At 39.7% G+C, this 115,343-nt stretch carries 106 protein-coding genes, 3 tRNA genes, 1 pseudogene and 4 riboswitches (1 of these 114 running past the window's edge); of the genes and pseudogenes, 53 read left to right on the top strand and 57 right to left on the bottom strand.

Features of this window, described 5'->3' with window-relative positions; translation table 11 throughout:
- From MHH58_RS00535 to MHH58_RS00520, 4 genes are all read left to right on the top strand, one after another.
- Positions 1-1,684, top strand: the 3' portion of a protein-coding gene (locus MHH58_RS00535; RefSeq protein WP_341344699.1) for an excinuclease ABC subunit UvrA. Its footprint begins 584 nt before the window's first position; only the last 1,684 of its 2,268 coding nucleotides appear in the window; the start codon falls outside the window, past its left edge; it ends in the stop codon at positions 1,682-1,684.
- A gap of 88 nt (positions 1,685-1,772) precedes the next feature.
- Positions 1,773-2,897: an NADH-dependent flavin oxidoreductase gene (locus MHH58_RS00530; protein ID WP_341344698.1), complete on the top strand. Its 1,125-nt coding sequence runs from the start codon at positions 1,773-1,775 to the stop codon at positions 2,895-2,897.
- An 84-nt stretch (positions 2,898-2,981) separates the two neighbouring features.
- A complete protein-coding gene (locus tag MHH58_RS00525) occupies positions 2,982-3,515 on the top strand; it encodes a transposase (RefSeq protein ID WP_341344697.1) in 534 nt (177 codons plus the stop codon).
- The gene (locus MHH58_RS00520) at positions 3,482-4,393 is read left to right on the top strand and encodes an IS3 family transposase (protein WP_341346074.1); all 912 of its coding nucleotides are present in this window, start codon (positions 3,482-3,484) and stop codon (positions 4,391-4,393) included. The genes MHH58_RS00525 and MHH58_RS00520 overlap by 34 nt, the downstream gene beginning before the upstream one ends.
- A gap of 153 nt (positions 4,394-4,546) precedes the next feature.
- Here MHH58_RS00520 and MHH58_RS00515 read toward each other — a convergent pair whose 3' ends face one another.
- The gene (locus MHH58_RS00515) at positions 4,547-6,169 is read right to left on the bottom strand and encodes a MutS-related protein (RefSeq protein ID WP_341344696.1); all 1,623 of its coding nucleotides are present in this window, start codon (positions 6,167-6,169) and stop codon (positions 4,547-4,549) included.
- Positions 6,170-6,367: 198 nt separating this feature from the next.
- Between MHH58_RS00515 and MHH58_RS00510 the strand changes: the two genes are divergently transcribed.
- The 5 genes from MHH58_RS00510 to MHH58_RS00490 all read left to right on the top strand — a co-directional run bounded on the left by MHH58_RS00510 (position 6,368) and on the right by MHH58_RS00490 (position 10,564).
- A complete protein-coding gene (locus MHH58_RS00510; protein WP_135097443.1) occupies positions 6,368-7,102 on the top strand; it encodes a DUF554 domain-containing protein in 735 nt (244 codons plus the stop codon).
- Between the two features lie 19 nt (positions 7,103-7,121).
- Positions 7,122-7,709 carry an NUDIX hydrolase gene (locus tag MHH58_RS00505; RefSeq protein ID WP_341344695.1) on the top strand — a complete coding sequence of 196 codons (588 nt, stop codon included), beginning with the start codon at positions 7,122-7,124 and terminating at the stop codon, positions 7,707-7,709.
- Between the two features lie 89 nt (positions 7,710-7,798).
- Positions 7,799-7,897, top strand: a riboswitch (SAM riboswitch).
- 160 nt (positions 7,898-8,057) lie between these two features.
- Entirely contained in the window at positions 8,058-9,086 is a 1,029-nt protein-coding gene (locus tag MHH58_RS00500; RefSeq protein WP_341344694.1) for a methionine ABC transporter ATP-binding protein, read from the top strand.
- Positions 9,076-9,726: a methionine ABC transporter permease gene (locus tag MHH58_RS00495; RefSeq protein WP_341344693.1), complete on the top strand. Its 651-nt coding sequence runs from the start codon at positions 9,076-9,078 to the stop codon at positions 9,724-9,726. The genes MHH58_RS00500 and MHH58_RS00495 overlap by 11 nt, the downstream gene beginning before the upstream one ends.
- A gap of 19 nt (positions 9,727-9,745) precedes the next feature.
- Complete coding sequence (locus tag MHH58_RS00490; protein WP_341344692.1) at positions 9,746-10,564, top strand: MetQ/NlpA family ABC transporter substrate-binding protein; 819 nt, start codon at positions 9,746-9,748, stop codon at positions 10,562-10,564.
- Between the two features lie 34 nt (positions 10,565-10,598).
- Here the strand turns inward: MHH58_RS00490 and MHH58_RS00485 are convergent, their stop codons facing one another.
- Positions 10,599-10,889, bottom strand: a complete 291-nt coding sequence (locus MHH58_RS00485; protein ID WP_341344691.1) for a hypothetical protein — start codon at positions 10,887-10,889, stop codon at positions 10,599-10,601.
- Positions 10,890-11,038: 149 nt separating this feature from the next.
- On the opposite strand from MHH58_RS00485, the gene MHH58_RS00480 reads away from it, so the two are divergent.
- Positions 11,039-12,172: a trans-sulfuration enzyme family protein gene (locus MHH58_RS00480; protein ID WP_341344690.1), complete on the top strand. Its 1,134-nt coding sequence runs from the start codon at positions 11,039-11,041 to the stop codon at positions 12,170-12,172.
- 74 nt (positions 12,173-12,246) lie between these two features.
- Complete coding sequence (locus MHH58_RS00475) at positions 12,247-13,431, top strand: NAD(P)/FAD-dependent oxidoreductase (protein WP_341344689.1); 1,185 nt, start codon at positions 12,247-12,249, stop codon at positions 13,429-13,431.
- A gap of 46 nt (positions 13,432-13,477) precedes the next feature.
- On the opposite strand, the gene MHH58_RS00470 is transcribed toward MHH58_RS00475, so the two are convergent.
- The 3 genes from MHH58_RS00470 to MHH58_RS00460 all read right to left on the bottom strand — a co-directional run bounded on the left by MHH58_RS00470 (position 13,478) and on the right by MHH58_RS00460 (position 17,298).
- Positions 13,478-15,145 carry an ABC transporter substrate-binding protein gene (locus MHH58_RS00470; protein ID WP_341344688.1) on the bottom strand — a complete coding sequence of 556 codons (1,668 nt, stop codon included), beginning with the start codon at positions 15,143-15,145 and terminating at the stop codon, positions 13,478-13,480.
- 215 nt (positions 15,146-15,360) lie between these two features.
- Positions 15,361-16,842 carry a malate dehydrogenase (quinone) gene (gene mqo, locus MHH58_RS00465; protein WP_341344687.1) on the bottom strand — a complete coding sequence of 494 codons (1,482 nt, stop codon included), beginning with the start codon at positions 16,840-16,842 and terminating at the stop codon, positions 15,361-15,363.
- A 33-nt stretch (positions 16,843-16,875) separates the two neighbouring features.
- Positions 16,876-17,298 carry a universal stress protein gene (locus MHH58_RS00460; RefSeq protein ID WP_135097423.1) on the bottom strand — a complete coding sequence of 141 codons (423 nt, stop codon included), beginning with the start codon at positions 17,296-17,298 and terminating at the stop codon, positions 16,876-16,878.
- A gap of 288 nt (positions 17,299-17,586) precedes the next feature.
- Between MHH58_RS00460 and MHH58_RS00455 the strand changes: the two genes are divergently transcribed.
- Both MHH58_RS00455 and MHH58_RS00450 read left to right on the top strand, forming a co-directional pair.
- Complete coding sequence (locus MHH58_RS00455; RefSeq protein ID WP_341346073.1) at positions 17,587-18,045, top strand: carbohydrate ABC transporter permease; 459 nt, start codon at positions 17,587-17,589, stop codon at positions 18,043-18,045.
- Positions 18,046-18,066: 21 nt separating this feature from the next.
- Positions 18,067-19,173, top strand: a complete 1,107-nt coding sequence (locus tag MHH58_RS00450) for an ABC transporter ATP-binding protein (RefSeq protein WP_341344686.1) — start codon at positions 18,067-18,069, stop codon at positions 19,171-19,173.
- A 40-nt stretch (positions 19,174-19,213) separates the two neighbouring features.
- Here MHH58_RS00450 and MHH58_RS00445 read toward each other — a convergent pair whose 3' ends face one another.
- Both MHH58_RS00445 and MHH58_RS00440 read right to left on the bottom strand, forming a co-directional pair.
- Positions 19,214-19,636, bottom strand: coding sequence for a universal stress protein (locus MHH58_RS00445; RefSeq protein ID WP_115885053.1), 423 nt, complete (start codon positions 19,634-19,636; stop codon positions 19,214-19,216).
- 126 nt (positions 19,637-19,762) lie between these two features.
- Complete coding sequence (locus MHH58_RS00440; protein WP_341344685.1) at positions 19,763-20,353, bottom strand: TetR/AcrR family transcriptional regulator; 591 nt, start codon at positions 20,351-20,353, stop codon at positions 19,763-19,765.
- 144 nt (positions 20,354-20,497) lie between these two features.
- On the opposite strand from MHH58_RS00440, the gene MHH58_RS00435 reads away from it, so the two are divergent.
- The 10 genes from MHH58_RS00435 (at position 20,498) to MHH58_RS00390 (ending at position 31,961) form a co-directional block, all read left to right on the top strand.
- Positions 20,498-22,150 carry a YhgE/Pip domain-containing protein gene (locus MHH58_RS00435; RefSeq protein ID WP_341344684.1) on the top strand — a complete coding sequence of 551 codons (1,653 nt, stop codon included), beginning with the start codon at positions 20,498-20,500 and terminating at the stop codon, positions 22,148-22,150.
- Positions 22,140-22,526 carry a hypothetical protein gene (locus MHH58_RS00430; RefSeq protein WP_341344683.1) on the top strand — a complete coding sequence of 129 codons (387 nt, stop codon included), beginning with the start codon at positions 22,140-22,142 and terminating at the stop codon, positions 22,524-22,526. Before MHH58_RS00435 ends, MHH58_RS00430 begins: the two co-directional genes overlap by 11 nt.
- A gap of 154 nt (positions 22,527-22,680) precedes the next feature.
- Positions 22,681-24,294, top strand: coding sequence for a BCCT family transporter (locus MHH58_RS00425; RefSeq protein WP_341344682.1), 1,614 nt, complete (start codon positions 22,681-22,683; stop codon positions 24,292-24,294).
- Between the two features lie 135 nt (positions 24,295-24,429).
- Positions 24,430-26,046 carry a LytS/YhcK type 5TM receptor domain-containing protein gene (locus MHH58_RS00420; protein ID WP_341344681.1) on the top strand — a complete coding sequence of 539 codons (1,617 nt, stop codon included), beginning with the start codon at positions 24,430-24,432 and terminating at the stop codon, positions 26,044-26,046.
- A gap of 25 nt (positions 26,047-26,071) precedes the next feature.
- Positions 26,072-26,791: a LytR/AlgR family response regulator transcription factor gene (locus MHH58_RS00415; RefSeq protein WP_341344680.1), complete on the top strand. Its 720-nt coding sequence runs from the start codon at positions 26,072-26,074 to the stop codon at positions 26,789-26,791.
- Positions 26,792-26,923: 132 nt separating this feature from the next.
- Positions 26,924-28,390 carry a carbon starvation CstA family protein gene (locus MHH58_RS00410; RefSeq protein ID WP_341344679.1) on the top strand — a complete coding sequence of 489 codons (1,467 nt, stop codon included), beginning with the start codon at positions 26,924-26,926 and terminating at the stop codon, positions 28,388-28,390.
- A gap of 118 nt (positions 28,391-28,508) precedes the next feature.
- Positions 28,509-29,330: a hypothetical protein gene (locus MHH58_RS00405; protein WP_341344678.1), complete on the top strand. Its 822-nt coding sequence runs from the start codon at positions 28,509-28,511 to the stop codon at positions 29,328-29,330.
- Positions 29,331-29,635: 305 nt separating this feature from the next.
- Positions 29,636-30,343 carry a hypothetical protein gene (locus tag MHH58_RS00400; RefSeq protein WP_341344677.1) on the top strand — a complete coding sequence of 236 codons (708 nt, stop codon included), beginning with the start codon at positions 29,636-29,638 and terminating at the stop codon, positions 30,341-30,343.
- Positions 30,344-30,602: 259 nt separating this feature from the next.
- The gene (locus tag MHH58_RS00395) at positions 30,603-31,559 is read left to right on the top strand and encodes an NAD(P)-dependent oxidoreductase (RefSeq protein ID WP_341344676.1); all 957 of its coding nucleotides are present in this window, start codon (positions 30,603-30,605) and stop codon (positions 31,557-31,559) included.
- Between the two features lie 49 nt (positions 31,560-31,608).
- Positions 31,609-31,714, top strand: a riboswitch (SAM riboswitch).
- Positions 31,715-31,784: 70 nt separating this feature from the next.
- Positions 31,785-31,961, top strand: coding sequence for a hypothetical protein (locus MHH58_RS00390; RefSeq protein WP_341344675.1), 177 nt, complete (start codon positions 31,785-31,787; stop codon positions 31,959-31,961).
- A 218-nt stretch (positions 31,962-32,179) separates the two neighbouring features.
- On the opposite strand, the gene MHH58_RS00385 is transcribed toward MHH58_RS00390, so the two are convergent.
- Complete coding sequence (locus MHH58_RS00385) at positions 32,180-32,827, bottom strand: HD domain-containing protein (RefSeq protein ID WP_341344674.1); 648 nt, start codon at positions 32,825-32,827, stop codon at positions 32,180-32,182.
- A 135-nt stretch (positions 32,828-32,962) separates the two neighbouring features.
- Here MHH58_RS00385 and MHH58_RS00380 point away from each other — a divergent pair.
- Positions 32,963-33,046, top strand: a tRNA-Leu gene (locus tag MHH58_RS00380).
- Positions 33,047-33,101: 55 nt separating this feature from the next.
- Here the strand turns inward: MHH58_RS00380 and MHH58_RS00375 are convergent.
- The 7 genes from MHH58_RS00375 to MHH58_RS00345 all read right to left on the bottom strand — a co-directional run bounded on the left by MHH58_RS00375 (position 33,102) and on the right by MHH58_RS00345 (position 40,292).
- Entirely contained in the window at positions 33,102-33,731 is a 630-nt protein-coding gene (locus MHH58_RS00375) for a helix-turn-helix domain-containing protein (protein ID WP_341344673.1), read from the bottom strand.
- Positions 33,732-33,810: 79 nt separating this feature from the next.
- Positions 33,811-34,986, bottom strand: coding sequence for an FtsW/RodA/SpoVE family cell cycle protein (locus tag MHH58_RS00370; RefSeq protein WP_341344672.1), 1,176 nt, complete (start codon positions 34,984-34,986; stop codon positions 33,811-33,813).
- A 189-nt stretch (positions 34,987-35,175) separates the two neighbouring features.
- Positions 35,176-36,123 carry a metal ABC transporter solute-binding protein, Zn/Mn family gene (locus MHH58_RS00365; RefSeq protein ID WP_341344671.1) on the bottom strand — a complete coding sequence of 316 codons (948 nt, stop codon included), beginning with the start codon at positions 36,121-36,123 and terminating at the stop codon, positions 35,176-35,178.
- A gap of 35 nt (positions 36,124-36,158) precedes the next feature.
- Complete coding sequence (locus tag MHH58_RS00360) at positions 36,159-37,004, bottom strand: metal ABC transporter permease (RefSeq protein WP_341344670.1); 846 nt, start codon at positions 37,002-37,004, stop codon at positions 36,159-36,161.
- A complete protein-coding gene (locus tag MHH58_RS00355; protein ID WP_341344669.1) occupies positions 37,001-37,747 on the bottom strand; it encodes a metal ABC transporter ATP-binding protein in 747 nt (248 codons plus the stop codon). Before MHH58_RS00355 ends, MHH58_RS00360 begins: the two co-directional genes overlap by 4 nt.
- Positions 37,748-38,172: 425 nt before the next feature.
- Positions 38,173-39,582: a sodium/glutamate symporter gene (locus tag MHH58_RS00350; protein ID WP_341344668.1), complete on the bottom strand. Its 1,410-nt coding sequence runs from the start codon at positions 39,580-39,582 to the stop codon at positions 38,173-38,175.
- 146 nt (positions 39,583-39,728) lie between these two features.
- Complete coding sequence (locus MHH58_RS00345) at positions 39,729-40,292, bottom strand: TetR/AcrR family transcriptional regulator (protein WP_341344667.1); 564 nt, start codon at positions 40,290-40,292, stop codon at positions 39,729-39,731.
- 137 nt (positions 40,293-40,429) lie between these two features.
- On the opposite strand from MHH58_RS00345, the gene MHH58_RS00340 reads away from it, so the two are divergent.
- Positions 40,430-41,188 carry an SDR family oxidoreductase gene (locus tag MHH58_RS00340; RefSeq protein ID WP_341344666.1) on the top strand — a complete coding sequence of 253 codons (759 nt, stop codon included), beginning with the start codon at positions 40,430-40,432 and terminating at the stop codon, positions 41,186-41,188.
- A 5-nt stretch (positions 41,189-41,193) separates the two neighbouring features.
- Here MHH58_RS00340 and MHH58_RS00335 read toward each other — a convergent pair whose 3' ends face one another.
- Positions 41,194-42,864, bottom strand: a complete 1,671-nt coding sequence (locus MHH58_RS00335) for an IS1182 family transposase (RefSeq protein ID WP_341344665.1) — start codon at positions 42,862-42,864, stop codon at positions 41,194-41,196.
- A 223-nt stretch (positions 42,865-43,087) separates the two neighbouring features.
- A complete protein-coding gene (locus MHH58_RS00330; RefSeq protein WP_341344664.1) occupies positions 43,088-43,876 on the bottom strand; it encodes a MerR family transcriptional regulator in 789 nt (262 codons plus the stop codon).
- 78 nt (positions 43,877-43,954) lie between these two features.
- Here MHH58_RS00330 and MHH58_RS00325 point away from each other — a divergent pair, with 78 nt between their 5' ends.
- From MHH58_RS00325 to MHH58_RS12415, 3 genes are all read left to right on the top strand, one after another.
- Positions 43,955-44,590 (top strand): GNAT family N-acetyltransferase, encoded by a 636-nt coding sequence (locus tag MHH58_RS00325; protein WP_341344663.1) that lies wholly within the window; start codon positions 43,955-43,957, stop codon positions 44,588-44,590.
- Positions 44,591-44,760: 170 nt separating this feature from the next.
- Positions 44,761-45,108: a c-type cytochrome gene (locus tag MHH58_RS00320; protein WP_341344662.1), complete on the top strand. Its 348-nt coding sequence runs from the start codon at positions 44,761-44,763 to the stop codon at positions 45,106-45,108.
- Complete coding sequence (locus MHH58_RS12415; protein WP_445922967.1) at positions 45,026-45,328, top strand: DUF3021 family protein; 303 nt, start codon at positions 45,026-45,028, stop codon at positions 45,326-45,328. Before MHH58_RS00320 ends, MHH58_RS12415 begins: the two co-directional genes overlap by 83 nt.
- A gap of 126 nt (positions 45,329-45,454) precedes the next feature.
- Here MHH58_RS12415 and MHH58_RS00315 read toward each other — a convergent pair whose 3' ends face one another.
- Positions 45,455-46,903: a bifunctional metallophosphatase/5'-nucleotidase gene (locus tag MHH58_RS00315; protein WP_341344661.1), complete on the bottom strand. Its 1,449-nt coding sequence runs from the start codon at positions 46,901-46,903 to the stop codon at positions 45,455-45,457.
- A 264-nt stretch (positions 46,904-47,167) separates the two neighbouring features.
- On the opposite strand from MHH58_RS00315, the gene MHH58_RS00310 reads away from it, so the two are divergent.
- The 6 genes from MHH58_RS00310 to MHH58_RS00285 all read left to right on the top strand — a co-directional run bounded on the left by MHH58_RS00310 (position 47,168) and on the right by MHH58_RS00285 (position 52,191).
- A complete protein-coding gene (locus MHH58_RS00310; RefSeq protein WP_341344660.1) occupies positions 47,168-47,851 on the top strand; it encodes a response regulator transcription factor in 684 nt (227 codons plus the stop codon).
- The gene (locus MHH58_RS00305; RefSeq protein ID WP_341344659.1) at positions 47,838-48,923 is read left to right on the top strand and encodes a sensor histidine kinase; all 1,086 of its coding nucleotides are present in this window, start codon (positions 47,838-47,840) and stop codon (positions 48,921-48,923) included. The genes MHH58_RS00310 and MHH58_RS00305 overlap by 14 nt, the downstream gene beginning before the upstream one ends.
- 260 nt (positions 48,924-49,183) lie before the next feature.
- Complete coding sequence (locus MHH58_RS00300) at positions 49,184-50,068, top strand: c-type cytochrome (protein WP_341344658.1); 885 nt, start codon at positions 49,184-49,186, stop codon at positions 50,066-50,068.
- A 168-nt stretch (positions 50,069-50,236) separates the two neighbouring features.
- On the top strand, positions 50,237-50,884 hold the full coding sequence (locus MHH58_RS00295) for a hypothetical protein (protein ID WP_341344657.1): 648 nt from the start codon (positions 50,237-50,239) through the stop codon (positions 50,882-50,884).
- Entirely contained in the window at positions 50,884-51,636 is a 753-nt protein-coding gene (locus tag MHH58_RS00290; protein WP_341344656.1) for a cytochrome c biogenesis CcdA family protein, read from the top strand. The genes MHH58_RS00295 and MHH58_RS00290 overlap by 1 nt, the downstream gene beginning before the upstream one ends.
- Positions 51,637-51,651: 15 nt before the next feature.
- On the top strand, positions 51,652-52,191 hold the full coding sequence (locus MHH58_RS00285; RefSeq protein ID WP_341344655.1) for a TlpA family protein disulfide reductase: 540 nt from the start codon (positions 51,652-51,654) through the stop codon (positions 52,189-52,191).
- A gap of 137 nt (positions 52,192-52,328) precedes the next feature.
- Here the strand turns inward: MHH58_RS00285 and MHH58_RS00280 are convergent, their stop codons facing one another.
- The 3 genes from MHH58_RS00280 to MHH58_RS00270 form a co-directional block, all read right to left on the bottom strand.
- Positions 52,329-53,330 (bottom strand): LLM class flavin-dependent oxidoreductase, encoded by a 1,002-nt coding sequence (locus tag MHH58_RS00280; protein WP_341344654.1) that lies wholly within the window; start codon positions 53,328-53,330, stop codon positions 52,329-52,331.
- A 203-nt stretch (positions 53,331-53,533) separates the two neighbouring features.
- Positions 53,534-53,761: a hypothetical protein gene (locus MHH58_RS00275; protein WP_341344653.1), complete on the bottom strand. Its 228-nt coding sequence runs from the start codon at positions 53,759-53,761 to the stop codon at positions 53,534-53,536.
- 200 nt (positions 53,762-53,961) lie between these two features.
- Positions 53,962-55,289, bottom strand: a protein-coding gene (locus tag MHH58_RS00270; protein WP_341344652.1) for an IS3 family transposase whose coding sequence is annotated in 2 segments (ribosomal slippage) — positions 53,962-54,920 and positions 54,920-55,289 — 1,329 coding nt in all. Because the reading frame shifts where the segments join, the coding sequence is not laid out codon by codon here.
- A 489-nt stretch (positions 55,290-55,778) separates the two neighbouring features.
- Between MHH58_RS00270 and MHH58_RS00265 the strand changes: the two genes are divergently transcribed.
- Both MHH58_RS00265 and MHH58_RS00260 read left to right on the top strand, forming a co-directional pair.
- Positions 55,779-56,924, top strand: coding sequence for a cation:proton antiporter (locus tag MHH58_RS00265; protein ID WP_341344651.1), 1,146 nt, complete (start codon positions 55,779-55,781; stop codon positions 56,922-56,924).
- Positions 56,925-57,184: 260 nt separating this feature from the next.
- On the top strand, positions 57,185-57,625 hold the full coding sequence (locus tag MHH58_RS00260) for an antibiotic biosynthesis monooxygenase family protein (protein WP_341344650.1): 441 nt from the start codon (positions 57,185-57,187) through the stop codon (positions 57,623-57,625).
- 275 nt (positions 57,626-57,900) lie between these two features.
- On the opposite strand, the pseudogene MHH58_RS12410 reads toward MHH58_RS00260, so the two are convergent.
- Positions 57,901-58,026: pseudogene (locus tag MHH58_RS12410) on the bottom strand (tryptophan-rich sensory protein); the annotation flags it as partial.
- Positions 58,027-58,553: 527 nt separating this feature from the next.
- Positions 58,554-59,120, bottom strand: a complete 567-nt coding sequence (locus tag MHH58_RS00255) for a glycerol-3-phosphate responsive antiterminator (RefSeq protein ID WP_341344649.1) — start codon at positions 59,118-59,120, stop codon at positions 58,554-58,556.
- A 283-nt stretch (positions 59,121-59,403) separates the two neighbouring features.
- On the opposite strand from MHH58_RS00255, the gene MHH58_RS00250 reads away from it, so the two are divergent.
- The 11 genes from MHH58_RS00250 to MHH58_RS00200 all read left to right on the top strand — a co-directional run bounded on the left by MHH58_RS00250 (position 59,404) and on the right by MHH58_RS00200 (position 71,493).
- Complete coding sequence (locus MHH58_RS00250) at positions 59,404-60,207, top strand: HAD-IIA family hydrolase (protein ID WP_341344648.1); 804 nt, start codon at positions 59,404-59,406, stop codon at positions 60,205-60,207.
- Positions 60,208-60,244: 37 nt separating this feature from the next.
- On the top strand, positions 60,245-61,582 hold the full coding sequence (locus MHH58_RS00245; RefSeq protein WP_341344647.1) for an ABC transporter substrate-binding protein: 1,338 nt from the start codon (positions 60,245-60,247) through the stop codon (positions 61,580-61,582).
- A 99-nt stretch (positions 61,583-61,681) separates the two neighbouring features.
- Positions 61,682-62,614, top strand: coding sequence for a carbohydrate ABC transporter permease (locus tag MHH58_RS00240; RefSeq protein WP_341344646.1), 933 nt, complete (start codon positions 61,682-61,684; stop codon positions 62,612-62,614).
- Complete coding sequence (locus MHH58_RS00235; protein WP_341344645.1) at positions 62,607-63,497, top strand: carbohydrate ABC transporter permease; 891 nt, start codon at positions 62,607-62,609, stop codon at positions 63,495-63,497. Before MHH58_RS00240 ends, MHH58_RS00235 begins: the two co-directional genes overlap by 8 nt.
- A 29-nt stretch (positions 63,498-63,526) precedes the next feature.
- On the top strand, positions 63,527-64,645 hold the full coding sequence (locus MHH58_RS00230) for an ABC transporter ATP-binding protein (RefSeq protein ID WP_341344644.1): 1,119 nt from the start codon (positions 63,527-63,529) through the stop codon (positions 64,643-64,645).
- Positions 64,645-65,391 carry a glycerophosphodiester phosphodiesterase gene (locus MHH58_RS00225; protein ID WP_341344643.1) on the top strand — a complete coding sequence of 249 codons (747 nt, stop codon included), beginning with the start codon at positions 64,645-64,647 and terminating at the stop codon, positions 65,389-65,391. Before MHH58_RS00230 ends, MHH58_RS00225 begins: the two co-directional genes overlap by 1 nt.
- Positions 65,392-65,417: 26 nt before the next feature.
- Entirely contained in the window at positions 65,418-66,251 is an 834-nt protein-coding gene (locus MHH58_RS00220) for a glycerophosphodiester phosphodiesterase (RefSeq protein ID WP_341344642.1), read from the top strand.
- A gap of 112 nt (positions 66,252-66,363) precedes the next feature.
- Positions 66,364-66,711, top strand: a complete 348-nt coding sequence (locus MHH58_RS00215) for a PadR family transcriptional regulator (protein WP_186089578.1) — start codon at positions 66,364-66,366, stop codon at positions 66,709-66,711.
- Positions 66,686-67,477, top strand: coding sequence for a hypothetical protein (locus MHH58_RS00210; RefSeq protein WP_341344641.1), 792 nt, complete (start codon positions 66,686-66,688; stop codon positions 67,475-67,477). The genes MHH58_RS00215 and MHH58_RS00210 overlap by 26 nt, the downstream gene beginning before the upstream one ends.
- Before the next feature lie 292 nt (positions 67,478-67,769).
- Positions 67,770-69,341, top strand: a complete 1,572-nt coding sequence (locus tag MHH58_RS00205; protein WP_341344640.1) for a glycosyltransferase — start codon at positions 67,770-67,772, stop codon at positions 69,339-69,341.
- A gap of 22 nt (positions 69,342-69,363) precedes the next feature.
- On the top strand, positions 69,364-71,493 hold the full coding sequence (locus MHH58_RS00200; RefSeq protein ID WP_341344639.1) for a bifunctional glycosyltransferase/CDP-glycerol:glycerophosphate glycerophosphotransferase: 2,130 nt from the start codon (positions 69,364-69,366) through the stop codon (positions 71,491-71,493).
- A 435-nt stretch (positions 71,494-71,928) separates the two neighbouring features.
- On the opposite strand, the gene MHH58_RS00195 is transcribed toward MHH58_RS00200, so the two are convergent.
- The 7 genes from MHH58_RS00195 to MHH58_RS00165 all read right to left on the bottom strand — a co-directional run bounded on the left by MHH58_RS00195 (position 71,929) and on the right by MHH58_RS00165 (position 77,967).
- On the bottom strand, positions 71,929-72,621 hold the full coding sequence (locus MHH58_RS00195; RefSeq protein ID WP_341344638.1) for an SDR family oxidoreductase: 693 nt from the start codon (positions 72,619-72,621) through the stop codon (positions 71,929-71,931).
- Between the two features lie 464 nt (positions 72,622-73,085).
- Positions 73,086-74,234, bottom strand: a complete 1,149-nt coding sequence (locus MHH58_RS00190) for a CynX/NimT family MFS transporter (protein ID WP_341344637.1) — start codon at positions 74,232-74,234, stop codon at positions 73,086-73,088.
- A 57-nt stretch (positions 74,235-74,291) separates the two neighbouring features.
- On the bottom strand, positions 74,292-74,981 hold the full coding sequence (locus MHH58_RS00185; protein WP_341344636.1) for a FadR/GntR family transcriptional regulator: 690 nt from the start codon (positions 74,979-74,981) through the stop codon (positions 74,292-74,294).
- A 326-nt stretch (positions 74,982-75,307) separates the two neighbouring features.
- Entirely contained in the window at positions 75,308-76,312 is a 1,005-nt protein-coding gene (locus MHH58_RS00180; RefSeq protein ID WP_341344635.1) for a HesA/MoeB/ThiF family protein, read from the bottom strand.
- Positions 76,312-77,079 (bottom strand): thiazole synthase, encoded by a 768-nt coding sequence (locus MHH58_RS00175; RefSeq protein ID WP_341344634.1) that lies wholly within the window; start codon positions 77,077-77,079, stop codon positions 76,312-76,314. The genes MHH58_RS00180 and MHH58_RS00175 overlap by 1 nt, the downstream gene beginning before the upstream one ends.
- A gap of 1 nt (position 77,080) precedes the next feature.
- A complete protein-coding gene (gene thiS / locus MHH58_RS00170) occupies positions 77,081-77,281 on the bottom strand; it encodes a sulfur carrier protein ThiS (protein ID WP_026859297.1) in 201 nt (66 codons plus the stop codon).
- A gap of 95 nt (positions 77,282-77,376) precedes the next feature.
- Positions 77,377-77,967: a thiamine phosphate synthase gene (locus MHH58_RS00165; RefSeq protein ID WP_341344633.1), complete on the bottom strand. Its 591-nt coding sequence runs from the start codon at positions 77,965-77,967 to the stop codon at positions 77,377-77,379.
- Positions 77,968-78,040: 73 nt separating this feature from the next.
- A riboswitch (TPP riboswitch) is annotated at positions 78,041-78,150 on the bottom strand.
- Positions 78,151-78,385: 235 nt separating this feature from the next.
- A riboswitch (TPP riboswitch) is annotated at positions 78,386-78,488 on the top strand.
- A gap of 105 nt (positions 78,489-78,593) precedes the next feature.
- On the opposite strand from MHH58_RS00165, the gene MHH58_RS00160 reads away from it, so the two are divergent.
- The 3 genes from MHH58_RS00160 (at position 78,594) to MHH58_RS00150 (ending at position 81,075) form a co-directional block, all read left to right on the top strand.
- Complete coding sequence (locus MHH58_RS00160) at positions 78,594-79,343, top strand: 3-oxoacyl-ACP reductase (RefSeq protein ID WP_069854476.1); 750 nt, start codon at positions 78,594-78,596, stop codon at positions 79,341-79,343.
- Between the two features lie 12 nt (positions 79,344-79,355).
- Complete coding sequence (locus MHH58_RS00155) at positions 79,356-80,663, top strand: NtaA/DmoA family FMN-dependent monooxygenase (protein WP_341344632.1); 1,308 nt, start codon at positions 79,356-79,358, stop codon at positions 80,661-80,663.
- A gap of 139 nt (positions 80,664-80,802) precedes the next feature.
- Positions 80,803-81,075, top strand: coding sequence for a hypothetical protein (locus MHH58_RS00150; protein ID WP_341344631.1), 273 nt, complete (start codon positions 80,803-80,805; stop codon positions 81,073-81,075).
- 414 nt (positions 81,076-81,489) lie between these two features.
- Here MHH58_RS00150 and MHH58_RS12405 read toward each other — a convergent pair whose 3' ends face one another.
- On the bottom strand, positions 81,490-81,609 hold the full coding sequence (locus MHH58_RS12405; RefSeq protein ID WP_445922974.1) for a hypothetical protein: 120 nt from the start codon (positions 81,607-81,609) through the stop codon (positions 81,490-81,492).
- 174 nt (positions 81,610-81,783) lie between these two features.
- Between MHH58_RS12405 and MHH58_RS00145 the strand changes: the two genes are divergently transcribed.
- A complete protein-coding gene (locus tag MHH58_RS00145) occupies positions 81,784-83,589 on the top strand; it encodes a M3 family oligoendopeptidase (protein WP_341344630.1) in 1,806 nt (601 codons plus the stop codon).
- A gap of 187 nt (positions 83,590-83,776) precedes the next feature.
- Here MHH58_RS00145 and MHH58_RS00140 read toward each other — a convergent pair whose 3' ends face one another.
- The 20 genes from MHH58_RS00140 to hutP all read right to left on the bottom strand — a co-directional run bounded on the left by MHH58_RS00140 (position 83,777) and on the right by hutP (position 105,745).
- Positions 83,777-84,766 (bottom strand): virulence RhuM family protein, encoded by a 990-nt coding sequence (locus tag MHH58_RS00140; protein WP_341344629.1) that lies wholly within the window; start codon positions 84,764-84,766, stop codon positions 83,777-83,779.
- A gap of 61 nt (positions 84,767-84,827) precedes the next feature.
- The gene (gene rlmH, locus MHH58_RS00135) at positions 84,828-85,307 is read right to left on the bottom strand and encodes a 23S rRNA (pseudouridine(1915)-N(3))-methyltransferase RlmH (protein WP_341344628.1); all 480 of its coding nucleotides are present in this window, start codon (positions 85,305-85,307) and stop codon (positions 84,828-84,830) included.
- A gap of 315 nt (positions 85,308-85,622) precedes the next feature.
- On the bottom strand, positions 85,623-86,411 hold the full coding sequence (locus tag MHH58_RS00130; RefSeq protein ID WP_135097356.1) for an MBL fold metallo-hydrolase: 789 nt from the start codon (positions 86,409-86,411) through the stop codon (positions 85,623-85,625).
- Between the two features lie 5 nt (positions 86,412-86,416).
- On the bottom strand, positions 86,417-87,154 hold the full coding sequence (gene yycI, locus MHH58_RS00125; protein WP_341344627.1) for a two-component system regulatory protein YycI: 738 nt from the start codon (positions 87,152-87,154) through the stop codon (positions 86,417-86,419).
- A complete protein-coding gene (locus tag MHH58_RS00120) occupies positions 87,154-88,470 on the bottom strand; it encodes a YycH family regulatory protein (protein ID WP_341344626.1) in 1,317 nt (438 codons plus the stop codon). Before MHH58_RS00120 ends, yycI begins: the two co-directional genes overlap by 1 nt.
- Positions 88,463-90,313, bottom strand: a complete 1,851-nt coding sequence (walK, locus tag MHH58_RS00115; protein WP_341344625.1) for a cell wall metabolism sensor histidine kinase WalK — start codon at positions 90,311-90,313, stop codon at positions 88,463-88,465. The genes MHH58_RS00120 and walK overlap by 8 nt, the downstream gene beginning before the upstream one ends.
- Entirely contained in the window at positions 90,314-91,015 is a 702-nt protein-coding gene (gene yycF / locus MHH58_RS00110) for a response regulator YycF (protein ID WP_341344624.1), read from the bottom strand.
- A gap of 118 nt (positions 91,016-91,133) precedes the next feature.
- A tRNA-Asp gene (locus tag MHH58_RS00105) sits at positions 91,134-91,206 on the bottom strand.
- Positions 91,207-91,239: 33 nt separating this feature from the next.
- Positions 91,240-91,311: transfer RNA gene (locus tag MHH58_RS00100), tRNA-Glu, on the bottom strand.
- A gap of 269 nt (positions 91,312-91,580) precedes the next feature.
- The gene (locus MHH58_RS00095; protein ID WP_341344623.1) at positions 91,581-92,873 is read right to left on the bottom strand and encodes an adenylosuccinate synthase; all 1,293 of its coding nucleotides are present in this window, start codon (positions 92,871-92,873) and stop codon (positions 91,581-91,583) included.
- A 117-nt stretch (positions 92,874-92,990) separates the two neighbouring features.
- Complete coding sequence (gene dnaB, locus MHH58_RS00090) at positions 92,991-94,379, bottom strand: replicative DNA helicase (RefSeq protein ID WP_115885551.1); 1,389 nt, start codon at positions 94,377-94,379, stop codon at positions 92,991-92,993.
- A gap of 24 nt (positions 94,380-94,403) precedes the next feature.
- The gene (gene rplI, locus MHH58_RS00085) at positions 94,404-94,850 is read right to left on the bottom strand and encodes a 50S ribosomal protein L9 (protein ID WP_115885552.1); all 447 of its coding nucleotides are present in this window, start codon (positions 94,848-94,850) and stop codon (positions 94,404-94,406) included.
- Entirely contained in the window at positions 94,847-96,823 is a 1,977-nt protein-coding gene (locus MHH58_RS00080) for a DHH family phosphoesterase (protein WP_135097346.1), read from the bottom strand. Before MHH58_RS00080 ends, rplI begins: the two co-directional genes overlap by 4 nt.
- Before the next feature lie 2 nt (positions 96,824-96,825).
- The gene (locus MHH58_RS00075) at positions 96,826-97,746 is read right to left on the bottom strand and encodes a DUF2232 domain-containing protein (RefSeq protein ID WP_341344622.1); all 921 of its coding nucleotides are present in this window, start codon (positions 97,744-97,746) and stop codon (positions 96,826-96,828) included.
- A gap of 75 nt (positions 97,747-97,821) precedes the next feature.
- A complete protein-coding gene (gene serS / locus MHH58_RS00070) occupies positions 97,822-99,099 on the bottom strand; it encodes a serine--tRNA ligase (protein WP_341344621.1) in 1,278 nt (425 codons plus the stop codon).
- 302 nt (positions 99,100-99,401) lie between these two features.
- Positions 99,402-100,634, bottom strand: a complete 1,233-nt coding sequence (gene hutI, locus MHH58_RS00065; RefSeq protein ID WP_341344620.1) for an imidazolonepropionase — start codon at positions 100,632-100,634, stop codon at positions 99,402-99,404.
- Positions 100,634-102,292 (bottom strand): urocanate hydratase, encoded by a 1,659-nt coding sequence (gene hutU, locus MHH58_RS00060; protein WP_341344619.1) that lies wholly within the window; start codon positions 102,290-102,292, stop codon positions 100,634-100,636. Before hutU ends, hutI begins: the two co-directional genes overlap by 1 nt.
- Before the next feature lie 12 nt (positions 102,293-102,304).
- Complete coding sequence (locus MHH58_RS00055; RefSeq protein WP_341344618.1) at positions 102,305-103,603, bottom strand: YjiH family protein; 1,299 nt, start codon at positions 103,601-103,603, stop codon at positions 102,305-102,307.
- A gap of 112 nt (positions 103,604-103,715) precedes the next feature.
- Positions 103,716-105,206, bottom strand: coding sequence for a histidine ammonia-lyase (gene hutH, locus MHH58_RS00050; RefSeq protein ID WP_341344617.1), 1,491 nt, complete (start codon positions 105,204-105,206; stop codon positions 103,716-103,718).
- A gap of 95 nt (positions 105,207-105,301) precedes the next feature.
- Positions 105,302-105,745 carry a hut operon transcriptional regulator HutP gene (gene hutP, locus MHH58_RS00045; protein ID WP_228063433.1) on the bottom strand — a complete coding sequence of 148 codons (444 nt, stop codon included), beginning with the start codon at positions 105,743-105,745 and terminating at the stop codon, positions 105,302-105,304.
- 166 nt (positions 105,746-105,911) lie between these two features.
- Between hutP and MHH58_RS00040 the strand changes: the two genes are divergently transcribed.
- Both MHH58_RS00040 and MHH58_RS00035 read left to right on the top strand, forming a co-directional pair.
- Positions 105,912-106,379, top strand: coding sequence for a DUF2975 domain-containing protein (locus tag MHH58_RS00040; protein WP_341344616.1), 468 nt, complete (start codon positions 105,912-105,914; stop codon positions 106,377-106,379).
- The gene (locus tag MHH58_RS00035; RefSeq protein ID WP_341344615.1) at positions 106,376-106,582 is read left to right on the top strand and encodes a helix-turn-helix domain-containing protein; all 207 of its coding nucleotides are present in this window, start codon (positions 106,376-106,378) and stop codon (positions 106,580-106,582) included. The genes MHH58_RS00040 and MHH58_RS00035 overlap by 4 nt, the downstream gene beginning before the upstream one ends.
- 89 nt (positions 106,583-106,671) lie before the next feature.
- Here the strand turns inward: MHH58_RS00035 and gyrA are convergent, their stop codons facing one another.
- The 6 genes from gyrA to dnaA form a co-directional block, all read right to left on the bottom strand.
- Positions 106,672-109,239 carry a DNA gyrase subunit A gene (gyrA, locus tag MHH58_RS00030; RefSeq protein ID WP_341344614.1) on the bottom strand — a complete coding sequence of 856 codons (2,568 nt, stop codon included), beginning with the start codon at positions 109,237-109,239 and terminating at the stop codon, positions 106,672-106,674.
- 17 nt (positions 109,240-109,256) lie between these two features.
- On the bottom strand, positions 109,257-111,176 hold the full coding sequence (gene gyrB, locus MHH58_RS00025) for a DNA topoisomerase (ATP-hydrolyzing) subunit B (protein ID WP_341344613.1): 1,920 nt from the start codon (positions 111,174-111,176) through the stop codon (positions 109,257-109,259).
- 14 nt (positions 111,177-111,190) lie between these two features.
- Positions 111,191-112,294, bottom strand: coding sequence for a DNA replication/repair protein RecF (gene recF / locus MHH58_RS00020; protein ID WP_135097326.1), 1,104 nt, complete (start codon positions 112,292-112,294; stop codon positions 111,191-111,193).
- The gene (locus MHH58_RS00015; protein WP_115885565.1) at positions 112,291-112,509 is read right to left on the bottom strand and encodes an RNA-binding S4 domain-containing protein; all 219 of its coding nucleotides are present in this window, start codon (positions 112,507-112,509) and stop codon (positions 112,291-112,293) included. The genes recF and MHH58_RS00015 overlap by 4 nt, the downstream gene beginning before the upstream one ends.
- Before the next feature lie 190 nt (positions 112,510-112,699).
- Positions 112,700-113,833 carry a DNA polymerase III subunit beta gene (dnaN, locus tag MHH58_RS00010; RefSeq protein WP_135097324.1) on the bottom strand — a complete coding sequence of 378 codons (1,134 nt, stop codon included), beginning with the start codon at positions 113,831-113,833 and terminating at the stop codon, positions 112,700-112,702.
- Positions 113,834-114,002: 169 nt separating this feature from the next.
- Positions 114,003-115,343: a chromosomal replication initiator protein DnaA gene (gene dnaA / locus MHH58_RS00005; RefSeq protein ID WP_135097322.1), complete on the bottom strand. Its 1,341-nt coding sequence runs from the start codon at positions 115,341-115,343 to the stop codon at positions 114,003-114,005.

The following is a 115,343-nucleotide window of genomic DNA, read 5'->3' as shown; positions in this document are numbered from 1 at the left end:
AGAAGAAGAAATGAATACATTTCTTTATACAAAACCGAGAAAAATTAAAAACCCGCCGGATAACTGGCCGCGGACTGCCAAATTTGAAGGGCTGATTCACCGCTTCAGACGTTCGTTTCTTTTGAATGATAACTTTGAAAAGAAACGTTTCTTAACGGATGTGGAACGTGTCGTGACCAGTCAGAAATGTCCTGACTGCCACGGCCAGCGTCTTAATGACAAGGTGCTGAGCTGTAAAATTAACGGGGCGAGTATTGCCGACTTTACTGCATTATCAATCGATGACGCAATTCTTTTCCTGAAAAATTTAGATGATGAAAAAGCGAAGTTTATCGTTAAACCGCTGCTCGAACAAATGGAAGCTCTCTCTTATATCGGGTTAAATTATCTGACACTCAATCGGGAGACCCCGACGTTGTCAGGCGGAGAGTCCCAGCGTATCAAGCTGATCCGTCATTTAAACAATCCGTTGACTGATCTCGTTTATATTATTGATGAACCGAGTGTCGGGCTCCATCCGGAAGATATTGAAAAAATTAATGAAATTATGCGCTCTATCCGCGATAAAGGAAATACGGTGCTGATTGTCGAACATGATCCCGATGTGATTCATATCGCTGACCATGTTATCGACATCGGACCCGGCGCCGGTCAGCACGGCGGGGAGATTATCTTTAATGGCACGTATGAAGAGCTGATGCAGACGGATACGCCGACCAGTCTCGCGCTTAATAGAACTCATCGGTTGAAAGAAAATCCGCGGCAGGCAGAATCGTTTATAAAACTGAAAAATATCACTAAAAATAATTTAAAAGATGTTTCTGTCGATATTCCGGCAGATCTCTTGTCTGTTGTAACCGGTGTAGCGGGGTCAGGTAAAAGCACTCTGATTAAAACTGGCCTTGGCAAATCGGAAGACGCGATATTTATAGATCAAAAAGCAGTACAGGCAACCAGCCGTTCCAACTTGCTCACTTATATGGATTTATTTGACGAAGTTCGCACCTTTTTCAGTAAACAGACCGGTTTAAGGAAAAGCATGTTCAGCTATAATTCTGAAGGTGCATGTCCTGAATGCAACGGTAAAGGTGTTATTAAAACAGAATTGGCCTTTATGGCGGACTTTTCACAAATATGTGAGGTATGTAACGGTACGCGTTATAAAAAAGAAGTTCTTGAAGCTACAGTAAACGGCTACTCCATTGCCGATGTACTGGCACTGACGGTGGAAGAAGCTGTTTCCTTGTTTAAAAACAATGAAAAGGTTGTATCGCGTCTGCAAAATTTAGAAGCAACAGGTCTTCAATACATGACGCTCGGACAGTCGCTCGACACATTGTCCGGCGGAGAAATTCAGCGTTTGAAACTCAGCCGTTATTTAGATAGTGATGCGAAAGATAAAATATTCATTTTCGATGAACCGACTACCGGTCTTCATGAAGATGATATTCCAGCCTTGCTGTCGTGTTTTGAACAATTAATAAATCAGCAGAATACCGTCATTCTGATTGAACATAATCTGACGATGATGACCCATGCCGACTGGATTATCGATGTTGGTCCCGGTCCAGGCTTAAGAGGCGGTAAAGTACTATACAGCGGGGAACCTGAAGGTTTATTAAATGTAGAGAATTCAGTTACTAGAGAACATCTTAAAAGATATATTAAAAATTCATCTTTTTGAGCAGAAACTTAGTATAAGAGTTTTAATTTAGTTAAGATTTAAAACTGTAACAGTATCTCACTAATGCTTACTGGAGGATTTTATCTATATGAACAATAAATACAAGACTTTATTTGAGAAAGTGACACTTAAAAATGGAGTCGAATTAAAGAATAAATTTGCGCTCGGACCTATGACACACATTTCTTCACATGATGACGGTACGGTTTCCGATGCTGAGATTGAATATATGCGCCTGCGTTCTAAAGACGTCGGTCTGTCTATTTCCGCTGCATCAAACGTAAGGGACCTTGGGAAAGCATTCCCCGGCCAGCCGTCAGTGGTCCGCGACTCGGATATAGAAGGATTAACACGTCTTGCAGATGCCATGAAAGAAAACGGCGCGAAAGCTATTCTTCAAATCCACCACGGCGGTGCTCAGGCGATTCCGCGGTTAACACCGAACTCTGATTCTGCGGGACCGAGTCCCATTACGATGCAGAGTTTTGATGAAACAGAACCGCATGAGGTACGCGAAATTACAGAAGAGGAAATCATTGAAACTATAAAAGCCTTTGGCGAAGCCACACGAAGAGCCGCTGAAGCAGGATTTGACGGCGTTGAAATACACGGTGCCAACCATTATATTATTCATCAGTTCGTTTCTCCGTATTTTAATAAGCGTACTGACAAGTGGGGCGAAGACCCTTTTCTGTTCGCAATGGAGATTGTCGACGCAGTAACAAAAGCCAAAGAGAAATATGCTGAAGATGATTTCATCATAGGCTACCGTTTCTCACCTGAAGAGAAAGAAACTCCTGGCATCCGCATGGAGACTACAAAAGAGCTGATCGGCAAGCTGGTTGAAAAACCAATTGATTATTTACACGCTTCACTGAGCGAAGTGCATTCTAAGACACGTGAAGGAAAATATAAGGATATCGAACGTATAGAATTACTTCATCAGTGGATTGACGACCAGATACCGCTCATTGGAATCGGTTCAGTCTTTACTGCAGACCAGGCACTCCGTGCAATAGAAGAAGGTAATATGGAAATGATTGCGCTCGGCAGAGTTTTACTGCTGGATTACAATTTTATCAGTAAAATTGAAGAAGGCAGAGAAGATGAAATCTTTGAATACTTTGACCGGGACCGAGAAGATAAATACGACCTTCCTGAATTATTATGGGGGCAGCTCGACAAAGGGTTTTACCCGATGCCGAAGAAATAAAATAAGACACAAAAACATCCAGGACATAAAATGATGTGCACCCCTAAAGTTGAACTCCAAATTCAACTTTAGGGGTGTTTTTCTATGTCTAAAAGATATTCAATAGAATTAAAAATGAAAGTAATTAATGAGTATTTAACTGGTGACGATGGCTTCAGAATATTAGAAGCCAAATATAATATCAATCGCAGTTTAATCAGGACATGGCTCTATCAGTTTAAAAATAATGGTGTTCAAGGGTTGACCGCTGGGATGACGAGATCAGCTTATTCTAAATCGTTTAAGTTAACAGTACTACAACACCGTTTAGAACATCAGTTATCCTATCGAGAAACGGCTGAAATTTTTGATATACCGAATCTTTCCCTCATTGCGCAGTGGCAGAGCAAATATAATCAGTATGGTATTCTGGGTCTAGAAACTAAACCGAAAGGCAGGCCCTCTAAATCGATGAAGAAGAAGCCATCTAAACAGAAACGAAATAAATCAGAGACTTTGAATGAAACCGAACGTGAAGAGCTGGAACGTTTAAGAGTAGAAAATCGTAAACTTGAGGTGGCCATTGCACTAGAAAAAAAGTTACAATCCTTAGCTCGAGACAAACGAACAAAGAAATAGTCAGAGCGATAATAGAGTTAAGGGAAACAGGTCTCTATATGCTTAAAGAGTTACTTGAGGCCGCGCAAATCGCTAAAAGTGTATTTAAGTATTGGAATGACCGTTTACCTGAAGAAAATAATAAAGATACTGAGCTCGTCCAAGCCATCAAGGATATTGTGACTGAAAGTCACCGCAGATACGGTTATCGTCGGGTCTGCTTGGCGTTGAAAAAAAGAGGTATCATTGTAAATCACAAGAAAGTACTACGCTTGATGCGGCAGTATCAATTGCTTTGCGTAAAGTTTAAACATAGAAATCGTCAATATAAATCCTATAAAGGAACAGTCGGTAAAATTGCTAAAAACAAACTGTCTCGCCGATTTAAAACCGATCGCCCGTATCAAAAAGTGTTGACCGACGTGACTCAATTCAATATTTCAGCATCAGGAGAAAAACTTTACTTGTCACCGTTTATGGATGTTTTCAGTGGAGAAATACTGTCTTACAGAATCAGTCCGGCACCGACGCTCGATATCGCTGTAAAACCTTTAGAGGAATTGATTGAACAAAGACCAGAATTAGACTATCGAATGACCGTCCATTCGGATCAGGGTTGGCACTACCAGCATAAAAAATGGGTGAGACATCTTAAAAGAAATAAAACATTTCAAAGTATGTCTCGAAAAGGAAACTGCTTAGATAATTCTCCAATGGAGAACTTCTTTGGGCTGCTTAAACAGGAAATGTTTTATGGACAACAGTTCATAACATATGCAGAGCTTGAATCTGCGATTCATCAATATATTGATTTCTATAATAATGATAGAATTAAAACAAAATTAAAAGGCATGTCTCCTGTAAATTACAGGAAACATACCTTTAATAAAATAGCTTAATCAAAAAGTTCAACTTTTTGGGTTCACTACAATAAAAGTCTGGGATGTTTTATATTTAAAACTCTTTTTATACTTTGCGTTAGGATTTCAGGATAAAACAAGGTTAAAATCCCATCATAGAGCTCTTATAACACATAGCGTTATTTTGTAACGCTATGTGTTATCTACTTTATTCCTCGATTCTTTATACACTTTCTCTGGAAATCCGTATAACCTTAGTAATTCAATAGCATTGGAACTTGTTGCAATCCCGTCTTTAAGTTTGTAATCAAATTCGATATCGTCATCAAAAAGTTCCTCACTGAAATGATAGAAATCAAACTCGCCATTCAGTAAATCTGTTAGTTCCATATCATGTGTTGCCGCAATCAGATAAACATTCTCTTTCTCATGCAGATATCTTAAAAGAGCTTCACCCGCAGCTAGTCTTTCTACCGTATTAGTTCCTTTAAATATTTCATCGATAATACAGTAAACCTTTCCTTCAAAATCCTCAATCTCATCAACAATCCTCTTCAATGCTTTCACTTCACTGATAAAATAGCTGTCTCCTTCGATAACACTGTCTGTGATTTCCATCGAAGATATTACTTTGCCTGGTGTATATTTAAATAATGCACTGGTAGAAGTGTTTAGTCCGTTACTCGTTATAACATTCACGCCGAGCGCTTTCATAAATGTTGATTTGCCCGCTGCGTTTGAGCCCGTCAGCAGAATATCATTCGCAAACTTCAAATCATTATCTACAGCAGCCACTACAAGCGGGTGATATAGCCCTTCAGCCTGCAAATACGAAGCTTCTTCTCTTTCCGGAAGAGAGTAATACGGCAATGTTTCTCTCCACATTGCCAGGCTGTAATGGAGATCGAGCTCAGCTGTGTAATGCCATCCTTCTTTATAAAGCTCATGGTTTTTCTTAATCGTACGATTGACCAGATGATACAAATGATAATCTACTAAGAACATTAATTTAAAGGCAGAGAAAGCTTGAACAGCCATATTCATTTCTCCTGCGCTGTCGTCGTTAACAAAAAGAGGACTCATTAACGACAGCCGCTTCAGACCTTTACTGTTGAATTTCGAATCTAATTTACCCGCAGTAACAATAATATTAATAGCATAAAAAATATCTGTGTAATCAAACCCGGTTCCGCCTTTATGTTTATGAGATAAGTAAGCATTAATTACAAATCCTGAAAGGATAGTCAGTAAAGATATGTAAGGATTGATAAAAAATAAAAACACGCCGATAACCGGCATAAATGAAAACAGTATAAATATCGGATGATATTGTTTCACCGGCACAAATTCATACATAAACTTACTCGTGTTAGAATTTCCCGATTTCCCAAGCTTGGCTAAGCGGTATGATATCTTTTCACGAAAGCCAGCATCGTGTTTTATTTTATACAATAAGTCTTCATTTATAACATTCTTTTCTGTTGAATTGCGCAGCACTGCATAGAGAAGCTCCGTTCCTATCGTTGTAAATGTATAATTTATCTTCGTCATCAATTCGCTGATATCGAGATCATTCCAAGTTTCATTATCCACAACATTTCTGTCAGCAGTATTTTCATTTTCCATAATATTAACGAAATAGTTATGATAATGAATATAATATTCTGCAGTTGTCTTCAGTCTTTCCTGCCTGTACCACAGCGTCTTAACAGCTTTCTTCAGTTTAAAGAACTCATATGTTTTTATTACCAGGGAAATAATTATAATTAAAATCATTACAGTGATAAAAAGATAGAGCAGTTGAATAATAATCACCTTTCTCTCAGATCTCTGATTAGATATTAATAATTTTATCATTGTTATAAATATATACGAAAATATTACTGCAAAGTTATAAATCAAATAAGATATTTATAAACTGTCCAACTATTCCGGATAGTTGATTTTATATATAACCGCCGTGTTCCTTGTGATATATTAGGTTAGATATTTATGGACGAGGAGGAATTGGACATGGCGCTGTTTGGAACTATCGTAGATGCTCTGGCTATTATTTTAGGCAGCTTCATCGGTTTGTTTTGGAGAAACATTAATGAAAATATGAAATCAACCATTCTCCAGGCATTGTCTATTACCGTACTCGTCATCGGAATTGATATGGCCTTAGAAGCCAACAGTATACTTATTATCGTTGTTGCGAGCTTGGCTCTTGGTTCCATGCTGGGTGAAAAATGGGAAATTGAAGATAAAATGAATCACTTCGGCATCTGGCTCGAAACAAAAACCGGAGCAACAGAAGGCGGAGCTGCTGCTGCCTTTGTTACCGCCACATTAGTGTATGTCGTCGGAGCAGTCAGCATTATCGGTGCTCTCGACAGCGGGCTCAGAAATGATCACACCGTACTGCTGACAAAAGCTTTAATCGACGGTGTGCTCGCTATTTTCCTGACATCCACGATGGGTATCGGCATTATGTTCTCAGCCATCTCTGTCTTTCTGTTTCAGGGAGCCATCGCCTTGTCAGCCTCTCAAATCAACCGCTTCATCCAGCCTGATTTGATGGATGATATTATTATCGCGATTACAGGCACCGGCGGTGTAATGATTATTGCGATTGGAATCAGACTGCTCGGTCTGATGAATATAAGAGTTGCGAATATGCTGCCTGCGATATTATTTGCAGTACTGTTCGTAGTCATTCAGTATTACTGGGAAACAATCAGTTTGTTCTTTGTACAGATGTTTTAGTCTATGGGAGTGGCGCACTATGGAAAACGAACTGCTTAAGGTATTTGATTCAGAAGGGACATTAAAAGGGACCGCTTCAAGGGCTGAAGTACACAAAAGAGGTCTTTGGCATGAAACATTTCATTGCTGGTTCCTGAGTAAAGAAGATGGCAGAATCTTCATCCACTTTCAGCTTCGAAGTCCCGACAAGAAAGACTTTGCAAATATGTTAGATATTACAGCAGCGGGTCATTTAAGTTCTGACGAAAGCGTTAAAGATGGTGTCCGGGAAATTAAAGAAGAACTAGGTATTAGTCTTACACTAAACGATTTAATTTATACAGGTCCAGTACAGGATGAAATTATTATTGATGATTTTATCGACAAAGAACTATGCCATGTATTTATATATAAGATTCCGGAAAATACCACACCTGATTATGTATTTATAGATGACGAAGTATCTGATATTTTCAAAATTGAATTGCCTGTGTTTGAAAAACTGTGGACTGAAGAAATATACTCGATTAATATTAACGGTAAAATGATTAACAGAGATAATTTTGTCCCGCATGAAAACAGCTATATAAACTTTGTTATGAATAGTATCAAACAGTATGCTCTGTAATTCATTTAAAATTAATTTCAGATTCCGTGTTGACATTAATTCTGCTGTGCCCTATAGTTAGTTTAAATTAAATAATCAAATAACTTATTTTCTTATCAAGAGAGATGGAGGGACTGGCCCTGTGAAATCTCGGCAACAGACATAATGTACTGTGCCAAATCCTGTAGCATCATGCTAAAAGATGAGAAGAGCGAATATACATCGGCCTCTTCTTATATTTTAAGAAGAGGTTATTTTCTTTTTCAGGAATGTATATCTGGTTTTCCAAAAAACACCGGTTATATACTGGTGTATTTTTATTACATTTTTTAATTCATACTGTTTAACTATGTTTAAGGAGCGTTTTTAATGATTGAGTTTATCGATGTAGATAAAACGTATCCAGGCAGCGAAGCACCGGTTCATGCTCTGGATAATATTAATTTCAAAGTCGATGCCGGAGAAATATACGGTGTCGTCGGATACAGCGGCGCAGGCAAAAGTACTTTGATCCGCTGTGTCAACCAGCTGGAAAGTGTTTCAGAAGGGAAAGTCATAGTCGACGGTAAAGATTTAACTGCACTCACACCGTCAGAACTGAGAGTAACAAAAAAACGAATCGGTATGATTTTTCAGCATTTTAATCTTTTAAATTCAAAAACGATATATACGAATGTTGCTATGCCGCTGATTTTAAATAAGACACCGAAAAATGAAATCAAAGCGCGTGTTACTGAACTGCTTGATTTTGTCGGCCTGTCGGATAAAGCGTCACAGTATCCTGACCAGTTGTCCGGAGGACAAAAACAGCGTGTCGGTATTGCCCGGGCACTTGCAACCAACCCGTCAATTCTGCTGTGTGATGAGGCAACGTCTGCACTGGATCCTCAGACAACAGAGTCCATCCTTGAACTCCTTAGAAAGATTAATAAGGAATACAATATTACAATCTTGCTGATTACTCACGAAATGTCCGTTATCCGGGATGTCTGCCATAAAGTTGCGGTAATGGAGAACGGTAAAATTATTGAACGCGGTTCTGTTTTCGATGTCTTTTCTAATCCTGAAACAGAAACCGGCAGACGGTTCGTTAATACAGTGATGCAGACGGAGCTCCCGAATTATGTGCAGGATCTGGTGCAGGAAAGCGACAATCAGCATATTTACAGAATCAATTTCATTAATCAGCTCGCAGTGAAACCATACTTATCACAAATCAGCAAGCTTTATGATTTAGATGTGAATGTGCTGTTCGGCAATATTACCGAGCTGCAGGGTATACCGTTCGGCAATTTAATCGTTCAGTTCGACGGTTCAGCTGCCGAACTCGAAAAAGCATTACTTTATTTAGAAGAAAACAATGTTCATTACAGTGAGGTGAGTACATATGCTGGTTAGCTGGAGTACAATACTGGAAGCATTTTTAGAAACCGTGCAGATGGTCAGTATTTCGTTTATTTTCTCGATTATACTCGGACTGCCGCTCGGCATTCTGTTATACGTCACTAGACCCGGTCAGATTTTAGAAAATAAAGCTGTCTTTACAGTACTGAATGCAGTGATTAATGTCTTCAGATCACTGCCGTTCATCATCCTGCTTGTGGCAATAATTCCGGTTACGAAATTTATCGTAGGAACTTCCATCGGAACTGAAGCTGCGATTGTACCGATGGTTTTCTTTGCCGGACCTTATATCTCAAGGCTCGTGGAAAGTTCTCTGCTTGAAGTCGACGAGGGAGTACTAGAAGCGGCCGACGCGATGGGAGCAACACCGATGCAGACAATTATAAAATTCGTTCTTCCGGAAGCTCTCGGTTCTCTCATTGTAAATTTCACCATTTCCATTATCGGATTAGTTGGTGCATCTGCCATGGCCGGCACGGTCGGAGGCGGCGGCATCGGCGACCTGGCAATCACATACGGTTATCAGAGGTTCGACACGATCACAATGCTGATTACAGTCGTCATATTAATTATTATGGTGCAGGGTCTGCAGTCAGCAGGCAACAAGCTCGCGAGAGTTGTAAGAAGAAGATAATAACAGGAGGATATAAATTATGAAAAAAGTCATTTTATTTACCAGTTTGCTTTTAATAGGGATTGTGCTTTCAGCCTGCGGTGACGGCGGTAAAGAAAAAGTCACTATCGGCATCAGCGGAACAGACACAGCAGTATGGGATTATGTAGCAGAGAAAGCTGCAGAAGAGGATATTGAAATCGAGATTGTTTCATTTAATGATTACGTACAGCCTAATACTGCACTTGCTGACGGCGAAATAGACTTAAACTCATTTCAGACTGTCGCGTATTTTGATGAATTTATCGAAGAAAGAAATCTGGATTTAGTTCCGATTGCCACAACGAATCTTGCCCCGATGGGAATTTACTCTGACTCACTGACAGACGTTAATGACATTCCGGACGGCGGTACAATCGCACTGCCGAATGATGTATCTAACCAGGGACGTGCTCTGATGCTGCTTCGGGATGCTGGTTTAATTACGCTCGTCGAAGATTATAACGGCCTCGATTCAATTGAAAATGCAATCGTTGACAATCCGAATGATTATCAGTTTGAAGAAGTCGCACCGGCACAAATTCCACGTGCCTTAGGAGATGTAGATCTCGGTGTTATTAATAACGGTATTGCTAAAGATGCAAATCTGCACCCGATTAACGACTCTATTTACCGCGAAGATGACACAGCAACTGATTATGTAAATATCATCGCTGCTAATAGTGAAGATGCGGAAAATGAAACATATAACAGAATTGCTGAACTTTATCAGGAAGAAGATACTGCTGAATTTATTGAAGAAGAATATGACGGTGCTTTAATCCCGACAGTACTTGAATTAAATGACATCGGCTGGTAAAACAAATAAGCTCCCTTAATTGGGAGCTTTTAATTTACAGTGATTCGATAAAGACTTCTTCCTTTTCACTTTGAGGATTAAACGTTATATCTTCACTGATATTCTGTTTCATAAATGAATCGTACATCTGTTTTGCCACAGGTTCATTGAAGTCTTCCGTAAAATTATAATGCACATCGATTTCATTATCATTTGGACTGATTGTACCGGCAAGACAGGCGATGATGCCTTCTTCTGTGCACAGTGTTAAATACTTTACGTTTTCAAGCTGCAGCTGCTGTTCAAAGTCCGGTATTGCTTCCGGTTCGATATTTTTAATTTCCATCAAAAAACTCCTCCCGGCATTTTTATTCTTTTACCCTTTTTTCACGGGAAACAATCCTCTGTTTTCATAGTAAATATGTCTGAATTTATAGATAATTATAAAAGTCATCTGTATACTGATTTATATAAACTTAAAAATGAGGGATATATATGCGTTTTGAAACGAAAGCAATCCATGCCGGCAGACAAGTCGATCCGGTCACGGGGGCAGTGACAACACCAATTCACTTGTCTACTACTTACGAACGGTCTGCTGACGGTTCTTATACCGACGGTTTTATGTACAGCCGCGGCGATAACCCGAACCGCCGTTCATTGGAAGAATGTCTGACCGCGCTTGAACAAGGACATGATTGCGTAACTTTTTCATCCGGGATGGCTGCAATTTCAGCAATCATGGAAGTTCTGCCTGAAGATAAACCCCGGAGAATTATTCTGCCGGATGATATGTATTTCGGTGTGCTCACTTTACTTGAAGAAACTGATTTAGGCAAAAGCTTTGATATTACTGCAGTGGATATGACAAATCTTGACCAGCTGAGGCAGGCAGTGGAAAGCAAAGCAACGGGTATAGTCTGGATTGAAACACCGTCAAATCCGCAAATTAAAGTTACTGACATTGCTGAAGTCGTAAAAATAGCTGAAAAAGCAGGAGCAGTGACTGTTGTGGACAATACAACCGCAACACCTGTGCTTCAAAACCCGCTTCTTCTGGGTGCAGATTTTTCACTTCATTCGGTCACCAAGTATATCGGCGGACACAGCGACTTATTACTCGGCGCTGTTGTCGCAAAAGAAGACAGTCCAATGCTTAACCGTCTTAGAACATGGCAGCACGCGAAAGGTGCAGTACCGTCATCATTTGACTGCTGGCTGGCACTGCGCGGAGTACAGTCTTTATCTGCAAGAATGTCTGTACACTGTTCAAATGCTAAAGTAATCGCTGAATTTTTAAGCCAGCACGAAAACGTTGAAGCTGTACATTATCCCGGCCTCCCAAATCATCCGGGACACAGCATCGCAGCAGAACAAATGAGCGATTTCGGCGGCCTGATGTCATTTCAAGTTAAAGGAAGTGATTCCGATGCACTTCAAATAGCCAATACAGTTAAAATCTTCACACAGGCAACCAGTCTCGGCGGCACACACAGCTATATAGAGCATAGGGCTTCAGTCGAACAGGAACTGACGAAAGCACCGGCTAATTTGCTGCGCTTATCAATCGGCCTCGAAAATGTAAAAGATTTAACGGAAGATTTAGACCGGGCATTGTCGGAAATATAAATCATAAGAATAAATTATATTATGAGTAACCTCTGTGTAAACGGGAATATTTCCAATAACACGGAGGTGTTCTTATGAGGAAGCACTATAAATTAGTTATTCTCGGCGGAGGGACCGGCGGCATTTCAACCGCAAGCCGCATACTCTCTAAAAAGAAAGATTTAAAAGATGATGTTTTAATTATAGAACCGGACGACTATCATTATTTCCAGCCTGCATGGCCGCTCGTCGGCAGCGGTGATGAAAAGCTGGATTCAACCTGGAAACCGATGAAAAAAGTTATACCGAAGGGAGCATGCTGGCTTCAGGCAGCAGTAAAAAATGTAGACCCTGTTAAACGTGAAGTAACGGCTGATGATACCCTCATCAGTTATGATTTTTTAATCGTCGCTCTCGGTATCGAACTTAACTACGATGCCATTAAAGGCGCACGGGAATCACTCGGACACAATGGTGTATGTACTAACTATTTATATAATCTCGTCGAATACACCTACGAATCACTTAAAAATACAAAATCTGGCAACATCATCGTAACCAAGCCAGAAGCAAAAATTAAAGGCGGTGTTTCTGCGGAAAACTCGCTGTTTACAATGGATGATTTTATCAAACAGCAGGATCGTAACGTCGATATAATGTTCAGAATCGGGCGGGAAGAACTGTTTGAAGTAAAGAAATATAATGACAGTTTAATTAGTCAAATGGAAGAAAAACACATCGATTACAAACTGAACGAAGAACTGATTGAAGTTAAAGGCAAACAGAAACAGGCTGTATTCAAAAATACGCATACTGGCGAAACACATACTATACCTTTTGAAATGCTCGTTATTACACCGCCGATGCATGGTCCTTCAGTTTTAAAAAAGTCCGGTCTGCTGGATCAAGAAGGCTGGGTAGACGTTGATAAACACACGATGATGCACAAAAAATATACTACTGTATTTTCTCTTGGCGATTCATCCAGCCTGCCGACAGTAAAAATGGGCGCTGCTGTCAGAAAACAGCTGCCGGTGCTGGTCGATAATCTGATTGAACGTATGAATGATCAGGAACCCACTCATAAATACGACGGCAGAACAGCTTGTCCTATCGCCACTGAATACGGTGAACTGATTCTTGCGGAATTCGGTTATGACCGGAAGCCGAAAGAAACGACTTTCCTGAATCAGGCTGATGATAAAATGATTTTTTATCAGTTCAAAAAGAATATGCTGCCGATTATGTACTGGTATGCCTTATTGAAAGGTAAATCATAACTTAAGAAAAACGGCACTGCCGCCAGTTAGCTGCAGTGCCGTTTTGTCATTTAAAAGTAAGATTTTCAAGTCTGATATAACCCGCTGCATCAAGCTCGACATTGTCAAGCTGAGCTGTATTATACGCCAAAGTCATATTTGGATGAACTAAAGGTGCATACGGCACATCTTCACGAAGCATATTATGGATATTTGTATACTCTGCCAGTCTGTCCGCATCTTCTGTTGCACTGCGTGCATTTTCCAGTGCAGCATCAACATCTTCGTTCGTATAGAATGCTCTGTTGCCGCCAAAACCTCTATTAGTGCTGAGTGTCAGCGCAGATAACAGATAATCCGTATCACCGGTAGATGCTGTGAAACTGAGCAGGAATATATCATGCTGACCCTGTCCTAAACGTTCCATAAATGTTGCCATTTCAAATTGTTCAATTGTAATATTGATATTCAGCTCTTTAAGCTGTTCCTGAATATACACTGCCGAATCAATTAAATCCTGACTGTCGTTGACCCAAATAGTTGCATCGAAGCCGTCAGCGTAATTTGATTCACTAAGTGCAGCCTGTGCTTTCTCAATATCCTGTTGAACTTCGGGTAATTCCTCATCATAACCAAAGACACTTGAGGAAACCATGCTGTTCGGAATTGCAGCCTGACCGTTATATATACCTTCTTTTAATTCTTCTCTGTCAATCGCAAAATCAATAGCCTGACGCACTTTCACATCATCAAACGGTTCTTTTTCTGTATTGAATCCAAGATAGTTTGTTCTCAAGGATTCCGCTTCAACAAATTCAGTGCTGTCACTGCTTTGAACCCTGTCCATCATGGCCATATCTACAGGTGTGGTAATATTTATCCCGCCGGATTCCAATTCTGCCATCATCGAACCTGACTCAGGAATAATAACAAATGTCAGGTTATCAATATTGCTTTCCCCTGCAAAATCTTCGAATCTTTCAAATTCTATATTCTGTCCCGGTGCTCTCGCTTTAAATTTAACATAGTTGGTTCCATCCGGGTTTTCTGAAATATAAGTGCCAGTATGCTCTGAAATCTGGTCGGAAACGTCTGTAAACTCTTGACCGCCTGCATCACGCAGATCGTAATAATCTTCTGCCGTTATTTCTAATCCTGCCTGATCAATAGCATTTTGATAATCAGCATCGATACTTTCTTTACTCATAATACTTGCTGCCGTGTGCGCTAAATTATCAGGCAGCGGGGCAAATGGATATGAGGTAGTGATATTCAGCTCATAATCATTCACAATTTCAATATCTTCAATCATTTCGAAAAGGAACACGGTAGGAGCACTGATGCTCGAATCCTGTACACGTTCGAGTGATGCCTTTACATCGTCCGCAGTAAATTCAGATCCGTTATGAAACGTTACACCTTCAGTTAATTTAAAGTTCCACGTAGTTTCGTCTGTCTGCTCCCATTCTGCAGCAAGGCCGGGCTTACGGGACATATCAAGTTCCCGAGTGACAAGCGTCTGATACAGATGACGCCTGATTTGTATAGCATTAACATCGTTAGTTCCATGAGGATCTATAGTCGATAAATCCTGGTCAAACCCAACAACGATATCGCCGGTTTTAGCTTCTTCAGCAGCTTCGTCTCCGTCTATCTCAGCAATTTCATCATTAGAACAGGCCGCAGCGACTGATAGGACCAGCAGCGTAAACAGTAATAACAGCTTTTTAAACATAGCAGTACCCCCTAATGTTATTTAATTTTGTATCCTCTTAAAATAATTTGAATATTTAAAATTATATAATGAATAAGTTATAAATGCTATTTATATTTTAAAGGAATGCAGTTAAATCTTATAAAGGCTGATCTGAAGAAGTGAAAACTATGCTCTTTGGCCGGCCAAACTCTGAAATCATAAAAAAACCGGGACAAAATTGTCCCGGTTCGCTTTTATTTGAGTTCCAGCTCTTCTGCTGACATTTTTCTGACTTGCTCAAGCAGATCGCTGTCTTCAATTAATGACTGTCCATAAGAGGGTATCATTTCTTTTAATTTTGTTTCCCATTTTTCAGTGTATTCCGGGAAACTCTGTCTAAATACTTCGAGCACAACTGAAACTGACACTGATGCGCCTGGTGATTCACCCAGAAGAGCTATCACAGAGTTATCTTCTGAACTGACCACTTCCGTACCAAACTGAATGAAACCTTTACCATGTTCTTTTGTATCTTTAATGACTTGCACACGTTTACCCGCGATATGAATATCCCAGTCCTCGTCTTTCGCCTCAGGAACAAACCTTCTGAGTTCTTTCATTCTATCGGCTTTACGCATCAGCACCTGCTGGATAGAATATTTCACCAGCGGAATATTTTTAACACCTGCAGAAGTCATCGTCAGAAGATTATCCGCATTGATGGATTTAAAGAGATCCAGATTCGAACCGTATTTTAAAAACTTCGGACCTATGGCCGCAAAGGGTCCGAACAGCAGACTCTCCTGTCCCTGGATATAACGCCTGTCTAAGTGAGGTACTGTCATTGGGGGTGTCCCGTACGGTTCTTTACCATAAACTTTAGCATTGTGGCGGCTGACCACCTCAGGATTGTTGCATACTAAAAAAGCACCGCTGATTGGGAACCCGCCCAGATGTCTGCTTTCAGGTATTTTTGTTTTCTGCAGCAGAGGAATTGCATGTCCGCCCGCCCCGATGAAAATATAGTCTGCAGTGTGGTATTCAATTTTATCTTCCTCAAGATTGCGGATTTTAACTTCCCATCTCTTATTTTCCAGCTGTCTAAAATCTAAAACTTCATGACGGTAATAAACAGCAGCATTATCATGTTCATTAAGATTGCGTGCCATTTTACGCGTTAATTCCCCAAAATTAACATCGGTACCGTCATCGATTTTACTTGCAGCTACAGGCTCTCCTGAATTTCTGCCATTCATCATCAACGGTATCCACTGTTTCAGCTTATTAACATCTTCTGTATATTCCATATTACGGAACATATGATGCGTCATGAGGGCTTCATAGCGCCGTTTTAGAAAATCTACATTACCTTTGCCCATGACAAAACTGATATGAGGCAGCGGGCGAATGAATTCTTTCGGGTTCCTTATATAATTGTTCTTAATTAAATAAGACCAGAACTGTTTGGAAATCTCAAATTGTTCATTAATTGCTTTCGCTTTCCCGATATCAATAGAACCGTCTTTTTGCTCAACAGTATAATTTAATTCACATAATGCAGCATGTCCCGTTCCTGCGTTATTTGTTTCATGAGAACTTTCATTCCCGGGAGCATCCAGCCGTTCAAACAGTTTAATATTCCATCCGGGCTCTAAATCTCTGAGAAAGGAACCGAGTGTTGTACTCATAATTCCCGCCCCGATTAATATGATGCTTTTAGATGAGTTATTATCCATGTTTAGCCAGCTTTCTTCTTTATTAATCAAAAGTTATTTTATAATCATAACCGGTATATTTGCACGTTTTGCCACCTTATGCGTAACATGGCCGAGAACATGCTTGATGTCCTTTTTAGAACGTTTATTGCTCATTACTACAACTTCATAATCATTTGTTTCAATTTCTTTTTTTAGTTCTGCAAGAATACGTCCAGTGGCGAAATGAATTTTATAATTTAAACCGCACTCATCGAGCTTGTCTGTAAATGGTTTAAGGTCTTCGACTCTTTCTTTTGCAATATCATCGAAGTGTTTGCCCTGATACTTCACATTATCCGCCATCTCACTTTCTGTTATTACATTAAATATTGTAATGATGGACTCCTTGCTGTTATTCGTCAGTTTCTCCAGCTGTTTCGGCACATTCGCAAATGAGTTTCCAAAATCATATGGAAGTAAAATCTTTTTATACAAAAAAACACATCCTTTCTAATATTAAAAACAACTCTGTTACATTCCTCATTTAGTTTAATATTAAAGCCAAACGTTATACTTTTGCAATATTATACCCTTAATTCACTTATAATATCATGAAAACTATTTACCTGTTGATGATAAATATTATTGTCGCCAATTATATTTCTGAACAGTTATTTTTTTGAGAATATTAGAAGTTTAAACTTCTATAAAAGTGATACTATAATCAGTAAAGTAATTGAAGGAAATTTTCATTATAAGAAGATGTTTTCCAAAATATAATACATAAAAAATGAAGCAGCATTTCATTTTCATTCAACAATTTATCCGTTAATCATTCCGCACTTGCTTGGAAGTGCTTTTAACATCTTCCTTTTAAGACAGTTTTTTAAAGGCGTGCCGGATATTTATATCGAAGCAGCAAAACTGGAAGGCGCCAACCATTTTCAAATCTTCTTTAAAATTGCGCTGCCGATGGTTAAACCTGCGCTGTTTACAGTGGCAATATTTTCATTCAACGGCGTCTGGAATGACTTCCTCGGTCCGCTGTTATACTTAAACGACGAGTCATTATATACTTTACAGCTCGGTCTGCAGGTGTCCCATGAACAGTCAACGACACAATGGAATTACCTCATGGTCGGATCACTGCTGATCCTGGCACCAGTCATCATATTATTCTTCTTTTTCCAGAAATACTTTATACAAGGCTCTAATATTCTCGGAGACAGAGAAGAAAAATAAATACATTTAAGGAGAAAAATTATGGCTCAATTACATTTGAAAAATATTAAAAAACAATATGACAGTTCTGGACCTGTCGTCGTCAAAGATTTTAATCTGGACATAGAAGAAGGGGAGTTTATCGTCTTTGTCGGTCCTTCAGGCTGCGGAAAATCTACTACTCTCCGAATGATGGCAGGGCTGGAAGAGATTACTGACGGTGAATTTTATATCAATGATAAAAAAATGAACGGGATAGCACCTAAGAACCGCGACATTGCAATGGTTTTTCAAAATTATGCTTTATACCCGCATATGACCGTATACGATAATATAGCCTTTGGTCTGAAGATTAAAAAATGGCCGAAACAGGAAATCAAACAAAAGGTCGAAGAAGCAGCGGATATACTCGGACTGACAGAATATCTGCACAGAAAACCGAAAGCACTGTCCGGAGGACAAAGACAGCGTGTTGCGCTCGGACGTGCTATCGTCAGAGAAGCGGATGTTTTCTTAATGGATGAACCCTTGTCGAACCTGGATGCTAAATTGCGCGTGCAGATGAGGGCTGAGATTATGAAGCTGCACCAGCGCCTTAAAACGACGACTGTTTATGTGACCCACGATCAGACCGAAGCGCTGACCATGGCAACGAGAATTGTTATTCTTAATAATGGTGAAATTATGCAGGTGGGTGCACCTCAGGAAGTTTATAATAGGCCAAACAACTTATTTGTTGCTCAATTTATCGGCTCACCCTCTATGAATATATTCGATGGTATATTCGACGGGGAACGTTTAAAAATCGGCAATACAAATATTAAGGTTGCGGAAGCTGACAAGCATATACTGAAAGAGCATGGGTATACAGATAAGAAAATTAAATTTGGCATCCGTCCTGAGAATGTTCAGGAGTATCAGCAGCTTTCTAAGCCGGAAGAAGCATCACCGTTCGATATAAAAGTCAGGGTGAATGAACTGCTTGGTTCGGAATTCATGATTTACTCCGAACTTAAAGGAGAAGAGATTGTAGCAAGGGTAGATGCGCATAACCAAAATAAACCCGGCGACACAATGACCTTTGCCTTTGATATGGATAAAGGACATTTCTTTGATTTCGATACAGGAGAAAGAATTACAGATAATTAAAAAATGCCTGCTTACTCGACCGGTAAGCAGGCATTTTATGTTATTTGATAATCATCACAGGTGTATTGACGCGTTTTGCGACCTTATGAGTTACATGACCAAGGACATGTTTAATATCTCTTTTAGAACGTTTGTTGCTCATTACTACCACTTCATAATCATGGTTGTTAATTTCAGTTAACAGTTCGTTGATAACACGGCCAACTTCAAAACGAACTTCATATTCCAGATCGCGTTTTTCCAATTCGTCTGTAAAAGGCTTCATTTCTTTAATTTTATCTTCTTTTATTTGATTGAACCGCTTGCCGTTGAATTTTACATCACTGGACATCTCATTTTCAGTTATAACGTTAAAAATCGTTATAATCGCACCTTCACTGTTCTCCGTCATTTTCGCCAGCTGGCCTGGTACATTTTCAAACGAATTCCCAAAATCATAGGGCAGCAATATCTTTTTATACATAATTATATTTACACATCCTTTAATTTGAATTATACTTTATATAAAGTTAATGCTTTATTTATCATTATTCCCTCAGTATAGATATTTACACATTTTACCTTCCGCAAAAGTATTCAAATTAGCATATCAGATTCCGACAGTTTTGAATATACCATTTATCGTAAATGTTTCAATAAACATTGCCATCTCTTCAATCGACTCTTCACAGCCGCCTTTGAGCCATTTTAAAAGTACACCGATATGTGCATTGGTGATGTAAGTAATCAGATAATCTGTAAATATTTCAGAATCCAGTTCAACACCGAATTCTCTGCTTTTCACCTTATAAAAGTCAAACATATGCTGTGAAAAATATTTTGCAAGTTCTGCACTGCCAAGACTGTTGGCAATAACGAGCACGCGTCTGCGGTTATCTTTAAGATACTGGAACATCTTCAAAATAGTATTGTTAAGATCGTTCTCATCCACATCTTTAAAGCTGGTGCCGGTAATATTTTTGTAGAGCAGCTGTTCAATATCCGTCATCATCGAATTTTGATAACTCTCTATCAGTTCGTATTTATCTTTATAATAAGTATAAAATGTTCCCCGGTTAATCATAGCTTCTGAACTGATATCCTGAATGGTAATACTCTCGAACGGTTTTCTCTCAAGCAGAGTAATGATTGCACTGTCAATTGCATGTAATGTTTTTTGTACTCTTAAATCTTTTTTCAAAAATAAACAACCTTTCAATACAATGTGTTGGTTATCCTACAGACATGGATATATCAACCATTGAAGTATACTTTAAACAACTTATAATGAGTTATTGTACATTATGTACGATAACTTTAACACAAAAAAATGAAGGATGATTAAATGTTACAGGATTTTAAATTTGTATTTAAAAAACCGTTGTTATTAGTATCTCTTGCAGTCATTTCATTATTTCCGGTTATATATGCATTGACATTTCTCGGTGCAATGTGGGACCCGTATGACCGCACAGGCGATATGCAGTTCCATATAGTAAATGAAGATGCAGGCAATGAGGATATAGAGCTCGGAAAAGAAATCGAAGCTGAGCTGAAAGATAACGACCAGCTGGACTGGCAATTTTCCACTCTGGAAAAAGCAGAAGAAGCAATTAAAAGCGGAGAATCATACGGATATCTGGAAATCCCCGCAGATGCTTCTGATAATGCCATGACCTTCTTAAGCGAATCACCGGAAAATGTAAACCTTAAACTAAAGACAAATCCGGGATTCAATTTCATCGGTTCAATTATGTCTGAACAAGTCGGTTCAGTCTTAGTCGAAACAGTTCAAAAAGAAATTACAGAAACATATACCAAAACATTGATTAGCGAACTCGACAGTTTGTCCGACCAGAGTGATGAAGCACAAGATGCCATTGCTGAGCTGAAGAACGGTGCAGTCACACTTGACGATGGACTTGGCCAGCTCGAGGACAGCTCAGCGCAGTTAAAAGAAGGCGCAGACAACCTTGAAAGCGGCGCTTCACAAGTCAGCGAGGGAGCAGGAACACTGTATAATGGTGAACAGCAATTTACAGGACAGATCACTCAGCTGGCACCAATGCTTGGAAATTACGCACAGCCGGTTCAAGGTGCACAGTCAGAACTTGAAAATGGAGCAGGCCAGTTAAATGAAGCCAGCACACAGCTTGCTGGCGGGGCTTCTGAATTGAATTCAGGTATTGGGCAAATGAACGGCGGTATCAGCGAGTTGAAAGCAGGCTCCAGCGAATTGGCAGAAGCACTTACAGAGGTTGATACCAGATTTAACGAGCTGCTTGCGGAAATAGAAGAGCAGAATATTGTTTTCAGTGATGAGGGAGCAGAAGCGATTGCAAGTCCTGTTAACCTGGATATTGAGTCCATGGTGGATACACAAAACTATGCGCAGAGTTTTGCACCGTTAATTATTGCAGTCAGCCTGTATATCGGAGCTATTACATTTAATGTTGTATACCCGATGAATAAAATATTCGAAGATAAGAAAAATGTATTCAGCCAGTGGCTCAGCCGCGGCCTGCTGTTTTTATCACACTCGGTAATCATTACAACTCTCCTGTATGCTGCAATTGTATGGGTAATGCAGATTGAGATTGCCAGCCACTGGAGATTTTACTTGGCGATGCTTGTATGGTCACTCGTTTCCATCTCTCTTATAGGATTATTGGTGATGATTTTCGGCAACTTCGGCAAGTTTCTCGGCATCGTGCTGCTTATTGTACAATTATCATCAAGCGGCGGCACCTTCCCGATAGAAACTTCGAACAATTTCTATCAAACGCTTTATGAATTCCTGCCGATGGCATTCGTCGTGTCCGGCTTTAAAGATGCGATTTTCGGCCAGGCGTTCGACATGGAATTCAGCACAATAATGTATATTCTGCTAGCAATAGCTGCAGGTGCTTATCTGCTCGTATTGTTAGTATTATGGCTGAAAGATAAATTCCCTAAGTATGAAGAAAAAGCGAATAAAATGGCCAAATTTGAAAACTAAAAATTCAGCCCGCTCGGTCAGCGGGCTATTTTTCTTTATCGGCCTGTTCGGCATAGCATTTATGCCGAATTCTTTCATCATTCCCGCACTTATATTTGTAGGACTCGGCGCAGGGACAACATTCAGCCTCGCTATAATGTTCTTCGTGCTGCGGACTCGTACGGTGGAAGATTCGTATTCCCTGTCTGGTATGGCCCAGTCAATCGGTTACCTGATTGCTGCAGCAGGACCATTATTTCTCGGAATTTTATCTGATTACACTGGATGGACGCCGCCTTTGATTATTTTAATGATTGCAGCAATAATTATCGCTATACTCGGCCTGATTGCAGGGCGTCCGGTTAAAATCGGTAATCAAAAAGAAACTAATAATTAAATTCTATAACAGCCGCATTAAAGAAAATGCGGCTGTTTTCATATTCAAATTGCACTCGATGTGTAAGTTTGATATTATCAATAGGTTATTTATTTAAAAGAAAAGGAATCGCGGATGAATAATCCGCATCCTAAAAATATTAAGGAGCACATTAATGAAGGATTCTTCAGATCCAGCCAGTAAAAAATTATCGAAAGTATTTATATATTCTGTGCTGATAGTCGGCACACTTGTAGTTATCGGCGCCATAAATCCAAAGGGATTCGGGTCGGTGGCAGGCTTCATAGCAGACGGGGTGAGTAATTACTTCGGATGGTATTACATGATAATCACCTCCGTTACTTTATTCTTTTGTATTTTTCTTATCTTCAGTCCAATTGGCAAATTAAAACTCGGAAAACCGCACCACAAGCCTGAATTCAGTACACGTTCATGGCTGATGATGCTGTTCAGTGCAGGCATGGGTATCGGGATGATATTCTACAGTACATCAGAACCGATCGCCCACTTTTTCGCACCGGCAACTGCCGATCCCGAAACAGAGGAGGCAATGCTGGAAGCAATCAGAGCAACCATATTTCACTGGGGTGCACATGCTTGGGGAATGTACGGTGCTGTTGCACTTGCTCTGGCTTACTTTCAGTTCAGAAAAGGTGAGTCGGGTCTCCTGTCAAAAACTTTACGTCCTATACTTGGCGATAGAGTAGACGGACCAGTCGGAATACTTATAGATGTCTTGACTGTATTTGCAACTGCGGTCGGAGTCGCTGTATCTTTAGGTATCGGCACAACTCAAATCAACGGCGGCCTGAATTACTTGTTTGGTGTCCCGATTAACATCGGTATCCAGGGGCTTATTATCGCCGTCGTCACTGTCTTGTTTCTAGGCAGTGCCTGGAGCGGTCTAAGTAAAGGAATTAAATACCTGAGCAATTTGAATACGCTTCTCGCCGCTATCCTGCTGCTGGCTATTCTTATACTGGGGCCGACGCTTCTTATCTTGAATATGCTGCCGACAGCTGCCGGCGAGTATATTAATACATTTATAGCAAGAACGCTCGATGCAGCTCCTTTAAACAATCAGAAAAACGAGTGGCTCCAGTCATGGACTATTTACTACTGGGCATGGTGGCTGAGCTGGAGTCCTTTTGTCGGCATTTTTATCGCACGGGTATCAAAAGGACGTACAGTGCGTGAATTTATTTTAGGACTGCTTATTGTGCCGACCTCTATCGGTATCATCTGGTTTACTGTATTTGGTGTTACCGGCATTGAAATTGCAAGCAAGGTACCGGCGCTTGTAGAATTCGGCCCGGAAACTCAGCTGTTCGCTATTTTTAATGAGATGCCGCTGAGCGTTCCTCTGTCGATTCTCGCGATTATTTTAGTATCGTCATTCTTTATTACGTCAGCGGACTCCGCAACCTTTGTACTCAGCATGCAGACATCACATGGTTCACTTCGCCCTGCAGCAAGTATTAAGGTCGTGTGGGGCATCAGCTTGTCAGCTATTGCTTTTATACTGCTATTATCAGGCGGAGACACAGGACTCGAAGCTCTGCAGTCTGCAGCGATAATTGCAGCACTGCCTTTCAGTTTTGTAATTATTATGATGATGATTTCATTCTACAAAGATGCAAATGAAGAAAGAAAATATCTCGGTCTGACCATTACTCCAAATTCCAAACGTATGGAAGAGTATATTAAAAAAGAAGAACGGGAGTATCAGGAACAAAAAGAAGCAGGTGTCGATGAGAGAGACCTGTAATTAAAAGTGTCTGCCCCGCAAGCTGAACTTAATTCAGCTTGCGGGGTATTTTTATCAGTTTTATAACAAGTACTCTTCATATTTTGCCATTTGCTATAATTATAATGATACTATTACAGAAATGTGGAGATACAGATGTACGAACTCATGCTGATCATGCTCGAGAGACTTGGATTAATTGTCATGCTCGCCTTTATAGCAACTCGTCTGCGCTTTTTCAGAGATATGATTTCATCGGCTGCCCTGTCCCGAAAGCAGCAGTATAAAGCAATTATATTTTTTGGTGCTTTCGGTATTATTGGCACCTATTCTGGCGTGACTTTTCAGGCGGAACCCTTCCTCCTGCAGCGTTTAAAAACAGATATTTTCAATCATGAAGCAATTGCCAACTTCCGCGTTATCGGCGTTGTGCTCGGCGGCCTGTTCGGAGGATATAAAGTGGGAACTGCAGCCGGACTGATTGCCGGGGGACATCGTATGCTGCTCGGGGGCTTCACTGCATTTCCCTGCGGTATCGCTACCATTGCAGCCGGTATTTCAGCAGCCTGGATTCGTACTAAAAATCCGGAAATTACAGCTAAACCGCTGCTGGTATTTCTGATCGGAGCCGGAGCAGAAATGATGCAGATGGCTTTAATTGTTCTTTTAGCACGTCCTTACACGGAAGCACTGGTACTTGTTCAGCACATCGCACTGCCGATGATTCTAGCAAATGGAATTGGCTGCGCACTTTTTCTCCTGATTATTAAAAGCGTAGCAAAAGAAGAAGAAAAGGCCGCAGCTTTGCAATCACAAAAAGTACTGCGCATTGCCGAACAGACACTTATGCATTTAAAATCGGGTTTAACCCCGCAGTCTGCTGATAAAGTATGTACAATTCTTTACCAGGAGCTTAATCTTAAAGGCGTAACAATTGATGATGGGGAAAATCAGCTTTCACATATCGGCAGCAGCAGCAATGCAGCTGTAATCGAATCTTTAAATAGCCGTGACACCGTCATCGGCACCTTGAGATTCTATTTTCATTCGCAAAAAGATGTAACATCTATAGAAAAAGAAACATTATCCGGACTTGCGAATCTGTTGAGCAGCCAACTTGAACTGGCAGAAGCAGACAAGCTCTATAATCTTGCTAAAGATGCTGAAATCAATATTCTGCAGGCTCAGATTAACCCGCATTTTCTTTTTAACACTTTAAATACTGTTATTTCACTAATTCGCATCAATCCTGAAAAAGCGAGAACTGCTCTGAGATCTTTATCTAAATTTATACGGCAGAACCTGCATTCAACAACTGCGTCTTTGAAAACGCTGGAAGACGAAGTTGAGCATATAAAAGCGTATTTGTCGATAGAACAAATCCGGTTTGAAGACAGAATTGCAGTTTCCTATCATATAGACGACAGCTGTCTGCATAATAAATTACCGGCTTTAACCCTCCAGCCTATTATCGAAAATGCAGTTAAGCACGGTTTTAAAGGTAAAGTTGATCAGTGTAAATTGAGTATTACCGTCCGGGACCATAAAGATAATATATCTTTGTGTATAAAAGACAATGGTTCAGGTGTTCGCGAGAATAGACTTGTGAATTTAGCCGCAGACGTCAGCAGCAGCACAGAAGGTAATGGGATTGCCTTATATAATATTAATAAAAGACTTCAAATGACTTTCGGCAGCGACAGCGGTCTCCATTTTAAGTCCCGGCCGGATGATGGTATGGCGGTATATTTCAACATACCTAAAATTTCCTAATGTCTTTGAAAGGACTCGTTCAATAATGAATCAAATAATAAAAACACTCGTGGCAGATGATGAAAAATACAGCCGTGAAGAATTAAAATATTTGCTCGGAACACACCCGGCTATACAAGTTTCGGGAGAAGCTGCGACCGGGCGGGAAGCTTTGGCAAAAATAATCACTGACGAGCTTGACTTGCTGCTCCTCGATATCGATATGCCAGAAATGAGCGGTATAGAGCTTGCTGCCACATTGAAAAAGATGAAGAACCCGCCGCTGATTATATTTACAACTGCTTATTCAGAGTATGCTGTTGAAGCCTTTAAAGTTCAAGCTGTTGATTATTTACTAAAACCGGTTGATGAAACGGAGTTAGCAGAAGCAATTGCACATGTTTCTGAACTGCTTGACTTTAAACGGGAACCTGCCCGCGGCAAGCTCGCGGTCGGAGGAGAAGAGTCTATCACTTATCTCAACCCTGCTGAAGTTCTGTTTGTTTCGCGGGAGAACAATACGACAGCGGTTGTCTCATCTAAAGGAATCTTCAGCAGCAGAAAGACGTTAAAAGAGCTGGAATCCCGTCTTCTTTCGCATTCATTTTTCCGTGTCCATAAGAGCTATCTCGTTAATACTGAAGTGATTACAGAAATGACACCCTGGTTTAACGGAGCTTTTCAGCTCACCTTAGAAGGCACAGATGTTCAAATACCAGTCAGCCGAAATTATGTAAAGTCTCTCCGTGACCACATAGAATTATAATAAAGACCTGTTACAGCGCTTATTTTGCATTTGAACCCCTTGTTTCGACACGATAGCTGAAACTTACCAAAATTGCTTGTATATTTTGTAAGCTATAATGATGAAAACGCATTCAAAAATAGGGGGAGCAGAATGATTACATTTTTAGGAGCAATCGCTCTGTTATTAATAGGATATTTTACTTATGGAAAGTTTGTCGAAAAAGTTTTTCAGCCAAAAGAACTTCGGGCGACACCAGCTTATACAGAACATGATGGGGTCGACTATCTGCCAATGCATAAAAATAAAAATGCGCTGATACAATTAATCAGTATTGCCGGAGTCGGGCCAATATTTGGTCCTATTATGGGAGCCCTATACGGGCCGGTAGCATTTATCTGGATTGTACTCGGCTGTATATTTGCCGGCGGTGTCCACGATTACCTGACGGGTATGATTTCTATACGCAATAATGGGGCTCACTTGCCGGAACTTGCCGGAAAATTTTTAGGAAAAGCAATGAAACATGTCGTTAATGCTTTTTCGATTCTGCTGCTGCTTCTCGTCGGTACAGTATTTGTCGCTTCACCTGCAGATTTACTTTACGATCTTGTTAATGGAGCAGTACCTGCTGTAGTATTTGTTGTCTTAATTTTCATCTATTATTTGCTGGCTACTATACTGCCAATCAATAAAATTATCGGAACAATCTATCCTTACATAGGCGCATTGCTGTTATTCAGTACTGTGGGAATCGGGATTGCTCTCGTCTTGAACCAGGCGCCGGTTCCAGAACTGTCGTTTACAAACACTCATCCGGAAGGCGCAGCAATCTTTCCGCTTCTGTTCCTAACGATTTCATGCGGGGCGCTGTCAGGTTTCCATGCTACTCAAACACCGATTATTTCCAGAACAACAAAAAACGAAAATCAGGGCCGCAGAATTTTCTACGGCATGATGATTGCAGAAGGTATCATTGCTATGATTTGGGCAGCCGCAGCTATGAGTCTTTTTGACGGTCCGGTTACCTTGAATGAACTGATAGCAACAATCGGTACCGGCGGTATTGTTAATGAAATTTCAACGATGATGCTCGGTCCGATTATTGGAACATTCGCAGTTCTAGGTGTAATAGTTCTTCCCATTACTTCCGGAGACACTGCATTTAGAAGTGCCAGAATGATTATCGCAGACTATATCCGCGTGCCGCAAAAGAAAATAATGAGCAGAATTTGGATTGCAGCACCGATATTTATCATTTCAATCATACTGACAAATATGGACTTTACGCTGTTATGGCGGTATTTTAACTGGGCAAACCAGTCAACTGCAATGATTGCTTTGTGGATTGGTGCAATGTATCTGTTCATCGGCAGACGCAACTACTGGATTGCAGCCGTGCCGGCTATCTTTATGACGATGACAGTGTCTACGTATATTGTGAACGCACCAATCGGATTAAATCTTCCGATGGACATTTCTTTAGCGATCAGTGCTGTAATTACTGTACTGATTACTATTCTATTCTTTGTTTCAGCTAAAAAACGCCGCAGTGAAAACATTCCTCTGGAAACCGATGTTTCAGAATGGAATGAAAAACACTACGCTTATTCAGATTAATAGGATAAAACAACTTATGTCTGCACCGGTTCGTTTACCAGCACTCCGGTTCGGGCATATTTTATAATAAGAAGCTGTTTAAATCCGACAAGATAATCCTGAAGGGAGGACGCATCTGATGAAACAGTGGATGATACCGTTACTCATAATAATCTCAGTCATTTTAACTGCGTGCAGCAGCGGTGATACGACAGGCGAAGATCCGGAAAACAATACATCAGAAGATGCAGTATCCAAACCTTCAGAAGAAACGGCAGAATCAGAAGAACAAGATTTGGAAACAGAAGGGCCGGCAGAGAAAGAAACTCAGCAAAGGGACAGTGAAGATACTGCTGATAATGAAGAGTCTAAAGAGAATTATACTGCTGCTGAGCATTGTATTATGACCCAGCTGGCAGAATGCGAAAACGTTCCTCCTGAAGATCAGTTTCAGGCATACAGAGACCTTGTTGCTGACAGCACACTGCCGGAAGCTCCCGGGAGCGACTGTCTGCCTTGTGCCGTCAAATATTCCTTTGAAGCAAAATACGGAGAATCTGACCCGGTGAATTATTCAATCCTCCCGCGTTCAGAAAAAATGCCGGAAGATATCTCTGACCCGTCGGAATTTGTTCAGCAGTATCTGTTTTCATTGCCGGCATTTTTTAATAACCATGACGAGACAGCACTCAGCTTTTACCAGCCTGACTCAGCAGGTTATCACGCCTTGTTTGCAAATAAAGCGTCCGGAAACTTCAGCAATCATATGACTTATTCCGTTTTTATCAATTCTGAAGTGGAGAATCTTGATGGCAGTATCAATATCTATGCTTACCGGACATACTCACATATAAATACCAATGGTATTTTCGAAGTCTACGCCCGCTATAATTTGATTGAGCAGGATGGCCGGTACTATCTGACAGACTATGAAGAACTGGAAAATACGCGTATAGAATAAACTTAAAAATAAAAGCCTGGTCAGTAAAATTCAGCTGCCCGGGCTTTTTAGTGTGACAATTATGTGTTTATATTACAGAAATGTGTCGATTCAATGGTAATAGTCAGAAATAATACAGCCAGATGTCATTATTACATTCCAAATATTAAATGTAACTTTATTATTATTGAGCTGTAACACATGTAAAATATATGTGTGTTACATTGGTAACTGTCTTGGAAAACAAAGACTTTATAAAAGTTTGGTTTGCTTTAGAGAGAAAAAAATTACTTTTTATAATATATATTTTGGAGGAAGAAAATTTTATGAAGAAAACAATTTTAGCTACGACATTAGCATTAGGTTTAGGCGTAACAGGAGTTGCTGCAGGTCAGGACGCAGAAGCTTCTTCTATAGATAAAGCAGAACTTGCTCATACAGCTCAAAACAATCCGGAAGCATTAAATGCATCTGCAGTACACGAAGGTGCTTATGACTATAACTTCAACCACGGAAACTTTAACTATGACTTCGAGTCAGATGGTACTAACTACTCATGGTCATACAGCAAAACTGGTGAAGCACAGGCACAGACTCCAGCAGTAGAAAAATCAGCACCTGCAGTACAGGAAGAAACACAAAATGTTCAATACAGCAACTACACTGAAGAAGTACAAGAGCCCGCGCAAAATACACAAGCAGCAGCTCCAGCAGTAGAAGAAGTTGAACAGCCTGCAGCAGCATCACCTGCACCAGCTGAAAAAACACAGCAGTCAACTGGCGGATCAACTAAGTCACAATTCTTAGCTGCCGGCGGCACTGAAGCTATGTGGAACTCAATCGTATTACCAGAATCAAGCGGTAATCCAAATGCAGTAAGCCCGAACGGTTACCAAGGATTAGGCCAAACGAAAGAATCATGGGGTACTGGTTCTGTTTCAGAACAGACTTCAGGTATGCTTAACTACGCTAAAGAGCGTTATGGTTCAGTCGATGCAGCAATCCAATTCCGTAATGCTAACAACTGGTGGTAAGATTTAAACATTAAATTGTTATAAGTAAGACCCGCATTCATTCATGAATGCGGGTCTTTATTTTTATATAAAGCCATATTATTATTCGTTTTAAATTCGTTAAGGGAGATTAAGATATCTGAAATAGAAAAGCAAAAGATAAAATATTCTGAGCTTAATATTTATTGAAATCTTCAGGTATCATTAGTAATTAGAAAGGTTTAAATTATTCAATTTAGGCTATAGTATTCTATTAAGAGTAATAGAAAGCAGGTTGATTATGGCCAAAATATACAGTGCAGTTAAACTTCCTGATACCGCTGTAAAAATTATTAAAGATCAAAATATTGAATTAGATATGCACGATGAACTGACAACACCGGAACAGGATCAGATTATCGAAAAAATTAAAGATGCAGACGGCTTAATTAGCGGCGTCAATGTCCAGGTGCCGGCCGAAGTCATTAAGGCCGGCGACTCGCTGAAAGTTATTGCTAATGTCGGTTCAGGCTTTAATAATATCGATGCTGAAGAAGCAAATAAACAGGGTATTGCTATAACAAACACGCCTGTTCATGATTCTGTCGCCTCGACCGCAGAGCTTGCAGTCACGTTAATGCTGGCTTTATCTCGGCATGTACTGCCTGGACACGATATCGCAGTTAAAAATGAATTTAACGGCTGGCAGGTAATGGGTTACTTAGGCGGTCACCAGGTTGTGGACAAAACACTCGCAATTGTCGGCTTTGGACAAATCGGACAGTATATTGGAAAACTGGCTCAGGCATTTAATATGAAGCTTTTGTATGTTGATTTAGAAGAAAAAGAAACAGATATTACTGCTGAAAAAGTAAGTCTTGAAGAAGCTTTAAAAGAAGCAGATTACGTAATTACACAAGTAAACTACAACGAAACCTCCCATCATCTATTCGGTAAAAAAGAATTTGAACAGATGAAAGAGACTACGTATTTCATCAATACCGCACGCGGCGGTGTTGTAGATGAAAGTGCGCTTGTGGATGCTCTGAAAAACAAGCAAATCCAAGCCGCAGCTTTGGATGTTCACGAAGAAGAACCGCATATTAACGAAGAACTTGCGAAACTTGATAATGTAATTCTGACACCGCACATCGGCAATGATACCTATGAAGCGAGAAATGCAATGGCAGAAACTGCAGCCGATCAGGCAGTAAAAGCCCTTCAGGATGAACAGCTGGATTATCAGGTAAACAAATAAGATGAAATAAGCAAAGCCTCGCAGTATAATACAATTAAATAAAATAGTTCTCTTATTAAGAGTGAGTGAAGGGACTTGGCCCTATGAAACTCCGGCAACAGCTTGTAAAAGCGATGTGCCAAATCCAACAGTTGCAATCAACTGGATGATAAGAAGCCGCGTTAAAGCTCTTCTTAATTTCAGAAGAGCTATTTTATTTGAAAAAAATAAAAAGGTGGTAATCAAATGAAAACCGTACGCGAACTATTTTCAGAATTGGACGATTGGAAAGCATACAAACCGGCCAGCACAATGAGCAGCATAGCAAAGTCGAATCATATTATCAGACTGAAGCAAGAAATTAAAAATCGAATTGATGTTGAAGAATATAAAGATTATATACTGTTGAAAGAAGAAAGATGAAGAGTATTCTATGACTCCCTATGTCAGCACAATCATCACAGCAGGTACTAAGCGGAAATATGATATGACTTATCAGGAAAAAGAGGATTACTTCATTTTTACAATTAAAAATCAGCAATTTTAATACAAGTTATTTAAAAATAAATGCTGCTTTAAATAGACTATTAAGAAGAATACAAAAAGCACGATACGAGCTGGTATCGTGCTTTTTTCTATCTTTAAAGTTCTCCCTTCCATTCTTTAAAGAAAGTTTCGAGAAATTGCTTCATAAATGCTTCCCGCTCTTCAGCTATTTTAACTGCTGCCGGGGTATTCATCTTATCTTTTAACAGCAGTAATTTTTCATAGAAATGGTTAATAGATGTCGATTCACCATGACGATATTCTTCAAAGCTCATACTGTCTCTGACAGGAATTTCCGGATCGTACATCGCCTGCCCCTTGGTACCGCCGTACTGGAAAGTTCTCGCAATTCCTATGGCACCTAAAGCATCCAGACGGTCAGCATCCTGAACGATTTGAGCCTCGATATAAGAAAGTTTTTTTCCAGTACCGCCTTTAAATGACATGGTCGTGATGATGTTTATAATCGTATTGATGGCCTTATTATCAACTTCATTGCTCTCAAGCAGCTTTCTGATACGTTCCAGTGCTGTATTAACATTAGAAGTCACCTTATCATCCGGGATATCATGCAGCAGCGCAGCTGCGATGACGATAAAAGAATCCGCTTCTTCATATTTTAATATTTCCCCGGCAATATCTCTGACTCTCTTGATATGGTACCAGTCATGCCCGCTCTTTTCGTTCAGCAGTTCAGCCTCGACCCACTCTTCAATATTTACTAATACTGTCTTTTCATCCATGAAAGAATGCCCTCCGTCAGTTATCATAGTTTTACCTTTATTATACGTTGTTTCATTAATATTTAACAAAATGATATAAAAATATTGACACAAAGAGGGTTTTTATATTATTGTTAAAGAATATTATTATATTAAGCGGATATGGCGGAACTGGCAGACGCGCTAGAATCAGGCTCTAGTGTCTTAATCGACGTGGGGGTTCGACTCCCTTTATCCGCATTCTCTAAAAGACCATTCAATGAATGGTCTTTTTTTATTGCAGCTGCCGAATCATTTAACTGGAAAGCATTTTTACCGCTATTTTAACTGCCAAGGCATAATCAATATATCCCATCGGGAATACATAATCCGGAATTACATCAACAGGAATAATAAAATATAACAAAGCACTTCCCATAATACCCAGTTTATAATTCGCAGCTTTCCCTTCCGTAAATTGAGTATAAAATTCTTTTAAGTGTTCAATAAATGGACCTGCACCGCTCACTTTCTCTACCTTTTTCTCAAATTTCCCAAGTATTGTTTCTCTTCCTTCTTCTGTCTTTGCACAGTGTTCATATTGTTTTAACTGTTTCCGTACCTCATCAACACTAAAGTCCTTATTATAGAAATTAGTCTCTGTAAGAGTCTGATAAATTTCAGCTGCGGATAAGGAAACATCTGATGTGTCAGCCTGATCCTCAGCATTCACAGAATAACCAGCAGCAACCAGCAGCTCATTTATCGAAATACCTAAATGTCCAGCGAAGGTATTGATATGTCCGATATTTACTTTGCGCTTCCCGTTGATAATGCGAGAGACAGTCGCTTTATCAATACCGGTTTCACTGCTGAACTGTCTCAGTGATATCCCGCGTTCATCCAGCAGCTCTTTTAATCGGCGGCCAAAGCTCTCTGCTCTCATATTTTCCTGGTCCTTTCTTATTTTAAAATTTATGTATTCATTTTAATAACTGGTATTTTCTATCAACGTTTGCTAACTGTTAAGCCTCTGTTTCTCTTTTAATTTCTTTGGCTGCAAGCACCAGTAAGCCGACTGCTATTGAAATACTCAGAAATGACGATCCGCCCTGACTTAAAAAGGGAAGCGGTATGCCCGTCAGCGGAATCAGACCCGATATACCGCCGAGATTAAGAAATACCTGAACACTGATATAAATCGCAATCCCGATACAAAGCAGACTGTAAAATCTCTGTGATGCTTTAAAAGAATAGTAAATCGCTTTACCAACGATTACTATAAACAGCAGCAGTATTACTATAACACCAATCAAACCGAGCTCTTCTGCAATCACTGCAAAGATAAAATCTGTATGAGGCTCCGGCAGGTATCCGAGCTTCATAATGCCGTTGCCGAGACCGGCACCGGTCAAACCTCCATGCGAGATGGATATCAATGAGTTAGTTAATTGATAACTGGTACCGTCAGCATCCGAGAAAGGATGCATGTATGTTTCTATTCTCGCACGCTGATAGCCGGATAGAATATTACCGGTAATCACATAACGTACTCCGATCAGCAGCGACAGGATTACGGCTAAAATACCCGATACTTTAAAGATAATTTTCACAGGAAATCCTGAATATAAAAACATACCGGCAATAATAGAAATTATAAGCAGCCAGGTGCCAAAATCATTAAGCAGCACAAGACATGAAATACCACCCACCAGCAGAAGGGGCAATAAGTTTTCGGCTCTCTGTGCCGACAGCTTTTGATATTTTTGATTATAGATATAAGCAAGATACAGAATTACCACTATTTTAAAAAATTCAGAGGGTTGAAAACGCCCGAGAAACGGCACTTCTAGCCAGCGGCTTTTACCATTTACTTCTACACCAAAAATATGAGTCAAAAGAAGTGCCAGAAATATCCCGATAATCATGAAAAGCTGCAGCCGTTTATCTTTAAGTATTTTCAGAGGCATAAAATATGCCATAACAAATACAAGTAAAAAACCAATAACAGTATATTTAAGCTGAGAAAAATAATAAAATTTCGGGTCGCTGTAATCACCCTGCATTGCCATTACCATGCTTGCGGAATAAATCATAACAAGTCCTGTTAAACTTAAAATAATATATGTAATTATTATAGTGAAATCTATGTTTTTAGAACTCTCTCTGAGGATGTTGAACAATCTTTTAATAGATTTCATATATAAATGCCTCCACAGTTAACACTTTTAAAAATAAAGATGATCTAAATTAATCTACTAGGTAATATAGGATACCGTTGACAAAATGTCAACGGTATCCTATTTTTATCTGAGATAACCATGAAGATGGTACCAATAAAAATAAACGATAAGACTCGGAGTATTTTCCAGAGCTTATCGCTTAGTTAGTTAATTACCGCTCAATTCATCATGAATCAGATTAATATTGTAATTTAAATATTTAATATAAGTATCCACTTCTTCTCCTGATTTTCCAATTTCATCGGAATATATCGGTTTACTGGAAAGCGGTACTCCTGTCTGGCTGGATACTGTTTCCATCGGCCGCGTATCGACGTTTGACTCGATGAATAGCACAGGTACATTATTCTCCTCTATAAAGGAAACAAGTGAATTAATTTGTTTCGAAGAGCCCGTTTCTTCAGTGTCGATTGCCCAAATATATCCTTCTTCAAGGCCGTAATCATCTGCTAAATATTGAAATGCGCGTTCGCTTGTCACCAAAATACGGTCATCTTCAGTAATATCATCTATTTTTTGCTGATACTCTTCTTCAATCTCTGTCAGGCGTGTAAGATATTCTTCTGCTCTTTCTTCGTAGTTTTCCTTATTCTCAGGGTCTTTTTCTATAAAACAGTCCCGCATATCTTCCGCCATTTTTATACCAGCTTTAGGACTGATAAAAGCGTGAGGGTTAATTTCTTCATCTTGTCCCTCGTCATCTGTAATATACATCGGGTCAATACGATCTGTCAGATTGCAGACATTCTCCGTATCCTGATTTACAGATTCAATCATTTTATGGAACCAGCCGCTGTCTCCGCCTTCAAGGTTTAAACCATTATAAAAAAGGAGGTCTGCATCAGTAGCTTTGTTCATATCCTGTGGCAGCGGTTCGTATTCATGCGGGTCTGTTCCTGTAGGAACCAGGTTATGGATATTTACATCATCTCCGCCTATTTCGCTCGCAAGGTCTTCCAGGATAGTAAATGAAGTCACAACCTCTAATTTATCATTTTCTGTTTCATCATTAGCTGTACTGTCTCCGCCTGTACAAGCAGCCAGAGTGAGTACAGCCAGCAGCATACTCATTACATGCGTTATTCTTTTATTCATTTCAATTCTCTCCTTAGTTTTTATGTCTTATTTAATTACACTCTTTTTACTTTTCTGAGCAGCGGCCAGATAAGACCCTGCTTAGGTGAAAAAATCAACACTAATAAAAAGAGAATCGCTGAGGCAATCGCAATAACGGGTCCTGACGGCAAATCGTGATTATAACTGTAATAAATACCAACCACTGCAGCAGCTGCCCCAAAAGATGCAGACATAACAATCATTACAGGCAGCCTGTTTGTTAATAAATAAGCAGTGGATGCAGGTGTTATTAAGAGAGACACTACCAGTATCACTCCGACAGTCTGCAGAGAAGCGACCGACACAAGTGTTAACATCACCATCAAACCGTAGTGAATAAATCGTGTATTTAACCCGTAAACTTTGGCCATTGTCTCATCAAAAGTAGCTATTAAAAGTTCCTTATAAAACACAACAACGACAGCAAGAACGAACACGCTGACACCTGCTGTAATCCACATATCAGAAGTTCTGACGTGCAGCACATTTCCGAATAAAATCTGCGTCAGATCTGTCGCACTTTGAGCTTTTGTTATTAAGATAATACCGAGCGCCAGTGCAGTCGAGAAGACGATACCGATGGAAGCATCTGTTTTAATTCTGCTGTTCTGATTAATCGCTCCAATACCTAGGGCTGCAATAACTCCAGCTACAACAGCACCGTAGAAATAAGAAATTCCAAGCATATAAGAAATCGCAATACCCGGCAGAACAGCATGGGAGATAGCGTCACCCATTAAAGACATGCCCCGTAGTACGATAAAGCTTCCTATAACACCGGAAATAACACCGACCATAATCGAAGTGATTAGAGCTTTTTGCAAGTATTCATAAACCATTAAATCATTTAAAAAAGTCATGATAATTTACCACCCATATTTTCTAAAACAGTTAGAGGCGCATTGAAGGTCCGTTCCATTAATTCAGGCGTAAATACATCGGACACAGCACCCGCTGCCACCAGTTCCTTATTCACTAAAATCAGCTCATCAAAATAATCTTCGACTTTAGTTAAATCATGGTGAATAACAAAGAGAGTTTTTCCCTGATCTCTTAACTCTTTTAAAATATTTATAATAATTTCCTCACTGTGGATATCTATGCCGACAAAAGGCTCATCCATGAAGAAAATATCTGCATTTTGTGCCAGACTTCGAGCCAGAAAAACCCTTTGCTGCTGACCGCCTGAAAGTTCACCAATTTGTTTATCAGCAAAATCTTCCATTCCAACTTTTTTTAACGCTTCTTCTGCAATTTTTTTCTCTTTTGCTTTAGGCCGTTTAAATAAACCAAGCTTCGGATAAGTGCCGAGTAAAACAGTATCTCTCACTAAAATCGGAAAATCCCAGTCTATATTTGATCTTTGCGGAATATAAGCAATATTTCCCCGTACTTCTTCAATAGGTTTTTCACCTATTCTGACTTCGCCTGAATCCTTAGCTGTTAAATTAAGTACAGCTTTCATAAGAGTAGATTTACCAGAGCCGTTTGGTCCGATAATTCCTATTAGCTTTCCGCTTTCCATAGAAAAATTAACATCTGTTAAAGCTATTTTATTTGAATATGAAACAGTTAAATTTTTAACTTCAAGTGACGTTTTCAAACCTTTACCTCCTTAGTGCAACTAAAAATAAGAATAACCAAATTTAATGTTTAGGTTACCCTAAATTAAATATAGCATAACAAATGTATGACTAATTTACAAATCAATAAAAATAAATGGTTGAGAAGGAGAGTAAAAAATTTGAAGATGGTGATGGGATACACATGAGATTCTGTCATGCCAACCCCAGGAAGCGGGGATACATATGAAAACCTCTCATGCCAATCCCAAGAAGCGGGGGTACATATGAAAACCTTTCATACCAACCCCAAGAAGCGGGGATACATATGAAAACCTTTCATACCAATCCCAGGAAGCGGGGTATTACTTTAATGAACATAATAAAATACACCCTGATTGTTAGTATAAATCCAACAACCAAGATGCATTTAAAATTCGCAAAATATTTTATTATTCATTCAAAGTTACTGTTCAAGTTTTCTTTTACCGAAATAAAACAGCCCGGCAGCCATACCTATAATCAACATCAGTATTGAGAAAATAAGAAATGGCCACGGTCCCCATATAAAGATGAGCGGAGCAGATAGCGCTGTGACCAGACCGCCGCCGAGGAATGGTTCAAAGACCAGCTGCTTATAACCGAAACCTTCAGCTGCCGGAGATTTCATTTCCGGATCAGCGACACGCATCAGCATCAGTCCTGTAGCAGTCACCCCTGTAGACTGTCCGAAGTCACCAATAGCTCTTTCAAACCAGTAATCCGACATCATTCTTGGGCCAAAAACGAAGAATCCGAACAGGTTCCACGCAATTCCAAATAAAGCTAAGATTAAGAATGGAACTAGGTATTCTCCGATGACTGAAATGGAAACAGTCGCTATAGCACTTGCAATAAGTATATCCAGTGAAAATCCTTGTATACTGGTTATCGTATTTCTGTCTACCAGCTTCGATGTATCGAATTTGCTGATAAAAATCTGTACAATTAAACCGCCGATCATTGCCAGTGGGAATAATGGTATATAGGTCATAAAGTCGGAGCCGAATAGCGCAGCTTCCAGCCAAGTGATTCCCTGCAAGATGATATACCCGACAAAAATCGCCAGTCCAACTATAGTAAAATGAAAAGTAAATGTATCGATTGATTCAGGTCTGACAGTCTGTTTACTGCCTTCTCCGCGTTCTTCCACTTCAACGATGCCTGCTTTTTGAGTTGGTGACAGACCTTTAACATCAGTAATCATCTGAGTCTTGTTTTTACGTACTCCCCAGTTAATCAGCACAATACCAACAACAACTCCGGATAATATACCGACCGTGGCCAATCCGACAGCAATATCGTAGGCTTCCGGAAATCCGAGTTCTTCAAAAGTAGACTGTAGACCGGCAGCTGTACCGTGTCCGCCTTCAAATCCAACTTCAATAAGCGCACCAATAAATGGAGGCATGTCATAGAAGGGCACCAATATTAGCATAGCCAGCAGTAAACCGATTACATATTGTCCCCAGCCCAATGTCCAGCCGAATGCAAGCTGCGGTCCTCCAATGTTCCATACCCTTTTCAGATTTGGAAGGACAGTTCCTATAAATAAAGCAGCAAACACTATGTTTATCATTAGGCCGGGCAGTGCTGACCACACTTCAGTAATTTCTGAAGTCAAAATACCAGTTGCCCAAAATGACTCTTCTCCTGTAAAATTCTGAAGTATCTTACCCAGCACTTCAGGACCTAAAAGCAGGGCAAGAAAACCTCCGATCACCGATGCCGGCAAAAAAAGATTCTGCATCCATGTCGAGTGCATCCTGACCCACTTACCAATCAGCAGAAATAATCCCAGATAAAGCAGGGCAAATCCTATTTGTTCCGGACTCATAATTTCCCATCTCCTCTCTTTTTATCTTTTTCAGACTATAGAAATTAATCAATAATATTCATAGAGCCATTCTATCAGAGGGGAGAAAATTTTTCTTAACACGAACCCGAAAATTTAATATAAATCCCTGGAGAAAATAACATTAATTACTTTCTCGTTATGTTCAATATTTTTACCAGCTGGTCGTTCAAATGGTCTGCACTATAAGAAAAATCATTTTTATACCAGTTAATAATCATGCCGATAATAGCATTCGACTGGTATGCTGCAAACATTTCATTATTCAGTCCATCCTGCTGCTGACTTTCCATATCTTCCAGAAATAAATTATCGATTTCATCAAACAGCATATAGTAATATCTTAACGGCACTTTTCTTGAAAAAATAATTTCATAAAAGGACTTATATTTTTCAATATGGTGAAAGATACGAATCGTCGATGAATCTAATTCGCTCACTTTTAAAATCGTTACTTTGCGATAGGGTTCTTTATAGGTATTCGCTAAATCTAATGTTATCTCTTTAAAATATTCCTCAAATACATCTTCAATTTGACCGTAATGTAAATAAAAAGTCCCCCGGTTAATTTTAGCTTGTTTACAAATTTCAGTTATAGAAATTTCCCCGAGATCTTTATCATTTAATAATTGCAGCAGGGCCCGATGCAGGGCTTCTTTAGTTTTAACAATGCGCAAATCATGCTTGGACATCTTTTCACCTCTTATTGAACAACATTCTATACTTCCGTCCATTAGTGAACAGTTATCAGATTTTTGATTATTGAAAGCGTTTACCTTCCTTATTATAATAAATAATAGACAGTTGTACAATAGAAGGAGGATACAAAATGAGATTACAAGACAAAGTTGCCATCGTTACAGGTGCAGCATCAGGTATGGGTAAAGCAATCGCAGAAGCTTATGCAAGAGAAGGTGCTAAAGTTGTCGTATCTGATTTAAACATAGAAGGTGCAGAGGAAGTTGCAGCAAATCTTAAAGCTAATGGTGCGGAAGCTTTCGCAATTAAAACGAATGTTTCTGCAGAAGAAGAAGTTGAACAGTTATTCGAAGAAACGAAAAAGAACTTCGGGAAGCTGGATATCTTAGTTAATAATGCAGGTATTATGGACGGTATGGAGCCCGTAGGTGAAGTTTCAAACGACAGATGGGAAAAATTATTTGCCGTAAATACGACCGCAGTTATGAAATCGATGCGTTTAGCAGTCAACCTGTTCTTAGAACAAGGGCACGGAACAATCGTCAATAATATTTCAGCAGGCGGACTGTACGGCGGACGTGCAGGGGCGGCTTATACCGCATCAAAACACGCAGTGGTCGGTTTAACGAAAAATACTGCATTTATGTATGCAGATAAAAACATCCGCTGTAACGGAATTGCTCCCGGCGCGGTAAAAACAAATATTGGATCATCAATGAGCAATATGAGTGAGTTTGGAGCTCACCGTCAAAGTCAGGGTATGTCACTTAATCCAAGAGCAGGGGAGCCGGCAGAAGTTGCAGAAGCAGCGGTCTTCTTAGGTTCAGACGAAGCAAGCTTCGTTAATGGACAGGTCCTTGCAGTAGACGGCGGCTGGACTGCATACTAAGCTGTTTAAATAAATACATTATGTGAAGGGGCTGGGACAAAAGCTCTGAAGCAATAAGAGAAACGGCTGGGACATCTTGATTTTAAGATGTCCCAGCCGTTTTTTGTTGGTTTAAGTATAGTAAACACAGATTGCCGGACGAGTTTTCTCAGGTTCACCGCCATTAAAGCGATGCCCAATTCGTTACGGACCGGAGTATTCCCCCGAACAGACATCCGAGTGAATCCCAAATTCGCCTTCAAGTTTCCAAAAGTCGTTTCGACATCGATTTTGCGTTGCGCGTATCGACGTCGACCTTCCGGGCTTGAAAGCGTCTGGTTCACCTGAGCTTTAAAATACTCCAGGTTCCTATTTTTTTGAATCCGTTTCGGCTGGTCTGGTGCAGATGTTTTACACAACGCCATCAACGGACAATCCTGACAATCTTCACATTCATATATCTTAAATATCCGCTGGTAACCATACTTGTCTGTTCGAGTGGTGTGACTTTTTAAAGGTAAGCGGCGGTCGTTCGGACAAATATAGTAATCATCGATTGCGTTATATTCCCAATGATTCGGATGCATCTCATCTGTTTTGTACCGTTTCTTTTGTTCTTTATAGTACGTATTGTAGGGAATCAGTGCCTGACGTTCATATGTGTCGGCCACGCACTCATAGTTGGATTCACTGCCATACCCCGCATCGGCGACAATATATTCTGGTAAGTGCTGGAACGTGTGCTGCATCGTATGGAGAAAGGGATCGAGCGTGCGAGTATCGGTCGGATTCCAATAAATATCGTATCCCAGTACAAACTGATTATTGGTCGCAATCTGTAAATTATATCCGGATTTCAACTGACCATTCTGCATGTGATCATCTTTCATGCGCATGAATGTCGCATCATGATCCGTCTTAGAATAACTGTTACGGTCTCTCATCAGCGTCCGTTGGGTTTGATAGTTTAAGCGCCGGTCCAAATAATCTTTCATGGCTTTTTTGGATTTGCGGATCGCCGAACGTTCGGTACGTATCGCTTTGCGGGTGGGTATATCTTCAGTGCGTTCGATCTGTTCAGTGAGTTCGGTTTCAGTGTCTGTCAGTTGCGTATGAATATGCGTCAGTTCCGATGCCGTCAACGGTCCATCTGATTCCCGAATCATTTCCGGAATCACTGCTGATTCGACCAGCGCTTCATATTTTGCTTTGGATTTTTCTAGCAGTGCCGACTCGTGCCGGTCAATATTCTTTCTAAAGACAAAGGTATACTTATTGGCATTCGCTTCAATTTTTGTACCGTCTATAAAAATCGCATCTGACTCAATCAACCCATTCGATTCCAACTGAGTTCTAAACTGAATGAAGGCAGACTGAAGCAGCGCCGCCATCTTCGGATGCGCTCTGAATCGATTAATGGTCCGATACGACGGCACTTGATTTTGCGCCAGCCACATCATTCGGATACTGTCCTGCAGTAACGCTTCAATCTTACGGCCAGAGAATGCAGACTGACTGTAGGCACAGAGTAAGATTTTCAGCATCATTTTGGGATGATAGGACGACGCCCCTTGAGATTGTCCGAACCCATCAAACACATCTTCCGGCATACTTTCGACCAGTGTATGCACTGCTTTTGATATATCGTTGTCTGGAATCAGGATTTCTGTTTCGAGTGGCAGTGTGATTTGGTTCATGTTATAATTTTTATACATAAGATTCCTCTTTTCATTGTTTGTGTCGTTACTTACATTGTATCTGAGGGTCTTATTTTTTTGTAGATATATCGTATATTTCCATATAAAAAAGCGCACTTGACTCCTAGGGGAGTAGCGTCTGCGTGAGACTACAGGCTCACGCGACGCCCCTGGAAAGCAAGTGCGCTTTTTGATTTAGAGACTGGACTTATGTCCCAGCCCCTTATTTCACTTTAACTTGTATTTCCGTAATATATTCACTTAAATTAGATTGAATCGTCTCATTAAAAGCTCTTTCATAAAAATAGCCTTCAAACTTTAAATTGTTCTTCTCTGCATACTCTTTTAACTTTATATAAGTATTTCTCAAACTCGCATCGTCACCTTTATGAACAAATCTTAAATATCTGCCTGAAGGTTTAATATATACATATTCATCTTTTATGCTTGTTTTCAAATAAAAATAATCATAGGCTTCCGTATTTGTCTTATCATGATAAAACATTGCACCGTAGTCATTATTGGCAAATAAATATTCCCCTTTTGCCATGAATAAATTATAGCCTGTTTTAATCTGGGCAGCTGAATCGGATTGCTCCATTTTTTCGCTGAGTAAAAGATACTCCTCATCAAGCTCAATAAAAGATATCTGCATAATCTGTTTTTCAGCCAGCTCAATAAAATGCAGTTTTTGTTCTATTACTTTTTTTATATCATTTAATCTTTCGATCTTTTCATCGACTTCAACTTTTTTCTCTTCCAGAATATCTTTAGAATCTTGTACATTGCTCGAAAGAAGAGCTTTAATTTCCTTCAGAGGCAAGTCTAATTCCTTAAGTGAGAGAATTAGACCTAAATCAACTCCTTGCTGCAAAGTATAATAGCGATAGCCATTTTCTCCTGTTATTTCCGGAGAGAATAAACCAATTTCATCATAATAGTGCAAGGTACGGGTATTGATACCTGCCATACGGGAAATTTCTGATATCTTTAACAAATGCTTTGACTCCATGACGTTACCTCCTTGACTTTACAGTTACTGTAAAGATTAAAATGAAGATAGTCAATGAATGAGGAGGAATGTTACTCGATGAAAAAAATAATTTATTATCGTCCATTTCAAAAGCAAGATGCTCGTGATTTAGCATCTGTCATCAGCGAAAGCTGGAGTTATGAAAAAATGTTTTCTAAGAAAGCTGCGTATCATTTTTCTCATATTTTCCTTTATTACGAGCTGGCACGACAAGCCTTTACGCAAGTAGCCGACGTAGACGGAAAAGCTGCTGGGATTATAGTAGGAAATATTAAAAATGAGAGTAAAACTAAATACAAGTGGCTGTATTGGCCAAAAATCATATGGCATGGTGCTTGTCTTTTAACTCTGAAAGAGGGACGAGATATATTGCTGAACTATGTAGGCGAAGTCGATACTTTGAATAAGAAAATGCTGGACAATCTTGATGAATCATTTGATACAGAATTATCACTTTTTGCAGTTACTCCGAAAGTTCAAGGACTCGGAGTCGGCTCAGAATTGTTCCGATTTTTCACGGATAAACTGAAACAAAAGAGAATGAAAAAATTCTTTTTATATACCGATACCACTTGTAACTATGGATTTTATGACTATAAAGGTCTTAGTCGTATTTCGGCTGCCAGCAAAAAAATTGGTGCACCGGTAAATGAAGAAATTGAATTTTATATTTATAAAGGGAATGTAACATAGATTTTATTAATCAATTTTATGATAACTTTCAGCACCTCGGCTTGATGATGAAGTTTTCCCAGTTAAACGTATGTAATACCAAGCAGCTGACCGCTGGTGATTCTACAAACTCATTAAAGTTATGATATATTGGGTATGTAATAGTATTACAAATTTTAGGGGGTCAGTTTATGAATTTGAAGAAATTTCTAATGGCCAGCGGTCTTTCTATGGTACTCGTTCTCGGTGCTTGCGGAGGCGGCGAAGACGAAGGTACTGATGAGCCTGCAACAGAAGAAGACAGCGGTGCTTCAAGTGGAGATGTCGATGCTGAGGGTATCGCACAGAGCACATGTGCATCATGTCATGGTGAAGACTTCTCAGGTGCTGTTGGGCCAGCACTTGCAGGCACTAGCCTCAGCGAAGACGAATTCGAAGAAACCGTGAGAAACGGTAGTGGACAGATGCCAGCTTACAGCGAAGACGAAATCAATAACGAAGAACTTTCCGCACTTTACACTTTCTTCAGCGAACAATAAGAAAGAAGATCGTCCTTTTGGACGGTCTTTTTTTATATCCTATTATTGTGGGTATCATTGCATTCACAACTGCTTCTTTATTAAATGGATGGATATGAGTATTACATCCGTACTCTCCTATGCAGGTGTAACATTCATTGTTATGCTGATTATTTTTATCACATTCTATTTTCTCTCTGTACGCGATAGCAAAAAAATTAATGAGAAATTGAATGGATAAGAGACATCAAAAAAGGAGATTAGAGGCTCTCTAATCTCCTTTTTATTTATGATAATTTGCGGTGTATCAAAATAGAAACTGGAGTTTATAAAGAGGATAATATAATTACTTGTAAAGTAAAATTTTTTAGACGATTTGTATGGTCCCAAGTAAATCTGAAGAGACTGTACCAGTTTTTTTAATATATTCAGTTAAAGCTTCTACTGCACTAATATCCAGATTTTGGCGTCTTTCACCGTATTTTTTCGGCACTCCCTGAATAGTGACGAATGCTGCACGGTAATACTTCGATTCATCCAAAGGTTCTTCTCTGATATAAACATCTTGAATACGCAATCCTTTTGGATTCTCAATTTTTATATACATTTTCATTCCAAGGCAGCGTTTTAAATAACCTCCCATTTGTTTGTAAGGATCGCTTGAAAAAGTATTCTCAATATTCTCTTCCAGCATATCAAGAATTTCACGCCCGCTCAGATAGACTGTGGAGACCGGCGGGTTAGTGGGAATAATGTTCCATACATCATTCAATGTTATCGGCCCCGCGGGAATCGGTGCACCATAACGCCAGCCATTTGAAAATGCAATTTCTGCATTTGTAACGTCTAAAAGTGATTGAAGCAGCAGGTTGTCAGTCGTAGTTTCCAGCTGGTTATAACGATGTAAATCTGTTGCTGTATACCCGATAATCTCTCTCATCGACTCCATATACGGTTCAACAGCCTTATCAATCATACCTTGAACTTCCCCATCCATTTCAACATGTTCAGCGACTTCGATCAATTGGTGTGAAAAATCAACAATTTTTTTGTCTTCTATTTCTAGATCAAGTTTACCTATATGGGCGCCATGACAGCCTGACTGTATGATTAGTGTTCCATTTATATCTGCAGGCCGGCTTAAAGAATTGTGAGTATGCCCGCTCAGTATAATGTCGATACCTTCTGTTTCTTCAGCAAGTTTTACATCCTGAGGAAAGCCGAAATGCGAAAGTACCACGACTAAGTCCATCTGATTATTTTCCTTTAGATTTTTAATTGTCCTTTGTACTTCGTTAACTCCCAGAGTAAAATATATTCCCTCAGAAAAATGGTCAGGCATCATCTTATCGACAATATGTTCAGCAATTCCTACTATGCCAATCTTTAAACCTGCACGTTCTTTAATTATGTGAGAATCAAAAACTGGGCTGTCTGTCTTTTTATTAAAAATATTACATGCAATCATCGGGTAATTTAACTGGTCTGTTAAATACTTAAGTTGCTCAGGCCCATAGGCAAAGTCCCAATGAGCCGTCATCGCATCAATCTGCAATGCATTTAAAACTGGAAGCAAAACTTCCCCTTTACTGGATACCACAGGATATGTTCCATGGAAAGTATCTCCATTATCCAAAGTTAATATACCATCCGGATTCTCTTTTCTTGTTTCTTTCAAGAGCGTAGCAATGCGGCTGTAACCTCCTGCATTACGAAAAATACTTCTTCCTTTTTCAGTGAAGAGTTCAGGATGGAGATTATAATAACCATGAATATCATTCATTTGCATAATGGTTAAATACTGCTTTGGACTCATGAATAGTCCCCCCCATTTATAAATTTAGATGATGGAAAATTAATATTTATACTCAGTATAAAATTTTAATGTGAAAGTTTGATGAAAATAAAAAGTTAGGATCTTCTTTCTTATACAGAATTCAACATCTCTGGAGCCACTGGATTAAAATGATAAGGTGCACTTTGTAGTACTGGCTCGGAGTAACTATGATATTATGCGGTCATAGCTATCTGTCATAAATAAGGGATTTTCCTGCTTAAGAATTTTTATGAGGTGTTTATTATGAAACAAAGAATTTTAGTCATAGAAGATGATAATATGATTCGGAAATTAATCAAGATTAACTTGGAAAACAATAATTACGACGTAGTAGAAGCTGCCGATGGTATAGAGGCAAAAAGTGTCTTTTTAAGCACTCATCCATGTTTGATTATTCTCGATTTAATGCTTCCGAAAGTGAGTGGAGAAGAGTTTTTGGAATGGGTTCGTACAGAACAGCGTAATGAAGTTTCTTTTATCATTCTTTCTGCGAAATCCAGAGTCAGTGATAAAATTAAAGGCCTTAAAATGGGGGCTGATGATTATATTACAAAACCTTTTGAACCAGATGAACTTGTTGCACATGTCGAAGCAGTTTTAAGACGTACCGGTCAATATTGTCAAAAAATTGTGCACAGCGGCTTGTGTATCAAACCGCGCAAGGGAGAAGTACAGCTTTACGATAGTGACATTACATTAACGAAGCATGAGTTTAATTTGCTTTATTATTTTATGCAGCATCCCAATGTTATTCATGACAGAGAAACTCTGATTGACCACTTATATCCGAACGCTGAAAATACTGTACTTGACCGGACCATTGATGCACATATTAAAAAACTCCGGGAAAAAATTGAAAAAGACAGCTCTCACCCTCAGCGTATTCAGACAGTACGGGGAATGGGGTATAAATTTGTCACTGCATAAAATTATTAAAAAAGTTATACCGCAAGATTTTCTGTGGAAACTGTCAACTTTAAACATTATTATAATCACTTCAGCAATTTTATTGAGCGGTCTGGCAATTTATAACACTGCGTGTATGCTGATGCTTTCGATGGGGAATTTAAATAATATGCAGCAGGAACAATTTAATTCTCTGCTGTTCAATTACCTGCTTATTTTTTCTTCAATTACCATTATTACAGGGAGTTTTCTGCATTATTATCTGACAAGAAAGATAGTCCGTCCTGTACAAGAACTAATTAAGTCCACTAAGCAGATACAAAGTGGAGAATATCCTGAACCAATAGACACCGTTGCTGCCGGAGAGATAGGAGTCCTTACTGAACAGTTCAACGGCTTGGTTAAACAGCTTAAAACAAATAATACGAACCGCAGCCAGCTTGTTTCCAATTTATCCCACGAACTCCGAACCCCTCTTACAAACTTAAACGGTTATTTAAAAGCTCTCCACGACGGGATTATTCAAGGCGATCCGGAATTATATCAAGCTTTGCTCAACGAGTCGAAACGTATAAAAGATATGGTTGAACAAATAGAATTTTTGAAAGAATGGGGAGATTTTTCTTCTTACCAATATACAGAATATGAGATCAAAAATATCACTGAACTGATTGAACAATGTGCAGCTATGTTTCAGTTCCAACTGGAAAGAAATAATATTTCATTAATATTAGATATCAAAGACTGCTCTTTACGGGTGAATGCTGATGGTATCCAGCAGGTAGTAACGAACCTAATTGACAATGCCTTGAATCATTATGAAGGAATTTCTCCTATATATATTAAAGGCGGCCTTCAAAATAACTTTTATCATGTATCTGTCAGCAATCCGGGACCTATGATTCCAGATAAAGAAAAAAATCTTATATTTGAGCGTTTCTATCGTATAGACTCTTCAAGAAACGATCAGACAGGCGGCAGCGGACTCGGTCTTGCTATTGTTAAAGAAATTATCCATAGCCACAGCGGCGAAATTAAAGTTTGCTCAGAAAACGGCATCAATACTTTTTGTTTTACTCTGCCTGTTAAATAATTCTGCAGTATTGAATTTCATATACCCTGAAATTAATTTTCTCCTTTAAAGGCAAAACAAGTTTTTAGGAATTTTCACATTATTGTGATATTTTGATTATAAAGCTTTCTTTATTGCCAGTTTATCTTAAATCACTTCCAGAGTTTTTACATCTACATAAGTTTATCTGTTTATATAGTGCCGTCTTAAACTGTCAATATTTTTAAATTTTAGGGGATAATTACAGTATTAAAATATTTTAAGATTGGGGAGGAGAAATTATGAAAACCAGGCACGTTTTATTACTGGTATTTTTAATGATGATTTTTGCAGCTTGTTCCAATGACACAGAACAAGCAGATAATGAAGTCGATAAATCATCTTTAATTCCGGCATTAAGCGAATATAGTGACGAAGAGATTGAGGATATTGACCGCGGTCAGGAATTAGTTACACATACTAACGATATGCTGCCGGAAAATGTCGGCAACAATTTAAGCTGCGCAAGTTGTCACGCTGGTGCTGGACGGGGCGATTCTTTGAATTTAATAGGGGTTACTGAGAAATTTCCTCAGTATAGTGAACGTGAAGGAAAAGACGTCACTCTCGAAGATAGAATTAACGGCTGTTTCTTAAGAAGCATGGATGGTAAAGAAATAGATCCAGAAGGCGAGACGATGGAGGCATTTATATCTTATTTTGAATACTTAAGTAAAAATATTGAATCGGGAGACCAGTATGATTTTATGACTGTTGATGAAAGAGCGGACAATATTCCCGCTCCGAATGTCGAACAGGGAGCAAATGAGTTTTCACGGTATAATTGTATGAGCTGTCACGGTCGTGCCGGCACAGAGTCTGCCTACACCGGTCCCGATTTATGGGGTCCAGGTTCTTTTAACGATGGTGCAGGTATGGCAAGGTTTTCCAACATGCAATATTTTATAAAACATTATATGCCTAAAGGTCAAGAAGGTACACTAAGCGAACAGGAAGCGTCTAATATTGCAGCTTATATTCTTATGCAGGATAGACCTGAATTTGAAGGTGTCAACCGGTTCCCTAATGGCAATAAGCCCGATGATTATTTAAATGAAGAAACAAAAGAAGCACTAAGAAATAACTATTTAGATTGGACTGACTTTGAACGTGTTCAAGACGAGTAAGATTAACTTTTTGAAAAACATCTGTTTTTCAATTATCTAAATATCTTAAAACAACTGTTCATTCCACTTTAAGGAATGAACAGTTGTTTTGTTTTTATCACTTTCATCATATTTTCACATTCAATTTATAATATTTAAGTTAAAGAGGATTATTTACAGGAGGGTTATATGGTTATAACGAATGTCATGCTGGCTGCAGGCCAACTTGTTATAAGCTTCGCTATAAGTTTTATGATTTTTTTCATCTACAGTGATAAACCAAAAGAAAAGAAGAAAAATTTAATACAAGAGACCATGTCACAACTGATTAACTTTATTATATTCATTTGGCTGATAAAAATCATTTTAAATTTCTCTATTTTTATAAAAGCTCCATTGACAATATTGGCTTATCCAAGTGATTCTTATACATTTTATTTTGCATTTTTACTGAATTCTATTATTTTCATCTACTTTAATAGAAAAAATAAATCAGATGCAACTGATTTTACAGAAGCATTTACAATAATATTCTTAATTGCTTCTATCATCTACGAACTTATTCAGTTTATTTCGGTTAATAATAACAGCTCTTTTGGATATTTATTGTTACTATCAGTAATTTTATTAATCTTTTTAATACTTCAAGGACGATTTAAAGCAAAGTTGCTGCTTATAGTCATCAGTTTTTTATGGTCCGGAGGAATGCTTGCTCTATTAAATATATACCCGGTGATTACTGTATTTGATTATATAATACGTCCGTGGTTTTTACCTTTATTTTTTATAATGAGTACTTTACTGCTATTTTTAACGATTAGAGAAGGAGAGATTTGATGGCTGGAGTAGAAACAATACAATTGGGAAGTATGCTTTTAGCAATAGGTGCTGGAGCTTTATCTTTTCTATCTCCATGTGTACTGCCGATTTTCCCGGCGTACATTTCATATATTACAGGTATCAGTGTTAAAGAGATTCAGGATGGAACCAAGAAAGGAGTACGTAAGAAGATACTCAGTCATTCTGTAATTTTTCTATTCGGTGTTTCTTTTGTTTTTATAAGCTTAGGCGCCGGTGCATCATTTTTAGGAGAATGGATACAAAATTTAATACTCGGTGATTCAGGTTTATTATTACAGAGAATCGCAGGTATTTTTATTATTGTGATGGGGCTTTTCGTTGCAGGCTGGATTAACATACCTATCATGATGAGAGAGAAACGATATAATTACTCAAAAAAATCAGCCGGATATTTAGGAACTTTATTTGTAGGTTTGGGATTTGCAGCAGGGTGGACTCCATGTATCGGTCCAATTTTCGGCTCCATTCTTTTATTGTCGGCCAGCAACCCTGGACAAGGAATATTATACACAGTAATGTATGTCATCGGCTTTTCCTTACCATTTATCATATTAAGTTTCTTTATTGGATCTACCCGATGGATTGTAAGACACTCCGGAGTCATTATGACAACAGGCGGCATCATAATGATTGTGATGGGACTCGTGTTATTCCTCGGTTTAATGCCCCGGATTACAGAATTTTTACTGGATCTTGTTGAAGGAACATGGCTTTCAAATTTAGGATAAAAGGAGTAATTTTTCATGAAAAAAATATTACTTATTTCACTTATTATAATTATGGCAGGCTGGGCAATTTATCAATACATTGAAGGTTCTGGAGAAGAACCTTCGGTGGAAAAAAACAATGAAGTTGAAGATGTCGGCTTATCTATTGGACAATCAGCACCAGATTTTAAACTGACCAGCCTGGAAGGTGAAGAGACACAGCTGACTAAATTCAGAGGAAAACCGGTAATTCTAAACTTCTGGGCAACCTGGTGTCCGCCTTGCCGCGCAGAAATGCCGGATTTTCAACAGCTGTATGAATCTGAAGACGTTGAAATACTAGCTATAAACTTAAGTGAATCAGAACAAAGTGAAAAAACCGTTCAGGATTTTATTGAAGAATACGATTTGAGCTTTCCTATTTTAATGGATCAGGATTCTGCGGTTACAGAAATGTATAAAGTACAAGTGTTTCCCACTTCTTTTATAATCGACTCTGAGGGAATAATCCAATTCTCAGCAAGAGGAGCAATTAATTATGAAATTATGCAGAAAGAACTCTCTAAAGTGGAGTGATGAGTATTTACATCTGGAGCATCTGCGTGAGTCTGTAGTCTCACGCAGATGCTATTCCCTTATAAGTCTAGCGTACGGCTTTTAAAGTAAATTCATCTAATATTATATTATAAAATTTTATGGCTCTTGCTATGAGGTTAGAACCACAGGTCTGCCAGCAGTTCCATCGATTGTTTTCTTTTTTCCGGATCATAAGCATATGTCACAATAATCAGTTCGTCTGCTCCGGTTTCTTCTGTAAATTCTTCCAGTTTTTTAAGTACCGTTTCAGGTGAACCAACGGCTTTCAGGCTGAACATCGCATCCATCATTTTTCTTTGTTCTTCTGTTCCTAATTGTTCAGGATCCACAGGAGGCTGGAGTTTACGCTGCTGGCCGGTCTGCATATCCACCATCATCTGTGTCGTTGTTGTCCAGATTTTTTCTGCTTCCTCATCTGTCGGTGCCACAACGACATTAATCCCTGCCATGACATAAGGTTCATCAATCTGAGAAGTCGGCGAATCTGTCGTAAATGCCGAGCGGTAGATATCAATTTTCTGTTTATAATCATCGGGTGTAAAGTGAGTTGCAATAGAATAAGGCAGTCCGAGCTGTCCGGCAATTGATGCACCGTTCATACTTGATCCTAAGACCCATATCGGAATATTGGTTCCTGTACCTACTGTAGAAGTCACTGGAACACTATGACCGAGGCCTTCTTCACTGAACCAGCCGATAAGGTCATAAATAGAGTTTGCAAAGTTTTGCGCATCACTGCTGGTACGTGTAATTAGTTGAGATGTTCTTTGATCGGTACCCGGTGCACGGCCGAGTCCGAGATCAATTCTACCCGGATAGAGCTGTGCAATCGTACCGAAATTTTCAGCAACCTGGAGTGGTGAATGGTTCGGCAGCATAATACCGCCTGATCCGACACGAATGTTTTTAGTTCGCGCTGCAGCCATCGCAATCAGCTGGGACGTTGCAGCGGATGCGAGATTTTTTGTATTATGGTGCTCTGCGAACCAGAGCCTTTTGAATCCAAGTTTATCTATAAGCTCCGCATTTTCCATAGAAGCTTCAATCGCTTCCCTAATCGTCTGGTTTTCCGAAATGCCCACAAGTTCAAGGACATTTAATGGTATACGTTTTGTCATTTAAATTAGTTCTCCTTTATAAATCTTATTAGCTGTTAATTTAATGTACTTCATTATAATGAGACATCCTCATCATAAAGCACCGTTTGATAGAAAGATAATTTATTGTTTCAGATTTTTACTGTTCATACTTGTTAAAAATACTAATAATTATCAGTTTGTAAATTGAGTATTAAAATAAAAAGTCCTCTGCCCGGCTTTGGTCAGATGACTTTTTGCTCTCCAATATTTACACGTTTCGTTGAAGCAGAGAGAATATTATCAGAGCTTATTTGTTCTTCAATTAAGGGTTGTACTTCAGAAGTTTTCCTCTGATTCTCTTCAAGATTATTTGCCGCCATAATAATAAATATAATGAGTAAGGCTATACTGATCAGCATCAGAATGAAAAGTATAATGACAGTCAGTTTAGATTTGTCTCTCTCTTTCATAAAAATATCTCCTAGTTTACTTTGACTTGATTATATCATTCAGTAAATTACCGGGACGGTTTCCATTGTCATTTGTCGAAATTTATTCACAAGAATTCCAGATGCAAGTATCCGTCCTGAATATTATTAATACTAGTAAAAAGGATCTCAAAACTATTCGGTGAACTGTAACCTATAAAATAGACAATTTAATAAAAGCGTTACGCTGTGAGTAGATGACCCCGGTATTGTGCCGGGGTCATCTTATTTAGTCCCCATTGATAGCGCTCATTATTATACTTATTAATATATTCATTTGTTTGATGTTTGAGTTCGTCTAAGGATTCACAAGATTTATGATCGACCCAATCTTTGAAAGTCCCAAAAAATGATTCCATTGAAGCATTGTCCCAGCAGTTCCCCCGACGCGACATTGATTGTACCAATCCCATTTTTTTCACTTTATCTTGGAACTCAGGATGGGTATAGTGAAAGCCTTGATCGGAATGAATAAGTGCTTCCGGATGGAATTCATCCACGGCATCTGAGAGTTGTTTTAAAGTCCGATACACGATGTTCATTTTTAATGATGTAGTGACCACATGCGCAACAATCTCTCGAGTCGCACCATCTTTCACGCAGGATAAATAGGCTTTCTGACCGTTACCGTAATACAAGTAAGTAATATCAGTTAGCAGGACCTTTCCTGGCTCTCCCTGGTCAAACTCACGCTTCAATAAGTTTTTACACGTTTTATGTTCCTGCGTTGCTTTCATCATTAATTTATAAGGGTTCGCTCGACGAATGCGTGCCACTAGATTATATTTTTTCATCAGTCGTCTAATCTTTTTGTGATTCATAATAATATGATAATCATTGTTTAAGATTATTTTAATTTGTAAGGCACCGACTTTACCTTTTTCAGCGTCATAGATTTTCTTAATGAGGACAATGTCTGCTTCATCATTGATTTGTCTTACGGATCGATTTGTTTCATTCTTTTTCCATGCATAATAACCACTTCTCGACACGTCTCCCAGCATACACAGGTAAGTAATCATATTTTTAAGTTGATGATTCCGACAAATGTTTTCAATTAATTCATAAGTCTCATATAGTTTTAACTGCGACGGTTCTGTTTCGCCTGCCTTTCTTTCATCTCGAGCTTTTTTAGAAACTCATTTTCAGCTTCCAAATACTTTATTCTTGCTTCAGCTTTCTTTAATTTCTCATCACTGCTCAATGCTTTATTCGTCGGACGACCTGAGGAGCCTTTTCCACGCTGGTCACGTTCCAAACCAATTTGTCCGTATTGTGCATATGTTCCTCGCCATCGTAATAAGCATCGTTGCGGTTGTTCTTTACCGATGACAGATAAATCAAATCCATGATCGAGGAAGATTTGTGTGGGACCAACACCTTGTTTATGCGCGTCTACTGCGCGTATTTTAAATTCTGGGTGATACGTAATCGATCGATCAGATACCCTCAATACATTTGGATTTTGTTCCAGTTCTTTAATTTCAAAAGACGTAAAATGTCTAGCCATGATAGAGCCCTCCGTACAGATAGTTTATTTAAGTATAAACAAGATGATCTTTAGGGCATAGAAAAACCCGAATAAGAGACGCTTTTTATAAGCTGTCTATTATTCGGGTTACAGTTCACGGTTTGATCTCCTTTTTTGTATACATCACTAATTAATCTACTGACTGAATCCAGGCAGCCACATGGATAACTGCGGGATAAATGTGATAATCAGCATACATATGACCATCGCAATGATAAACGGAACGACTGCAGCTGCTGAAAAAGTGAGAATCTGAAGTTAATAATGAAATTAGTATATACAGTAATCATTTGCATAAGTACAATACAGATGTACTTGCAATGAAATGATTATATTATTGGGTAGACTGATTAATTATATAACAGTTCAGACATGCTAAGTACATAATACTGAATGAAATGAGTTTTGAATATGCTTGTTCACAATCTATTAGTCGACAATCTTACATCAGTATGGTGGATAGTACTGGTGGCAGCACTTGCACCCATATTTGCCCTTATATCGCACAGATACGTGCCAGATGTAGTGTGGCTACTTGCATTCGGAGTCATCATTGGCCCTAACATGTTTGGGTTGGCTGAACAGACTGAGGCTGTACAATTTCTTCGTGAATTGGGGATGGGTTTTTTGTTTTTGCTGGCAGGTTTTGAAGTCAGCACCTCTGATATGCGAGCGCGCCAAGGTAAACATGCTGCTCTCACATGGGTGATTTGTATCATATTAGGCGTTGGTGCCGGTCTTCTACTTACAAATTTTGAGTTCCGTGTGGCTATAGTACTTGCTATCGCGTCTACTTCAACAGCACTCGGAACATTGTTACCCATCTTGAAAGACTCAGGGGAGATAAATACCCCGCTCGGCAAGGCTACAATGACACATGGTGCATACGGAGAGCTGCTGCCGATTGTGGCAATGTCACTGCTGCTTTCCACGTTTGCAACTTGGCAAGCTTCATTGATTCTGATTTTCTTCGCCATTATAGCTGTTCTGATAGTCGGTATTCCAATACGATTCATTCGAAGAGTCCCGCTGCTAGGCAAAGCCGTAGTGTCAGTATCTAATACTACAATGCAGACAACGCTTAGAATGACTGTCTTTGCATTGGTTACCCTGATGCTGCTCACAGCAATATTTGAACTTGATATCGCGCTAGGAGCTTTTTCTGCTGGACTCCTCCTCAACGTGGTCTTTAAAACTTTTTCTCCAGAACAGGGAGAGGAAGTTGCACATAAAGTCGAAGTTTTAGGATTCAGCTTTCTGATTCCAGTTTTCTTTGTCACCAGCGGAATGGAAATCAGTCTCTCTCAGGTGTTGAGAAACTGGCAACTTTTGCTGGGTTTCATCACATTAATTGCAACTGTTCGCGGTTTGGTGGTATTCCTTAGAGAACGTTGGAGCAATACATATTCCGGTATTAAATCATCGAGAGAACAAGTTGCGTTAGGACTATATTCTGCTACTGGGCTACCTATCATCGTCGCGGTGACCCAGATCGCCGTGTCTTCGGAGATTATTGACCAGGGAACAGCTGCTACTATGGTAACCGGAGGAGCCCTGACTGTGCTCATATTTCCTTTTACCGCTAAACTCATAATGCGTAATAATGGTCAATGAGTATTACTGCCAGACTAACAGGCAGTTCATAATAATTCTCAGAAATATTTATTAAAGAACAAGGTTCTATTAAATATTTATCCATCCGTATGAGATGAATATGAGTCACTTGTAATCATCTCTATAGATTTCACCAGTCGTTAAATTAGGTTAAAGTGCATCAAAAATAATTCTTATATATTTTAATTGGTTTACAATCGGTCGCTTGAAGAGAAGCAAGTATTTAAAATTAGAAATAAATTGAAAATGGAGGGTTTAATATGTTAAGAAATAAAGTACATCATATTTCCATAAGTCAAATTAACAATGAAGTAACTATAAATAAATTTGGTGAAACACAACAATATACAATTCTGGAAAAAATCAGGACAACACCTGAAAAAGGTCATGCAGTCCTAAACTACTTATATATTAACCCTGGTTACGAAGAGGATTTTGAGCGTGTTTTTTTAAATAGAGATCATCATTTAAGGAATACAGAGGGATTTCAAAGCTTATTATTTTTAAGACCTAAGGACCTGTATATACATTACGTGATTATTACAATTTGGACAGATACAGCCGCTTATAAGAATTGGAAAAGTTCTCGGGAGTATAAAGCTTCTCACCAAAAAAGAGGAACTAAAGAAGGTGCTGATCATAATATCATAAACAGAAGTTTATCTTTTAATATTAGTGTAGATTTGTCTAGTGAGTTTTAACTCTATTAATCCTTAATGAATTATAGATAAAAGATAAGTTAAAGAGTTTAAAAATCTTTATTAGTTACCATTTAAATTTGTCTTAATGAGAAAATTGCGAAAAAATTTCAATCGCTTAATACTACATTAAATTCTTATATATTAAAATATTTCTACTTGAGTTTATTCAATCGTTAAAAAATCAACGTTATGGGATAAGCTCTTTTTTGAGGTTTATAAACTAGTTTAATTTTTAACTTGCACATCTTTTTTGTTTAAGTACCAGCTTCCTAATGTCAAGTAAGCTCAAATGTTGTCCATAGAGTGTACGGGAGCAGAATAATGCCATACCCTTTATTTACTTTAAAAAATTTCAATAACAAAGCGTACATCGTGCTCCAGATCATAATACTGTTTATTAGAGCTAATTGACGCTTTTCTTAAACGAAAAAATAAGAACGACCAGGTGTAGTTAATTAAAAGATGAACCTTAAACACTCTACCTGCCGCACTATTATCTCTTTTTTAAAAAGTTCATGTGCAAGTCCTATTGTCAAATAAAGAATGGTATATGTTTTGTCATTTAAATTAGTTCTCCTTTATAAATCTTATTAAATCTTCATTTTTTTTTGCAGCATTACGTACTGCGATGGTTTCATCATAACTTTCGATTACGTTAATTGGATATTTTTAAACTGCATGCAAATTCACTAAATTAACTTCTATATTTTAAATCTGAAATAAATAGCGTGAAAATTAAATAGCGATTCATCGTAGCCCACCGGCTTATGATGAATCACTTTTTTGAATAACTCACGATATACTCTCATTTAATTACTTTCTCTACGTCAGTTTTGAGCATGATGGCTTTTGCACTCATATCTTGTGGGCGAAAGGTTTTATGGATTAGTTCCGATACACTTTAGCACATCAAATCACATTCGTTTTTTTAGTAACGCAAATCCCAAAATTGCTCTTTACTGAGTGAGACAGCATCTGCACCGGCTTGAAATGCATCGTCAATATGTTCTTTGTTCCAGATCAAACCGCCGAGAATAATCGGCTGTTCGACGTGCTCTCTTAATGTTTTAACAATCTCCGGAGCAATGCCAGGCATAATTTCAATAGCATCCGGTTTACTGTCTTTAATATGTTTAATTGAGTTTTTCAAGGAGCTTGTATCGATTAGGAAAATACGCATAATAGTAAGCAGTCCTTCACTCTTCGCCGTACGGATCATTCCGCTCTTTGTAGAAACAATACCCGCCGGCTGCAAGTGTTTTGCAATAAAATGAATAGCTTCTTTATCATTAGAAAGTCCTTTTATAAGGTCTGTATGAATGAATAACGGTTTGGTGCAAGATTTCAATTCCTGGATGTTATTTAAGTAATAATTTAATGTACCGTTCATTAAGATGGCGCCGCTTACTTCAGTTTCGTATACAGTAGCAATATTTTCTGGTTTGCATGCTGCGAATACTTTGTTGGTTTTTAATAACGAATTAATAGATGGCATAAAATATTATGTTCCCTTCTAGGATAATAATTAAATTATAACAAGTGAATATTTAAGCAGTGCAAATTTACTGAATATATACATACCTTTAACTTATTATTAATAAGGAATCTCTATAATAATACTTGTGTGAAAATTACATATAGCACTCTGGGTTAGAGAATATGTGGAGAAAAACCCTTCGTTGCAATCTGAAGTATATCGGTTTTTTTAAGTCCGATAATTTCGTTTTGCCTTCGAAGGGTTTTTTGCTGTTTAAAAGGAGGTGATAACGATAGTTGATTTGACAGAAATAGAATTATTTATATTTGATATCGATGGCACTATTTTATTGGAAGATAAATTACTGCCCTATGCTGAGGAAACTATTCAATTTTTAAACAGACTTAATAAGAAAATTTATTTTCTTACGAACTCATCAACCCGCACAAATGAAGAGGTGGCTGAGCATTTAAACTTCCTTTCTATACCCGCTGAATCTTCGGACATCATTACACCTGTAAGTTTAATCAGCAGCTATTTTCGTACATATTCGGAAGTGCCGCGAGTAATGGTAATTGCAGGAGATTCAGTTAAAAGCGAGTTAGCAAAAGCAAAAATAATTCTTACAAATAATCCAGACGAAATCACACATGTACTTGTCGGTTTAGACAAAGAATTTTCTTATAAAAAACTGAATTCGGCTGCTGAAGCAGTCCGGAAGGGCGCACAATTAATCGGCCTTAATCCTGATCCTTTCTGTCCTATGAAAAATAGGGTTATTCCGGATGCTGGTACTTTAATTAAGGCAATTGAGTCAGCAAGTAACACAAGGGCAAAAAATATTATAGGGAAACCGTCAAAGCTCCCTGCTGATTATATCTTTTCAGAAACTGGTTTGGCAGGAGAAAAATGTTTAATGATTGGCGACCGTCTGGATACTGATATTTTATTTGGAAGTAATGCCGGTATGAACACCGCACTCGTCCTAACTGGAGTCACTTCAGCAGAGGAAGCAGAAAACACGTATATCACACCTCATAGGATATACGAGGATTTATCTCAATTAATGAAAGAACTATCTTTAAATACTAAAAGCATAACGTAGTGATTGAAAAATTATTTATATAACCAGGAGGATAAAAATGAAGAAATTTACGTTATTCACTTTATTACTGACTTTTGCGGTAATACTTACAGCTTGCGGAAGTAATGAAAGTTCAGCAGATGAAGAAGCTTCAGGTACTGTGGATGGAAAGGTTGAATTGACCTTTTGGCATTCCATGGGCGGCGAACCTGGTGAAGGTATCGATGAATTAGTCAAACGTTACAATGAGCAAAGTGAAAATGTAAATGTTACTGCAGAATATCAGGGCAGCTATGATGATACTCTTACAAAACTGAGAAACTCTACCCAAGGTTCTGAAGTAGGCGCTGATATTGTACAAGTTTTTGAATTAGGCGCACGTAATATGATTGACTCCGGTTTGATTGTTCCCGTACAGGATTATATTGATAAGTCGGGCTATGACATTAATCAAATAGAGCCTAACCTTGCAGCTTATTACACAATTGAGGGCAAATTAAACTCTATGCCTTTTAACTCGTCGACACCTCTTCTTTATTACAACAAAGATATGTTCGAACAGGCAGGAATTGAAGAAGCACCTTCAAGTATGGAAGAAATTAATGAAATTGGTGCTGCACTTATGGAAGAAGGCGGTGCTGAAATGCCGATTTCAATGAATATCTACGGCTGGTGGTTTGATCAATGGATGAACAAACAGGGATTAGATATGTTCGATAATGGAAATGGACGCGAAGAAAACCCTTCTAAAGTTGTTTTTGATGAAAATCAAGGAATAGAAAATGCTTTAGACACTTGGAATCAGCTTTATGAGGATGGATATGCTCCAAACGTTGGACGTAATGGCGGACAGCCTGAATTTGTTGCCGGAGAATCGGCTATGACTTTTGCTTCAACTGCAACTTTAAGAACAATCCTGAACGAAGTCGGCGACAGCTTTGAAGTAGGTACTGCATACTTCCCTTCACTTACTGAAGAAGATGAAGGTGAGGTTTCCATCGGCGGTGCTTCGCTTTATATGATTGACTCTGAAGATGAAGCAAGAAAAGATGCAGCATGGGATTTTATCGAGTTTATGATTGAACCTGAATCGCAAGCCTATTGGAATGCAAAAACTGGTTATTTCCCAATTACTGTTGATGCTCACGAGGAACCGGAATTTAAAGAAAACCTGGAAGAATACCCGCAGTTCCAAACAGCAATAGATCAGCTGCATGATTCCAACCCGGAATCTCAAGGCGGATTAAGCACCGTTTATCAGGAAATTCGTCAAATTCAGGAAGCGGAAACTGAAAATATGCTGAATGGAAGCACAACACCGGAAGAAGCAGCTCAAAATATTATAGACCAGTCAAATAATGCAATTGAAAATTATAATCGCGTAAATAATCAATAAAATTAAGTTTATCGGGTAGCTGTTTTCTTTTAGTACAGCTGGTATTTTCTTAGATCAGCAAGGAGCCGGTTACCCGGTACTTAATAATAAATTATATTTTTGAAAGGTGACTGTGGTTCAATGGAAGCTTCAAAAAAGCCAAAAAAATTTCAAGGCATCAAAATATCACAAAGACCGCTGACTGAAAAAATTGAGCCACTTCTGTATTTATCTCCGGCACTGCTTTTACTCGGGATATTTCTATTCTGGCCTTTCTTTCAAACAATTATACGCAGTCTGCATATAACAGATAACCTCGGAAGAAATGCTTTGTTTGTAGGTTTGGAAAATTATATTGAACTGTTTAAAAGCAGTTCATTTCATAACAGTTTAATCGTTACAATCTTATTTGTTTTTATAGTTGTAATAGTCGGAGTGCTTTTAGGTTTCTTTACTGCACTTTTATGTCAGCGCACGTTTCCCGGAATTCGTCTTTTTTCTGCAGCTTATGCTCTGCCTATAGCTATCGCTACCAGCGGTATAGCACTGGTGTTCCAAGTGATGCTCAATCAAAGCATAGGAATCGTCAACCAGATTCTCGGGACAGATATTAACTGGCTGGCTGACCCCACCTACGCTTTATTAAGTATAGGAATTCTGACAGGATGGCTGAACAGCGGTTTGAACTTTTTATATTTTAGCGCCGGTCTCTCCAGTATTGATGAATCTTTATATGAGAGTGCATCAATTGATGGGGCAAATTGGTGGAACAAAATACGTCATATTACGATACCAAGTTTAAAGCCCATCACTTTCTTTGTCGTTGTAACCAATATTATCAATGCCTTTCAAGGGTTCGCTCAAATCAGAATTTTGACAGGCGGCGGTCCCGGAGAATCTACTAACGTGATTGTTTACGTCATTTACCGCAATGCATTTATGAATTACCGCTACGGTTATGCCTCAGCTGAATCTATTGTACTGTTTGTTATTGTCGTAATTTTAACAATCATCATTTTTAAAGTGAACAAGGGAGGAAGAATCAATGTATAGTACCGAAGTGGATACTTTGCCTCAAAAGAAAAGGAAGATATCTTTAGCCATTGATTTTAAAAAGTTTTGGAATTGGCGGTCAATTATTTTACTTATTGTGAACCTTGCAGTTGCAGGGATTGTGCTTTTCCCCTTAATCTATGCAATCAGCATGTCACTGAAGGCTCCATCAGAAGTATATCAGCAGGACGCCTCTTTCTTTCCTGAGTCTCCTGTTTTCTCGAATTATATAGATGTATTTAAAACAGCGCCTATTGCTACATATATTAAAAACTCGCTTATTGTCGCAGTTGCAATAACTTTCTCGCAAATCATTACTTCAATATTTGCTGCCTTCAGCTTCCACTTTTTAAAGTTCAAAGGAAGCAGTGTTATCTTTGCAGTCATATTAGCTACGATGATGATTCCCGGAGAATCTGTAATTGTATCTCAATATATTATGGTGAGCGGCTGGGGATGGGTCGACAGTTTGAGAGTACTAATCATTCCATTTATGACTTCAGCTCTCGGTATCTTTTTATTTCGTCAGGCTCTCCATTCATTCCCGGCAGAAATTTACGAATCCGCGCGCATGGACGGCTGTTCCAATATTCGTTTTATCATTACAATTTTAATTCCCCTTTTAAGACCAACCATAGGTGCCTTGGCAGTTCAATCATTCCTCGGTGCATGGAACATGTTTATGTGGCCCCTGTTGGTTACGAATGCGGATGAATACAGGACCGTGCAAATCGGTGTCAGCATGCTGAACAGTGTGGACTCTCAGTCTATGGTTCTTATGCTGGCAGGAGTCGTAATATGTATGGTGCCTTCGCTGCTTATCTTTATATTTGGTCAGAAAAACATGATTAAAGGGTTAACAGCCGGTTCGGTTAAAGGCTGATTAAAGTAAAAATAAAAGGAGAACATAAGATGGCAAATCTGATATTAAAAGACGTTTCAAAAATTTATGATGGAGATGTTAAAGCAGTAAATAATATGAATCTGGATATTAAAGATAAAGAGTTTATTGTTTTTGTTGGCCCTTCAGGATGCGGAAAATCAACAACATTAAGAATGATCGCTGGACTGGAAAGCATTTCAGGCGGGGAACTTTTTATAGACGATAAACTGGTGAATACACTGCCGTCTAAAAACAGAGATATTTCGATGGTATTTCAAAATTATGCCTTATATCCCCACATGACAGTAAGAGATAATATGGGGTTTGCCTTAAAAATGAAAAAAGAATCTAAAGCTCAAATAAAGCAAAAGGTGGAAGCTGCTGCTGAAATTCTGGAATTAGGAAAATACCTGGATAGAAAGCCGGGTGCCTTGTCCGGAGGGCAAAGACAGCGGGTGGCTCTCGGACGAGCTATGGTACGAAATCCCAAAGTGTTCTTATTAGATGAACCTTTATCCAATCTGGATGCAAAGCTACGTGTAACTATGCGGACAGAATTAGTAAAACTTCACCGTAAACTGGAAACAACATTTATATATGTCACACACGATCAGACAGAAGCGATGACCATGGGAGACCGTATAGCAGTGATGCGTGATGGGGTGCTGGAACAATTCGATACCCCGCGAAATCTTTATAAAAACCCCAATAATTTATTTGTCGGCCAATTTATCGGCAGTCCTCAAATGAATATTTTCAGAGCAAAGCTTATCAGAGAAGGCGGTGTACATCTTTATATGGGAGATCGAAAAATGCTGCTTCCATCTTCAGTTTCCGACAGACTGGACTTTAAAGGTTCTGAAAAAGATATTTACCTTGGTGTGCGGCCGGAACACTTTAATTTTTATGATGTAAATAATCAGCAGGATTTTCCGCTGGAAATTAAAACCAGTAATGTGGAGCAGGTGGGGAGCGATACTTACGTATACTTCAATTCTGTAAATGCTGAAAAAGATATAGTTGCCCGTCTGAGCCCGACAGAAGAAGTTTTTGTTGATGATGTTATCGAAGTGTCTTTTAATCTGGAAAATATTTATTTGTTTGATTTTGCTACTGAGGAAACAATGCTCAGAGAGGAAGGATTATAATGACTAAAATTATTGCTCACCGCGGATACGCTTCTAAATATCCGGAAAACACAAAATCAGCCTTTGAAAGTGCATATCAGGAACAGGCAGACGGAATAGAAATCGACGTTCATCTGTCAAAAGACGGAGAAGTGGTCATTTGTCATGATGATAGAATCGACCGAACTTCAAATGGCAGTGGTTTTATATACGAATATAATTTAGAACAGCTGAAAGGTTTTGATTTTGCAGCAAACTTTGAGTCCAATGATGAATATCAGAAAAAAGCTGAAGAAAAAATAATGACACTTCAGGAGTATTTTGAATGGGCAAAGGATAAAGATTTAATCACAAATATTGAATTAAAAACAAGTACTGTAAAGAATGATGGAATAGAGGAAATGGTGAATAAAATCATTGTAAATTATCAGCAGGAAAGAAGTGTGATTATCTCTTCCTTTAATCATAAAAGCATTTTAAAAATGAAGAAAGAGAACCCCGGGATTAGCTGTGGATTTTTAACGATGCATAACTTACTTGATCCTGAACAGTATTGCAGAAAATACAGTGTGGAGTATTACCATCCGAATCATTTAATGATTGACGAAGAGCTGGTTAAAAACTGCAAAAACTCTAATACAGGATTAAACATTTGGACTTTAAATGATGCTGAATCAATTAAGGAAATGCTGCCTTTAGGTCTTACCAGCATTATCACGGATGATCCTAAAATGGCAGTAAAAATAGTTGAAAGTCATAAGTTATAAAACACAGGGGAAAGGAAAGATGTCAGATGAAACGATTCGCCATAATTGTTACTTTCTTAATTATCTTATCTTTTGGAGTGACAGCCACTTTCTCTATTATTTCCGGAGGAGATACAGACGAAAGCAGAAACAAGATAATGAATATTGCTCATCGGGGCGCTTCCGGTTATGCACCGGAAAACACTTTAGCCGCCTTTGATAAAGCTGTTGAGATGCAGGCAGATTACATAGAAATTGATGTGCAGCTGTCAAAAGATGATTTACCGGTCGTCATTCACGATGACACTCTGGATCGAACTACAAATGGTACAGGAAATGTTTCAGCCTACACCTTAGAGGAATTAAGATCATTGGATGCCGGCAGCTGGTTTGATAAAAAATATGCAGGGGAAAAGATTCCCTCTTTAAATGAAGTCCTAGAAATGTACGGTGAGAAGATAAATATCTTAATAGAGTTAAAATCTCCCGAACTTTATCCGGGAGTTGAGGAAAAAGTGGCAGAAGCTTTAGCCAAATATAAGCTGGATACTTCAAACAATATTGTTATTCAGTCATTCAATCATCCCTCTGTTATCAAATCAGCAGAACTGCTGCCGGAAATCACCCACGGTGTACTCGCCGGAGAGAATTATAAAAATGTAACAGATCAGCAGTTGCAAGAATTTGCAGCATACGCAGAATACTTTAACCCTAATTTAAAAATCGTATCATCTGAATTGGTAGACAACGTACATCAAGCGGGAATGAAGATCAGCCCGTACACGATAAAAACCAAAGCAGAAGCAGAACGGATTTATAAATTCGGTGTCGACGGACTTATTACAGATTATCCGGACTATGCTGAAGCACTAAAAGAATAGCAAGAGTGACAAACAAATCAAAACCTTCTGCCGCTAACTTACTTTACAAGTTAGCGGCTTTGTTTTATACTTTCACTAAATTGCCTTGCAAGGTAGGGAGGGGCTGATATAAGTGAATTCGCAAATGTTAAAAGGTATTCTGGAGGGCTGTATTTTAAAACTTATCGAGAAAGAACCCATGTACGGCTACGATATAATCACACGACTGCATGAATTTAATCTGGATATGGTAAGCGAAGGCAGTATCTATCCATTACTTTTAAAATTACAAAAATCAGGCTATATCAAAGGCACCCGTATCAAGTCAAAGCAGGGACCAATGAGAAAATATTACTCTCTGACAGAAGAGGGTTTATCATATTTAAAAATTTATAAAGACAATTGGGACAGAATTGACTCTGCAGTAAATACGATATTTTTGGAGGATACTCATTATGAAACAGATCGTAAAAGAGTATGAACAAATGCTTGAAGAGATGAGTAAAAGTGACAGAGAGTATTTTATAGAATTAGAAGGTATTCTTGACTCTCATTATGCAAAAAAAGATGAAAAATATGATGTGCTGCATGAAATGGCAGTAAACCTTATAGAAAATAACCAATCTTTCAAAGAACTGTTTGGAAATAATCCTGAAGAATATGCATTGGAAATTGGTGAGACTGTGTCGGCAAGCAGGAAAGAATTTTGGAAAACTTTTGCTTTATTAAACTTATATTTTCTAAGCTTTTATATACTGGTCAGTTTGATTTTTACAAAGATCACTGTTTCTTATGTACTTTTACTGGTTCCGATTCTCAGTCTGATATTAATCCCCTTAATGAACCGCGGTATCAAGTTTCAAGCTTTTAAAAGTGCAAATCATCAAAATGTAACGACAATTTCATTTCTAATATTATTTATATTTATTAAACTGATGATAGTTTTTTCACTTCATCCTATGCTTGATTCAATAGTTATCTTTGAATACCATGTACCCTTCTTAACTATATTACTGCCGGTGATTTACGGTATTATTACTGTACTGACAGCTGTATTTTTCTTATTGACTAAAGAAACACTATCAAAAATTGAATTTTTTATATTAACTATCGCATTTATAATGCTGACCATTGAGAGACTTAGTATCCTGGACATTACCACCAGCTGGATATTCACAGGGATTTTATTAATGTTAATCAGTATAGAATATCTTAAACATAGAAATAACAAGCAATTTGCAGATTAACTGTAAAATCCGCCGTTAAATTAAAAAAGCATCTAACCATTTTTTTCAGGTTAGATGCTTTTTTACATCTGTTAACGCGTCTATTTTTGGTAATTCTCATCGTATCGTTTTTCTATTAGGATAGGAGAGTTAAGGGTATGCAGTCTATACATGTTAAAATAATAATTTAAAGCTGCACAATTCGTTAAGCTTGTATTTAAGTAAATGTATGTACGTAAGGTTTTTCTTTTATTATAGATTCAAAATAATATAATAGTACTCTAATGAATGAGAATCAGATAAGGATGATTTTATGAAACCCAGGATTATTATTCTGCTTAATTCCATAGATGTAAATAAGGGCGGGCTTACGCACGCATCTCTGAGGCAAGCCAGCACTTTTGCTGATGCCGGCTATGATACCCAGATACTGACATTCCACTATGAACCACGTTTCCCGATAATCTGTAAAAAGCTCAAAGAAATGGGTAAGGTCAGCGAAAAAGTTGTTATACGTAATATGTTTGAGGAACTGGCATTATACACTGATAAAGATAAGGTTAATATCCGTAAATTGAAAGTAAATCTTTCCGATTATGAAAAAAGCTATGCCATAACCCAAAGAAAAAACTACAATGCTTATAGACTTTATAACAATGGGATATATGAAAAATATATCGCTCTTCGGGATGATGATACTCTTGATTTCATAGACTACTTCAATGAAAACCGCTACAGGGTGAGACGAGAGAATTATAACTATTACGGTCAAGTGAGCAGAGTGCAGTATTTCAGCTATGAAGACAACAAGTTCAAGCAGCAAGTGTTCTTCGACAAAAGAGGAAAGGCCATCTTCAGTTTCTGGCGTGAGCCTTCCACTGGGAAGATTAGCAGGGTCATCCACTTCGGTTCAAATAATGAAGTCATCAGTGAAACAACTGGCAACACTGTGCCCCATAAACTCTACTGGCTGAAAACTGTATTAAACGAATCGAAGTCAAAAATAATGGCCATTTCTGATACACGCAGCACTGACGAACTGCTTGTTAAACTGAAACATTCATACACAACAAAAGCACTGCGTATGCACAGCAACCACCTTAAAAATCCTGATAATCCTGATTCCGAACTAAATAAACGAAACGGCTTTGCAATAGAAAATATACAAAGTGTTGATGCACTTATCGTTCTAACAGAAAAACAGAAACATGATATAGTCAGCCGTTATGGGCATGAGGACAAAGTTTATGTGATTCCAAACTATTATGATCCGAATGTCTCTAAAATCAAAGGATTAAAATCTATTTTAACCACTATGAAACCAGACAGCAGTCAAAGTGAAAGAGACATGTCTAAAGTTGTCATCGTATCAAGATTTTCAGGAATCAAAAACATAGATCATACCATCAAGGCATTCAAAAAAGTCATCGCGGAAGTACCGGAAGCTAAGTTAGAAATCTGGGGGTCCGGGGATAAAGAAAAAGAATATGCAGGTATGATAGAATCATTGGGGCTCGATGATAACGTGCTGATTAAAGGATATACTCAGAATCCAGGAAAAATATACCAAAGCGGCGCTTTATCCGTCCTGACTTCCCACGCTGAAGGTTTCTCCCTTGCGGTCATGGAAAGCATGGCAAATAAAACACCAGTCGTCAGTTATAATATAAGGTATGGCCCATCTGACATGATTGAAGATGGTGTAAATGGTTTCCTCATAGAAAAAAATGACATAGAAGCACTATCAGAAAGAATCATACAAATGCTGAAAAACCCTGAAAAAACAAGATATATGGGCAATAAAGCAGATAAAACAATACAAACGAAATTTAGCAAAGAAATCTATCAGAAACTATGGTTTTCTCTCACAGATAAACTGCTTTAAGAATTAGAAAGGAACAATAATCATGAATAACCTAATTTCTGTAATCACTCCAGCAGAAAAAAATGAAAAATATATAAATACTGCTTTAGAATCATTAAAAAACCAGAAATACACAAATTTTGAAGTACTGGTACTCCACTCCGATATAGATGCATTGAAAAGAGTGGTTAATGACGAATACCTGGATGATGACAGATACAGATTTATTAATACACCTGCAGATATTTATGTAGGTGCTGCACGCAATATCGGCATTGAAGAAGCAAAAGGCGATTATATATACTTCCTCGACAGCGACGATTATGTATCCGAAAACATACTGCAGCTGCTGCATGATAATATCGGAGAATTTCCGATAATCCGAGGAAGAATGAAATCGACGGATTTCAGCACCAGCTTTGCCATCATACTGCCCGGTACAAATGAAATAAAGATGTATTCAGACAACAGGCATGACTTACTCAGAACAGAGTCAGCAATCAACTACCTGATTTCAAAAAGAATCATAGACAGCATGAATCTAAGGTTTTCCGAACAATTCAAAACTTATTCGGATCTTACATTCATGATTCCATTAATGGAAGAAGTTGAGGTAATACCTTATTCTTACGAAGCAATCTATTTCAGAAGAAGAGGAAACGATCCAATTAATAACCCGTCCCTTAGACAGTCTTCCCTAAAACAGCTCGCACCTGATCTCTTTGGTGTTTATAACCAGCTGAAAACAGATGATTTGAGTGAGGAAGGACAAAAATATCTGGATGACAAACTCCTTAACTTCTATAGAAAACGTTTGGTGACCGAATTTAAAGATGATACTACTATCGATTATTATTTTGCCGGCCTTGTGGAAAGTATAAATAAAATTGACCCGAATCGACTGAGTAACAAAGATTTTATCCTAAAAAATGATGTCAAAGCAATACAATCAAACAAGATAAACAACTTCCGGAAACTAAGCAATTTCAACCATTTTCTGAGAGACATTAAAAATGGCATTACTTCCAGGAAAGGCCGAAAAGAATTGTTTTATAAACGTGTGTTTAATAATTTAGATATCAAAGATAATCTGGTTCTTTTTGAGAGCTTTCAGGGTAAAGCTTATTCTGACAGTCCTAAATATATCTATGAATACATGCTTAAGAACAAAAGTAACTATAAATTCGTATGGGTTATGAACGAGCCGTCCAAGATACCAGGAAACCCTGAAACTGTTAAACGATTCTCACTCAAATATTATTACTATCTTGCAAGAGCAAAATATATCGTCAGCAATGTAAGAATGCCAAACAAATACATCAAAAGGGACGAACAGTCATATCTTCAGACTTGGCACGGTACGCCGCTTAAAAGACTTGCCGGCGACATGGACAATGTTCATATGCCAGGTACCAATGCTGCACGGTATAAGAAAAACTTTAACCATGAAACTAATAAATGGGACTATCTGATTGCACCTAACCAGTATTCTGCTGAAATCTTCAGAAGAGCATTTTGGTTCAATAACACAATGCTTCCAACCGGGTACCCAAGAAATGATATCTTAACAAACCAGAATGATGAAGAAACCATCAGCGGACTGAAAAGAATAAACCAGATACCAACTAATAAGAAAGTCATTCTATACGCACCTACATGGCGCGATGATGAATATTTCAAAGTTGGGAAGTATAAATTCAATCTGAAACTCGACCTTCACAGGCTGAAAGAACAATTTGGAGAAGAGTATATCGTCCTGCTCAGAATGCATTACCTGGTTGCCTCCAATATTGACTTAACAGGCTTAGAAGATTTTGCATATGATGTTTCAAAATACAGTGATATCAGTGAACTGTACTTGATGTCTGATATTCTCATTACTGACTATTCATCAGTATTCTTTGATTATGCCAACCTGAAACGTCCAATACTGTTCTTTACTTACGACATTAAAAAGTATCAGGGACAGCTGCGCGGTTTTTACATCGACATGGAGACGGAACTCCCAGGCCCATTGCTCATGAACAATGATGACATAATGAATGCGATTGAAAATATTGATGAAGTTACTGAGAAATACAAAGAGCGGTATAACGAATTTTATGAAAGATTCTGCAGCTGGGATGATGGAAGATCATCAGAAAAAGTTGTTGAGGCAGTATTCGAAAAATAAGCATTTAGAAAAGACGGGACTAATTTAAATTAGCTCCGTCTTTTTGATGCAGTATTCAACATGGATCACTTTACGAAAAGATGCCACCATCAGTTATAATTATACGTTAGTGTATTCTGATTTAACAAAAGTGAAATAAAAATTATTAACATAAAGAGGGGTTTTATATTATTGTTAATTAATATTATATTAAATGGATATGGCGGAACTTGTAGAAGCGCTAAAATCAGGCTTTAGTGTCTCAATCGACGTGGGAGTTCGATTCTTTTTACCCGCACTAATTAATGAAAGACCACTATTTTTTAGTGGTCTTTTTATTAAATTACATATATGCTGATAAATTAAATATTGGCTTATTCATACCTTAAGACTTCATGCTTTTACAAATTTTTTTAAGTACTTTGCTATCTTCTATGAAACTCAGGTATAGATACTTTAATGATTTTTAATAATTACTTGTTCTACGTTTAATTTGTCTCTTTTTTTAATGTTATTTACAATAATATCCGCAACATCATTTGGATCCATTAAATGTTTTGTTTGTTCTTCTGTCAAAATATCATTCCAAAAATCTGTTCTCATTCCGCCCATATAGGCACCAAATACCTGAATTTTTGTATCTTTTAATTCTGCTAATAAACCTTCGGTAAACCCTCTTACTCCAAATTTACTCGCACAATAGACGGTTTCATTTACTTTTCCTTCCAATCCGGCTGTGGAGATGACGTTCGCTATAGTACCTTCATTATTTTTTTTCATTGAAGTAATGATTTGCTGAGTACAATATATAGTACCTTTAAGATTGACATCTATCATCTTATTAATATCATTTTCTTCAATATCTTCTAAAAGATCAAACGCGCCCATCCCCGCATTGTTAAATAAGATGCTGACATCTCCAACTGTATTTTTAATTATATTAAAAACATTCTCTACTTCCTTATTATCAGACACATCTAATAAATGAATTGAGTAGTCTTCATTGTATAAAGATTCAGCAACTGCTTTGATTTTCTTTTCATTTCTGCCAAGTAAACATACGTGATATCCTAATGCTGATAATCGTTGCGTCACTGAGGCACCAAGGCCGCTACTTGCACCTGTAATTACTGCTACTTTATTATTCATTTAAAAACCACCTTGAAAGTATAATTATCTCTCCATTATTCTAACATATAAAAAATTCACAACTTTGTACAATAATACTCAATAATCAGAGAGAAAAATACAGAGTTTTGTTCATATCTAATTGTGTGCTGATTCTCACAACGTCACTTTTCTTATATTCTGCAGATCTGATATAACGATATTTCATTGAACTTCACTTCAATTTTCACAACACTATAACATGGCAAACATCTCGTAATTCTCATAAAAGAATATATATGTAGAGCTTTTTTTAGTTATTCAAAAGGACAGAAGCGTCTTATGATAGAGAAAATTCAATATAAGAATGTCAAAAACTAAAATGCTGTTTTCTTATCAAACTGTCCGGGAACCAAACAAGGACAAGTAAAAATAAACCGCTTTTAATAGAAGTGATTTACTTCAATTAAAAGCGGTTTATTGCTACTTTCATCCTATTGTTCTTTTCAATCTGTAACCTGCCTTTCTTTTCCTGATGACATTCCTACAATTAGAAAAATAACAGATATGAAAATGAGCAGGGACAGGGGAATCGTCCATCCGTTTGTCAAATCCTGCAGTGCCCCGACTAATACAGGACCTACTGCTGCTAAAAGATAACCGAAGGACTGAGCCATTCCCGATAACTCTGCTGCTTCTTTGCCATTTCTTGTTCTGAGCGTAAAAAACATCATAGACAGACTAAAAGCACTGCCTCCGGCAATTCCAAGGAGTATTACGTATATAGGAGTCAACGTGAGGTTACCCTGCAATAATCCTGAAAGACCGATGATGAATAAAAAACCAGTTGTCACACTTAAAACGACTTGACTTTTCATTTTCTCTGCTATCACAGGAATAATAAAAGTGAAAGGAATAATTGAAAATTGCATTAGGAATAGCATCCATCCCGCTGTGCTGGAATTAAGACCATTCGCATACAAAATATCAGGGAGCCATGTTATCAAAGTATAGAAAATCAATGATTGAATGCCCATAAATATTGTTATCTTCCATGCGAGCGGAGAGCGCCATAAACTGCTTTTCTTCTCTGTGTCCACACTTGCTTGCTGATTACGCTGACTGGTAAGCTGCGGCAGCCAAATCAGTAAAGAAATGACTGCCAGTATACTCCAGACGCCAAGTGCACCCTGCCACCCAAAATTTCCGGTGGAGGCAAGAGGAACACTGATACCTGAGCCGAGGGCTCCGAATAAATTCATAAATATAGCGTACATACCGGTCATAAGACCTATCTTAAGTGGAAAGTTCATTTTAATAATTCCTGGAATTAATACATTCCCGATTGCAATGGCAAGCCCTATGAAAAATGTGCCGGTAAATAAAAATACAATTTCTCCAAAAGAACGGATTACAATACCTATAATAAGTAAAATCAGTGATAAGGTGATAGTCCATTCCATACCGATACGATTGGCTATTTTGGGAGCAAAAGGAGAAATCAGTGCAAAAGCCAGCAAAGGTAATGTCGTAATGGATCCGGCGAGAGCATTGCTTATATCAAGATCATTCCGTATAAAAGGAATAAGTGCTCCTACAGAAGTGAAGGGTCCTCTTAAATTTGTACTGACTAAAATAACACCTATAATTAGCAACCAACTTTTTTTGTATTGATATCAAAAGAACCTGCTGTTCTTTCATTTCCCATGTTGTTAGTCCTCCATCATTTCAACGACATCTTTTCTTAATACTTCCATATAACTGTCAACATATGCTGCAGCTGCATTCTTATCATGGCTCTGAATTGCTTCAAACAACTCAAGATGCAGCTCTTCTTCGTACTTGAAAGGCACATCCATCGCCATCAAATCTTCGACAAAAGTATATATAATCTCTACCATCGGTTCATATAAATCAATTAGCAGCTGATTTTTTGAAGACTGTACAACAGTCTGATGAAAACGGATATCTGAAGCAATAAATCTTTCGCGATTATGATTCTTAACTGCCTTTCGACAATTCTTAATACATTCTTCAAGCGTAAGTAAATCCGTCTCACTTCTATGCTCAGCAGCCAACTGAGCGGCTTGTTTTTCTAAAGCTAAGCGTACATCAAGCGTTTCAAGCAAAGCAGTTTTTTTTATATAGCGTCTCAGTGCTGCATCAAGTGAATTGGCAGAGCGCACTATAGTTCCACTACCTTGTCTGGTTTCAAGTAAACCAGCATGCACTAAGGCACGAATTGCTTCCCGAAGTGTATTTCGACTAACATCAAATCTCTCAACCAGCTCCATTTCAGGAGGAATTTTTCCTCCGACTGTCCAGTATCCAGTTTCAATTAATTCTTCTATTTGAGAAGCAACCTGTTCTACTAACTGTGTTCGGTTTGTTTTACGAATCATATGATCTCCTTTAAAAGTTGTAGGATGATTGGTACATTGGATATATTAACAGTGGTAAAATATGTTGTCAATCCCAGCTTTATCAACTTTATACTAAATAAGATATATTCAAGCTCGTTCTTTGCAATAGCGTTTTTAACCTGCTTGAATCAGCGGATATTATCAATGAAAGGAAAAATATTTAAATGCTGAAAACTTATAATCTGAAAAATAAAAGCCTTTCCGTTTTATAAAAACGGAAAGGCTTTACATCTATTTTGACAATATTAAATATGTCCGTCACTGGTTTATAATGATATCTATTTGAGATAGTTCACACTATATTTTTATACAGGATATTCACTCAATTTCTCAATCATTTCTTGATATAAAGCATTGGCTTCTTCTTTTCGAGAGATGCCATGAACATTCATTCTGCCATCTTTAAATAAGGTCAGCTTATATTTTTTATAAGTCAATAACTTAACAAATGCACTTGCCCTGATAGTTTTACCGGGCAGCTCCTGATTGAAAACCGATTCGTCGAACCTGAGTGTATATACACTTCCGCAATTAGATTGTACAGTGGGCAGCATATTTTTATTCAACTGTTCATATATCCGATTCTTACAGACCACACAGGCTTCATTCTTTAATTCATCTATATTTATCGTTTGAAAGCCGATTTTAAAAGTATCTACAGTAATGAGCTGCTTGGAAAAACCTTTTCCTGATAAATAACGAATGACTTCAGAAACTTCCATACTGGCAATGAGGGAAATTACAGGAGGAAGCACACCGTTGATTGCACAGCTTTCCCCCGTCGATGGCAGAGTCTCCATCAAGCACTTTAAACAAGGTCCTTTAAAATCAATACCGTACACACTTCCCTTACTGCCTACAGCGGCACCATATACCCAGGGGATATCAAGCTTATGACAGGCTTCATTAATCAGAAATCGAATTTCAAAATGATCCATACTGTCAATTACAATATCCGGCTGATACTTTCTTAAGATTGCGGAGATGTTACTGGAATTTATTTCTGTATTGATCGGTACAATCTCAACATTACGGTTTATCTGACACAATTTTTCTTTGGCAGCATTAACTTTCAGCGTCATATCTTCTGCATCTTTTTCAGTATATAAAGCCTGACGATGCAGGTTGGTCATTTCAACAATATCCATATCGATAATGATGAGTTTACCTGCACCCATACGCACAAGCATTTCAGAAACGTGAGTTCCAAGTGCACCGGCGCCCATCACCATCAGTGTGGCTGACATCAGATTTTTTTGACTATTCTCTCCAAAGTCATTAAATTTCATTTGCCTGTCGTATCTTTCCATTAAAGAAACTCCAGTCCTTCAGAAGGACTGGAGGCCTGTGCTGAATACCTAACCGGAATACGTCCTGCATCATAACCCAGTACCCCTGCATCAATTGAAAGCTTCATCGCCTCTGCCATTTTAACCGGGTCTTTGGCATTCGATACAGCGGTGTTTAATAATACCGCATCTGCGCCCAGCTCCATAGCATAGCACGCATCTTTTGGTGAACCGATTCCTGCATCCACAATAACAGGGATGCTGGATTGTTCTACAATATATCTTAAATTTAATGGATTATTAATACCGCGTCCCGTACCTATAGGAGAAGCGAGCGGCATAATCGCATGAACACCGAGTCTTTCGAGTCTTTTTGCAAGCACGACATCGTTTGAAATATATGGACAGACTGTATAACCTTTGTCCAGCAGTATTTGACACGCTTCGTATGTCGCAATTGGGTCAGGCAGTAATGTCTTATCATCGCCAATAATCTCAACTTTAATCATGTCACAGACACCCGCATGTCTTGCGATTTCTGCGATGCGTACAGTTTCTTCCACTGTTTTCGCCCCTGCTGTATTCGGAAATGTCGTGTATTTTCTTAAATCAATATTTGCCAGCGGGTTGGGCAGGTCTTTATCAAATAAGTTCATACGTCTGACAGCGAAAGTCAGCACTTCTGTACCTGACGCTTCAATTGCTGCGGCCTGTATTTTCTCATCTGAGAACTTTCCAGTACCTAAAAATAGTCTTGAGTTAAATTTTAAATCCCCAATTTCTAACATATTATCCGCCTCCTACAAATTCTAATAATTCAAGTCGATCATTATTTTTCACTGCTTGTTGTTTAAATACACTTTTTTTAATCAATTCCCCATTGTGTTCCACTACAATACGATTATCATCTACATCCAGGTGGTCCAGCAGGGTAGCTATGGTAATATCCTTTTCAAAATAATGGAGTTCTCCGTTAACGGTGCACTGCATATTGTTTCATCCTTTCAAGTGAGAGGTTTTTAAGTACTGTGACAGCTGGGAAATGTATTAACCACTTTATAATGACTAAGCAATAGAGCATTTGCTTACATCAAATTTAATATTTGCCATTCTTCTTTTAATCTGGTGATTTGATTGGGTGATGCATCCATAAATGCAGAAATTGCCGAGATACCACTGAAACCTGCCGGTAACTGATTGATAGTTGTTGAATTGATACCTCCAAGTGCAACGACAGGAATATCATAAGACAGTGCATCACGTACTTCTTGATGTGTACGCGGCGGCAAAGATTTCTTTGAACTCGATTCAAATATATGGCCGTATAATACAAAGTCGAGATGATTGTCCTGTGCTTTCTTGACAGATTCAGGTGAATGAGCAGACATGCTGACTGAAATATCCGGATGTTCTTTTTTATACGTTAATGCAGTTGGATCGTTTTCTCTAAAGTGGATAGCAGTTAAACGAAAAGATTCCAGCAATTTAGTCGAAGTATGAATGATGATTTTTTCTTTGGGAAAACCTGAATGAATAAGCTGACAAAGGAACGATGATAACTCGTTGTCGGACATGGGTGTACGAAGTAAAAGATAATCGATACAGGATGAAATCGTATTGAAATGAATAATATCCTTGGAAATTAATATCTTAAAATGTGTAATTGCAATAAGCATTATGTCACCCCTTAACATAAAAAAAAAGCGCTGTTTTTCTATATAGAAAAACAGCGCAAGTATGCATCAAAACATATTACTTTCGCCACTTTCCTACGCCAGTATGAACTGTATCAGGTTCCCGGAATCCCAAAGTCTACACTTTAATCTCAGCCTTTTTTAAAGACACTTCCAGTGGTCTTAACTATTTAATTTTTCCAATCAATAACCTCAAGTTACTCTAAAAAGTTAAATATTGCAAATAAAATTAGATTTTAATTATGCTGATAACTACCTTTTAACATTCACTCAATCATATAAAAACTAGAAAGCAGTACAGTTACAGAATTGAATTTGAATTGCGTTTGTTCCAATTTAAATAATTTGTGGTTTACTTGACGTATCTTTGTAAAGTACTACAATGATGTTAAATAGAATAGATTCGCACTAGGGGTGTTTATATAAACTGAGATGAGGGAAACCTCAGACCCTTTGAACCTGATCCAGTTAAAACTGGCGTAGGAAAGTGTTACATCGATACAGTTGTATATCTATGTCTTTGCGGGCATATAATTTACTCTCGATACGTAACTTTCCTATGAAGGTTGCGTATTTTTTTATTTTAAAAAATTATAGGAGTGATTTATTTGACAAGAACAGTTTTAGTAACGGGAAGCGGAAGAGGACTTGGCAGCTATATCGTAAAAGCACTGAGTGAAAAAGGCTTTAATGTCATAATTAACTACAACAAAAGTAAGGAAGAAGCAGAGAAGTTACAAAAAGAAATTGGCGCACAAGCGATTGCGATTCAAGCGGACATTACAGACCGTGAAGCAGTTGAACAATTAGTAAAAAAAGGAACTGAACATTTCGGCCAGATTGATGTTGTTGTAAACAATGCACTCGTTAATTTTAAATTTGATCCAACCGCTCAAAAAGCATTTAAAGATTTAACTTACAAGGATTATGAACAACAGTTAGACGGGACACTAAAAGCTGCATTTAACGTATCACAAAGTGTAATGCCACAGTTTTTAGAACGTAAAGACGGTGCAATAATTAGTATTGGAACGAATCTATATCAAAATCCTGTAGTACCATATCACGAGTACACCACTGCAAAAGCTGCTTTAATTGGGTTCACCAGAAACGTTGCAGCAGAACTTGGACAGTATGGTATCCGAGCAAATGTTGTTTCTGGCGGTTTGCTGAAAACAACAGACGCAAGTGCAGTCACAACACCAGAAGTATTCGATTTAATCGCACAGTCCACACCATTGAGAAAAGTAACAACACCACAAGACGTTGCTAATATGGTTGTTTATCTTTGTTCTGAGGCAGCAGATGGTATTACAGGACAAAACATCACGGTAGACGGCGGACTTACTATGAACTAGGCGGTATATATTATGAATAATTCTAAACAGTTAAATATAGGAATTTTAATGTATGGTGTGGGTCATCATCAGGCAGCATGGTTAGAAGATGATTCGAGTGTCAATGAATTCACGACAATTGAATATTATGAAAATCTGGCAAAAATTGCAGAACGCGGGAAATTTGATGCCGTATTTTTCGCAGATTCACAAGCCTTCCCCGCAGATAGTCCAACAGAATTGCCAACGAGTTATTTTGACCCAATTGTTGCATTAACTGCTATGAGTAAAGTCACAGATAACGTTGGACTTGTTTCAACTATTTCAGGTACATTTAACAACCCATTTACCACAGCAAGACAGTTACTCACACTGCAGCACATAACAAAAGGACGCATGGGATGGAATCTAGTGACATCAATGACCGACCGCGAAGCACAAAACCACAGTATACCTGAATTGCCTGAGAGAGCCGTTCGTTATAAGAAAGCGGATGAATTTGCTGAAGTCATGAATAAATTATTTGATTCGTGGTCAATTGAAAGCTACAAGCCAGATAAAGAAAATAACACAATTACTAAAAATAAAAATATTCAGCCATTCAATCACAATGGTGAAAACTTCCAAGTTAAAGGTCCGCTAACTTTACCTTTAAGAAAAGAGGGTAAGCCAGTGGCTATGCAAGCCGGGGCTTCAAAAGAAGGTGTTGCACTTGCTGCGAAATATGCTGATGCTGTCTATTCAGTTTCTTGGAACTTAAGACAAGCAAATATTTATCGTGAAAAATTAAATCAAGCCATAAAAGAAAGCCCTCGTCCAGACAACTATATCAAAGTATTTCCAGGACTAGTGACTTACGTGGGTAAAACAATAGAAGAAGCGCAAGAAAAGAAAGCAAAATTAGACAACCTACTTCCAATTGATACTGCACTTAATCAGCTCGAATTCTTTATTCAGCAAGATACAAAATCATGGAAACTTGACGAAAAAGTACCAAAATTGCCGCCAGTCGAAGAATTCAAAGGACCTGTTGGACGTTATCAAACTGTTTTAGAAATTATAGAAGACAGAAATCCCACAGTCAGAGAACTACTCGGTTATCTCAACGCTGGAGGTGGACATTTAACACTCATTGGCACACCTGAAGAAATTGTCGATGAATTAGAAAGATGGATGAATGAAGGTGCCGCAGATGGATTTAACTTGATGCCTCCAACACTCCCAGGAAGTCTTGAAGACTTTGTCGACTTAGTCATTCCGGAAATGCAAAAACGCGGCATTTTTAGAAGAGATTATAACGGTGAAACGTTTAGAGAAATGCTGGAACTCGATAAGTATTAAGCTGAATGATTCATAGGCACACCTCAATTTTACGTTGTGTTTTTATATTGAGGCTGGGACATAAATATCTCCAGAAAAAATAATAACTTTTGAGAACTTATGTCCCCGAGCCCCAAGTGCGAAGGTTATAAGGGCTGAATTGCTTATTAATATCCCGGTAAGCGAGGATAAAGTCAAAACTCACAAAAAAACATTAACAGCTGAGACTCAAGTTTTCGCTTATATAAATCATTTTGCGGCAGACAGAGAAAATTTAATTATTCATTCCAATGTCAAAAAAGAAATCAGGGTTCAGAAAGTGAATAATTATATAATAGTATATTTGTTAATAGGTATAGCTTTCGGCCTTTTAGAAGTTTATTTTGTTAAAAACAAACAGATGAATAAATGGATTTACCAAGCATTATTTTGATAGCTTCTACAGCTCTATCTATACCATTTAGTGTCACTCACTTTTGGTGCTAGTTTAATCCTATTTCAAGTTGTAGTACTTATGGGATTATATATAGAGGGTTTGATAAATAAAAATAGAGAAAGTGATAAGATGAAATTTAAAGACTTATAATTCGAGAAATTTCATTGTATCTTGATACTTAACTCACCGTTCTAACAATTTAGGGCGGTGAGTTTATAACAAGTTTTCTTGTCATAATCAAATCTAGTTCCTGGATCACTTATGATACACTTCCAGTTATCCTCCAAACTAGTGAATTAAAAAATTATACAGGTTGAATTAATATAAAGTAAGTTTGTCTATATTATATTTGACTATAAACGTAAAACATTTTCCAATATATAGCGTTAAGACTACATTCTCCATGCCAATTCAATTACGATTCATCTTTGACTCTTCATGGACTTCAATCGCAAAACTTTTAATTTTCCTCTTTTTAAGCACTTCAACAAGAGTCATCTCATCTGCAATACTAACTCTTGCTGTGTTAATTAAAATCGCTTTTTCTCATTAGTTTAAATTCTACAAATATTGCTCTTCTTTTTATCGTTAGCATAGGTGAATGCTCGGACTATTAATGTATATCAGCGTGATTAATGTTTCTCTGCATTCATTTCCTGTATGATAAAAATAAATACAGTTTTAATTAAGAGAGGAAGGTAATTGATGAACTACAAAGAAAAATGGGATATGGAGAGTATATTTCCTGGTGGAAGTGGATCTGAAGCTTTCCAAAAACGATTATCAGAAGTAAGAGATAGTATTACAGCTTTTTCTCACGAACTCGATAATTGGGAGCCGGACAAACATTCAGATGATTTTACGTCACTGAAAGGAATCTTACAAAACTATGAAAAAATTTCAAACGCGCTTGGTGAGATGGGGAGTTTTGCGAATGGTTTAGTATCTGCAGATGTTACCGATCAAAAAGCAATGCAGAATTTAAATGCGGTTGCGAACTTACGTAAAGACCTCTCATCACAGAATATTATTTTAAATAAAAAGATCAGTGCACTGACTGAAGATCAATTTAGCAAGCTATTAGAGGAAGATTTCTTTAAACCGATGCATTTCCCGTTAGAAGAAATACGACAAAAAGAAAAAGATTTACTATCAACTCAAGAAGAAACAATCATCAATCATTTGTCACTAGACGGCTTACAGGGCTGGAATAATATGTACAATCAACTCGTCGCTTCTATTCAAATTCCAGTAATTGAAGATAATGAAACCGTTTATTATTCAGCGGGTCAATTTGAAAACAAGATGAAGTCAGAAGAAAATCCAAAACATCGTGAAAAACTTTTAAAAACTTGGGAAGAAACATGGAAGGAAAAAGCTGATTTATTCTCTACAACGCTAAATCATTTATCAGGATTCCGTTTAAACGACTATGAACTTCACGACTATAAAGATTATATGAAAGTGCCACTAGACTATAACCGTATGGAAGAAGAAACACTTGATACGATGTGGGATACTATTACAAAAAATAAAGCACCTTTCAAAAAGTACTTTGAACGAAAGGCGCAACTAATTGGTGTTGATCAATTAGGATGGCTCGATGTTACAGCAAGTGTTGATGTGGGAGATTATACGAACAAGCGGTATACTTACAATGAAGCAGCAACGTTTATTATCGATAACTTTAAATCATTCAGTCCAAAAATGGCAGAGATGGCACATCGAGCTTTTGAAGAGCAGTGGATTGAAGCGGAAGATCGTCCAGGAAAACGCCCAGGTGGATACTGTTCAAATCTTCCTGAATCTAAACAGTCACGTATTTTTATGACGTTTGCCGGCAGCACAAGCAACGTGTCAACACTCGCACATGAACTCGGACACGCATTCCATAGTTATGTCCTGCGTGATTTACCACTATTCAACCAACGTTACGCAATGAACGTTGCAGAAACAGCTTCTACATTTGCAGAACTTGTCGTTTCAAACGCAACGATTGAAAATGCGACATCCAATGCAGAAAAAATCAACTTACTAGATGAAAAAATTGCTAGAAGTGCGACTTTTATGATGAATATCCATGCTCGCTATATCTTTGAACGCAATTTATATGATGAACGTCAACAAGGAACTGTAGACAGCAACAGACTGCAAGAACTGATGGAAGAAGCACAAAAAGAAGCCTTCCAAGATGAACTATGTTCATACCATCCAATGTTCTGGGCAACAAAGTTACATTTTCATATTACAGGTGTACCATTCTATAACTTCCCGTACACATTTGGATACTTTTTCAGCTTAGGTATATACAACCGTTTCTTAGAAGACGAAACATTACTTGAAGATGACTATATTGCACTTCTTCGGGATACTGCGAGCATGACTACAGAAGACCTTGCTGAAAAGCACTTAAATGTTGACCTAAGAAAACCAGACTTTTGGCAAGAAGCACTGGATTCAGTGCATAAAGATATTGAAGAATTTTTAGAACTAACAGAATCACATGTTTAATTTATAAATGATAAGCCCATCTATAAGCTGGCACCATGAATTTAAAAAAATAATTTTAGATAACTTCTAAGGTTTGAGTTCGGTAGAATACCGAGCTCAAATCTTATATATATCATGATAATATTATTAAATAGTTATATTTTATCTATTTATGATAATTCTCAGCTTATCGTTTTATGATACGATTTTATTTAATATCATCTTCTTTTATAAATTCGAGAAAATCATTGTCTCGTTCATTCGAGATACGATTTTGGTTAAATATTTCATATTCTGTTAGAGCCAATGAATCTGCGATTTCTTTTTTTATTCTTCCAGCATTCTCCAGAATCTCTCTATCATTAAATTTCAAGAATGCATCAAGTTTTTCTTTCCAATCGCTCATATACATTGGCTGTTGCCTTTCAGCCTGATCCTCCGCATAATCGAGATACATTGTCACAATTCTGTTTAAAGATTTTAACTCTGTTTCACTTAAGTAATTTTTTGCTACTGTTATATCTGTCTTACGAACTTTGTCGCCCTTAAATGTCTGTAATCCCATATTATCTTTCGAAGCATCAACTCTTGCATTAATCAACTCCGCTGCTGTCATTCCATGGATAGCATAATGCAATTTATTTTGTACAGTCGCAAAAAACTCTCTTGCAGTCGAAGACTTAGAATCATAATCAATTGATGTCGCATAAATATCTGTAATTTTTAAATAGAATCTTTTTTCTGATGCACGGATATCACGAATTCGCTCTAAAAGTTCAGCAAAGTAATCTGAACCTATATTGCGTATTTCTTTCAATCTCTCATCGTCCATCGTAAAGCCTTTTACGAGATACTCATTCAAACGATTAGTAGCCCATTGCCTAAATTGTGTACCTCTGTGAGATCTTACACGGTAGCCAACAGCGATTATCATCTCTAAATTATAAAAATTAGTCTCTCTTGAAATCTCTCTTCCACCTTCATTTTGAACTATTCGGTTTTTCCGAAGAGTTGAAAATTCGCTTAGCTCACCTTCGTTGTAAATGTTTTTTATATGTTCGTTAATAGTAGGAAGCCCTTTTTGATAAAGTTCAGCTATAGATTTTTGTGCCATCCATATTGTCTCATCTTCTAAACGTACATCTATCTTAGTTTCTCCATCTTCAGTTTGATACATTAAAAAGTCTATATTATCCATTTTCAGAGCTCCTTTTAAAGGATTTATTAATATTTATCTTACCATAAATAGAACATATGTTCTATTTATGGTAATTTTCATTCCTCAATATTTTATTCACCCTGAACAGCTGCTCCAGCAGCATGACTTTCATCATCTGATGAGGGTAGGTGAGTGAACCGAAACTGATCTCCTGATTACTGCGTTTTTTCACCGCATCTCCAATTCCATTGCTCCCGCCGATCACAAACACAACATCGCTTTTTCCGATATTCATCCAGCGCTGATATTCCTGTGCAAGTTTTTCACTCGTATATTCTTTACCGTTAATCTCCAACGTCACCACATGCTGCGTTTCTTTTATTTTCGATAAAATTCTCTCTGCTTCTTTATCTTTAATCTGCTCCAGATCTTTCTCGCCCGCATTATTCGGTTCTTTTTCATCCGCCACTTCAATCAGCTCAATTTTTGCATATTTACTTATTCTTTTTTGATATTCTTTTACTGCATCCAGCCAATATTTTTCTTTCAGTTTTCCCACGGTTATCATCGTCAGTTTCATCTGTTTCACCTTCGCTTTTCTTGTCTTTTTTTCAATTATACATAACTGTGGACAAATTCGTATATTTACTGCAATTTTATTAGTTATACACGGGTTATCCACAACCTGTTGATAACTTTTTAGCACTAAAACGCATGATTCCGCTCTTTTTTCGCACTAATTCCTGCATATTTTATGTATTTTCCCATCTTCCACACACTTATCCACGTTTTTATCCCACTTATACACAAGTTCTCACCAAACCTGTGGATAACTTGTTAACAGCCACAAAAATAGACCAAATTGCGCTGTTTTTCTCACAATTTGGTCTTCTTTTTATACCTGATAAATTTCGGTCGGTACCGCCTTATCTGTATCGCATATCATTATACCGTTGTGCGTATCGATGTCGTACTGATTCAGTATCTGTTCAACACTCATACGCGCCAGTTCTTTAATGTTATTATCCAGACTTAAATGTCCTAAATAAATACGTTTTGTATTGCTCGTTATAACGTCCTTCATTGCATGCGCTGCATCTTCATTTGATACGTGACCGACGTCTGATAAGATACGCTGCTTCGTATTCCACGGATATCTTCCCATCCGGAGCATATCCACATCATGGTTGGATTCAAAAAGGAAGACGTCACTTTCTTTAATGATGCCTTTCATCGTGTCCGATACGTATCCTGTGTCTGTAATCAGCGATATCTTCTTGCTGCCTTTGGAAAATGTATAAAATTGCGGATCAATCGCATCGTGCGACACGTTAAATGATTGAACATTTAAGCCGAGTATTTCTTTTTCTTCAAGCGCGTTGAAGTGAAATTTCTGGTCTGAATTAATAATGATATCTTTACGCTCAATAGCATCCCATGTCTTTTCATTGGCATAAATAGGTATATCGTATTTTTTCGCAATCACTTTCAAGCCTTTAATATGGTCTACATGTTCATGTGTAATGAAAATCGCATTTATATCATGGAGTGATTTACCTATTTGATTGAGCGTTTCATCAGTTTTTTTACATGACAGCCCAACGTCTACAAGTACACTTCCTTCTTCCGTTTCAATGAATGTACTGTTGCCTGTTGAGCCGCTTGCTAAGACGCTCATCTTCATTCCGTTCACTCTCTTTCAATAATATCTTCTGTCTGACTCAGCGCATCGATGTACAGTATACGTTCAATGCCTTCATCAGTAATTTCAAACTGCCATTTCGGGCGCATCATAATCTGGTCATCTTCTTCCAGTATGATGTAGTAGCCGAGGACCGCACTTTCTATGACTGCATTATCAGTAATATTTTCCTGTATATACAGTTCCTCAACAATCACTTTCGGATGACGCACATTCTGTTCCACAGCATAATCGCTTTCTTCGATGTTCTCTACATAGCCTTGAGTCATACTTCCTGATTCTTCGCTGAAGTACAGTCTTGCTGCTTCGTGGCTGAAGATTGGATAGCCATCGTAATGCTGGTTAAATGTTATCGTATCGGGTGTGCTCATTACTTTATCATAATGGTATTCTTCGCCTCTGTAAATCGAATTGTCTTTGTAGGTCTTCAAACCTTCCGGAGCGAAGGTTACCGTGTCGTCGAGCGGCAGGGTCAGCACCGTATCGTTTTCCGACATATCTTCTTCGTGGTCAAGTTCTGCCGGATCACCGATAATAATCTGCATCTGGACGTTTTCAAATCCATCCAGTGCACTGGTGTCGATATTCGTTTCCGACAGGACATTCGTCGTATCTGCCAGTTCTCTGACTTCTTCATTCGATTCGTTGTACAAAATATAAATAAGGACTAAATTCATCAGCAGGAAGGCAGCTATAAAAAGGGATTTTGTTAATTTCCAATCCATCAGGACAGCCCTCCCTCATTGAATTTCATCCACGCACCGTCATATTTAACATACCATTGCGGCGTATAATCGATAAACTCCAGATCCGTTTCTTCATCGGCATAAGTCATATCATAACCGAGAACGATTTTAGATACTTTCTGCAGATCAAAATTGTCATGCAGCGCAATCTGGTAGCGGACGTTTTCAATATCTAAGAGTTCCACTTCTTCTTCATCCGATACTTTTGCATTGGTCTGTATCAGCGGCCGCGTATATTCATAGACTGAATTCGCGCCGTATTTTACAGTAATCGCAGTGCTCAGTCCTTCGCTGAAGACGACACGCCCGTTTAAGGTCGAACGGAAGGTCGCTGCATTTTCGCTCGCTGTATAATCAAAAAGCACATTGTTCTGGGACAGCCCGTTATGCGAGTTTAAGAAGTAGTATATATCCTGAATTGTCCGGTGGTTATTGCCGCTCGAAGCAGTCGATTCATTAAGGTTTGTATAAGTGTACTCATACGTTTCTGTATTATATGTAGCAATATGATTTTCATCTTCATAAATTGCTACATCTCCTTGTGACGGGCTTTCCATCGGAGAATCTAAAAATAATATACGGTTCATAACATCAGTATTAACCTGGGTTATCATAAATCGTTCAGTATTAATTTCACCGGGTGAAGACGGCCCGTAAATTGCTGTCTTGTTATTCGATGTCTGCTGGTTGGTAATGATCGGTGTATAAGCTTCGAAAGTATCACTGTATGATTCAACATGTCCTTTTAAGAAGTCAGCAGCAATATCGGTTTCAACGACTGCGACTCTCGAACGGTTTTCATCAATCAGGTTAAAGACAACGTTACCTTCTTTCATATCAACCACGATGCGGTCAAAAGAAAAATCGGGCAGGGTGGAGTCGTGCGACAGGCCGAGTGTCTGAAACAGGGATTTTGAGGGCATATCCGAGAAATAATCGATGATTAGAAACTCTTCCTCATTACTTTCTTCTCCTCTGACATTCAGACGGTTAAGACTGTTATACACATTCATGCTCGTAATATTGGAACCTTCCAGGTTCTCCCGGATGCCGATTAAAGCCCGCGGATCCGTCGTGCCGCGCGTATTGTTTTCTCCTTGTATCCAGACCAGCTGATACGTGCTCATAACCTGTTCAAAAGATACGCTCTCACCCTGGCCGATATTCGTCGTTCCTTCAATTGTTGTGTCAATTTGAGAAAACTCCGGTTCGTAACTCCAGACGAGATAGGTCAGTACTGCACTCGAAGCAACGATGACGATTAACAGGATGGATTTCAGCCATTCTTTATACATCCCACTCATCCTCCTCTATCACTTCACAAGGTAAGTTGATAAAGATTGTTGTCCCTTCATTTTCTACACTGTTTGCCCATATTTTACCGTTATGCGCTTCGATAATTTCTTTCGAAATTGCAAGCCCGAGACCTGTGCCGCCCATTTTACGCGCACGGCCTTTATCCACTCGGTAAAAACGGTCAAAAATCCGCTCTACTTTATTATTCGGTATGCCAAGTCCGTAGTCTTTTATACGTATCGTCATCCGGTTATATAAAGTATTCTGCTTCAGGTGAATATCGACGCGTTTCGGTTCGCCATGCTGATATTTAATCGCATTGGACAGCACATTATCCAGCACCTGTCCCATTTTATCCACTGAGATATCAGTGAAGAGGGGAGCATCCGGAATATGGCGGGTGAACACAACATCCTCTTTGTGAGTCATCTCAAAACGGTCGATTACACGGTTAATAAAGAGTTTAAAATCAACCACTTCTTTTTGAATTTCTTCTGCATCGTTATCCATACGCGATAATTGCAGCAGGTCTTCGACAAGACGTCCCATCCGGTCAGTCTCAGCACGTGTTACGCTCAGGAATTTAGGTGCGATTTCTTCATCCTGCCATGCACCTTCCTGGAGTGCTTCGATATAACTCCTCATGGAAGTCAAAGGTGTGCGCAGTTCGTGCGACACGTTGGCAACGAATTCCCGGCGTTCTGCATCGATGCGTTCCTGTTCTGTAACGTCATGCAGTACAGCGATATAACCGTTGATAAATCCGGTATCTGTAACGATTGTAGAGAAGTTGACGCGTAACGTCGTTGCTTCATCTGCAGTATCGATAAAGATTAAATGACTGTCGTTTGCTTCCTGGATAATGTCTTCCAGATTCAATTCTTCACCGAGACGCAGCAGCTCCAGCATATTTTTGCCGTGCAGCTCGTCCGAATCCATACTTAAATTAAGCATGCCGACTGCCATTTCATTAACGATACGGATGCGTCCTTTTCTGTCCGTGGCGATAATACCATCCGACATATGGGTAATTACCGAGTCGAGACGTTTTTTTTCACTTTCGGTGTTCGCCTGGGCTTCCTGCACTCTTTTTGACAGAATGTTAAAACTGCCGGCCAGCTGGCCGATTTCATCATCACTGTAAATCTGAACACGTGATGTATAGTCACCTTCAGACATCAGGAGCGCCTGGTTTCTCATATCTGTAATCGGCTTCGTAATCGTCCGCGCGACAAAGATACCGAGAATACTCGTAATCACTAAGGAAAACAAGGTGGCGATAATAAATGTATTGTTAATCGCTTCGAGCTGCATATATATACTTTCAACATTTGACTCAACGTAAATAATACCGGCCACTTCATCATTGACGGCGACCGGCTGATTTAAAATCCATACGCGCTGATTGTCTTTATCGACGTTGACGAAAATTTCATCATTTGCGATGCCGGACTCGAGAGCATCCTGCGACATCGGTTCATTGACGCGGGAGCCGACAAGCGACTCGTTTGATATTCTGCTCGTCCCGACGAGAATATTATCCGTATTTATATAGCGGATTTCTTCAATTTCAGGACGGTTGCCGTAATCAGCCAGCAGGCTTTGAATTTCTGCCCGCATCTGTTCACGGTCATCTCCCGTTTCCTCGAAAATTTCTTTAATACGTGTATCAATCAGAGTGACCTGAGAATCGATATTATTTTTAAAGTTCCCCGTTAAATCACGCTCCAGGCTGTTGGTAAAATACAAACCGATAATCTGCATTCCGATAATAATCAGAAGCATGTATATCATTACCAGTTTAAACTGGAGCGACTGCAGGTTTTTTAAAAACTGCTTCATCTAGTCATCACCTTTAATATAATACCCGACGCCGCGGCGTGTCATGATGTATTCCGGATGACTTGGATCGTCTTCGACTTTTTCTCTTAAACGGCGCACCGTAACATCCACCGTCCGCACATCGCCAAAGTAATCATAGCCCCATACTGTTTCAAGCAGGTGTTCGCGTGTCATGACCTGGGATTTAAATTTTGCCAGATATAAAAACAGCTCAAATTCGCGATGCGTCAAATCGATATCTTTACCGAATTTCTTAATCGCGTAAGAGTCGGGGATAACAGTAATATCCCGAATATATATATTTTTATCTTCCGGTTCGTCTTCTTTCGTACTTACCGTATTATTGCGTCGTAAATTCACTTTCACACGGGCGATTAATTCACGCGTGGAGAAAGGTTTTGTCACATAATCATCCGCACCGAGCTCAAGTCCCAGCACTTTATCTATTTCGGAATCTTTGGCGGTAAGCATAATAATCGGCATATCGTGTTTTTTACGAACTTCGCGGCACACTTCCATGCCGTCTATACCCGGCAGCATAATATCTAGAAGAACAAGATCCGGCACTATATCCAAGATCAGTTCCAAGGCATCATTGCCGTCGTAGGCGCAGTGAACTTCGTATCCTTCTTTTTGCAGATTAAATTCGAGTATATCTGCAATTGGTTTTTCATCATCAACAACAACTATTTTCTTGGCCATTTAGATGTCCCTCATTTCACGTGTACATATTTTGTACGTAAACTTATCCATCTTTAAATGTATCACTTTTCAGACAAATAAAAAAGTCTGCCAGCATAAATGCTGGAGACTTTATTGACGGTCCCGACGGGAATCGAACCCGCGATCTCCTGCGTGACAGGCAGGCATGTTAACCGCTACACCACGGGACCAGTTTATATACAGTTTTATAATCAGAAGAAAAGTGACCCGTACGGGACTCGAACCCGTGTTACCGCCGTGAAAGGGCGGTGTCTTAACCGCTTGACCAACGGGCCATGGTAAATATTATGCGATTTGCACAAGATTTATTATAACATGATTGTGAATTTGAATACAACACTTATTTTGGAACATTTGACCTGGATGCAGAAAAATAGGGCGATTGGCGTGGAAATGTGTTTTTCTCGGGAATGACAGAGTTTCATTGCGGAGCAAGTAGACTTTCTCGGGAATGACGGGGTTTCATTGCGGAGCAAACGGCAAAACTTGCACAATCCGCGCAAAAAACACCGGACATCATGATGTCCGGTGCTGCAATAAAATATTACTTCTCATCCCAGAAGTTTTTTAACAGGTTTGTCTGGTTTCTGTCCGGTCCAACAGAGAAGATAGATGCTTTCACACCGCACAGCTTCTCAATTTCACGCAGGTAGTTATATGCGTTTTCCGGCAGTTCTTCAAGTGTTTTCACACCGGTAATGTCTTCTGACCAGCCCGGCATTTCTTTGTAAATTGGTTTCGCGCGTTTTAAATCTTCCAGTGTTGCAGGATATTCTGTAATTTCAACGCCGTCGATTTCATAAGCAGTACAGATTTTAACTGTTTCAAGTCCGCTCATTACGTCGATTGAGTTCAGCGACAGATCTGTAATACCGCTGACGCGTCTTGAATGGCGAACAACAACTGAGTCGAACCAGCCTACACGGCGCGGACGTCCTGTTGTTGTACCGTATTCACGGCCGACTTCACGGATATGGTGGCCGTCTTCGTCAAACAGCTCAGTAGGGAAGGGACCGTCTCCAACGCGTGATGTATATGCTTTACATACACCGACAACATTTTTAACATGTGCAGGGCCGACACCGCAGCCGACAGTAACATTTCCTGCTACCGGGTTGCTTGATGTAACGAACGGGTATGTCCCGTGGTCAACGTCGAGCATGACACCTTGTGCACCTTCAAAAAGAACATTTTCACCTTCAGTGAAAGCATCGTCGAGCAGTTTGGCAGTATCACATACGTAAGGTGCCAAACGTTCTGCAGCAGCTTTATACGGTGCGTAGATTTCATCAAATGTGAATCCTTCGTGATCATATAATGCTTTCAGCATATGATTTTTCAGTTCCAGATTTTCTTTCAGGCGGCGTTTAAATACTTCATCGTCGATCAGGTCAGCCATGCGGATACCAATGCGCTGAACTTTATCTACGTACGATGGACCGATACCGCGTTTAGTCGTACCGATTTTATTATCGCCGCGTGCTTCTTCTTCCAGTTCATCCTGTGTAAGGTGATATGGAAGTATAACCTGAGCACGGTTTGAAATACGCAGATTGTCCACGCTGATTCCGCGTTCAAGCAGACCGTCCAGTTCTTTTATAAGAGATAACGGGTCAATCACGACACCGTTGCCGATTAGAGATAGTTTATCTTCGTAGAAAATTCCTGATGGTACGAGGTGAAGTTTATAAGTTTCCCCGCCAAATTGAATCGTATGACCTGCGTTGTTTCCACCTGAAAATCGTGCAATAACGTGTGCATCTTCCGACAGGAAGTCCGTAATCTTACCTTTACCTTCGTCTCCCCACTGTGTTCCAACAACTACTGTTCCAGACATATGATTGCCCCCAAATGATTGATTAATTTTACCGTTACCAATGTTACCAATAATTTTTACAAAAATCAACGAAAGTCCGAACGTTTTTCATTGGACTCTCGAAAAACATTCGGACTTCTATGCCGGCGGTATATAATTATCGTCAAAATCACGTGTATCCTGGTCAAAAAAGCTGCTGTAGGATTTATTGAAAATTAATTTAACAGTTCCTGTCGGACCGTTACGGTGTTTCGCTAAAATAATCTCTATTTCATCCTGCACGCTTTGTGCGCCTTCTTCTTCATCCTCGCCGTCACCGCGGTTGTAATAGTCATCGCGGTACAGGAAGGCAACGATATCCGCATCCTGCTCGATGGAACCTGATTCACGCAGGTCACTCATCATCGGACGCTTATCCTGGCGCGATTCAACACTACGCGAGAGCTGACTCAATGCGATTACCGGACACTGCATTTCACGGGCGAGACCTTTCAGCATCCGGGAAATTTCCGAAACTTCCTGCTGGCGGTTTTCTCCCTGGCGGCTGCCGGATCCCTGAATCAGCTGCAGGTAATCGATAATCACCATATCGAGTCCGTGCTCCTGTTTTAAGCGCAGGCATTTCGCACGGATTTCATTCACGCGGATACCTGCTGAGTCATCAATAAAAATCTTCGAATTGGCGAGTGTCCCGATAGCTGTCGTGAAGTTATCCCAATCCTGGTGGTCGAGCGAGCCCTGACGCAGTTTCGTCGCGTCAATCATACCCTGACTTGAAATCATTCTGCTGACGAGCTGGTCAGCTCCCATTTCGAGGGAGAAGACCGCTACGGTGTAGCCGTCCGGCGACGTGCCGACATGTCCTGCAATATTTAAAGCAAAGGCTGTCTTACCCATCGAGGGGCGGGCGGCTAGAATAATTAAGTCGTTGCGGCCGAAGCCCGACGTCATAAAATCGAGATCGCGGTAGCCTGTCGGAATACCGGTAATGCCCGAATTATTTCCTGCGAGCGCTTCGATTTGTTCGTAAACTTCGTGCACGACTTCTTTCATCGATTTGAAACCGTCGCTGCGGCGTCCTTCTGATACACCCATAATACGGGATTCAGCTTCCGCCAGCAGCTCGTTAATATCTACTTCATTCTGGAAGCCGTCGCTCGCAATTTCATCAGCAACGCTGATGAGTTTGCGGCGCAGCGACTGCCGTGCAATAATATCCGCATAGAACTGCCAGTTGCGGCTCGTCGGTGTGACGTTCGACAGTTCACCCAGATAACGCGGATTTACCGTATTATTCAGCTCATCCATACTGCGCAGTTTATCGGTAATCGTCACGACATCGAGCTCGGCATTTTCTTCCGACAGAAGCATCATCGCACGGAAAATCTGCTGGTGCTCCGGACGGTAAAAGTCTTCCGGTGCTATAATTTCAGTGACATTTAAAAAAATGGAGGAATCGATAAAGATTGCCCCAAGCACCGATTGTTCTGCATCATTATCATGCGGCATTTGGCGATTCATTTCCATTATCGATTCCTCCTGTTATTCATCTTACTGTTCAACAACGTGTACTTTTAACTCTGCTTCCACTTCGTTGTGCAATTTAATAGATACTTTGTGATAACCTAAGCTTCTAAACGGTTCAGGCATATCCAGCTTGCGTTTATCAAGTTTGATATCGTGCTGCTTCTGATACGCTTCGATGACCTGCTTAGAACTTACAGAACCGAACAGACGGCCGTCTTCGCCGGCTTTCGTTTTGATTTCTACTTCCTTGCCTTCAAGTTCAGCTTTTAAATCTTTCGCAGCCTGAAGCTCATCAGCTTCCTGCTGACGGGCTTCTTCTTTCTCTGCATCCAGTTTTTTAAGGTTGACCGCATTCGCTTCTTCAGCGAGTCCTTTTTTGAACAGGAAGTTATGCGCATAACCTGTTGCTACTTCTTTCACTTCGCCTTTTTTGCCTTTATTTTTAACATCTTTTAAAAAGATTACTTTCATTCCTCTTCACTCCTATTACTTATAAAAGTATCAATTACTTCTGTTAATTCATCGTATGCTTCATCGATGGTTTTGCCTTCCATGCGCGTCGCTGCATTCGTTAAATGACCGCCGCCGTTCAGCTGTTCCATAATAATCTGCACATTGACCTTGCCTAATGAACGGGCTGAAATTCCTATTGTCTCATCTTCTCTTAAAGCCATCACGAATGATGCCTGGACACCTTCGATCTGCAGAAGCTGGTCTGCCGCCTGGGCGACTGTGACAGGGTGATAGGTCATCGTTTCGTCCGCCTTGACGATGGCGATGCCTTCATCGCTTATTTCTGCGGATTTAATTAAATCACTCCGCGCGATAAACGTATCGATATCATCTTTTAAGAACGTCTGGGCGAGTACAGGGTCCGCACCGTTGCTTCTGAGATAGCTCGCAGCATCAAAGGTGCGGGAGCCCGTACGGAGAGTGTAGTTCCGCGTATCCACGATAATACCTGTCAGCATAATTGTCGCTTCGATGCGCGACAGTTTATTCTGCTTGTTCTGGTATTCCAGAAGTTCCGCCACAAGTTCACTCGCGCTGGACGCGTACGGTTCCATATAAACGAGCAGAGGATTCGATATCATCTCGTCAGCGCGTCTGTGGTGGTCGATGACCACTTTGCGCGTTGACTTGTTCAGTATATCCTCATCCAGCACCATCGACGGGCGGTGAGTATCGACGATTACAATCGTCGTTTTCGGTGTCATCTTATCCCAGGCCTCTTCGCTGCTGATAAAGGTCCCGTACAGCTCTTCCCGCGATTCAACTTCTTTCATCAGACGGGACAGCGTATCATCGATATCTTCATCATTTAAAATGATATGCGCTTCGATGCCGTTGGAACTGGCGATCTTAGCTACACCGATCGATGAACCGATAGAGTCAACATCGGGGTTTTTATGTCCCATGATAATGACGTTGTCGCCTTCTAAAAGAATATCGCGGAGGGCATGCGCCATAACGCGGGCTTTGACACGCGTGCGTTTTTCCATCGGATCGGTTTTACCGCCGTAAAATCTCGCACTGCCCTTAATAGTTTTAATCGCAACCTGGTCGCCGCCGCGGCCGAGGGCAAGATCGAGACTCGACTGCGCCAGTTCGCCCACTTCGATAAAGTCCGCGGATCCTTCACCGATTCCCATACTTAGAGTAATCTGGGCACCGTGATCCGCTGAGTTTTCACGAACCTGGTCGAGCAGCACAAATTTAGTTTTTTCAATTTCAGCGAGGCTCTTCGCGGACATGACCATCATAAAGCGGTCATTTGAAAAGCGGCGCAAATATATATTATGCTCCTGCGCCCAGTCATTAATCGTGTTCGTCAGACTGTTATTTAAATCGCTTTTCAGCGCTTCGGTCATATTCTGCGTCATATCATCATAGTTATCAAGGAACAGAATTCCGATAACCGGGTCTTTATCTTCAAGCTGCTTCTGCATCGTTTTCTCTTCGGTAATATCGATGAGCAGAAGAGCGTTATGCTCCTGATGATAGTGAACCTGATAGTTCTTGTCGCTGTATGACGTATCGATTGTCTGAATATTATTCGCCTTCAGCGTCGTCATTATATTCGGGAAGACACGGTTAATCGGTTCATGGTGAAAGTCTTCCGGAATTTCCTCCGACATAAACTGGTTCAGCCATGAGATCTCCTCGTCATCATTCAGTAAAATAACACCGAGAGGCAGATCATCAATGACGTACTGTCTCGCGCCAGCGATGTCTTTTGACAGCTCGACAACTCTGTTTTCAGTGAGCACTAGCCAGCGGTAGAGGTAAACATATACCAGCGCTAGCAGCAAGATGCTGACGATAATGGCGACTATGCCAAAAACAGTATGGTTAATGACAATAGCAATGCTAAGTATAGAAATATGAAATGCCAGCACAATAAACGGTATAAGCATCAATTTTTTATCTAAAACTTTGAACATTGCTATTTCCTCCTCAATTCCATGATTAATCGAATTCTAAAGATCATTTCGAACAGTCCGATAAGTACAGTGACAGGTCTGAACAGTACGAGCGGTATTAATATAATAACAGCCAGCACTTTGTTCAGTTTTTTCTGAAGCATGAAATAATAAGCGAATGCAAGCCCGTGGATGAACAGTCCCCACTCCAGGAGGAGAGAAATATTACTGTACAGGGTAATAGTGCTTTCTTCCCAGCTGCCGCTGAACAGCATAATGATGAAAATCAGCAGGTATAAATAAAGCAGCATTCTCGGCATCATCCATCTGTCAAAACTGCGGTAGTGCCACATTTCCCTGCTGTCCTGCGGTAATATTCTGACGATCAGGATAATGTATAAGGCGAGGAAAAAGCTGCCGATTATTAAAAATGCAGGCAGGTTCTGGAAGTATAAATCCATCGACTGAAGAATTGTCTCTCCGTCTACACCGGCAGGCGTCAGTTCGCTGACAGCATTGAGCTGTTCAGCATACCAGTTTCTGAAGGTCGAATATATTTCCGATAAAGGTCTTAAGAAACCGAGCATCTGCATGACCACAACTGTCGCCATCGTACTTAAACCGATAGCGAATGTCGTATAAAACAGCGTCAGTTCCTGCGACATGTTCTTATCGAGCGTGTGGGCAAGGAGACTTGTAATGATATATAAAATTATAAAGCTGCCCGCAGCAAGCGGCGACAGAAACAGTACTGCCGGTATGAGAAAACTGAAAAATAAAATCCAGTAGTTGATGTTCGACTGCTGCCTGATTTTCAACAGTAAGTATATTGCAAATGGCATCACGACAGGACCGAATATTAAGGTGATCTCCGTGAGCATAATATAAGCTACAACAGCGAGCAGTGTAAGGGTTAAGGTACCCGTTGGTATTTTGTTGTTCAATGTTACACTCCTCTTTTAGTACTTTTAAAAATGAATGCTCCTATTGGTCTTGAATAGGAGCATTCGGTATTTATATTATAACCTTTCAAGCTTCTCCTGACCACCCATATATGGCTGAAGGACTTCAGGTACAGTCACTGAGCCGTCTTCGTTCTGGTAGTTCTCAAGGAGCGCTGCCATCGTTCTGCCGACAGCAAGTCCGCTGCCGTTCAGCGTGTGCAGCAATTCAGGTCTTGAGTCTTTGTCTCGTTTGAATTTAATGTTTCCGCGGCGCGCCTGGAAATCCGTCATATTTGAAATAGAGCTGATTTCCTTGTAGTCATTATAACTCGGCAGCCATACTTCAACATCGTATGTTTTCGATGATCCGAAACCGATATCGCCTGTGCAAAGCAGCACTGTGCGGTGGGGAATATCGAGTAAGTTTAAGATGTTCTCGGCATGTTCTGTCATTTCCTCAAGCGCTGCCCATGAATCTTCAGGGCGTTCAAGACGCACCATTTCAACTTTGTTGAACTGATGCAGGCGGATTAGACCGCGTGTATCTCTCCCGGCAGAACCGGCTTCACTTCTGAAACATGCAGTCTGTGCAGTGAATTTCACCGGTACCTGCTCAGCTGCCAGTGTTTCGTCTTTGTGAAAGTTCGTTAATGTCACTTCTGAAGTCGGAATCGTATACATTTCCTCGTCTTCGATTTTGAAAAGGTCTTCGCCGAATTTCGGCAGCTGTCCTGTTGCGTACATTGCTTCTGCACGAACAATCTGCGGCGTCATCATTTCACGGTAGCCGTTTTTGTTGTGCACATCAAGCATGAAGTTCATCAGTGCGCGCTCTAGGCGGGCACCGTCTCCAGTGTGATAGACAAAGCGCGCACCTGATACTTTGGCAGCGCGGTCGAAGTCGGCAAGTTCAAGGTCTTCTAAAATGTCCCAGTGCGCTTTCGGCTCGAAATCAAAGGAGCGGGGCTCTCCGGTACGGCGGATTTCCACGTTTTCAGAGTCATCTTTGCCTTCAGGCACGTCATCGTGAATTAAGTTCGGGATACGGCTCATTTTATCGTGATAATCACTTTGAATCGTATTCAGTCTTTCATCGATTTCCTTAATGCGTTCACCGACGTCCCGCATTTCCTTAATTACGTCCTCAGCATCTTCCTTGTTTTTCTTCTTCACAGCGATTTCCTGTGATACTTTGTTGCGGCGGCTCTTCAGCTCTTCCGTTTCAGCGATCAGTGCACGTCTTTCTTTATCCAGCTGTAAAATATCATCGATTAACACAGGTTCCAGCCCGCGCTGTGCTACTTTCTTTTTAACCGTCTCAGTGTCGTTGCGCAGTACTTTAATGTCTAACATGTGCATACCTCCAAAATTTTTATATTTAATGCTTAGATCAGGGAAAAATAAAAACCACGTCCCCTGAAAGGGACGTGGTCTACGCGTTGCCACCCTAATTAGCACCATTTACTGATACTATCTCTAACATTTTAACGGCTTTCACCGGCTACTTTATTTATCGAAAGACAGAAATTCGCATATCACGCAATCATTTCCACCAGCCATGATTTCTCTATAGACGCAGATATACTACTGCTTCTTTCAAAGTAGTAAATATTAACTTGGTGCTATTTTATAACGTGGCCTTTAAAAACGCAAGTTTATAAATTTAAGCCCGGACGTTCAAAAATCAGTTTGCCGTCTGCAATGACTTTGTAAGCATGGTTTACACCGTAGTGATATGGAATGTACTCATGATTAGGTGCATCCCAGACGACGATGTTCGCAGCATCTCCCGGCTCGAGCGTGCCGCGGTCGGCATCGATAGCGTGAGCTGCATTCACCGTTACCGCATTCCAGATTTCATTCGGCGTCATTTTGAGTTTCAACGCCGCAATAGCCATAATCATCTGCAGATTGTCAGTCACACAGCTGCCCGGGTTATAGTCAGTCGCGAGAGACACGGCGCCACCCTGATCAATCATGCCGCGCGCATCAGCGAATTCGTTTTTACCAAGATAGAATGTTGTCCCAGGCAGCAGTACCGCCACCGTATTTGAATCAGCCAGCTGCTTTTTGCCTTCTTCGCTCGCTGCCACTAAATGGTCTGCACTGATTGCATCCTGCTCAATCGCAAGTTCTAAGCCGCCGAGAGGATCGATTTCATCTGCATGGATTTTCACGCGGAATCCTTTTTCGCGTGCCGCTTCCATGTATTTTCTCGACTGCTCGACAGAGAATACACCTGTTTCCGTAAAGATATCAGCGAAATCTGCATAATCTTTTACTTCATCGAGTAAATCCGTCATCTCCTGTAAAAATTCTTCAGCTTCTCTGCCTTTAGGAAGGGCGTGGGGGCCTAAGAAGGTGTGACGCATCAGCACAGGGAATTTATCTTCCAGCGCTTTTGATACTTTAAGCTGTTTTAATTCGTTCTCACGGTCGAGTCCATAGCCGCTTTTGCTTTCAACAGTTAACACGCCGTGCTGAATCATGCGTGTCATGTTAACTGATGCTTTGTTTAACAGTTCATCGAACGAAGCTTCGCGTGTTCGTTCGACCGTATTTAAAATACCGCCGCCCTGTTCAAGTATCGTTAAGTAGTCAACTCCCTGGCGTTTCAGTGACATTTCATGCTCGCGTGAACCGCCGTGCACGATATGCGTATGAGGTTCAACGAGGGCAGGGGAAACGATTTTGTCTTTTGCATCGATAATTTCTTTTGCTTCGTACTCATCTGTTTTTGCTCCCGCATAGACAATCTTGCCGTCTTTAATAACAACAATAGCGTCATCGACAATGTTCAATTCGTCCATTTCTTTGCCTTTTAACGGTCCATCGGTTTTTTTCGGTAAAATTAATGACTTTATATTTGTGATCATTACATCATTCATTATTTATTCTCCTTTAACATTGGTATATTCACACCGCGTTCTTTCGCTGTATTAATTGCGATATCGTAGCCGGCATCTGCGTGTCTTGCCACTCCCATACCCGGATCTGTTGTTAATACTCGGCCCAGTCTTTTTGCTGCACGGTCAGTGCCGTCCGCGACGACTACCATACCGGCGTGAAGCGAGTAGCCCATACCGACACCGCCGCCGTGGTGTACACTGATCCATGAACCGCCCGCAGCCGTGTTCACAAGAGCGTTTAGAATTGCCCAGTCGCCGACTGCATCGCTGCCGTCTTTCATGCTTTCTGTTTCGCGGTTCGGACTGGCGACAGACCCTGAGTCCAAATGATCCCGGCCGATAACGATCGGCGCCGAAATTTCTCCGGACTTAACTAGTTCATTGAGGGCGAGGCCCATCTTCGCGCGTTCGCCGTAACCGAGCCAGGCGATGCGTGCAGGCAGCCCCTGGAAGGCAATTTTTTCTTCCGCCATATCGAGCCAACGCATCAATTTCTCATTTTCAGGGAAGAGTTCACGCATCTTCTTATCAGCAACCGCAATGTCGTTCGGGTCTCCGCTTAAGGTTGCAAAGCGGAAGGGTCCTTTACCTTCACAGAATAGCGGTCTGATATAAGCCGGTACGAAGCCCGGGAAATCGAATGCATTTTCAACACCTGTATCAAATGCCACCTGGCGGATATTATTTCCGTAATCGAAGACAACTGCACCGTTTTTCTGGAACTGCAGCATCGCTTCAACGTGTTTTGCCATCGAAGCACTCGACAGTTTCACGTATTCTTCTGGGTTTTCTTCACGCAGTTTTTTAGCCTCTTCAAGTGAGTAGCCTTCCGGCACATAGCCGTTTAACGGGTCATGCGCAGAGGTCTGATCAGTCACGACGTCAATTTCAAAGCCGCGGTTTAAGATTTCATGGTGGACTTCAGCAGCATTGCCGATTAAACCTATCGATAATGGTTTCCCTGCATCGCGTGCTTCTGCTGCAAGTTTTAAGGCTTCGTCCAGTGAATCAGTTTTAATATCCAGGTAACGCGTTTCAATCCGTTTATCGATTCTCGTTTCATCGACATCAACACAAAGTGCTACCCCTTCGTTCATTGTGACTGATAAAGGCTGCGCGCCGCCCATGCCGCCAAGGCCGGCAGTCAGTGTGATCGTGCCGCGCAGTGTGCCGTCGTAGTTCTGGTTCGCAAGCTCCGCAAATGTTTCATACGTTCCCTGAACGATTCCTTGTGAACCGATGTATATCCATGAACCGGCGGTCATCTGTCCGTACATCATCAAACCTTTTTTATCGAGTTCATTGAAGTGCTCCCAGTTAGCCCATTTCGGTACAAGTACCGAGTTCGACAGCAGCACTCTCGGCGCTTCCTCATGGGTTTTGAATACCGCAACAGGTTTCCCTGACTGAATCAGCATCGTTTCATCCGCTTCAAGATTTCTTAATGTATTTTCAATCGCTTCAAACGACTCCCAGTTCCGCGCCGCTTTACCGATTCCTCCGTAAACAACTAAATCTTCCGGACGTTCTGCAACTTCAGGATCCAGGTTGTTATACAGCATGCGGAGCGCCGCTTCCTGTTCCCATCCTTTACATTCGATTTCCAAACCTGTTTTAGCAGTAATTTTTCTAGACATATTGTCATCCCCTTAAAATATTAATAATGCGATTGGTATTACAATTAACAAGCTGAGCACTGTGCGGATAAACCACACAGCAATTAGTTTCCATACTTGTAAGTTCAAACTCGTACTTAATACCGCGGGAACTAAGCCGGATAAAAAGACGACAGCTGAAATAGAAGTCACCCCGGCGATAAACCGTGTCACAATGTCTGCTTCCGCAGCAAGCAGGGAAGGCAGGAACATTTCGACAATGGATATCGTTACCGCTTCAGCAATCAGCGGCACATTCTCAAGCGGAAACATATAGAGAAGCGGGTAGTAGACGTAGGAAATCCAAGTAATCACATCGGTATACTCCGCAATGATTAAACCGAGCAGGCCGATAGAAAGAACAGACGGCACGACTGAAGCGGTCATCTTCATCGCTTCAAGAAAGTTCGTCCATATATCTTCTCTCAACGGACGCGCACTATGCGACTGCTGCTTCGCCTTGTACCATGCATACTCCAGTATGTTACCTTCGTAATCTTCTTCGGTGATGCTGTTTTTATCGTTGAAATATATTTCCTTTTCATTGCGTATCGGCGGCAGGTAAGCCGTCAAAGCAGTGACCAGGAAAGTCACAAGTATAACGATGATAAAAAACAGCACCCAGTGGTCCATCAAATCGAGTGTGCGTGCGACAACCACCATAATTGTCACTGAAACTGTGGAAAAGCCGGTCGCTATAATGAGCCCTTCCTTTTTGTTATACAAACCTTCTTTATACGTTCTGTTCGTTATCAGCAGCCCGACTGAGTAGCTGCCGACGAGAGAAGCCATCGCATCCATTGCCGAACGGCCGGGTGTTTTAAACAGTTTCCTCATGACCGGCTCCAGCAGCACTCCGATAAAAACGAGGAAGCCGTAGCCGAGAATGAGTCCAAGTGCTGCACCGCCAAGCGGAATTAAGAGACTCAAGTTGATAGCGAGCGAGTAGTATAGAAACGGCCCCATATTCTCATCAAGCACGAAAGCAGGACCGATATTAAACACAACCATGACGCCGATAACGAGCCCGAGTATTTTAAAAATCGTAAACAGAATATTAAATGCACTCTTCTTCCATGTTTTAGTCAAAATCGGAATCAATGTGCCGGCAAAAACAACTGCCAGGGTGTAATACTGAATATTCTCCCCAAAAATGCTATGAATGACAGTGACGATATGATCGAGCATAATCGACCTTGTTCCGGACATGGTGACCGGTACGAAAAATAGAAACAGCCCGAGTGCACTGAACACAAAGAAACGCCAAATTTTAAAACCTTTTTCACGACGCATCTCGTTCCGCGAGACCATAACATAACCCCTTTACTGAATTACTTGATATATAAGACAAGCTTATATAAATTCTGAATTTTTAACAAATTCTTAAGGAGAAGTGCAAATTATTTTAATTAACTTCCGTTAATGCCTTAGACAAGTTATTAATTTCAATACTGAAGTTGCGGTCCTGGTCGATAAAGTCCGCAATCAGACGGTATTCGTCAAATTTTTTGCGCGTTGCCGGAGACAATTTGTCTTTACCTTTAATCTCTGCTCCCGTCATCGCGATAAACAGCTCTGTGGCCACCACGTAGCGTGCGTTGTTAATAATATCTCTCGCATGACGTGCACCGATTGTCCCCATTGATACATGGTCTTCCTGGTTGGCAGAAGAGGGGATAGAGTCGACACTTGCCGGGTGGGCGAGTGTTTTATTTTCAGAAACGAGACTCGCTGCGGCATATTGTAAAATCATTGCTCCAGACTGCAAGCCTTCTTCCGGGCTTAAGAAGGCCGGAAGATCACCGTTTAATGCCGGATTAACTAAACGTTCGATGCGGCGCTCGGTAATATTCGCAATTTCAGCGACACCAATTTTTAAGAGATCCATTGCAATCGCAATCGGCTGGCCGTGGAAATTACCGCCTGAATAGACTTCATCTTCACTGAAAATCAGCGGGTTATCGTTCGCTGCATTCATTTCTATTTCCAGTTTTTCTTTAACGTAGTTCAGCGTCTGCAGTGATGCACCGTGCACCTGCGGAATACATCTGATAGAGTAGCCGTCCTGCACGCGCACTTCGCCCTGACGCGTCGTCAGCTGTGAACCTTCCAGATACTCGAGCATTTTTTCTGCGACGTAGATTTGTTCGGGATAACCCCTTGATTCGTGAATCTGATGGTTGTATGCATCTGTAATGCCGTTCAGAGCCTGGTGCGTCAGCGATGCAATCCATAAGCTGTCGTGCATCAGTTTATCCGCTTCGATATAGTTAATTACACCCTGGGCCGTCATCGGCTGCGTGCCGTTAATCAGTGCCAGGCCTTCTTTTGCCTGCAGTGTGATCGGTTCGATGCCGAGCGACTCCAGCACATCGCGTGTATTTCTTCTCTCATCCATAAAGAATACTTCGCCTTCGCCGATCAGCGTCAGCGCCATATGCGACAAGGGAGCAAGGTCACCTGAAGCACCAAGTGAACCTTGTTCCGGCACCACCGGAATAATGCGTTTATTAATATATAGCCTCAGCTGCTCAACCAGTTCTCTTGTTACACCTGAGTGGCCTTTCAGCATCGTGTTTAAACGGAAAACCATCATTAACAATGCTACCGGCTGTTCAAAAGATTTACCGACACCGCAGGTGTGGGAACGGATTAAGTTTGTCTGCAGATCTTCCACTTTCTCTTTTGAAATTAAAACATCGCAGAACAGTCCGAAACCGGTCGTAATTCCATAAATTGTTTTACCTTCTGCGATGATGTTTTCCACTACTTTTCTGGAAGCATCCACACGCTTATAAGCATCTTCAGTAATTTCCACAGTGCTTTCGGAATTTCCCAGGAAATCTTTTACTTGATCAATCGTTAAATGCTCGCCGTCCAAATGTAAAACCGACATGATATCCCTCCTAAATTTACGTACAAAAAAAGACACAAAAATCCCATTGATTTTTATGTCCCTAATAACTAATGTCTATGACAATTCTATTTAATTTAAATATGATTAATACCGAGTCCCAAAGCTTCGTGCTCTTTGCCTCTGATCGGCGCACCGATTGTTCCGTAGAAACAGACAGCCAGCCATTCGCCTTCGTCATCGCTGCCGTATGGATTCCCTCTGACAATCGCAAACCTTAAACCGACAGTACGCATAATTTCCCCTACGCTTAAATCTCCGCGGGTCACGCCTTGGAGCGCTTCTAAAATTGCGTGATATAAAGAATGAGTTTCACGATAAATATCTCCATTAATGAGTCCGCCGCGCTTCGCAGCAGTTTCAACCGACGAGATGACTTTGCTTAAATCCATAGATCCGACTTTGCCCGTCATCACTTTAAATGACTTAAAGTGGGGCAGTATACGGAGTGCTGTTTCTTCATCAGTCAGTGCAACGAGTGTAGTGAATTTACCAAATTCACGATGTGTACTTTGAGTCATAATATACCTGCCTAATCACTAATAACTATTTTTATTATAGCGCTTTCATAAAATAAAAACAAGAAAGTATGTTTTCTTTAATTTATCGATAAACGATATATTTTTATTGTTTTTAGATACGTTAGGTGGTAAATTTAATTTATAAAATATGAAAGCAGGAAAAACTATGATTAAAAAAACGCTGGTGCTGCGCATTACGCTGCTGATTACCGCAGCGATTCTTATATTATTTGGTTTTTTGATGGGAATACAGCTTTTCACTTCAGAAGGTGAGGTTTATACAGTTGTTTATATTGCGGTTGCCGTTGTCTGGATTGATATGATTTTAGGGCTGTTTATCGTGTATGCTTTAAATAAGCTGCTGACACTGATCGACAGAGATGAAATTTTCTCAAGTCACACACTGACTATCATGAACCGTGTTCAGAAACTGACACTTGGCATTGCTATCGCAACTATCGGTTTAATGCCGTTTTTCTTTACGCTTGCCGAGCTCGATGATGCTCCGGGACTTGTCTTATTCGGCGCGGGGATAGTATTTATTCCATTTGCGATACATGTGCTGGTGGTTGTATTAAAAGAAACGTTGTCGAAAGCAGTATCAATCAAACGGGAAAATGAGCTGACAATATGACGAAAATAATCGTAAACCTTGATGTAATGCTCGCCAAACGGAAAATGAGCATGACAGAACTTGCCAATGAAGTCGGCGTGACCATGGCGAACTTGTCTATCTTAAAGAATAATAAAGCAAAAGCCGTCCGCTTCTCAACGCTTGAAAAAATTTGCGAAGTGCTGGACTGCCAGCCCGGAGATATACTGGAATACCGGAAATAGGGCGGGTTTTAGAATTCAACGCCAAATCGCTCAAAACAGCAAATAAGCACCGGGATTTCTGTTTAGAAATCCCGGTGCTTATTTTTTATCTATTCTTCTTCAGATTCTGATTCCGGATCGAGATTATCTTCGACTTCATCGGTTTCAACTTCAAGGTTGTCTTCCGCTTCCAGTGTTTCTTCGGCCATCTCAGAACCTTCATCTTCCAGTTCTTCTTCTGCAATTTCATTTTTCACTACCGCAACCGTCGCAACGTCCTGCTCTTCGTCTAAGCGAATGAGTCTCACACCTTGCGTATTACGGCTTGTAATTGATATCGCATCGATTGTCAGGCGGATAATAACACCTTTGTCTGTAACAATCATCATATCTTCATCACGGTCTACTGACGCGATAAACACCAGTTTACCGTTTTTGTCTGTCAGGTTCGCAGTTTTCACACCGAAACCGCCGCGTTTAATGGAGCGGTATTCTTCTTCATGTGTAAGCTTGCCGTAGCCTTTATCCGTAACGATAAGGACATGCTGACCCGGATCAAGGACATCGACACCGACGACTTCGTCGTCACCGCGAAGGTTAATCCCTTTCACACCGGCTGCTGTACGGCCCATACTTCTGACCTGTTCTTCTTCAAAGCGTATTAATGAACCTTCGCGTGTTCCGAGCATGACTTCTGTTGAACCGTCCGTCAGACGCACACCGAGGAGTTCGTCTTCGCCTCTGAAGCTGATAGCAATTTTACCGTTTTTATTAATTTGCTTAAAGTCATCCAGCGGTGTACGCTTCACAAGACCATTTTTCGTCGCAAATAATAACTGGTAGCCTTCAGTTTCGTCTTTGTCTTTCACGCTGATCATCGTACTGATTTTTTCATCTTTTTCGATTTCAATCAGGTTCACAATCGGCAGTCCTTTCGACTGGCGTGACAGTTCAGGAATTTCGTAACCTTTCAGACGGTAGACGCGTCCTGTGTTCGTAAAGAACAGAATATAATCGTGCGTGCTCATCGTCACAATCTGGCTGACGAAGTCATCATCGATCGTATTCATACCCTGAATGCCGCGTCCGCCGCGGTGCTGGGCGCGGTATGTTGAAGCCGGCAGGCGTTTGATGTAGTTGTTATGGCTCAGTGTCACAACAATCTGTTCTCTCGGAATTAAATCTTCATCTTCAATATCGTAAATGCTGCCGAGTGTAATCTCCGTCCGGCGTTCATCTCCGAAGCGTTCGCGAATATCCGTTAGTTCTTCTTTGATGACTTCAAGCAGTTTTTCATCATCGTTCAGAATACTTTTCAGATATTCGATATTTTTAAGAATCTCATCATATTCATTTTGGATTTTGCCGCGTTCAAGTCCGGTCAGACGGCGTAATCTCATATCGAGAATAGCCTGGGACTGGCGTTCTGACAAGTCAAACTGGCTCATCAGGCTGTTTTTCGCTTCTTCATCCGTATCGGATGCACGGATTGTCTTAATGATTTCATCGATGTGATCGAGTGCAATCAGCAAGCCTTCCAGAATATGCGCGCGGTCTTCAGCACGTTTTAATTCGTATTTCGTACGGCGTGTCACAACAACTTTCTGGTGCTCTAAATAATGATAAAGTACTTCTTTTAAAGCGAGTACTTTCGGCTCGCCGTTCACAAGCGCCAGCATATTGACACCAAAAGATGTCTGCAGTGGCGTTTGTTTATAGAGATTATTTAAAATCACATTCGCATTCTTATCCTTGCGGATCTCAATAATGATTCTGACGCCTTCTTTAAGGGACGTTTCATCACGCAGATCCGTAATGCCTTCGATTTTTTTATCGCGTACTAACTCCGCGATTTTCTCAACGAGGCGTGCCTTGTTTACCTGATACGGGATTTCTGAAATAACGATACGTTCTTTACCGTTCTTCATCACTTCCACTTCACAGCGTGCCCGCATAATAACAGAACCGTGTCCTGTTTCATACGCGCGCTTAATTCCGCTTTTACCGATAATCAGACCTGCAGTCGGGAAGTCTGGTCCCTTAACATGTTCCATCAGTTCCATGGTCGTAATATTCGGGTTATCTGCGAGCTCGAGTACCGCATTGATGACTTCCGTCAGATTATGCGGCGGAATGTTCGTCGCCATACCGACAGCAATTCCGCTCGTACCATTGACGAGAAGGTTAGGGAAGCGTGCCGGCAGGACAGATGGTTCCCGTTCGTTTTCATCATAGTTCGGCTGGAAATCCACTGTATCTTTATTAATATCACGCATTAATTCCATCGAGATTTTACTCATTTTTGCTTCGGTATAACGCATTGCTGCTGCACCGTCGCCATCCATGGAACCGAAGTTCCCCTGGCCGTGAACGAGCGGGTAGCGGTAACTGAAGTCCTGAGCCATACGCACCATCGCATCGTAAATTGAGGAGTCACCGTGCGGGTGGTATTTACCCATAACATCCCCGACAATACGCGCCGATTTTTTAAACGGCTTGTCAGAAGTCATACCGTTATCGTGCATACCGTATAAAATTCTGCGGTGCACCGGTTTCATGCCGTCTCTGACATCGGGCAGCGCACGAGATACGATAACACTCATGGCATAGCTTAAAAACGAGCTGCGCATCGTTTTCGTAATATTTATTTGCTGAAATTGTTCATCATGGTCCGCCATAAATTAAATCTCCTTTATTAAACGTCGAGGTTCTCAACGTATCTCGCATTTTCTTCGATAAAGTTGCGCCGGTATTCAACGACATCTCCCATCAGCATTTCAAATGTCTGATCCGCTTCAATCGCATCATCCAGTTCCACCTGAAGAAGATTTCTCTGTTCCGGATCCATCGTCGTTTCCCACAGCTGATCGGCGTTCATCTCACCGAGACCTTTATATCTCGACATAGAAATTTTAGGTGTTTCAGGTAAGGTACTGCGCAGAATATCGAGCGCTTCATCATCGTATACGTAATGTTTTTTCTTGCCCTGTTCCAGCTTGTAAAGCGGCGGCTGTGCAATATAGACATAGCCGTGTTCAATTAACGGTCTCATAAAACGGTAGAAGAACGTTAACAGCAGTGTTCGAATATGCGCACCGTCCACATCCGCATCGGTCATAATAACAATTTTGTGGTAGCGTGCTTTTGAGATATCGAATTCTTCGCCGATACCGCTACCGAGCGCCGTCACCATTGAACGAATTTCATTATTGCCTAAAATTCTGTCGAGACGTGCTTTTTCAACGTTTAAAATTTTACCCCGGAGCGGTAAAATTGCCTGTATTTTTGAGTTGCGTCCTGATTTTGCCGAACCGCCGGCAGAGTCACCCTCTACGATAAAGAGCTCGCTTTTCGCAGGGTCTTTGCTCGAGCAGTCTGCAAGTTTTCCGGGCAGGCTCGACACTTCGAGTGCCGACTTGCGGCGCGTCATTTCACGTGCTTTTTTCGCTGCAACGCGGGCATGCTGAGCTGTAATCCCTTTTTCTACAATAACGCGTGCAGTCTGAGGGTTTTCCATCAGGAATCTTTCAAAACCTGCCGAGAACAGCTGATCTGTAATCGTACGGGCTTCGGAGTTGCCGAGTTTGGTCTTCGTCTGGCCTTCAAACTGCGGATCCGTATGCTTAATTGACACGATTGCTGTTAAGCCTTCTCTGACATCCTCACCAGATAAACGTTCTTCTGTCGATTTAATCAGATTCTGTTTTGTGGCATAGTTGTTAATCACTTTTGTCAGTGCACGCTTAAAGCCGTCTTCGTGTGTTCCGCCTTCATGTGTATAAATATTATTGGCATAAGTTAAAAGGGTGGATGTGTAGCCGAGGTTGTACTGCATTGCGATTTCAACTTCGATTTCATCTTTTGAATCATCCATATAAATAATTTCTTCATGCAGTGCTTCTTTCGTCTTATTCAATTCCTCGACGTAGGATTTAATACCGCCTTCATAGTGGTATTTAAATTCAAGATTTTCTTCGCCGCGCTCATCGATTAATTTAATTTCGAGTCCCTTGTTCAGGAAAGCGAGTTCTTTAATACGCTTCTGCAGGATTTCGATTTCGTATTCTGTCGTTTCAGTAAATATTTCTTCATCCGCTTTAAAACGGATGACCGTTCCTGTTTTATCCGTTTCGCCAATGACTTTTAAGTCTGCATCCGGTACACCGCGGGTGTAGCTCTGGTAATGAATTTCGCCGTTCTTATGCACGTATACTTCAAGTTTTGAACTCAGTGCGTTAACTACGGATGACCCGACACCGTGCAGACCGCCGGAAACTTTATAGCTGCCGCCGTCAAACTTACCGCCGGCATGCAGCACTGTTAAAATAACCTCGACTGCCGGACGTCCCATTTTCTCCTGGATATCTACAGGAATACCGCGTCCATTGTCCGTAACCTTAATCCAGTTATCTTTTTCAACAGTGACATTAATTTCAGACGCATATCCTGCAAGCGCCTCGTCGATACTGTTGTCAATAATTTCCCATACGAGGTGGTGCAAGCCGCGTGATGACGTAGAACCAATGTACATCCCCGGTCTTTTTCTTACCGCTTCAAGACCTTCCAGCACCTGTATCTGACTTGCACCGTATTGATCCATATTTTGTTCAGCCATGTTTTCACCTTCCGTTATTCATCGATTTTGATTTTGCCGTTTTCTATTTCAAATAGCTGCATATCATCCATAATCTGATGGTTGATATCGCTGATTGAAGTCGTCGTAACGAACGTCTGCACCCGGTTTCTGATTGAAGTTAATAAATGCGCCTGTCTCACTTCATCAAGTTCACTGAGCACGTCGTCCAAGAGCAGGACCGGATATTCTCCAACTTCCTCCTTGATTAATTCGAGCTCCGCAAGTTTTACAGACAGCGCAGTTGAACGCTGCTGCCCTTGGGAGCCGTAAGTCTGAACGTCAAAATCATTAATCGTAAAACCGATATCGTCCCGATGCGGACCGACAAGTGAAGTCCCTCGTTCGATTTCTTTATTTAAATTCTCAGCTAAAAGAGCAGATATTTCCGCTTTCAATGCTCCCGGATTATCGCTCTCATATTTAATATTGGGGTTATAGACTACATTTAAAATTTCTCTGCCGTTTGAAATATCAGCATGAATTCTTGAAGCGTGACGTTCAATCGTGGCGATAAACTGCTCACGTTTTAAAATAATCAGGCTTGCATGATGAGCAAGCTGGTCATTCAGCACTTCAATCATAATCTGATCGACGCTGCGCGATTTTAAGTACTGATTTTTCTGAGCGAGAACCTTGTTATAGTCGGATAAATGATTCAAATATATTTTCGATATCTGACCGCATTCCATATTAATAAATTTTCTTCTGACCTGCGGTGATCCTTTAACGATATTGAGATCTTCCGGAGCAAACAGCACCGTATTCAAATGACCGATGTACTGCGACAGTTTTGCGACTTCAAGATGATTCACCTTGGCCCGCTTCCCGCCTTTTGCAATACCGATTGAGAGCGGCAGCGTGCTGTGCTCTGTCGTAATGACCCCGTTAATATACGCATCTTCCGCGCCGAACCGGATCAGTTCCCTGTCTTTTGACGTCCGGTGGCTCTTCGCCAGGGACAAAAAGTAAATTGCCTCAAGCAGGTTTGTTTTTCCCTGGGCATTATGGCCGATAAAAATATTCAGCTTAGGATGAAAGGCCAGGGACAAGGAATCATAATTCCTGAAATCTGTGAGCTTAATTTCGTTTAGTATCATTGCACCGGATACTTAAATTTATATTCGCCGACACCTGCAATGACCAATTCGTCACCATCGTGCAGTTTTTTGCCGCGTCGGTTCTCAGGCTCTCCGTTTAAAAATACTTCATGTTCACTTAAGAACCATTTAGCTTCGCCGCCTGTACCGATAATATTTTTATATTTTAAAAATTTACCGAGTGTTATCATGCTATCCAAATGAATCGTTTCCATAGACATAACCTCCTATTACATACTCATTCATTATACTACATTTTACATATATTTTCATTATTTAAGCCCAAATAAAGCGTTTAGAGCCTTTTATAGGCAAAAAGGCTTTTACCTACCTGTAAACATAAAAAAGAGACCAGAGGCCTGTTTTTCATCAAAAAAGGCATGGTCTTAAATATTTGCGTACTGATTAGTATGTTCTAATCGGTAAAATCAGCTGTACGACTTCGGAAGATTCGCTCGGTGTAATAGTGAACGGTCTCATCGTGCCGAAGAATTCAATGGTTACTTCTTCGTCCTGAATCGCACGAAGTGCTTCCATCATATATTTGGAGTTAAAGGAAATTTTAATGCCTTCACCTTCGATAGCAGAAGCGTTTACAGCTTCGTTTACCGTACCGACTTCAGGTGAGTTCGAAGTTAATTCCACATTATTGTTTTCCACAGTCATGCGGATAACGTTGTTGCCGCCTTCACGTGCCAGGAGTGAAACACGGTCAATTGCATGGTAAAACTCGGAGTTGTTAACGCTGACCTTAGTTTCATAATTTTCAGGGAACAGACGGGAGGTATCCGGATAGTTTCCTTCAAGTAAACGCGAGATAAAGCGCATATTGCCGTATGTGAACAGCACCTGGTTCTGCGACAGGTTAATTTCTACATCTTCATCCGAGTCTGTGAGTATCTTGCTGAGTTCAGACAATGATTTACCTGGAATAATCGCATTTGAAATCTCCGTGTTAAATGTTTTATCCAGCAGTCTTCTTAAAGCAAGACGGTGGGAGTCCGTTGCAGTAAATGAAATATTATCTTTGTTAAAGTTCCAGTTTACACCTGTTAAGACAGGACGTGTTTCAGATAAAGAAACTGCAAAGTTTGTCTGGTTAATAATTGTTTTTAATACTGCAGAAGAAAGTACTAAACTGTCTGCATCGTTAACTTCAGGAAGCAGAGGATACTGATTTGAATCATTTCCGCTTAAGTTAAATTCTGATTTTCCTGCGGTAATTTTAGTCTGGAAATTTTCAGTTGTTTCCAGATCTACAAAATCACCGGAAAGTTTTTTAATGATGTCTACAAAGAAACGGCCTGTTAAAACGACTGAACCGGGTTCTTCGATTTCAAGGATTTCTTCATTATCAATTTCTGCAGGTATTGTAATTTCAATAGATATTTCCGAATCACTGCCGGTAAGTATCATTTGATCATCAGAGACATCGATTTTTATCCCGTTTAAAATAGGCAAAGTAGTTCTTGGTGAAATAGCTTTTAAACAATGATTTAATTGTTCGATAAAATATTGTCTTTTAATACTGATTTTCATAAGCGAGTACTCCTTATTTAATAGATATATAGTATATAAAATAATAGTAATAATAGTAGGTCCTGTGGATATGTGGAAAACCGGCTTGAAGCTATACAGAGAAAGTTATCCACATGTGTACAAAGTGTTGACTACAGTGTAACATTTATCCACAGTATTCACATTAGATTTAATTAAGCTTTTTCTCGATTTCTTTTAATTCATCTCTGAATAACTCATCTTCTGAAACAAGCTTCGAAATTTTCTCATGCGCGTGAATAACAGTTGTATGATCCCGGCCGCCGAATACTTCACCGATTTTAGGCAATGAATTGTCAGTGAGTTCGCGTGACAGATACATTGCGACGTGTCTCGGGAAAGCGATGGACTTGGTCCGCTTTTTAGAGGCGAGCTCATCGATGTGAATGCCGTAATATTCGCTGACGGCTACTTGAATATCGTGTATTGTCATACGTTTTGACTTGGTTGTAACAACGAGGTCTTTCAGCGCTTCAGACACTACTTCCGGAGTCATCGGCTGATTTGAAATTTTTGAGTATGCTGCAACGCGCGTCAGTGCGCCTTCCAGTTCACGGATATTTGTATGAATATGGTTGGCGATGTAAATCATTGCTTCATTTGGAATCTCTACATTTTCTTCTTCGCATTTCTTCCGCAGAATCGCAATTCTGGTCTCGAGGTCAGGCGGTGTGACGTCTGTCATCAGCCCCCATTCAAAGCGCGAGCGCAAACGGTCTTCAAGCGTCGGAATTTCCTTCGGTGTCCGGTCGCTGGAGATAACGATCTGCTTGTCATTCTCATGCAGCGAGTTAAAGGTATGGAAAAACTCTTCCTGCGTTGATTCCTTGCCTGCCAGAAATTGAATATCATCGATTAACAAGACGTCGACATTGCGGTACTTGTTGCGGAACTCTTCAGTTTTGTTATCGCGGATCGAGTTGATGAATTCATTCGTAAATTTTTCACTCGATAAATAAACGACTTTCGCATTTGGACGGTGCTCCAGCACATAATTCCCAATAGCATGCATAAGATGCGTCTTGCCGAGACCGACTCCCCCGTATATAAACAGCGGGTTATATGCTTTCGCAGGCGCTTCCGCTACTGCGAGTGAAGCGGCATGCGAGAAGCGGTTGCCGTTGCCGATGACGAACGTATCAAATGTATGCTGGGCATTTAAAGCATGTTTAACAGGAACATCCATTATCTGGCTGCTTTTTTCAGGTGCTGTATTTTTCGCGGGTGCTGGATTATCCAGCTGTTCATCTTGAAAAACGATTTTAACTGAAACTTTTTCACCGATCGCTCTGTAGATGCTTTCTTCAATCAGTGTTAAATATTTTTCGGACAGCCAGCCCTGCTGGAATTCGTTATCCGCTTTGACAATTGCGCTGCTGCTGTTTAAATCGATCAGTTTTGTATCTTTAAACCATGTCTGAAAGCTGACGGTCGGGATATTTTCACTGATATTTTCAAGGACATTATCCCAAATACTATTTAAGCTGCTCAT

The sequence above is a fragment of the Jeotgalicoccus sp. FSL K6-3177 genome (genome assembly GCF_038050175.1).
Lineage (GTDB): Bacteria > Bacillota > Bacilli > Staphylococcales > Salinicoccaceae > Jeotgalicoccus > Jeotgalicoccus nanhaiensis.
Note: the sequence above shows the minus strand (reverse complement) of the source record. Positions and strands in the feature narration are given on the sequence as shown.

Coding starts and splice junctions, on each gene's coding strand:
- MHH58_RS00530 (WP_341344698.1), top strand. CDS start 1,773: ATGAACAATAAATACAAGACTTTATTTGAGAAAGTGACACTTAAAAAT.
- MHH58_RS00525 (WP_341344697.1), top strand. CDS start 2,982: ATGTCTAAAAGATATTCAATAGAATTAAAAATGAAAGTAATTAATGAG.
- MHH58_RS00510 (WP_135097443.1), top strand. CDS start 6,368: ATGGCGCTGTTTGGAACTATCGTAGATGCTCTGGCTATTATTTTAGGC.
- MHH58_RS00505 (WP_341344695.1), top strand. CDS start 7,122: ATGGAAAACGAACTGCTTAAGGTATTTGATTCAGAAGGGACATTAAAA.
- MHH58_RS00500 (WP_341344694.1), top strand. CDS start 8,058: ATGATTGAGTTTATCGATGTAGATAAAACGTATCCAGGCAGCGAAGCA.
- MHH58_RS00495 (WP_341344693.1), top strand. CDS start 9,076: ATGCTGGTTAGCTGGAGTACAATACTGGAAGCATTTTTAGAAACCGTG.
- MHH58_RS00490 (WP_341344692.1), top strand. CDS start 9,746: ATGAAAAAAGTCATTTTATTTACCAGTTTGCTTTTAATAGGGATTGTG.
- MHH58_RS00485 (WP_341344691.1), bottom strand. CDS start 10,889: ATGGAAATTAAAAATATCGAACCGGAAGCAATACCGGACTTTGAACAG.
- MHH58_RS00480 (WP_341344690.1), top strand. CDS start 11,039: ATGCGTTTTGAAACGAAAGCAATCCATGCCGGCAGACAAGTCGATCCG.
- MHH58_RS00475 (WP_341344689.1), top strand. CDS start 12,247: ATGAGGAAGCACTATAAATTAGTTATTCTCGGCGGAGGGACCGGCGGC.
- MHH58_RS00470 (WP_341344688.1), bottom strand. CDS start 15,145: ATGTTTAAAAAGCTGTTATTACTGTTTACGCTGCTGGTCCTATCAGTC.
- mqo (WP_341344687.1), bottom strand. CDS start 16,842: ATGGATAATAACTCATCTAAAAGCATCATATTAATCGGGGCGGGAATT.
- MHH58_RS00450 (WP_341344686.1), top strand. CDS start 18,067: ATGGCTCAATTACATTTGAAAAATATTAAAAAACAATATGACAGTTCT.
- MHH58_RS00445 (WP_115885053.1), bottom strand. CDS start 19,636: ATGTATAAAAAGATATTGCTGCCCTATGATTTTGGGAATTCGTTTGAA.
- MHH58_RS00435 (WP_341344684.1), top strand. CDS start 20,498: ATGTTACAGGATTTTAAATTTGTATTTAAAAAACCGTTGTTATTAGTA.
- MHH58_RS00425 (WP_341344682.1), top strand. CDS start 22,681: ATGAAGGATTCTTCAGATCCAGCCAGTAAAAAATTATCGAAAGTATTT.
- MHH58_RS00420 (WP_341344681.1), top strand. CDS start 24,430: ATGTACGAACTCATGCTGATCATGCTCGAGAGACTTGGATTAATTGTC.
- MHH58_RS00415 (WP_341344680.1), top strand. CDS start 26,072: ATGAATCAAATAATAAAAACACTCGTGGCAGATGATGAAAAATACAGC.
- MHH58_RS00410 (WP_341344679.1), top strand. CDS start 26,924: ATGATTACATTTTTAGGAGCAATCGCTCTGTTATTAATAGGATATTTT.
- MHH58_RS00405 (WP_341344678.1), top strand. CDS start 28,509: ATGAAACAGTGGATGATACCGTTACTCATAATAATCTCAGTCATTTTA.
- MHH58_RS00400 (WP_341344677.1), top strand. CDS start 29,636: ATGAAGAAAACAATTTTAGCTACGACATTAGCATTAGGTTTAGGCGTA.
- MHH58_RS00395 (WP_341344676.1), top strand. CDS start 30,603: ATGGCCAAAATATACAGTGCAGTTAAACTTCCTGATACCGCTGTAAAA.
- MHH58_RS00390 (WP_341344675.1), top strand. CDS start 31,785: ATGAAAACCGTACGCGAACTATTTTCAGAATTGGACGATTGGAAAGCA.
- MHH58_RS00385 (WP_341344674.1), bottom strand. CDS start 32,827: ATGGATGAAAAGACAGTATTAGTAAATATTGAAGAGTGGGTCGAGGCT.
- MHH58_RS00375 (WP_341344673.1), bottom strand. CDS start 33,731: ATGAGAGCAGAGAGCTTTGGCCGCCGATTAAAAGAGCTGCTGGATGAA.
- MHH58_RS00370 (WP_341344672.1), bottom strand. CDS start 34,986: ATGAAATCTATTAAAAGATTGTTCAACATCCTCAGAGAGAGTTCTAAA.
- MHH58_RS00365 (WP_341344671.1), bottom strand. CDS start 36,123: ATGAATAAAAGAATAACGCATGTAATGAGTATGCTGCTGGCTGTACTC.
- MHH58_RS00360 (WP_341344670.1), bottom strand. CDS start 37,004: ATGACTTTTTTAAATGATTTAATGGTTTATGAATACTTGCAAAAAGCT.
- MHH58_RS00350 (WP_341344668.1), bottom strand. CDS start 39,582: ATGAGTCCGGAACAAATAGGATTTGCCCTGCTTTATCTGGGATTATTT.
- MHH58_RS00345 (WP_341344667.1), bottom strand. CDS start 40,292: ATGTCCAAGCATGATTTGCGCATTGTTAAAACTAAAGAAGCCCTGCAT.
- MHH58_RS00340 (WP_341344666.1), top strand. CDS start 40,430: ATGAGATTACAAGACAAAGTTGCCATCGTTACAGGTGCAGCATCAGGT.
- MHH58_RS00335 (WP_341344665.1), bottom strand. CDS start 42,864: ATGAACCAAATCACACTGCCACTCGAAACAGAAATCCTGATTCCAGAC.
- MHH58_RS00330 (WP_341344664.1), bottom strand. CDS start 43,876: ATGGAGTCAAAGCATTTGTTAAAGATATCAGAAATTTCCCGTATGGCA.
- MHH58_RS00325 (WP_341344663.1), top strand. CDS start 43,955: ATGAAAAAAATAATTTATTATCGTCCATTTCAAAAGCAAGATGCTCGT.
- MHH58_RS00320 (WP_341344662.1), top strand. CDS start 44,761: ATGAATTTGAAGAAATTTCTAATGGCCAGCGGTCTTTCTATGGTACTC.
- MHH58_RS00315 (WP_341344661.1), bottom strand. CDS start 46,903: ATGAGTCCAAAGCAGTATTTAACCATTATGCAAATGAATGATATTCAT.
- MHH58_RS00310 (WP_341344660.1), top strand. CDS start 47,168: ATGAAACAAAGAATTTTAGTCATAGAAGATGATAATATGATTCGGAAA.
- MHH58_RS00300 (WP_341344658.1), top strand. CDS start 49,184: ATGAAAACCAGGCACGTTTTATTACTGGTATTTTTAATGATGATTTTT.
- MHH58_RS00295 (WP_341344657.1), top strand. CDS start 50,237: ATGGTTATAACGAATGTCATGCTGGCTGCAGGCCAACTTGTTATAAGC.
- MHH58_RS00290 (WP_341344656.1), top strand. CDS start 50,884: ATGGCTGGAGTAGAAACAATACAATTGGGAAGTATGCTTTTAGCAATA.
- MHH58_RS00285 (WP_341344655.1), top strand. CDS start 51,652: ATGAAAAAAATATTACTTATTTCACTTATTATAATTATGGCAGGCTGG.
- MHH58_RS00280 (WP_341344654.1), bottom strand. CDS start 53,330: ATGACAAAACGTATACCATTAAATGTCCTTGAACTTGTGGGCATTTCG.
- MHH58_RS00275 (WP_341344653.1), bottom strand. CDS start 53,761: ATGAAAGAGAGAGACAAATCTAAACTGACTGTCATTATACTTTTCATT.
- MHH58_RS00260 (WP_341344650.1), top strand. CDS start 57,185: ATGTTAAGAAATAAAGTACATCATATTTCCATAAGTCAAATTAACAAT.
- MHH58_RS00255 (WP_341344649.1), bottom strand. CDS start 59,120: ATGCCATCTATTAATTCGTTATTAAAAACCAACAAAGTATTCGCAGCA.
- MHH58_RS00245 (WP_341344647.1), top strand. CDS start 60,245: ATGAAGAAATTTACGTTATTCACTTTATTACTGACTTTTGCGGTAATA.
- MHH58_RS00235 (WP_341344645.1), top strand. CDS start 62,607: ATGTATAGTACCGAAGTGGATACTTTGCCTCAAAAGAAAAGGAAGATA.
- MHH58_RS00230 (WP_341344644.1), top strand. CDS start 63,527: ATGGCAAATCTGATATTAAAAGACGTTTCAAAAATTTATGATGGAGAT.
- MHH58_RS00225 (WP_341344643.1), top strand. CDS start 64,645: ATGACTAAAATTATTGCTCACCGCGGATACGCTTCTAAATATCCGGAA.
- MHH58_RS00220 (WP_341344642.1), top strand. CDS start 65,418: ATGAAACGATTCGCCATAATTGTTACTTTCTTAATTATCTTATCTTTT.
- MHH58_RS00210 (WP_341344641.1), top strand. CDS start 66,686: ATGAAACAGATCGTAAAAGAGTATGAACAAATGCTTGAAGAGATGAGT.
- MHH58_RS00205 (WP_341344640.1), top strand. CDS start 67,770: ATGAAACCCAGGATTATTATTCTGCTTAATTCCATAGATGTAAATAAG.
- MHH58_RS00200 (WP_341344639.1), top strand. CDS start 69,364: ATGAATAACCTAATTTCTGTAATCACTCCAGCAGAAAAAAATGAAAAA.
- MHH58_RS00195 (WP_341344638.1), bottom strand. CDS start 72,621: ATGAATAATAAAGTAGCAGTAATTACAGGTGCAAGTAGCGGCCTTGGT.
- MHH58_RS00185 (WP_341344636.1), bottom strand. CDS start 74,981: ATGATTCGTAAAACAAACCGAACACAGTTAGTAGAACAGGTTGCTTCT.
- MHH58_RS00180 (WP_341344635.1), bottom strand. CDS start 76,312: ATGGAAAGATACGACAGGCAAATGAAATTTAATGACTTTGGAGAGAAT.
- MHH58_RS00175 (WP_341344634.1), bottom strand. CDS start 77,079: ATGTTAGAAATTGGGGATTTAAAATTTAACTCAAGACTATTTTTAGGT.
- thiS (WP_026859297.1), bottom strand. CDS start 77,281: ATGCAGTGCACCGTTAACGGAGAACTCCATTATTTTGAAAAGGATATT.
- MHH58_RS00165 (WP_341344633.1), bottom strand. CDS start 77,967: ATGCTTATTGCAATTACACATTTTAAGATATTAATTTCCAAGGATATT.
- MHH58_RS00155 (WP_341344632.1), top strand. CDS start 79,356: ATGAATAATTCTAAACAGTTAAATATAGGAATTTTAATGTATGGTGTG.
- MHH58_RS00145 (WP_341344630.1), top strand. CDS start 81,784: ATGAACTACAAAGAAAAATGGGATATGGAGAGTATATTTCCTGGTGGA.
- MHH58_RS00140 (WP_341344629.1), bottom strand. CDS start 84,766: ATGGATAATATAGACTTTTTAATGTATCAAACTGAAGATGGAGAAACT.
- rlmH (WP_341344628.1), bottom strand. CDS start 85,307: ATGAAACTGACGATGATAACCGTGGGAAAACTGAAAGAAAAATATTGG.
- MHH58_RS00130 (WP_135097356.1), bottom strand. CDS start 86,411: ATGAAGATGAGCGTCTTAGCAAGCGGCTCAACAGGCAACAGTACATTC.
- yycI (WP_341344627.1), bottom strand. CDS start 87,154: ATGGATTGGAAATTAACAAAATCCCTTTTTATAGCTGCCTTCCTGCTG.
- MHH58_RS00120 (WP_341344626.1), bottom strand. CDS start 88,470: ATGTATAAAGAATGGCTGAAATCCATCCTGTTAATCGTCATCGTTGCT.
- walK (WP_341344625.1), bottom strand. CDS start 90,313: ATGAAGCAGTTTTTAAAAAACCTGCAGTCGCTCCAGTTTAAACTGGTA.
- yycF (WP_341344624.1), bottom strand. CDS start 91,015: ATGGCCAAGAAAATAGTTGTTGTTGATGATGAAAAACCAATTGCAGAT.
- MHH58_RS00095 (WP_341344623.1), bottom strand. CDS start 92,873: ATGTCTGGAACAGTAGTTGTTGGAACACAGTGGGGAGACGAAGGTAAA.
- dnaB (WP_115885551.1), bottom strand. CDS start 94,379: ATGGAAATGAATCGCCAAATGCCGCATGATAATGATGCAGAACAATCG.
- rplI (WP_115885552.1), bottom strand. CDS start 94,850: ATGAAAGTAATCTTTTTAAAAGATGTTAAAAATAAAGGCAAAAAAGGC.
- MHH58_RS00080 (WP_135097346.1), bottom strand. CDS start 96,823: ATGTTCAAAGTTTTAGATAAAAAATTGATGCTTATACCGTTTATTGTG.
- serS (WP_341344621.1), bottom strand. CDS start 99,099: ATGTTAGACATTAAAGTACTGCGCAACGACACTGAGACGGTTAAAAAG.
- hutI (WP_341344620.1), bottom strand. CDS start 100,634: ATGAATGATGTAATGATCACAAATATAAAGTCATTAATTTTACCGAAA.
- hutU (WP_341344619.1), bottom strand. CDS start 102,292: ATGTCTAGAAAAATTACTGCTAAAACAGGTTTGGAAATCGAATGTAAA.
- MHH58_RS00055 (WP_341344618.1), bottom strand. CDS start 103,603: ATGCGTCGTGAAAAAGGTTTTAAAATTTGGCGTTTCTTTGTGTTCAGT.
- hutH (WP_341344617.1), bottom strand. CDS start 105,206: ATGTCGGTTTTACATTTGGACGGCGAGCATTTAACGATTGATCAAGTA.
- hutP (WP_228063433.1), bottom strand. CDS start 105,745: ATGACTCAAAGTACACATCGTGAATTTGGTAAATTCACTACACTCGTT.
- MHH58_RS00040 (WP_341344616.1), top strand. CDS start 105,912: ATGATTAAAAAAACGCTGGTGCTGCGCATTACGCTGCTGATTACCGCA.
- MHH58_RS00035 (WP_341344615.1), top strand. CDS start 106,376: ATGACGAAAATAATCGTAAACCTTGATGTAATGCTCGCCAAACGGAAA.
- gyrA (WP_341344614.1), bottom strand. CDS start 109,239: ATGGCGGACCATGATGAACAATTTCAGCAAATAAATATTACGAAAACG.
- gyrB (WP_341344613.1), bottom strand. CDS start 111,176: ATGGCTGAACAAAATATGGATCAATACGGTGCAAGTCAGATACAGGTG.
- recF (WP_135097326.1), bottom strand. CDS start 112,294: ATGATACTAAACGAAATTAAGCTCACAGATTTCAGGAATTATGATTCC.
- MHH58_RS00015 (WP_115885565.1), bottom strand. CDS start 112,509: ATGGAAACGATTCATTTGGATAGCATGATAACACTCGGTAAATTTTTA.
- dnaN (WP_135097324.1), bottom strand. CDS start 113,833: ATGAAAATCAGTATTAAAAGACAATATTTTATCGAACAATTAAATCAT.
- dnaA (WP_135097322.1), bottom strand. CDS start 115,343: ATGAGCAGCTTAAATAGTATTTGGGATAATGTCCTTGAAAATATCAGT.